This is a genomic window from Ruminococcus sp. OM06-36AC (assembly GCF_003438725.1).
Lineage (GTDB): Bacteria > Bacillota > Clostridia > Oscillospirales > Ruminococcaceae > Ruminococcus_C > Ruminococcus_C callidus.
The window spans coordinates 1-115,343 of the sequence record NZ_QSTT01000002.1 but is presented as its reverse complement, the minus strand read 5'-3'; the positions used below and the strand labels follow the sequence as shown (position 1 = coordinate 115,343).

The 115,343-nt window shown below is 53.5% G+C and carries 108 protein-coding genes and 2 tRNA genes (1 of these 110 running past the window's edge); 32 read left to right on the top strand and 78 right to left on the bottom strand.

From position 1 onward, the window contains the following. Positions 1–780: the 5' portion of a hypothetical protein gene (locus tag DXB92_RS02510; RefSeq protein ID WP_117732227.1), read on the bottom strand. 21 nt of this gene lie to the left of the window's left edge; the window shows 780 of its 801 coding nt (coding positions 1–780); its start codon is at positions 778–780; its stop codon lies off the left edge, out of view. A gap of 109 nt (positions 781–889) precedes the next feature. Here DXB92_RS02510 and DXB92_RS02505 point away from each other — a divergent pair, with 109 nt between their 5' ends. Continuing rightward, the gene (locus DXB92_RS02505) at positions 890–1,726 is read left to right on the top strand and encodes an RluA family pseudouridine synthase (protein ID WP_181976867.1); all 837 of its coding nucleotides are present in this window, start codon (positions 890–892) and stop codon (positions 1,724–1,726) included. 212 nt (positions 1,727–1,938) lie between these two features. On the opposite strand, the gene DXB92_RS02500 is transcribed toward DXB92_RS02505, so the two are convergent. The 6 genes from DXB92_RS02500 to DXB92_RS02475 all read right to left on the bottom strand — a co-directional run bounded on the left by DXB92_RS02500 (position 1,939) and on the right by DXB92_RS02475 (position 13,137). Beyond that, positions 1,939–4,395 carry a glycosyl hydrolase family 65 protein gene (locus tag DXB92_RS02500; RefSeq protein WP_117732223.1) on the bottom strand — a complete coding sequence of 819 codons (2,457 nt, stop codon included), beginning with the start codon at positions 4,393–4,395 and terminating at the stop codon, positions 1,939–1,941. An 850-nt stretch (positions 4,396–5,245) separates the two neighbouring features. Then, entirely contained in the window at positions 5,246–5,743 is a 498-nt protein-coding gene (locus DXB92_RS02495; protein ID WP_117732221.1) for a DUF2798 domain-containing protein, read from the bottom strand. 274 nt (positions 5,744–6,017) lie between these two features. Continuing rightward, complete coding sequence (locus DXB92_RS02490) at positions 6,018–6,821, bottom strand: class B sortase (RefSeq protein WP_117732220.1); 804 nt, start codon at positions 6,819–6,821, stop codon at positions 6,018–6,020. A gap of 135 nt (positions 6,822–6,956) precedes the next feature. Next, positions 6,957–7,532: a manganese efflux pump MntP family protein gene (locus tag DXB92_RS02485; RefSeq protein ID WP_117732218.1), complete on the bottom strand. Its 576-nt coding sequence runs from the start codon at positions 7,530–7,532 to the stop codon at positions 6,957–6,959. 211 nt (positions 7,533–7,743) lie between these two features. Further along, the gene (locus DXB92_RS02480; RefSeq protein WP_117732216.1) at positions 7,744–12,054 is read right to left on the bottom strand and encodes a hypothetical protein; all 4,311 of its coding nucleotides are present in this window, start codon (positions 12,052–12,054) and stop codon (positions 7,744–7,746) included. A 132-nt stretch (positions 12,055–12,186) separates the two neighbouring features. Further along, entirely contained in the window at positions 12,187–13,137 is a 951-nt protein-coding gene (locus DXB92_RS02475; protein WP_117732213.1) for a cohesin domain-containing protein, read from the bottom strand. A 252-nt stretch (positions 13,138–13,389) separates the two neighbouring features. Between DXB92_RS02475 and DXB92_RS13315 the strand changes: the two genes are divergently transcribed. Further along, a complete protein-coding gene (locus tag DXB92_RS13315; protein ID WP_147330007.1) occupies positions 13,390–13,818 on the top strand; it encodes a hypothetical protein in 429 nt (142 codons plus the stop codon). 421 nt (positions 13,819–14,239) lie between these two features. Here DXB92_RS13315 and rplQ read toward each other — a convergent pair whose 3' ends face one another. The 33 genes from rplQ to DXB92_RS02305 form a co-directional block, all read right to left on the bottom strand. Next, positions 14,240–14,581, bottom strand: coding sequence for a 50S ribosomal protein L17 (gene rplQ, locus DXB92_RS02465; protein WP_021681237.1), 342 nt, complete (start codon positions 14,579–14,581; stop codon positions 14,240–14,242). A gap of 98 nt (positions 14,582–14,679) precedes the next feature. Further along, a complete protein-coding gene (locus DXB92_RS02460; protein ID WP_021681238.1) occupies positions 14,680–15,633 on the bottom strand; it encodes a DNA-directed RNA polymerase subunit alpha in 954 nt (317 codons plus the stop codon). Between the two features lie 157 nt (positions 15,634–15,790). After that, entirely contained in the window at positions 15,791–16,387 is a 597-nt protein-coding gene (gene rpsD / locus DXB92_RS02455; RefSeq protein ID WP_021681239.1) for a 30S ribosomal protein S4, read from the bottom strand. A gap of 27 nt (positions 16,388–16,414) precedes the next feature. Then, on the bottom strand, positions 16,415–16,816 hold the full coding sequence (gene rpsK, locus DXB92_RS02450) for a 30S ribosomal protein S11 (RefSeq protein ID WP_021681240.1): 402 nt from the start codon (positions 16,814–16,816) through the stop codon (positions 16,415–16,417). A 16-nt stretch (positions 16,817–16,832) separates the two neighbouring features. Further along, positions 16,833–17,201, bottom strand: a complete 369-nt coding sequence (rpsM, locus tag DXB92_RS02445; protein WP_021681241.1) for a 30S ribosomal protein S13 — start codon at positions 17,199–17,201, stop codon at positions 16,833–16,835. 34 nt (positions 17,202–17,235) lie between these two features. Then, complete coding sequence (gene rpmJ / locus DXB92_RS02440; protein ID WP_000868342.1) at positions 17,236–17,349, bottom strand: 50S ribosomal protein L36; 114 nt, start codon at positions 17,347–17,349, stop codon at positions 17,236–17,238. 121 nt (positions 17,350–17,470) lie between these two features. After that, a complete protein-coding gene (infA, locus tag DXB92_RS02435; protein WP_021681242.1) occupies positions 17,471–17,689 on the bottom strand; it encodes a translation initiation factor IF-1 in 219 nt (72 codons plus the stop codon). A gap of 42 nt (positions 17,690–17,731) precedes the next feature. Next, positions 17,732–17,974: a KOW domain-containing RNA-binding protein gene (locus tag DXB92_RS02430; protein WP_021681243.1), complete on the bottom strand. Its 243-nt coding sequence runs from the start codon at positions 17,972–17,974 to the stop codon at positions 17,732–17,734. 13 nt (positions 17,975–17,987) lie between these two features. After that, the gene (map, locus tag DXB92_RS02425) at positions 17,988–18,740 is read right to left on the bottom strand and encodes a type I methionyl aminopeptidase (RefSeq protein WP_117732209.1); all 753 of its coding nucleotides are present in this window, start codon (positions 18,738–18,740) and stop codon (positions 17,988–17,990) included. After that, on the bottom strand, positions 18,737–19,372 hold the full coding sequence (locus DXB92_RS02420; RefSeq protein WP_117732208.1) for an adenylate kinase: 636 nt from the start codon (positions 19,370–19,372) through the stop codon (positions 18,737–18,739). The genes map and DXB92_RS02420 overlap by 4 nt, the downstream gene beginning before the upstream one ends. A gap of 17 nt (positions 19,373–19,389) precedes the next feature. After that, entirely contained in the window at positions 19,390–20,715 is a 1,326-nt protein-coding gene (gene secY / locus DXB92_RS02415) for a preprotein translocase subunit SecY (protein WP_117732206.1), read from the bottom strand. Position 20,716: 1 nt separating this feature from the next. After that, positions 20,717–21,157: a 50S ribosomal protein L15 gene (gene rplO, locus DXB92_RS02410; RefSeq protein ID WP_021681247.1), complete on the bottom strand. Its 441-nt coding sequence runs from the start codon at positions 21,155–21,157 to the stop codon at positions 20,717–20,719. Positions 21,158–21,184: 27 nt separating this feature from the next. Further along, the gene (rpmD, locus tag DXB92_RS02405) at positions 21,185–21,361 is read right to left on the bottom strand and encodes a 50S ribosomal protein L30 (protein ID WP_021681248.1); all 177 of its coding nucleotides are present in this window, start codon (positions 21,359–21,361) and stop codon (positions 21,185–21,187) included. A 12-nt stretch (positions 21,362–21,373) separates the two neighbouring features. After that, positions 21,374–21,874, bottom strand: a complete 501-nt coding sequence (rpsE, locus tag DXB92_RS02400) for a 30S ribosomal protein S5 (protein WP_021681249.1) — start codon at positions 21,872–21,874, stop codon at positions 21,374–21,376. An 18-nt stretch (positions 21,875–21,892) separates the two neighbouring features. Then, positions 21,893–22,252, bottom strand: coding sequence for a 50S ribosomal protein L18 (rplR, locus tag DXB92_RS02395; protein WP_021681250.1), 360 nt, complete (start codon positions 22,250–22,252; stop codon positions 21,893–21,895). Positions 22,253–22,272: 20 nt separating this feature from the next. Then, entirely contained in the window at positions 22,273–22,818 is a 546-nt protein-coding gene (gene rplF / locus DXB92_RS02390; protein ID WP_117732204.1) for a 50S ribosomal protein L6, read from the bottom strand. Between the two features lie 15 nt (positions 22,819–22,833). Further along, positions 22,834–23,232 (bottom strand): 30S ribosomal protein S8, encoded by a 399-nt coding sequence (gene rpsH / locus DXB92_RS02385; RefSeq protein WP_021681252.1) that lies wholly within the window; start codon positions 23,230–23,232, stop codon positions 22,834–22,836. 31 nt (positions 23,233–23,263) lie between these two features. Then, entirely contained in the window at positions 23,264–23,449 is a 186-nt protein-coding gene (locus DXB92_RS02380; RefSeq protein WP_021681253.1) for a type Z 30S ribosomal protein S14, read from the bottom strand. A gap of 17 nt (positions 23,450–23,466) precedes the next feature. Continuing rightward, positions 23,467–24,006 carry a 50S ribosomal protein L5 gene (gene rplE / locus DXB92_RS02375; RefSeq protein ID WP_021681254.1) on the bottom strand — a complete coding sequence of 180 codons (540 nt, stop codon included), beginning with the start codon at positions 24,004–24,006 and terminating at the stop codon, positions 23,467–23,469. Between the two features lie 12 nt (positions 24,007–24,018). Next, the gene (gene rplX / locus DXB92_RS02370; protein WP_021681255.1) at positions 24,019–24,372 is read right to left on the bottom strand and encodes a 50S ribosomal protein L24; all 354 of its coding nucleotides are present in this window, start codon (positions 24,370–24,372) and stop codon (positions 24,019–24,021) included. Positions 24,373–24,387: 15 nt separating this feature from the next. Next, positions 24,388–24,756 carry a 50S ribosomal protein L14 gene (gene rplN, locus DXB92_RS02365; RefSeq protein ID WP_040646895.1) on the bottom strand — a complete coding sequence of 123 codons (369 nt, stop codon included), beginning with the start codon at positions 24,754–24,756 and terminating at the stop codon, positions 24,388–24,390. Between the two features lie 76 nt (positions 24,757–24,832). Then, positions 24,833–25,090 carry a 30S ribosomal protein S17 gene (rpsQ, locus tag DXB92_RS02360; RefSeq protein WP_117732202.1) on the bottom strand — a complete coding sequence of 86 codons (258 nt, stop codon included), beginning with the start codon at positions 25,088–25,090 and terminating at the stop codon, positions 24,833–24,835. 16 nt (positions 25,091–25,106) lie between these two features. After that, a complete protein-coding gene (gene rpmC / locus DXB92_RS02355; protein ID WP_021681258.1) occupies positions 25,107–25,298 on the bottom strand; it encodes a 50S ribosomal protein L29 in 192 nt (63 codons plus the stop codon). Further along, complete coding sequence (rplP, locus tag DXB92_RS02350) at positions 25,298–25,720, bottom strand: 50S ribosomal protein L16 (RefSeq protein ID WP_021681259.1); 423 nt, start codon at positions 25,718–25,720, stop codon at positions 25,298–25,300. Before rplP ends, rpmC begins: the two co-directional genes overlap by 1 nt. Then, positions 25,720–26,514, bottom strand: coding sequence for a 30S ribosomal protein S3 (gene rpsC, locus DXB92_RS02345; protein ID WP_021681260.1), 795 nt, complete (start codon positions 26,512–26,514; stop codon positions 25,720–25,722). The genes rplP and rpsC overlap by 1 nt, the downstream gene beginning before the upstream one ends. A 21-nt stretch (positions 26,515–26,535) precedes the next feature. Then, on the bottom strand, positions 26,536–26,871 hold the full coding sequence (gene rplV / locus DXB92_RS02340) for a 50S ribosomal protein L22 (protein WP_117732200.1): 336 nt from the start codon (positions 26,869–26,871) through the stop codon (positions 26,536–26,538). 18 nt (positions 26,872–26,889) lie between these two features. After that, a complete protein-coding gene (gene rpsS, locus DXB92_RS02335; RefSeq protein ID WP_021681262.1) occupies positions 26,890–27,171 on the bottom strand; it encodes a 30S ribosomal protein S19 in 282 nt (93 codons plus the stop codon). A 20-nt stretch (positions 27,172–27,191) separates the two neighbouring features. Further along, positions 27,192–28,025, bottom strand: coding sequence for a 50S ribosomal protein L2 (gene rplB, locus DXB92_RS02330; protein ID WP_117732198.1), 834 nt, complete (start codon positions 28,023–28,025; stop codon positions 27,192–27,194). 74 nt (positions 28,026–28,099) lie between these two features. After that, the gene (rplW, locus tag DXB92_RS02325; RefSeq protein ID WP_021681264.1) at positions 28,100–28,423 is read right to left on the bottom strand and encodes a 50S ribosomal protein L23; all 324 of its coding nucleotides are present in this window, start codon (positions 28,421–28,423) and stop codon (positions 28,100–28,102) included. Next, positions 28,420–29,046: a 50S ribosomal protein L4 gene (gene rplD, locus DXB92_RS02320; RefSeq protein ID WP_021681265.1), complete on the bottom strand. Its 627-nt coding sequence runs from the start codon at positions 29,044–29,046 to the stop codon at positions 28,420–28,422. Before rplD ends, rplW begins: the two co-directional genes overlap by 4 nt. 17 nt (positions 29,047–29,063) lie before the next feature. Beyond that, positions 29,064–29,696 carry a 50S ribosomal protein L3 gene (rplC, locus tag DXB92_RS02315; protein WP_021681266.1) on the bottom strand — a complete coding sequence of 211 codons (633 nt, stop codon included), beginning with the start codon at positions 29,694–29,696 and terminating at the stop codon, positions 29,064–29,066. A gap of 109 nt (positions 29,697–29,805) precedes the next feature. Then, on the bottom strand, positions 29,806–30,120 hold the full coding sequence (gene rpsJ / locus DXB92_RS02310; protein ID WP_021681267.1) for a 30S ribosomal protein S10: 315 nt from the start codon (positions 30,118–30,120) through the stop codon (positions 29,806–29,808). A gap of 1,115 nt (positions 30,121–31,235) precedes the next feature. Then, complete coding sequence (locus DXB92_RS02305) at positions 31,236–32,024, bottom strand: TatD family hydrolase (protein ID WP_117732196.1); 789 nt, start codon at positions 32,022–32,024, stop codon at positions 31,236–31,238. 791 nt (positions 32,025–32,815) lie between these two features. Between DXB92_RS02305 and alr the strand changes: the two genes are divergently transcribed. From alr to DXB92_RS02285, 4 genes are all read left to right on the top strand, one after another. Continuing rightward, the gene (gene alr / locus DXB92_RS02300; protein WP_021680820.1) at positions 32,816–33,964 is read left to right on the top strand and encodes an alanine racemase; all 1,149 of its coding nucleotides are present in this window, start codon (positions 32,816–32,818) and stop codon (positions 33,962–33,964) included. A gap of 257 nt (positions 33,965–34,221) precedes the next feature. Further along, positions 34,222–37,194, top strand: coding sequence for an acyl-CoA dehydratase activase-related protein (locus tag DXB92_RS02295; RefSeq protein ID WP_117732194.1), 2,973 nt, complete (start codon positions 34,222–34,224; stop codon positions 37,192–37,194). 57 nt (positions 37,195–37,251) lie between these two features. After that, the gene (locus tag DXB92_RS14315) at positions 37,252–38,490 is read left to right on the top strand and encodes a 2-hydroxyacyl-CoA dehydratase (RefSeq protein ID WP_117732192.1); all 1,239 of its coding nucleotides are present in this window, start codon (positions 37,252–37,254) and stop codon (positions 38,488–38,490) included. Continuing rightward, positions 38,490–38,969, top strand: coding sequence for an SLOG family protein (locus tag DXB92_RS02285; protein WP_021680823.1), 480 nt, complete (start codon positions 38,490–38,492; stop codon positions 38,967–38,969). Before DXB92_RS14315 ends, DXB92_RS02285 begins: the two co-directional genes overlap by 1 nt. A gap of 694 nt (positions 38,970–39,663) precedes the next feature. Here the strand turns inward: DXB92_RS02285 and DXB92_RS02280 are convergent. From DXB92_RS02280 to DXB92_RS02270, 3 genes are read right to left on the bottom strand one after another with little or no spacing between them, the layout of a single operon-like run. After that, on the bottom strand, positions 39,664–40,521 hold the full coding sequence (locus DXB92_RS02280) for a hypothetical protein (RefSeq protein WP_117732190.1): 858 nt from the start codon (positions 40,519–40,521) through the stop codon (positions 39,664–39,666). Beyond that, positions 40,518–41,222, bottom strand: coding sequence for a class D sortase (locus DXB92_RS02275; protein ID WP_117732188.1), 705 nt, complete (start codon positions 41,220–41,222; stop codon positions 40,518–40,520). Before DXB92_RS02275 ends, DXB92_RS02280 begins: the two co-directional genes overlap by 4 nt. Then, positions 41,219–42,016 (bottom strand): hypothetical protein, encoded by a 798-nt coding sequence (locus tag DXB92_RS02270; RefSeq protein ID WP_242986589.1) that lies wholly within the window; start codon positions 42,014–42,016, stop codon positions 41,219–41,221. The genes DXB92_RS02275 and DXB92_RS02270 overlap by 4 nt, the downstream gene beginning before the upstream one ends. A 580-nt stretch (positions 42,017–42,596) precedes the next feature. Between DXB92_RS02270 and proS the strand changes: the two genes are divergently transcribed. From proS to DXB92_RS02255, 3 genes are all read left to right on the top strand, one after another. Next, positions 42,597–44,057 carry a proline--tRNA ligase gene (gene proS, locus DXB92_RS02265; RefSeq protein WP_117732487.1) on the top strand — a complete coding sequence of 487 codons (1,461 nt, stop codon included), beginning with the start codon at positions 42,597–42,599 and terminating at the stop codon, positions 44,055–44,057. A gap of 316 nt (positions 44,058–44,373) precedes the next feature. Next, positions 44,374–45,369 (top strand): biotin--[acetyl-CoA-carboxylase] ligase, encoded by a 996-nt coding sequence (locus DXB92_RS02260; protein WP_117732186.1) that lies wholly within the window; start codon positions 44,374–44,376, stop codon positions 45,367–45,369. Between the two features lie 54 nt (positions 45,370–45,423). Then, entirely contained in the window at positions 45,424–46,101 is a 678-nt protein-coding gene (locus DXB92_RS02255) for a TIGR00266 family protein (protein ID WP_117732185.1), read from the top strand. Positions 46,102–47,221: 1,120 nt separating this feature from the next. On the opposite strand, the gene DXB92_RS02250 is transcribed toward DXB92_RS02255, so the two are convergent. The 13 genes from DXB92_RS02250 to DXB92_RS02190 form a co-directional block, all read right to left on the bottom strand. Then, positions 47,222–49,567 (bottom strand): DUF4125 family protein, encoded by a 2,346-nt coding sequence (locus DXB92_RS02250; RefSeq protein WP_181976865.1) that lies wholly within the window; start codon positions 49,565–49,567, stop codon positions 47,222–47,224. A gap of 4 nt (positions 49,568–49,571) precedes the next feature. Beyond that, positions 49,572–50,594, bottom strand: a complete 1,023-nt coding sequence (locus DXB92_RS02245) for an aldose 1-epimerase (protein WP_117732485.1) — start codon at positions 50,592–50,594, stop codon at positions 49,572–49,574. 275 nt (positions 50,595–50,869) lie between these two features. Next, positions 50,870–51,445: a CDP-diacylglycerol--glycerol-3-phosphate 3-phosphatidyltransferase gene (pgsA, locus tag DXB92_RS02240; RefSeq protein WP_021681613.1), complete on the bottom strand. Its 576-nt coding sequence runs from the start codon at positions 51,443–51,445 to the stop codon at positions 50,870–50,872. Beyond that, a complete protein-coding gene (gene rimO / locus DXB92_RS02235; protein ID WP_117732181.1) occupies positions 51,429–52,772 on the bottom strand; it encodes a 30S ribosomal protein S12 methylthiotransferase RimO in 1,344 nt (447 codons plus the stop codon). Before rimO ends, pgsA begins: the two co-directional genes overlap by 17 nt. Before the next feature lie 114 nt (positions 52,773–52,886). Then, complete coding sequence (locus DXB92_RS02230; RefSeq protein ID WP_181976864.1) at positions 52,887–53,879, bottom strand: polysaccharide deacetylase family protein; 993 nt, start codon at positions 53,877–53,879, stop codon at positions 52,887–52,889. A 31-nt stretch (positions 53,880–53,910) separates the two neighbouring features. Beyond that, positions 53,911–54,546: a RecX family transcriptional regulator gene (locus DXB92_RS02225; protein ID WP_021681610.1), complete on the bottom strand. Its 636-nt coding sequence runs from the start codon at positions 54,544–54,546 to the stop codon at positions 53,911–53,913. A gap of 14 nt (positions 54,547–54,560) precedes the next feature. Then, the gene (gene recA, locus DXB92_RS02220) at positions 54,561–55,793 is read right to left on the bottom strand and encodes a recombinase RecA (RefSeq protein WP_117732178.1); all 1,233 of its coding nucleotides are present in this window, start codon (positions 55,791–55,793) and stop codon (positions 54,561–54,563) included. Positions 55,794–55,883: 90 nt separating this feature from the next. Continuing rightward, positions 55,884–56,726 (bottom strand): peptide chain release factor N(5)-glutamine methyltransferase, encoded by an 843-nt coding sequence (prmC, locus tag DXB92_RS02215; RefSeq protein WP_117732176.1) that lies wholly within the window; start codon positions 56,724–56,726, stop codon positions 55,884–55,886. Next, a complete protein-coding gene (locus tag DXB92_RS02210; RefSeq protein ID WP_117732174.1) occupies positions 56,720–57,694 on the bottom strand; it encodes a DUF1385 domain-containing protein in 975 nt (324 codons plus the stop codon). Before DXB92_RS02210 ends, prmC begins: the two co-directional genes overlap by 7 nt. A 152-nt stretch (positions 57,695–57,846) precedes the next feature. Further along, positions 57,847–59,292 (bottom strand): HAMP domain-containing sensor histidine kinase, encoded by a 1,446-nt coding sequence (locus tag DXB92_RS02205; protein WP_117732172.1) that lies wholly within the window; start codon positions 59,290–59,292, stop codon positions 57,847–57,849. Beyond that, the gene (locus tag DXB92_RS02200; protein WP_040647145.1) at positions 59,282–59,980 is read right to left on the bottom strand and encodes a response regulator transcription factor; all 699 of its coding nucleotides are present in this window, start codon (positions 59,978–59,980) and stop codon (positions 59,282–59,284) included. The genes DXB92_RS02205 and DXB92_RS02200 overlap by 11 nt, the downstream gene beginning before the upstream one ends. Positions 59,981–60,093: 113 nt before the next feature. After that, positions 60,094–61,434 carry a hypothetical protein gene (locus DXB92_RS02195; protein ID WP_117732170.1) on the bottom strand — a complete coding sequence of 447 codons (1,341 nt, stop codon included), beginning with the start codon at positions 61,432–61,434 and terminating at the stop codon, positions 60,094–60,096. Then, a complete protein-coding gene (locus tag DXB92_RS02190; RefSeq protein WP_117732168.1) occupies positions 61,422–62,795 on the bottom strand; it encodes a citrate synthase in 1,374 nt (457 codons plus the stop codon). The genes DXB92_RS02195 and DXB92_RS02190 overlap by 13 nt, the downstream gene beginning before the upstream one ends. A 149-nt stretch (positions 62,796–62,944) precedes the next feature. Here DXB92_RS02190 and spoIID point away from each other — a divergent pair, with 149 nt between their 5' ends. The 5 genes from spoIID (at position 62,945) to DXB92_RS02160 (ending at position 68,607) form a co-directional block, all read left to right on the top strand. After that, positions 62,945–63,994, top strand: a complete 1,050-nt coding sequence (spoIID, locus tag DXB92_RS02185; RefSeq protein WP_117732166.1) for a stage II sporulation protein D — start codon at positions 62,945–62,947, stop codon at positions 63,992–63,994. A 554-nt stretch (positions 63,995–64,548) separates the two neighbouring features. Then, a complete protein-coding gene (locus DXB92_RS02180; protein WP_117732164.1) occupies positions 64,549–65,520 on the top strand; it encodes a zinc ribbon domain-containing protein in 972 nt (323 codons plus the stop codon). A gap of 310 nt (positions 65,521–65,830) precedes the next feature. Further along, complete coding sequence (locus DXB92_RS02170; RefSeq protein ID WP_181976863.1) at positions 65,831–67,126, top strand: zinc ribbon domain-containing protein; 1,296 nt, start codon at positions 65,831–65,833, stop codon at positions 67,124–67,126. A 38-nt stretch (positions 67,127–67,164) separates the two neighbouring features. Beyond that, the gene (locus DXB92_RS02165; protein ID WP_117732160.1) at positions 67,165–67,938 is read left to right on the top strand and encodes a zinc-ribbon domain-containing protein; all 774 of its coding nucleotides are present in this window, start codon (positions 67,165–67,167) and stop codon (positions 67,936–67,938) included. Positions 67,939–67,956: 18 nt separating this feature from the next. Further along, a complete protein-coding gene (locus DXB92_RS02160; RefSeq protein ID WP_021681596.1) occupies positions 67,957–68,607 on the top strand; it encodes a hypothetical protein in 651 nt (216 codons plus the stop codon). 799 nt (positions 68,608–69,406) lie between these two features. Here the strand turns inward: DXB92_RS02160 and DXB92_RS02155 are convergent. After that, positions 69,407–69,658 carry a heavy metal-associated domain-containing protein gene (locus DXB92_RS02155; RefSeq protein WP_117732158.1) on the bottom strand — a complete coding sequence of 84 codons (252 nt, stop codon included), beginning with the start codon at positions 69,656–69,658 and terminating at the stop codon, positions 69,407–69,409. A 409-nt stretch (positions 69,659–70,067) separates the two neighbouring features. On the opposite strand from DXB92_RS02155, the gene DXB92_RS02150 reads away from it, so the two are divergent. Then, positions 70,068–70,883, top strand: a complete 816-nt coding sequence (locus DXB92_RS02150; protein ID WP_169725992.1) for an AraC family transcriptional regulator — start codon at positions 70,068–70,070, stop codon at positions 70,881–70,883. A gap of 51 nt (positions 70,884–70,934) precedes the next feature. Further along, positions 70,935–72,272, top strand: a complete 1,338-nt coding sequence (locus DXB92_RS02145; protein WP_117732156.1) for a cellulase family glycosylhydrolase — start codon at positions 70,935–70,937, stop codon at positions 72,270–72,272. A gap of 409 nt (positions 72,273–72,681) precedes the next feature. Here DXB92_RS02145 and serS read toward each other — a convergent pair whose 3' ends face one another. The 3 genes from serS to DXB92_RS02125 form a co-directional block, all read right to left on the bottom strand. Beyond that, complete coding sequence (serS, locus tag DXB92_RS02135) at positions 72,682–73,968, bottom strand: serine--tRNA ligase (RefSeq protein ID WP_117732153.1); 1,287 nt, start codon at positions 73,966–73,968, stop codon at positions 72,682–72,684. Between the two features lie 344 nt (positions 73,969–74,312). Then, entirely contained in the window at positions 74,313–75,149 is an 837-nt protein-coding gene (locus DXB92_RS02130; protein WP_117732151.1) for a ParB/RepB/Spo0J family partition protein, read from the bottom strand. Beyond that, a complete protein-coding gene (locus DXB92_RS02125; protein WP_040647240.1) occupies positions 75,146–75,967 on the bottom strand; it encodes an AAA family ATPase in 822 nt (273 codons plus the stop codon). The genes DXB92_RS02130 and DXB92_RS02125 overlap by 4 nt, the downstream gene beginning before the upstream one ends. 654 nt (positions 75,968–76,621) lie before the next feature. Here DXB92_RS02125 and DXB92_RS02120 point away from each other — a divergent pair. Next, on the top strand, positions 76,622–77,452 hold the full coding sequence (locus DXB92_RS02120) for a ParB/RepB/Spo0J family partition protein (protein WP_117732149.1): 831 nt from the start codon (positions 76,622–76,624) through the stop codon (positions 77,450–77,452). A gap of 295 nt (positions 77,453–77,747) precedes the next feature. Here DXB92_RS02120 and DXB92_RS02115 read toward each other — a convergent pair whose 3' ends face one another. The 7 genes from DXB92_RS02115 to mnmE all read right to left on the bottom strand — a co-directional run bounded on the left by DXB92_RS02115 (position 77,748) and on the right by mnmE (position 86,836). Beyond that, a complete protein-coding gene (locus tag DXB92_RS02115) occupies positions 77,748–78,101 on the bottom strand; it encodes a hypothetical protein (RefSeq protein WP_117732147.1) in 354 nt (117 codons plus the stop codon). A 546-nt stretch (positions 78,102–78,647) separates the two neighbouring features. Beyond that, entirely contained in the window at positions 78,648–80,387 is a 1,740-nt protein-coding gene (locus tag DXB92_RS02110) for a HAMP domain-containing sensor histidine kinase (protein WP_117732145.1), read from the bottom strand. Continuing rightward, entirely contained in the window at positions 80,384–81,058 is a 675-nt protein-coding gene (locus DXB92_RS02105) for a response regulator transcription factor (protein ID WP_117732142.1), read from the bottom strand. The genes DXB92_RS02110 and DXB92_RS02105 overlap by 4 nt, the downstream gene beginning before the upstream one ends. A gap of 762 nt (positions 81,059–81,820) precedes the next feature. Beyond that, a complete protein-coding gene (locus DXB92_RS13450; protein WP_181976860.1) occupies positions 81,821–81,979 on the bottom strand; it encodes a hypothetical protein in 159 nt (52 codons plus the stop codon). A gap of 68 nt (positions 81,980–82,047) precedes the next feature. After that, positions 82,048–82,758, bottom strand: a complete 711-nt coding sequence (gene rsmG, locus DXB92_RS02100) for a 16S rRNA (guanine(527)-N(7))-methyltransferase RsmG (protein WP_117732141.1) — start codon at positions 82,756–82,758, stop codon at positions 82,048–82,050. Next, positions 82,755–84,623 carry a tRNA uridine-5-carboxymethylaminomethyl(34) synthesis enzyme MnmG gene (gene mnmG, locus DXB92_RS02095; protein ID WP_278277764.1) on the bottom strand — a complete coding sequence of 623 codons (1,869 nt, stop codon included), beginning with the start codon at positions 84,621–84,623 and terminating at the stop codon, positions 82,755–82,757. Before mnmG ends, rsmG begins: the two co-directional genes overlap by 4 nt. An 848-nt stretch (positions 84,624–85,471) precedes the next feature. Further along, positions 85,472–86,836 carry a tRNA uridine-5-carboxymethylaminomethyl(34) synthesis GTPase MnmE gene (gene mnmE, locus DXB92_RS02090; protein WP_117732137.1) on the bottom strand — a complete coding sequence of 455 codons (1,365 nt, stop codon included), beginning with the start codon at positions 86,834–86,836 and terminating at the stop codon, positions 85,472–85,474. Between the two features lie 864 nt (positions 86,837–87,700). Here mnmE and DXB92_RS14265 point away from each other — a divergent pair. After that, entirely contained in the window at positions 87,701–87,832 is a 132-nt protein-coding gene (locus DXB92_RS14265; protein ID WP_278277763.1) for a hypothetical protein, read from the top strand. Between the two features lie 181 nt (positions 87,833–88,013). On the opposite strand, the gene jag is transcribed toward DXB92_RS14265, so the two are convergent. From jag to DXB92_RS02060, 6 genes are all read right to left on the bottom strand, one after another. After that, on the bottom strand, positions 88,014–89,057 hold the full coding sequence (gene jag / locus DXB92_RS02085) for an RNA-binding cell elongation regulator Jag/EloR (RefSeq protein ID WP_021683036.1): 1,044 nt from the start codon (positions 89,055–89,057) through the stop codon (positions 88,014–88,016). Positions 89,058–89,132: 75 nt separating this feature from the next. Next, positions 89,133–90,287, bottom strand: coding sequence for a YidC/Oxa1 family membrane protein insertase (locus tag DXB92_RS02080; protein ID WP_117732135.1), 1,155 nt, complete (start codon positions 90,285–90,287; stop codon positions 89,133–89,135). Positions 90,288–90,295: 8 nt separating this feature from the next. Next, positions 90,296–90,571 carry a membrane protein insertion efficiency factor YidD gene (gene yidD, locus DXB92_RS02075; RefSeq protein WP_021683034.1) on the bottom strand — a complete coding sequence of 92 codons (276 nt, stop codon included), beginning with the start codon at positions 90,569–90,571 and terminating at the stop codon, positions 90,296–90,298. Next, positions 90,568–90,936: a ribonuclease P protein component gene (rnpA, locus tag DXB92_RS02070; protein WP_242986588.1), complete on the bottom strand. Its 369-nt coding sequence runs from the start codon at positions 90,934–90,936 to the stop codon at positions 90,568–90,570. Before rnpA ends, yidD begins: the two co-directional genes overlap by 4 nt. Positions 90,937–91,156: 220 nt before the next feature. Further along, a complete protein-coding gene (gene rpmH / locus DXB92_RS02065) occupies positions 91,157–91,291 on the bottom strand; it encodes a 50S ribosomal protein L34 (RefSeq protein WP_084194420.1) in 135 nt (44 codons plus the stop codon). A 246-nt stretch (positions 91,292–91,537) separates the two neighbouring features. Continuing rightward, a complete protein-coding gene (locus tag DXB92_RS02060; RefSeq protein WP_147330005.1) occupies positions 91,538–91,717 on the bottom strand; it encodes a hypothetical protein in 180 nt (59 codons plus the stop codon). 263 nt (positions 91,718–91,980) lie between these two features. Between DXB92_RS02060 and dnaA the strand changes: the two genes are divergently transcribed. From dnaA to DXB92_RS02015, 9 genes are all read left to right on the top strand, one after another. Next, positions 91,981–93,357: a chromosomal replication initiator protein DnaA gene (gene dnaA / locus DXB92_RS02055; protein WP_040648075.1), complete on the top strand. Its 1,377-nt coding sequence runs from the start codon at positions 91,981–91,983 to the stop codon at positions 93,355–93,357. A gap of 28 nt (positions 93,358–93,385) precedes the next feature. Then, positions 93,386–93,859, top strand: a complete 474-nt coding sequence (locus DXB92_RS13310; protein WP_147330004.1) for a hypothetical protein — start codon at positions 93,386–93,388, stop codon at positions 93,857–93,859. Positions 93,860–94,094: 235 nt separating this feature from the next. Continuing rightward, positions 94,095–95,201 (top strand): DNA polymerase III subunit beta, encoded by a 1,107-nt coding sequence (dnaN, locus tag DXB92_RS02045; RefSeq protein WP_242986587.1) that lies wholly within the window; start codon positions 94,095–94,097, stop codon positions 95,199–95,201. A gap of 765 nt (positions 95,202–95,966) precedes the next feature. After that, positions 95,967–96,200 carry an RNA-binding S4 domain-containing protein gene (locus DXB92_RS02040; protein ID WP_040648104.1) on the top strand — a complete coding sequence of 78 codons (234 nt, stop codon included), beginning with the start codon at positions 95,967–95,969 and terminating at the stop codon, positions 96,198–96,200. Next, positions 96,197–97,348 carry a DNA replication and repair protein RecF gene (gene recF / locus DXB92_RS02035; protein ID WP_117732131.1) on the top strand — a complete coding sequence of 384 codons (1,152 nt, stop codon included), beginning with the start codon at positions 96,197–96,199 and terminating at the stop codon, positions 97,346–97,348. The genes DXB92_RS02040 and recF overlap by 4 nt, the downstream gene beginning before the upstream one ends. Before the next feature lie 169 nt (positions 97,349–97,517). Next, positions 97,518–99,464 (top strand): DNA topoisomerase (ATP-hydrolyzing) subunit B, encoded by a 1,947-nt coding sequence (gyrB, locus tag DXB92_RS02030; protein WP_278277762.1) that lies wholly within the window; start codon positions 97,518–97,520, stop codon positions 99,462–99,464. Between the two features lie 12 nt (positions 99,465–99,476). Continuing rightward, entirely contained in the window at positions 99,477–100,010 is a 534-nt protein-coding gene (locus tag DXB92_RS02025; RefSeq protein ID WP_117732130.1) for a hypothetical protein, read from the top strand. Between the two features lie 256 nt (positions 100,011–100,266). Continuing rightward, positions 100,267–102,915 carry a DNA gyrase subunit A gene (gene gyrA / locus DXB92_RS02020; protein WP_117732477.1) on the top strand — a complete coding sequence of 883 codons (2,649 nt, stop codon included), beginning with the start codon at positions 100,267–100,269 and terminating at the stop codon, positions 102,913–102,915. A gap of 130 nt (positions 102,916–103,045) precedes the next feature. After that, positions 103,046–103,891, top strand: coding sequence for a metallophosphoesterase (locus DXB92_RS02015; RefSeq protein ID WP_021683080.1), 846 nt, complete (start codon positions 103,046–103,048; stop codon positions 103,889–103,891). On the opposite strand, the gene DXB92_RS02010 is transcribed toward DXB92_RS02015, so the two are convergent. Then, entirely contained in the window at positions 103,867–104,316 is a 450-nt protein-coding gene (locus DXB92_RS02010) for a SpoVA/SpoVAEb family sporulation membrane protein (protein ID WP_040648106.1), read from the bottom strand. The genes DXB92_RS02015 and DXB92_RS02010 overlap by 25 nt on opposite strands. Before the next feature lie 1,075 nt (positions 104,317–105,391). On the opposite strand from DXB92_RS02010, the gene DXB92_RS02005 reads away from it, so the two are divergent. The 5 genes from DXB92_RS02005 (at position 105,392) to tet(W) (ending at position 109,831) form a co-directional block, all read left to right on the top strand. After that, positions 105,392–106,417 (top strand): stage V sporulation protein AD, encoded by a 1,026-nt coding sequence (locus DXB92_RS02005; RefSeq protein ID WP_117732129.1) that lies wholly within the window; start codon positions 105,392–105,394, stop codon positions 106,415–106,417. 21 nt (positions 106,418–106,438) lie between these two features. After that, entirely contained in the window at positions 106,439–106,792 is a 354-nt protein-coding gene (spoVAE, locus tag DXB92_RS02000; protein ID WP_040647268.1) for a stage V sporulation protein AE, read from the top strand. A gap of 192 nt (positions 106,793–106,984) precedes the next feature. After that, positions 106,985–107,061 (top strand) — tRNA-Met (locus DXB92_RS01995). Between the two features lie 3 nt (positions 107,062–107,064). Next, positions 107,065–107,139: transfer RNA gene (locus DXB92_RS01990), tRNA-Glu, on the top strand. A 772-nt stretch (positions 107,140–107,911) separates the two neighbouring features. Beyond that, on the top strand, positions 107,912–109,831 hold the full coding sequence (gene tet(W) / locus DXB92_RS01980) for a tetracycline resistance ribosomal protection protein Tet(W) (protein WP_000691721.1): 1,920 nt from the start codon (positions 107,912–107,914) through the stop codon (positions 109,829–109,831). A 285-nt stretch (positions 109,832–110,116) separates the two neighbouring features. Here the strand turns inward: tet(W) and DXB92_RS01975 are convergent, their stop codons facing one another. The 4 genes from DXB92_RS01975 to DXB92_RS01960 form a co-directional block, all read right to left on the bottom strand. Beyond that, positions 110,117–111,331, bottom strand: a complete 1,215-nt coding sequence (locus DXB92_RS01975; RefSeq protein WP_117732128.1) for a 6-phosphofructokinase — start codon at positions 111,329–111,331, stop codon at positions 110,117–110,119. 872 nt (positions 111,332–112,203) lie between these two features. Continuing rightward, positions 112,204–113,712 carry an L-fucose/L-arabinose isomerase family protein gene (locus DXB92_RS01970; protein ID WP_117732127.1) on the bottom strand — a complete coding sequence of 503 codons (1,509 nt, stop codon included), beginning with the start codon at positions 113,710–113,712 and terminating at the stop codon, positions 112,204–112,206. 210 nt (positions 113,713–113,922) lie between these two features. Then, on the bottom strand, positions 113,923–114,240 hold the full coding sequence (trxA, locus tag DXB92_RS01965) for a thioredoxin (RefSeq protein ID WP_021682083.1): 318 nt from the start codon (positions 114,238–114,240) through the stop codon (positions 113,923–113,925). Between the two features lie 67 nt (positions 114,241–114,307). Then, the gene (locus DXB92_RS01960; protein ID WP_117732126.1) at positions 114,308–114,925 is read right to left on the bottom strand and encodes a sugar O-acetyltransferase; all 618 of its coding nucleotides are present in this window, start codon (positions 114,923–114,925) and stop codon (positions 114,308–114,310) included. Positions 114,926–115,343 lie beyond the last annotated feature (418 nt).

The window sequence follows — 115,343 nt, the reverse complement described above, 5'->3', positions numbered from 1 at the left end:
TCGGGGCAACGACCGGTATGTGCCGTTTGCTATGGCATCACACCACAGACGGCACCGCAGATTGCAGAACACCGTCACCGACAGCACCGCTTTCGGCAGCACCCACGGGAGCGTCACCAGCGGCAGCATTTGCAGAGCATACCACCCCAGCAGTGCCAGCAGTTCCCGCCGACCACCGTGCATGATCTGCATGGCGGCAACGGGCACTTTCCAAGGCGGCAGTTCCGGACGGGCAAAGCAGACAAAGGGCACACACCACAGCCCCAGACAGACATAGACCCAGCCCAGCAGACACAGCACCCCCAGCACCAACAGCTGCACCGCCCAGAACAGATACGGAGCACCCTCTGTGCGGTGGGCGGCGGTTTGCCCCAGCTGGTATGCCCCGAACAGGCAGAGCGTCACGGTTTGCAGCAGCAGCGTCCGCAGCAGGGTGTTCTGCAACGCCAGCACCAGCCGTTTTCCGGTTCCTGCCGGACGGCAGCGGGGCAGCAGGGATACGGCTCCGGTACAGTGATACCACAGCCGCCAGCCGCAGACCGTCCACGCCAGCCACGCCGGCACCAGCCAGCATGCCTGCACTATCCGCCACAGCACTGCCTGCTCCGTGAGCAGAGATGCCGGCGGAGTGTCCTGTATCCGGAGCAGCAGTGCCGCTGCGAAAAGTTCCAGCAGCCACAGGAGCACGCCCAGCATCACCACGCCCCAGCACTCCCAGAACAAATGCCGGTGGGTGCGGAGCGTCTGGGCGGAAAAGCTTTGGTTCTGACGAATCTGCATGACGGTTCCTCTCTATGGAAACACTGCATCAGTGCGGTGTTACCTTACGAATTCTACTACGCCTATTTTTCCCCCGATTTTCATTTTTATGCGAAAGGACGTGGTTTCTTTGGCTGAACTCCGGTTCACCATGCATCTCCCCCAGCCCATGACCGCGGAGCAGTTTCTCCGGCGGCACAAGGGTGTTTCCCACCGCATGCTGGTACGGCTGAAGCGGCTCCCCAACGGCATCTGCTGCAACGGCAGACAGATCCGCACCATTGACATGGTACAGTTCGGGGACGAGATCGTGCTCACCGACTGCGAAGTTCCCTCCGCCCTCGCCCCCTCTGCGACAGCCGTCCCTGTGCTGGGGGAAACAGATTCCTACATTGTCTACAACAAGCCTGCCGGCATGCCGGTGCACCCCTCACAGGGACACCACGGGGACACGCTGGGGAACGTCTTTGCGGCACAGTTTCCGCAGCTGCCCTTTCGTCCGGTATACCGGCTGGACAGCGACACCAGCGGCATCTGTCTGGTTGCCAAGTCCGCCTACGCCGCGGGACAGCTACAGGGCAGCACCCGAAAGACCTATCTGGCACTGGTCTGCGGGGAACTTTCCACCGGCGGCACGGTAGATGCTCCCATTGGCAGAGCAGAGGGTTCCGTGCTGTGCCGGTGTGTCCGTCCGGAGGGCAAGCCCGCAGTGACGCATTACACGCCGCTGCGGAGCGACGGCACCTACACGCTGCTTTCCCTGCGGCTGGAAACGGGACGCACCCACCAGATACGGGTACACATGGCATATCTGGGGTATCCTCTCGCCGGCGACCGGCTGTACGGCACCAGTTCCGAACAGTTTCCCCACCACATGCTGCACTGCGATTCGCTGGAATTCTCCGATCCCGAAACGGGAGAACACCGGCAGTTTTCAGCGGCGTGTCCGTGGAATTCATGCGTGTGAATAAAGGCAATACCGCACAAAGAGCGTCTGGCGACTTTACACGCCATCTGCTTGCAAATTTTCCTTCAGAGCCTGTTTCGTATCTTCCTGCACGCATCTGTCGCACAATCTTTGTGCGGTATTGCCTAAAAACAAAGAGGGACTGCCACGAAAAATGGCAGTCCCTCTTTTTGAAAAGGAAATAGGGATATATTATCTCAGGGAAACTCAGCTTAGCCCATAACCACTTCTACTGCGTGGTTCTTGCCGTCGCTGAATACCGGCAGTACGTTGCCCTCGATTGCCTTGCCGTCTACAGTTACCGATACAACGCCCTTGCAAACGTGGTTCGGGTTCTTGACGGTGACATCATAGGTTGCACCGCGGAACTGTCTGGAAATGGTGAAGCCGTCCCATTCGTGGGGGATCGACGGATCGATCTTCAGACCGTCCCAATCCGGAATTACACCCAGAATGTACTGGGAAACTGCTACGAAGTTCCATGCAGCAGTACCGGTCAGCCAGCTGTTCTTTGCTTCGCCGTGACGCTTTGCGTCCTTACCTGCGATCATCTGAGCGTATACATACGGCTCGGTGCGGTGCAGGTCGGAGTACTTTTCTTCACGATATGCCGGAGCGATCTTGCTGTAGTATTCGAATGCCTTATCGCCGTGGCCAACAAATGCTTCTGCACAGATGATCCATGCATTGTTGTGGCAGAAGATACCAGCATTTTCCTTGTAGCCTGCCGGATAAGTAGAGATCTCACCGTATTCGATATAGTACTTGGTGAATGCCGGCTGGTTCAGAACCAGACCGTGTGTAGAGTTCAGGTACTTGTCTACGCTCTCCAGAGCCTTCAGGTCTGCACCGGTTTCCTTACCGCAGCCGCCCATAACTGCGAAGCCCTGCGGTTCGATGAAGATCTTGCCTTCTTCACATTCGTGAGAGCCCATCTTCTTGCCGAAGTCATCATATGCACGCAGGAACCATTCGCCGTCCCAGCCGTATTCCATGATATTCTTCTTCATCTGGTCGATGGCAGCCTGTGCCTTGGCAGCACCAGCCTCGTCGCCCTTCTTCTTGCACATTGCCACATATTCCGGACCTGCATAGGTGAACAGAGCAGCAACCATGACAGATTCTGCAACCTTGGAATACTTATCCTCGCCGTACTTCGGAGAAGTGGAGGTCTGGAAGGATTCGCCCGGCTCATCAGAGAAGCAGGACAGGTTGATGCAGTCGTTCCAGTCTGCACGCATTGCCAGCGGCAGTCCGTGAGGACCAACATTTTCTACCACATGGAAGAAGCTCTTTTCCAGATGATCCATCATGGTCTTTGCCTTGGATTCGTCATTGTCATACGGCACCATAGCGTCCAGAATGGAGTAGTCACCGGATTCCTTGATGTATGCAGCTACAGACAGGATCATCCACAGCGGGTCGTCAGAGAAGTCGCCGCCGATCTCGTTGTTGCCCTTCTTGGTCAGAGGCTGATACTGGTGATAGCAGCCGCCGTCTTCCAGCTGTGTGGAAGCCAGATCGATCAGACGCTCTCTTGCTCTGTCCGGGATCTGGTGTACGAAGCCCAGCAGGTCCTGATTGGAGTCACGGAAGCCCATACCACGGCCGATACCGCTTTCGAAGTAAGAAGCGGAACGGGACATGTTAAAGGTAACCATGCACTGATACTGGTTCCAGATGTTGACCATGCGGTTCATCTTGTCGTCCGGTGTCTTGACGCTGTACTTGGACAGCAGAGCGTCCCACATTGCCTTCAGTTCAGCCAGTGCAGCAGCAACCTTTTCCGGTGTGTTGTACTGTTCGATCATCTCGTATGCACGGGACTTGTTCATGCTGCCGTCAGCGTTCCACTTCTGATCCTTCGGGTTTTCTACATAGCCCAGAATGAAGATCAGCTGCTTGGATTCGCCCGGAGCCAGTGTGATTTCCTTATAGTGGGAAGCCACCGGCGACCAGCCGTCTGCTACGGAGTTGGAAGCCTTGCCTGCTGCAACGACCTGCGGATTTTCGAAGCCGTTGTACAGACCGAGGAAGCTTTCCCGATCGGTGTCGTAACCGTCGATCGCATCGTTTACAGTGTAGAATGCGAAGTGGTTGCGGCGTTCCTTATATTCGGTCTTGTGGAAAATGGTAGAGCCTTCGATTTCCACTTCACCGGTGTTGAAGTTTCTCTGGAAGTTGGTGGAGTCGTCCTGTGCGTTCCACAGACACCATTCAATGAAGGAGAACAGCTTGATCGTCTTTGCCTCGCTGCCCTCGTTCTTCAGAACCAGACTCTGGATTTCGCCGTTGTAGTTCTGGGGTACGAAGAAAGTCACTTCTGCGGAGATGTCGTTCTTCTTACCGGAGATCACGGTGTAGCCCATGCCGTGACGGCAGGTGTAAGCGTCCAGATCTGTCTTTACCGGCGACCAGCCCGGCGACCATACGGTTTCGCCGTCCTTGATGTAGAAGTAGCGACCGCCCATGTCTACCGGTACGTTGTTGTAACGGTAACGGGTGATTCTGCGAAGACGGGCATCTTTATAGAAGTGATAGCCGCCTGCGGTGTTAGAGATCAGAGAGAAGAACTCCTGTGTACCGAGGTAGTTGATCCACGGGTACGGAGTCTTCGGATTCTGAATGACGTATTCTTTGTTTGCGTCATCAAAATAGCCAAATTTCATGAGGGAACTCCTTTTCGTAAAATAGTAAGATTACCGAAACGTCAGGTATACCCACACGTCCGGTTAGTACTTTTATTATAGCATAGGAACAAGCAAAATACAAGTACTTTTTTACAATTTTACACAGATTTTTTGATAGTGCCACGGAATTCATCAGAAAGCTCTTGGGCAATACCGCACAAAGAGCGTCTGGCGACTTTGCACGCCATCTGCTTGCAAATTTTCCTTCAGAGCCTGTTTCGTATCTTCCCGCACGCATCTTGCGTGCATATTTTCCGAGATATTTCGGGAAAATACTCGAAAATCCACAAAGGATTTTCTCCGTTTTTCCCTTCATCTCTCAAAAAATCTGACGACGCAATCTGCATACGTCAGATACGAAACAGACTCTCATATTTCACAAAAATGCTCGTGAATACATCAAGTATTCACTCCGCTTTTTGTTTCATCTGACGAAAAATTTGACGACGCATCTGTCGCACAATCTTTGTGCGGTATTGCCCTTGACATTTCGGCGGAAATCGTGTATACTAATGACAAAGAGAGCACACCAGTAGACGGTCTGCTCCCACTGCTTAGGTTAAAAAGAAATAACCGCCACAGATTTGGACGCTAGGGGCGGTTATTTCTTTTTCTTTTTGTGGTGATGCTTCTTACTATTTTTGGATTATAGGCAATGCCGCACAAAATGTCAAACAAAATGTTTCACATCGCATCAAAAATGGCAACAGCAGACTTACTCAAGAATATCGAGCCGCCTGCCGTTTCAGGTATACCTATAGAATATTAAAACAATCCCCGTTCCACTCTGCCAGAACCGCGGCACAGTGAAGCGGGGATCTTGCGTATATCAGACCTTTTCCGTGACTGCCGCCTTTTCACGCGGCTGCACCAATGCTATCAGGTGCCGGAACACGAACCGCACCAGCGGACCGGCGAAAAACAACTGCCACAGCAGTGCCATGGGAAAATTTTTCGCAGTGGTTTCAAACCAGACTGCAATCACCTGCACGCCGGCATGCTTGAACAGCAGCGTTGCCGCCAAGCTCATCAGCGGACACATCAGCAGCACCGACACGGCGGAAATCGCCAGCACCAGATGAAAAGGGTTGTCCTTTTCGGGATCGACGATGCGAAACGCCGCCTTTTTTGCCAGACCGCCTACCAGAAAGAAATCCAGCAGAAAGGCGATCGGTCCCATGATCGGCAGTTCCCGAAAAGCGTGGAGAAATACCATGTTGGTCATGCCGCCGGTTTCCATGGCGATGTTATAGCAGATCATCGCGTAGACCATGACAAACACCATGAGAATGGTAAAAATTACTTCTTGTACTTTGTTTTTGGGCATAAAAAATCCTCCTAGAATCAATTCCCGCACCTGCACCCAACCGTTCCGGTCTGCGTACACGTGCAGACAGGCGAAATGGCATAGAGTGTTGTTCGTGAATCATTCCGGAGAATGTGCGTTTCCAATGACGCGGGCATGTCCCCGCGTGACCTTCTATCCAATCAGATTAACGATATTATAGCACACTTCTGCGAAAAAGTCAATCGTGCAAAATGGGAGAAAATTCTCCCCTGCAATTCCACAAAAACAGGGCAGGTTTCCCTGCCCGTGTGTTTTATGTCGTACTGGTTTCCAGCTTCAGCAACAGCATAGACGGTGTGCCGTTGTCGTTCTTTTCATCGGCATAGTCCAGCGTGGACAGCATGACCCAGTGGTCTTCTTCGGACACTGTAACATCGTCCTTTTTCACCGCCGCCATTTCCAGCAGTTGCTCCAGCAGCTGCGGCTGCTCTGCGGCATCTGCCGTCATGATCTGGTCTATCAGTTCCTGTGCAGGGCGGGTTGCTGCAATGCTGGCAGTCACCTCCAGACGATACCGTTCATCAGGCAGCAGCAGTACACCGTCTGACAAGTCCGCAAATGCCGACTCCTGCAAAAAATCGTCCAGACTCCCGAACATGGCACTATTGTTCATATTATGTCCGAACACCAGCGAAAAAAAGTCGCTGAAATCCACCGCATTCCGGCTGTCCAGAAACGGGGTGCCGTACAAGTCGTAGCCGCCTTCATAGTTGTGGTCGGTGTATCTATCGCTGTCTGTGCCGCCCATGAGCGGATAATCGATCATCGTCTGCGGCAGCACCAGCCAGCCGATCATGTCCGGATTGTCGGCACAGCCTTTTTGCAGCAACGTTTCCCGCCGTTTCAGATTCCGGTCATCGTCCCACGACCGCACCTCGCTCTTGCCGTCCATTCCGCGGAGCACTTCCAGCACATGGCTCTCGCTGGAGTTGAAATAATGGCTTTCATGCAGAAAAACAGCAGACGAAATCACCGCCACCGACAAAAGCAGGCTCACTGCAATCCCAAAAATCTGATTGTAGATTTTTTTCTTGGATTTTGCACTTCTTTGTTTCATCAGATGCCCCCGTTTCCCACATATTCATGTATATATTGTAACAAATTCGTACAAAAATATAAACACGTTTCTGAGAAGAATTCGGGAAATTCTGGAATTCTCTATAATTTGTCCATACTCGGAATGAGATCACCCTCATTGATGCTGAATCAGATGATCCAGCAGAATCTTCACGCCAATCAGAATCAGCACCACGCCGCCGGCGATCTCCGCCTTTTTCTCAAAGCGGTTGCCAAAGCGATTGCCGATCCAGACACCGCAGAACGACAGCACCAGCGTGACACAGCCAATGATGGAAACGGAACTCCAGATCTGCACGTCCAGACAGGCAAACGCGATCCCCACCGCCAGAGCATCGATAGAGGTGGCAATTGCCAGCATGAACAGTTCCTTGTGATCCAGCCTGGCATCACTTTTTTCAGCAGCCGATTCTTCCTTTTCGTGGAACACGTCCCAGAGCATTTTTCCGCCGATGAATACCAGCAGCACAAATGCGATCCAGTGGTCAAACGCCTGAATATAACGGGAAAATGATGTACCCAGCAGCCAGCCCAACAGCGGCATCAGTGCCTGAAACACGCCGAAATACAACCCGATGACCAACGCCTGATCGTACCGCATCTTCCGCATGCCCAGCCCCTTACAGACCGACACTGCAAATGCGTCCATTGACAGTCCGATCGCTGTCAGCAGCAGTTCTACAATTCCCATAAAACAGTTCTCCTTTTTACGCCTGAGGCATGGCTTTTTACAATAATTTATGCAATTACAAATCAGTATAGCACACGCCATTTCAGTTTGTCAAGGCAAATCATACTAATACAAAAAACCCGACACGGGATCGCTCCCGCATCGGGTTTTTCTTATGCTGTCATAGCCTTGTTGTCAGAAACGCTTACGCGTTCGAAATCAGGGAATCTGATTATTCAGCCCACATAGAGCCCTTCAGGTTCTTCAGATCCGGGCAAACCGGATTGTCCCAAGTAGTGCTCTTGTGACCAGCACCCATCAGAGCAATGTAGTATGCCTGATAGTACAGGTCAGTAGCCTCGATCTTGCCGCTTGCAGAATTCTCTCCTGCCTTGCTTTCAGTATCGATATCGGTCAGGAAGTAAGACAGCTTCTCCAGATTTGCATCCTTTGCATAATCGGTGCCATCCAGCAGCTTTGCACTCTTGGTACCAGCACCCTGTCTTGCAATGTAGTAGCTGCTGTAGTACATATCGGTAGCCTCTACCTTACCGGACAGGTCGGTGTCGCCCTTAATACCGATGTAAACCTTTGCAGTAGCAACCTTCTCGCCCTTATACAGGATATCGAGTTCGGTATCTACATATGCCTTGCCTTCCTTGTCGAACAGTGCCTTCGGGCTTTCTGCACCAAAGGTCAGATCGTCCATAACGCTTTCGCCGTTTACAGTTGCAGACTTCACGAGATCAGCAGCCTTGAACGCACGACCGTCAACAGACAGGTAGAAGTTTGCGTCCGGATTTGCTTCGATCTTCAGCTCAGCTTCAGCAGTTGTTGTTGCAGTAGTAGCTGCAGTTGTAGCTGCAGTGGTTGCTGCGGTTGTAGCTGCGGTTGTAGCTGCAGTTGTTGCTGCGGTTGTAGTTGCAGTGGTTGCTGCGGTTGTAGCTGCAGTAGTTGCTGCGGTAGTCGCTGCAGTGGTTGCTGCGGTTGTAGCTGCAGTGGTTGCTGCGGTTGTAGCTGCAGTAGTTGCTGCGGTTGTAGCTGCAGTAGTTGGTTCGGTTGTAGCTACTGCTGCGGTTGTAGCTGCAGTAGTTGCTGCGGTAGTAACCTCAGTAGTTGTTGTAGTGGTTGCTTCTGTAGTAGTGGTAGTAGTTGCCTTCGGAACCTTTACACAGATGTAACCATCCTGCAGGTCAACAGTTTCAGCGAAGTCATACTTCACGTTGCTGCTGTTTGTCAGAGCGAAACGATCGATAGAAACCGGAACAACGTTGCCGTTGCCATCCTTGGAGTAAGAGATGTCGGTGCCCAGTTCAGCCCAGTTTACAGGGAATACATAGCCGCCCAGTGTTTCATCATATTTGATGCCATACTCAGTAGCCAGTGCCTGTACGGTTGCTTCGTCCGGAATTGCGATCGGCATGCTGTACAGTGTGCCGTTTGCAGAAGCCGGTTCTACGAAATCAGTGTTTGCATCACACATCAGACCGAAGTGGATCTTGGTGTTTGCTTCTTCCTTCCAGAAGTTCATCAGGTCGATCTGGAATGTCGGCATTGTTGCATATACCGTATTTCTCAGATCCTTGTAGTAACGGTTGAATACCTTGACCTGCATGTCGGTTGTACCATACGGCCACTGGAGCAGCTTCTTGGTTGCTTCCGGCAGATCAATTGTACCCTGCAGGGCACCGGTCTTCAGAGCGTTCTGAACAGTAATTGCATAGCTCAGGTTGTCACCATCAGTGGAGCCCTGACCCGGAGTTACTGTCAGCTTATCCAGAGCCCAAACCATCTTCTGGGTTACAGGCTCTTCTGTTGTGGTAGTGGTTGCAGCTGTGGTTGCAGCAGTTGTAGCAGCTGTGGTTGCAACGATGCTAGCTTCTGTAGTGGTTGCAGCAGTTGTAGCAGCTGTAGTTGCAGCAGTTGTAGCAGCTGTGGTTGCAGCGGTGGTAGCTGCGGTGGTAGCTTCTGTAGTTGTGGTAGTAGTAGTGGTTGTGGTTTCTTCGGTAGTGGTAGTTGCGTCAGTTGTAGTGGTTTCTGCATCAACGTATACCTTGTATGCACCTGCTACGTAATCTACGCTGGTGTGGATATCGTTGTTTTCAGTATCACGATAGTCAAAACGCTTAACCTCAACCGGTGTCAGGTTGCCCTTACCATCATCGCTGTAGCCGATGTCTACGCCGTCTTCCATCCAGTTTACCGGGAACTCGTAGTAAGAACCGTTTTCATCAGACTTCAGTTCCAGATTGTTTGCTTCTGCAACAGACTTTACAGTTGCCAGATCAGCAATGTCCATGGTGAATGTTGCCAGTGTTTCGCCGGAAACAACGCCCATGCTGCCGTTGGAGCTCATGGAGAATACCAGACGACCAGTTTCGCTGTATTCCTGTGTATTCAGCATAGTCTGGCTCAGTGCCGGATATACATTACCAACCTTGAAGCAGTTGGAGATCTTCTTGTAAGAACTCGGGATAGACAGGATCTGACGAGTTACTTCCGGAACGAGCAGAGAACCAACAACACCCGGAGTGTCGATACCGTTGGTCTGTGTTACGTTCAGCTTTACCTTAGAATCGCTCGGCTTGCAGTTAACCTTGTCGATTTCCCACTTGATGGTCTTTTCAACCGGATCAGTGCTCTTGTCAACATAAACCTTGAAGCCGCCGTCGATGTACTTCACCTGTGTATGAACATCGTTATCTTCGGTGTCACGATAGTCAAAACGCTTAACTTCAACCGGTGTCAGGTTGCCCTTACCGTCATCGCTGTAGCCGATGTCTACGCCGTCTTCCATCCAGGTTACCGGGAACAGATAGTACTTACCGTTCTTGTCGCTCTTCAGTTCCAGACCAGCTTCCTTAGCTGCTGCTGTAACGGTGTCCTTATCAGCAACGTCCATAGTGAACGCAGCCAGAGTGTTACCAGAAACAACGCCCATGCTGCCGTTGGAGCTCATGGAGAATACCAGACGGCCAGTTTCGCTGTATTCCTGTGTATTCATCATGGTCTGGCTCAGTGCCGGATATGCATCGCCGATCTTGAAGCAGTTGGAGATCTTCTTGTAAGAGCTCGGAACAGACAGGATCTTGCGGGTTGCTTCCGGAACGATCATAGAACCAACGATACCAGTGGTGCTGATACCATTTGTCTGTGTTACTTCCAGCTTAACCTTCTTGTCGCCCGGTTCGCAAGCTACTTCGCCGATCTTCCAAGCGAATTCATCGCTCTTGTCATCGGTGGTAACAGTAGTTGCAGCGGTTGTTGCAGCAGTAGTGCTGTTTTCAGTGGTTGTAGTTTCTGCGGCAGTGGTGGTGGTATCTGTTACAGTACCGTCGCCAACTACGATCTTTACGATTGCCTTGGAAGGATCCTGCGGCAGAGCGTAAGTAGATGCATCCTTCTTACCCTGAATTGCAGTGGACATATCTTCCAGCGGGCCTACTGTTGCACGATAGTTTTCCTGATCTGCCTTTACGCTGTCGAAATCAGCAGCGGACGGCATCGGGATCAGATCCTTGTTTGCATTGCGGCTGCAGATCTGTACATAATAGGTGCCTTCTGCGGTATCCTTCGGAACAACAACATCGAAGGAAGTGAAACGCAGGTCAGTAGACTTTCCACCAACAAAGTATGTACGGTCATCCGGAGAAGCAGCAATGAAGCCCCAGGAATAGTAGTTGTTGATGTCCGGAACGCAGTCATTTCCCTTATCGTCCTTTACGAAACGAGTGGTGGAATAGCACGGCAGATCTACTGTAACAGTCTTTTCAACATAGTTTGCAGCAACTTCCCCGCCCGGATTGATGTAGGAATATTCGATGTACGGTGTACCGTCTTCCTTCTGCTTGACATCGCATTCCTGTACCTTATGGGACTTGTGAGTAGCCTTATCTGCATCCTTGTCTGCCAGATAATCGTCTGCATTTGCATAGTAGTCGTATTCGAACTTGACCTTGTTGTCGCCGTTGGCGATCAGATTGGCACCAAAGATCTTGTCACAAGCAATTTCTCTGATTACGCCGTTACTCTGAGCGTCGTTGTAGCTCCAGGTGTGCAGGTCTTCATCCTCTTCGAACATCGGGGACATGCAGAATGCACCGCTATACGGAGTGCCTACGATTGTGCCCAGACCATTCGGCATAGTGACATCATGCTGGTTGACCTTTTTAGATGCGTTGAAAACGTTCTGATAGTAGATACCGTTTGCAATTGCACCGCCGTCTGCGAAGGTAGCGTCCTTGGTTGCAACCCAGTTCAGCTTTACAGAGCTCAGGTAGTTGTCATCAGGCCATTCTTCAGAATCGATGAAAACGTCCAGAGTCTTGGTAACATCGCCAGCAGCGATCTCGTCCTTAGAGATGCTGATGGTCTGTACGCCGCTTCCCTGCTCCTCGAGGAGGAAATTGTACGGTGTGCCGCCATTTTCGGTCTGTTTTGTGGGAATCGAAGCCGAAACCGACAGTGCACTGAACGGCAGTGCAGAAACTGCCATCAGAGCTGCAACGCCGAAGGACAGAACCTTCTTTGTTCGTTTCTTCATGTTTTCCTTTCCTTTCCTTGCCGGTATTGCCGACAAATACGTAAATGAAATATTGCCTATATCAGGAGCCGCATTCCCCCTCGGAACACTTCTCCTAAATATACGAAAAATTTGTGGTTGCCGTGAAACAGATTATTCTGAATACGGCAGAGTCTTAATGATGTTTACGAGGAACATCAGCAGTGTGGTTGCGTCCTGCGAGCCAACTTCTTCATCACCGTTGCAGTCTGCGTTCTTCCGCTGTGTGTCGTTCAGAGTAACCACGCCGGCTGCTGCCTTGTTCAGCATAACGGCATCGGTAATGTCCACGCGGGCATCACAGTTGACATCACCGTACAGCACGCTGCCCGGTGCTACCGTACCGGTAACAATGTTGCCGGAGATCGTGGTAGTTGCCTTTGTGACATCTGTTTTGCTCTCAGTAGCGGTAGTAGTCGCTTCTGTAGCGGTGGTATCCTTGCCGCCTTCAGTAGTGGTCACAGTGGTGGTCTGCTTGCTGCCGATGGTCACGGAGCCAGCTTCTGCGTTGATCGTATAGGTAGCGGAATCGCCGCCGTATACATAGCCGATCACCATGCTGGAATTGTTCTTGCCGGAGCCGTCATAAGTTTCACGGGTAACCGGTGCGAAGTCGATCGGAGTTACGGTGCCGTCTGCCACGCCGTCCTTTACAGTACCGGTAATGGTCAGGATCACACCGTCCTCAGAGATCCAAGAATTGGAGTCCAGTGCGGTCGTCCAGCTGACAGTGATCTCGCCGTTCTTGATGTTGGTGGCAAATACCGGAGCATCGCTGGCAGTACTGTCGCCGGAAACATCAACATCAGCGGACTTGCCGATCTTCACGCTGTCTACGTTCAGAACAGTCTGATCATAGGTCACTGCGAAGTCCATGACGTTTACCTTCGTAGACGGAATGTCTTCCAGAGAAACGTCTACAGAAAATTCTCCGCCAGCCTCTGCCTCTACCTTTGCACCCTTCAGGGTCACCGCTGTGTCAGCAGCCGAAACCTGAAACGAAACAGCAGTAGAAGCAAGCATTGCAAGTGCCAGAGCACCAGCAAGTGTGTGTTTTGCTTTCATGTGTTATCCTCCTCTGATTGTCCGCACGCCCTGCCGGTGTTCCAAGCCGGCGGCATGCAGTCGAAAAAATCTTGGTCGAAATCTCCGCAGGAATCGCTTCTCTGATTCATGCTGTTCCAATTATTCTTATTATAGAATATCCCAACAGAAAAGTCAATAGATACGCAAAGTTTTTGTGTAAACTCGACGAATCAGGAAACCTATAATTGTATAATATCCCAATACGCCAGACCAGCCGGCTCGCATTTTGCCATGCGTCCGGCAGTTTCGCACAAAAATGGCACGTTTCAGGCTGGCAGAACCTGCCGGATACGGGCAAGGGGACACCGGAAAATCAAGGCGGTGTTCCCGCATCCTGGCGGCTTTTCTGCTTATATGTTCCTGCACTGCAGGGCAGGCAGAAACCTTCATTCAAATTATACTCTAAAACTCGCAAAATGTAAAGAGAGATACGCATTTTTTAGTAGAATTGTACAAAATATAGACTTCATTTTTAGAGTATTCCACAAGAAACGCAGTGCGTTTTCGACAAAAACCGGCGGTTTTTTGGAATCAGCACCGGCAGACCGCCGGAAACGGGAATTTTTTGCGAAAAAACGTTTTCCACAAGTTTTCCTCTTTGGTGGATTTTTTGTGGAAAACACCTCCGCCGTCATCCGAAATGGTTTTTCACAATGTTGAAAACTGTGCCGGATTGACGCGGCTTGTCTTTTCCACAAAGCTGTGGGAGAAGTTTTCCACTTTGGGGAATGCGGACACTGCTTAATAGCCTCTCCTGAAAGGAGAGGGGGACCGCCGTTAGGCGGTGGAGAGGTTTTTTCGTAAAATGTTTTTATAGTGTTTTCGGCATAAGTGGAAACCCCTCAGTCAGTGCTACGCACTGCCAGCTCAGCACAAGGCACGCCCTGCGGGTGCCCTTTCAGGGGAGCCTCACTTGTCAAACTTCATAATTTGGCACAATTTGAATCAACATATTTTTGAAAATTGATTTCCGTGCCATGTCCCTGCATCTGGACAGACCCGCACAACAAAACAGGCGAAGCACCTGTACGATGCTTCGCCTGTCTGTTACGGCACACGGCGGTGCCGGCTATTACACAACTTATACCAGCTTGATGATTGCCATCTCTGCTGCGTCGCCGCGGCGAGGTCCAATCTTCACGATCTGGGTGTAGCCGCCCTTGCGGTCAGCATACTTCGGTGCGATTTCGTCAAAGAGCTTCTTTGCAACGCTCTCCTTGGTTACATAAGCCATAACCTGACGCTTTGAATGCAGATCATCCGACTTTGCGATAGTGATCATCTTTTCAGCAACTGCACGTACTTCCTTGGCACGAGTGACAGTTGTTTCGATCTGACCATTTTCCAGCAGGAATGTTACCATTCCACGCAGCATCGCCTTTCTGTGATCGGTCGGTCTGCCCAGTTTTCTGGTACCCGGCATTGTTATTCACTCCTTTTTCTAGCTGCAGAGCCGTCCCGCGGCGGGGACAGGATTCTGCAAGGCTCGGTCTTGTTGAACGTCTGATCGAAACCAGACGCTTAGTCTTCCTCACTAGCGAGATCAAAGCCCAGGGACTGGAGCTTTTCCCGCACCTCATCGAAGGACTTCTTACCGAGGTTACGGACCTTCAGCATTTCTTCCTCCGACTTGTTGATCAAATCGTCCACGGTATTGATTCCGGCACGCTTTAAGCAGTTGAATGACCGCACGGAAAGATCCAGTTCTTCGATAGTCATTTCCAGGATCTTTTCCTTACCCTTATCGTCCTTTTCTACGAGCACTTCTGCAATGCTGGCTTCATCAGAGAGATCGATGAACAGCCGGAGGTGCTCATTGAGGAGATTGGCTGCCTGAGAGATTGCTTCCTTGGCAGAGATGGTGCCGTCTGTCCACACTTCCATAGTGAGCTTGTCATAGTCTGTGACCTGACCCAGACGGGTGTCTTCTACCTGATAGTTGACTTTCAGAACAGGGGTATAGATGCTGTCTACTGCGATCACGTCGATAGGCGTATTCATCATCTGCTTGTTACGCTCTGCAGAAACGTAGCCTCTGCCCTTATCAATGACGATTTCCATATACAGCTTTGCACCCTTACCCAGAGTTGCGATATGCATACCCGGGTCGAGGATATTCACTTCAGAGTCGGTTTTGATGTCGCCGGCGGTAACTTCGCACTCGCCCTCTGCTTCGATATAGACCGTTTTCGGTCCGTCGCCGTAGAGCTTTGCGGTGAGTCCCTTCAGGCTGAGAATGATTTCCGTCACATCCTCTTTTACACCGGGAATCGTACTCAATTCATGGTGTACGCCATCGATCTTCACGGAATTCACAGCCACACCGGGCAATGAGGAGAGCAGCACACGCCGCAGACTGTTGCCAAGGGTGATACCATAGCCACGTTCCAGCGGTGCCAATACAAACTTACCGTATTTTCCGTCGCTTCGCAGATCCACTGTGTCGAGTTCCGGCTTTTCAATCTTCTCCAGCATAAAAACACCCTCCTATGCTTGGTAGCTTTGTCTGTGGTTGTTCCTGACATACCACGGCCGCAGATGCTCCTTGGTACGGCAGGACCTTGCATCAGACCACTCCTGAGGCATACGCCCCGGGAGTGATCCTTCTCTATGTTCCGTAAATTGCAAATGATTACTTGGAGTACAACTCGACGATCAGGTGTGCTGCAACCTCATAGTCCAGATCTTCCGGCTTTGCCATACGAACGACCTTTGCGGAAAAGTTTTCCTTATCCGGTTCCAGCCATACCGGTACGGTACGGTCTGCGGTCTGTTCTGCAACGTCCTTGAACTTTGCACTGTCACGGCTGCCTTCTGCCAGAGCGACTACGTCGCCTTCCTTGACACGATAAGACGGAATATTCACATGCTGGCCGTTTACGGTAAAGTGGCCGTGTGTTACCAGCTGTCTTGCTTCTCTGCGGGTCAAAGCGAGACCCATGCGGAATACAACGCTGTCCAGACGGGATTCCAGACAAGCGATCAGGTTGTCACCAGCCTTGCCTTCCATCTTGCTTGCGATTTCGAACAGGTGGAAGAACTGCTTTTCGCCTACACCGTAGATGAACTTCAGCTTCTGCTTTTCCTTCAGCTGCATTCCGTATTCAGAAACCTTTCTGCGGTTTCCGGCACCCGGATTACGGTTAGACTGCTTGGAGATACCCATAACCATCGGGCTGATACCCAGATAGCGGCATCTCTTGAGAATCGGTTCTCTGCTTACTGCCATGATATATTACACCTCCTGTAAGTGTGATTAGACACGACGTCTTTTCGGCGGACGGCATCCGTTGTGGGGAATCGGAGTAACGTCCTTGATCATCTTCACTTCCAGACCAACGGTCTGCAGTGCACGGATCGCAGCTTCACGGCCGGATCCCGGACCCTTTACGTATACTTCTACAGACTTCAGACCGTGTTCCATTGCTGCCTTTGCTGCGGTTTCAGCAGCTGTCTGTGCAGCGAACGGAGTAGACTTTCTGGAGCCGCGGAAGCCCAGTCCGCCAGAGCTTGCCCAAGAAATGGCGTTGCCCTGTGTGTCGGTGATGGTTACGATGGTGTTGTTGAATGTGGACTGAATGTGTACAGCACCGTTTTCAATGTTCTTACGCTCTCTGCGGCGGCGAACAACAACCTTTTTGCCTTTCTGCTGTGCCAAAACGAAACACCCTCCCTTACTTCTTCTTGTTTGCGATGGTCTTTACCGGACCCTTGCGGGTTCTTGCGTTTGTCTTGGTACGCTGCCCTCTTACCGGCAGGCCCTTGCGGTGACGCACGCCACGGTAGCAACCGATTTCAACGAGTCTTTTGATATTCAGAGCAACTTCACGGCGAAGGTCGCCTTCTACTGTGATGTGCTTGTCGATATAGTCACGCAGCTTTGCAACGTCTTCTTCGGACAGATCCTTGACGCGGACATCCGGATTGACACCGGTACCTGCCAGAATCTCATCTGCTGTGCTGCGGCCGATTCCGTAGATATAAGTCAGACCGATCTCGATCCGCTTATTCTTCGGAAGGTCTACACCTGCTATTCTTGCCATTCTTCCTGCACCTCCATGTTAAAAAATCCCGAGCTTAGCCCTGACGCTGCTTATGCTTCGGATTTTCGCAGATTACCATTACTTTGCCTTTACGCTTAATCACCTTGCATTTTTCGCAAATCGGCTTTACGGAAGGTCTTACTTTCATTGCAACTGTCCTCCTTCTCGGAACAACTGTGCAGCCGGCCGATATGCCGTCTGCATACTTTACGATAGAAAACAGCATTCCGGTTACCGGAACACGGTTTCCCTGTGCGTTATCTGCACAATTACTTGGCTCTCCAAGTGATTCTGCCCTTGGTCAGATCATAGGGCGACATCTCGACAGTCACCTTATCGCCCGGCACGATACGAATGTAGTTCATCCGCAGCTTACCGGAAACGTGTGCCAGAATGGTGTGCTTGTTTTGCAGCTCCACCTTAAACATTGCATTGGGCAATGATTCGAGAACGACGCCTTCTACCTCAATGACATCCTGCTTTGACAAATTGATAACCTCCCCAATGGGTATCTTCGGGGCGTGGACGCGTTAGTCGCACGCCTGATATTGTTTCAACACATTTCTGAGCTTTTTATCCGTGACACCGTCCAGTTCCACGAACTGATCCGTCCGCTGGAGATGACGGAGATTTTTTCGTTTCGGAGAAGCGAGCTTCCGCCGTTTGCCGTCTGCGATGAGGGCATATCCGCCGTCCACCGACAGCACCACGAAAAAATTCCCCATATCCCGTCCGGCGAGTGCACGGACCACCAGACCCTTTGTCAGTTCCATTCGGAAACCTCCGTTACGGTCGGGTGAGAATCACCGGTCCGTCCTGCGTCACTGCGATTTCATGTTCGAAATGTGCCGCAAGAGAGCCGCTGCGGGTCACGACGGTCCAGCCGTCACCGAGCACACGGACGGCATCGCCTTTTCCGTTAATCATCGGTTCAATGCAGAACGTCATGCCGGGCATCAGCCGCATGCCGTGGCCGGGCTTGCCGTAATTCGGCACCTCCGGATCCTCGTGCATCTCACGGCCGATTCCGTGTCCGCAGTATTCCCGTACAATACCGTACCCACGGGAACCGCAATATTCTTCCACGGTATGGGACACATCGCCGAGGCGTGCCCCGACCTTTGCCGCATCGATCGCAGCGTAAAGGCTGGCTTCTGTCACACGCAGCAGGTCTGCCGCTTCTTCCGAAATGTCGCCCACGGCGAATGTGTATGCCGTGTCGCCGACGAATCCGTTAAAAGTTGCACCCACGTCCACGCTGACGATGTCGCCCTCGCGGATCACGCGTTTGTGACTGGGGATACCGTGAATGATCTCGTCGTTGATCGAAATGCAGGCACTTGCCGGAAAACCGCCGTATCCCAAAAAGGTAGGAACCGCACCGCAGCCCACGATGAAATCGTGAATGGATTTGTCCAGCTGCTTTGTTGTCATACCGGGGTGAATTACCTTGCCGGCATGTACCAGAGCATTTGCAGCGATTCTGCCTGCTTCCCGCAATTTCTGTATATCAGATTTGGATTTAATGGTCACACTCATTTTACGCCCACAGCCTTCAATACCAGAGCCGTGGTATCCGCAACTTCTTCCTGTCCGATCACGGTTTCCAGCTTGCCCTGCTTTTCGTAATACGCCTTCAGCGGTTCAGTGGTCTTGTGGTACACTGCCAGACGATCCAGCACGGTTTCGGGCTGGTCATCCTTGCGGATGATGGTCTTGGCACCGCACTTGTCGCAGACACCCTCGACCTTTGACGGCTTGAACTGAATGTGATATGTTGCACCGCATTCCTCGCAGACACGTCTGCCGGAAACACGCTGCTGAATGGTTTCGTCGGGAACGAAGATCTCCAGAACCTTGTCGATCTTCACGCCCATTTCGTCCAGTGCCTCGGCCTGCGGCACGCTGCGGGGAAAACCGTCCAGAATGAAGCCATTCTTGCAGTCATCCTGTGCAATGCGTTCCTTCAGGATCCCGATGACAATATCGTCGGAAACCAGAGCACCGCTGTCCATTGCAGCCTTTGCCTTGACACCGTATTCGGTGCCGGTGCGGACTGCCTCACGCAGCATATTGCCGGTGGAAATCTGCGGGATCGACAGTGCCTGTGAGATCACTTCGGCCTGAGTACCCTTGCCGGCACCCGGTGCACCTAAGAGAATCAGATTCATGGAATATGCCTCCTTATTTATTCGAGGAAGCCCTTATGATGACGCATCATCATTTCAGACTCCAGCGTGCGGACGGTTTCAAGTGCTACGCTGACAACGATCAGGATGGTGGTACCACCCATTGCCAGAGAACTGAGGTTCGGGTCCATCCAGTTCAGTGCGATCGGGAAGATCGCGATGATACCGAGGAAGAATGCACCCACCAGAGTGATCTTGGAGAGAACACGCTGGATATAGTCGGAAGTCGGCTTACCCGGACGAATGCCCGGAATGCCGCCGTTGCTCTGACGGAGGTTGTTGGCGATTTCGATCGGATTATACTGCATGGACACATAGAAGTAGTTGAATGCAATGATCAGAATGAAGTAGATCAGAGCGTAGGTCCAAGTTCTTGTATTAAAGAAGTTGATAAATCCGTTATAGAACTTCTGCCAGAAGCCGGTGGGATCATCGTATACCGGCTTGAACAGGCTGATCGTGCTGGGCAGGGACATAAAGGACATGGCGAAGATGATCGGCATAACGCCGCTCATGCAGACCTTGACCGGAATGTGTGTAGACTGACCGCCGTACTGCTTTCTGCCGACAACACGTTTTGCGTACTGGATCGGAATCCGGCGTTCGGAAGCGTTCATGAAGACAATGAAAGCGATCATTGCGATAAACAGGATCAGAATGCCCAGAGATTCGAAGAAGTAACGCTGGGGTTCGTTCTTGGTGAGTTCTCCCAGTGTACCTGCCATAACCGGAAATCTTGCGAGAATGCCGGCGAACAGGAGCATGGAGATACCGTTTCCAATACCCTTATCGTTGATCTGGTTGCCCATCCATACGACGATGGAAGTACCTGCGATAAAGGAAAGGATGATGACAAATGCGATAAAGACGTTGGCTGCCTTGGAACCGCCGTCCACAACTGCATTCATCTGATTCTTCAGAGTCAGATAATATGCAAAGGACATAAATATGGACAGTGCCAAAGAAACGGCAGCGGTGATTTTGTTGAGCTTTTTCTGTCCTTCTTCACCCTCATCACGCATACGCTCCAGCGGAGGCAGTGCATATGTCAGCAGCTGCATGATGATGGAAGCGTTGATGTATGGTGTGATAGACAGAGAAAATACGGTTGCCTGCGACAACGCACCACCAGTGATAATATCCAGATATTCGAGGAAGTTACCGCCGGTCGCGTTAGAAGCCATCCAGGTGCTTACCGTAGAGGTATCCAGAAACGGAACAACTACGGCACTGCCAAGACGGAAGATCAGGAGCATCAGTAATGTGTACAGGAGCTTTTTGCGGATCTCCGCAATACTCCAAGCATCTCTCAACGTCTTGAACACGTTACATCACCTCTGCTTTTCCGCCAGCCTTTTCGATTTTTTCGACTGCACTCTTTGTAAACTTTGCAGCCTTTACAGTCAGCTTGGTTGTCAGCTCACCGTCACCGAGTACCTTAACGCCGTCGCAGGTCTTCTTGATCAGACCAGCTGCCTTCAGCAGCTCTGCATCAACGACAGTACCCTCTGTGAACTTGTTCAGATCGGAAACGTTTACGATCGCGTATTCCTTTGCAAAGATGTTATTGAAACCTCTTTTCGGGATACGTCTGGTCAGCGGCATCTGACCGCCTTCAAAACCGATGCGTACACCGCCGCCGCTGCGGGCGTTCTGACCCTTATGGCCCTTACCTGCGGTCTTACCGTTACCGGAACCATGACCACGGCCGATACGCTTTACTTCTTTTGTGGAGCCCGGAGCCGGGGACAATTCGTGAAGCTTCATGCTATGTGCACCTCCTTAGATATTAACTTATGCTTCTGTTACCTCTACGAGGTGAGAAATTTTCTGAATCTTGCCGAGGGTTGCCTCATTTTCAGGCTGTACGCTGACATCGCCGACCTTCTTCAGACCCAGCGAATTTGCTGTAGCAATCTGATCCTTCTTGCGACCGATCAGGCTTTTTACGAGCTTGATATTCTTTGCCATTTCGCACCCTCCTTATTTGTAGATTTCTTTCACAGACTTGCCTCTCTTTTCAGCAACTTCTGCTGCTGTTGTGCAAGAAGCCAGACCGTTGATGGTTGCACGTACCACGTTGCACGGGTTGTTGGAACGCAGGGACTTTGTACGAATGTCCTTGATACCTGCAACTTCGATGACTGCACGAACCGGACCGCCGGCGATCACACCGGTACCGGGAGCAGCCGGCTTCATCAGAACTTCGCCTGCACCGAACTTTCCGACGATTTCGTGCGGAATGCTGGTACCCTTCAGCGGGATCTGAATGAGATTCTTCTTGGCATCTTCGATGCCCTTGCGGATTGCGTCCGGTACTTCGCCGGACTTGCCGAGACCGAAGCCCACGATACCGTTTCCGTCGCCTACTACAACCAGTGCAGCAAACTTCATGATACGGCCGCCCTTTACGGTCTTGGATACTCGGTTAATGGAAACGACCTTTTCAGCCAGTTCCAGTCCCTGCGGATCAATTTTAGCCAAAGTAATACCTCCCCTGTTTTAGAACTTCAGTCCGTTTTCTCTTGCACCCTCAGCGAGTTCCTTGACTCTGCCGTGGTACAGATAGCCGCCTCTGTCGAATACAACATCCGTGATGTTCTTTTCTGCTGCACGCTTTGCGATCATTTCGCCAACCTTGCGAGCACCATCGACATTGCCGCCTTCGCCTTCAAATGCCTTATCCATGCTGGATGCGGAAGCCAGTGTTACACCATTGACATCATCGATCAGCTGTGCATAGATGTGCTTTGTAGAACGGTAAACGCTCAGACGGGGACGCTCAGGAGTACCGGAGATCTTCGACCGAACTCTTGCGTGTCTTTTTGCTCTGGCTTTCTTGCTATCCATCTTTTTAATCATAGCGGTTTACTCCTTTCTGCTTACTTCTTGCCCTTGCCGGCTTTACCTTCCTTGCGGATGATACGCTCGTCGACATAGTGGATACCCTTGCCCTTATAAGGCTCCGGCGGACGCTTTTCACGTACTTCTGCGGCAAACTGGCCAACCTTCTGCTTGTCGATACCACTTACGACAATGGTATTCGGCTGCGGAACGTCCAGCTTGATGTCGTCATTCTCAGATACGATGACCTGGTGAGAATAACCCAGATTCATGACAACGTCCTTGCCCTTCTTTGCGGCACGATAGCCGACACCCTCGATGATGAGGGTCTTGGAGTAACCGTTGGTTACGCCTTCGATCATATTTGCAATCAGTGTTCTGGCCAGACCGTGCAGGGAACGGTGTTCCTTGTCATCAGTCGGACGAGTTACGATCACTTCGCCGTTTTCTACTGCGATGCTCAGTTCCTTGGAGAACTGTCTGGACAGTGTGCCCTTTGCACCCTTTACGGTAACCAGATTTTCGTCGCACTTTACTTCAACGCCGGAAGGAACACTGATCGGTTTTTTTCCTATTCTTGACATAATCCTGTGTCCTCCTTACCAAACGAATGCTAAAACTTCGCCGCCGACGTTCAGCTCACGAGCCTTCTTGTCTGTCATAATGCCCTTAGAGGTAGAAACGATTGCAATACCCAATCCCTTGCGTACCTTCGGCATATCTTCACAACTGGAATAGATACGCAGACCCGGCTTAGAAACCCGACGCAGACCGGTGATGACCGGAGAACGATTGTCTGTATACTTCAGTGTGATGCGGATCACGCCCTGCTTGCCGTCCTCAATTACCTGAAAGCCCTTGATATAGCCTTCGTCCAACAGGATCTGGGTAATTGCCTTCTTGACATTGGAAGCGGGAACGTCAACTGTGGCGTGCCGTGCGGAACTCGCATTACGAATTCTTGTCAGAATGTCTGCTATTGTATCTGTAATCTGCATGCCAATGACCTCCTTTTCGTAGAACTCCTTTTTACCAGCTTGCCTTCTTTACGCCCGGGATCTTGCCCTCATGAGCCAGCTCGCGGAAGCAAACACGGCAGATGCCGTACTTTCTCAGATAAGAATGGGGTCTTCCGCAAATCTTACAACGGGTGTAAGCACGAGTGGAAAACTTGGGAGTTCTCTGCTGCTTTAATTTCATTGCTTTTTTTGCCATGACTGTTTCCTCCCTGATTACTTCGCGAACGGTGCACCGAGCAGAGAGAGCAGTTCTTTTGCTTCCTCATCGGTCTGTGCCGTTGTGATGAAGTTGATATCCATACCTCTTACCTTATCGATCTTATCGTACTCGATTTCCGGGAAGATCAGCTGTTCCTTGATACCGGTAGAGTAGTTGCCCTTACCGTCGAAGGAGTTGCCGTTGATGCCGCGGAAGTCACGTACGCGGGGGAAGCTGACATTAAACAGCTTGTATACGAACTCATACATCTTTTCGCCACGCAGGGTTACTTTTACGCCGATCGGCATGCCCTCACGCAGTTTGAAGTTTGCGACAGACTTCTTTGCACGGCAAACGACCGGCTTCTGACCGGTGATTGCTGCCAGATCTGTCATGATCGCATCGATCACCTTTGCATTTTCCTTTGCTTCGCCGGCTGCTACGTTTACAACAACCTTGTCGAGCTTCGGGATCTGCATGACATTTTCATAGTTGAATTTCTTCATCATTGCAGGAGCAACGGTGCTATTGTAGTAATCTTTCAATGTAGACATATCGTTTCTCCTTTACTCAAAAGATTTGCCGCACTTCTTGCAGACACGCAGCTTCTTGCCGTCTTCGATCACATGACCAACTCTGGTCGGCTGACCGCACTTCGGGCAAACCAGCTGTACCTTAGATGCGTACAGTGCACCTTCGGTTTCCACAATGCCGCCGACCTGACCCATGCGGGTCGGCTTTACGTGCTTGGTTACGACGTTGAAGCCTTCAACGATAACTTTGCCTTCCTTCGGGCTGACAGCTACGACCTTACCGGTCTTTCTGCCCTTGGACTTGTTGTCCTTATCGTTGTACAGATATTCGTCCTTACCAGTCAGCAGGATAACGGTGTCGCCTGTTTTTACGTGTACCTTACTCATCTTGACACCTCCGCCTTACAGTACTTCCGGAGCGAGGCTCAGGATCTTCATATAATCCTTATCACGGAGCTCTCTTGCTACCGGCCCAAAGATACGAGTGCCCTTCGGGTTTTTGTCATCACGAATAATTACAGCAGCGTTCTCATCGAAGCGGATATAGGTTCCGTCTTCTCTGCGAAGGCCCTTCTTAGAACGAACGATTACGGCCTTAACCACATCGCCCTTCTTTACCACGCCGCCGGGTGTTGCTTTCTTAACAGATGCGACTACGACATCGCCGATATTGGCATATCTTCTGCGAGTGCCGCCGAGAACTCTGATGCACATCAGTTCTTTCGCACCGGTGTTATCCGCAACCTTCATATAAGACTGCATCTGAATCACAGCGAGTTCCTCCTTTCAGAATCGCTTCCGACCTTATCGGAAACCGTTCTGTTTGTACTCTATAGATGTTTTCGACTTACTTTGCCTTTTCGATGATCTCGATCACACGCCATCTCTTGTCCTTGGACAGCGGGCGGGTCTCCATCACTTCAACGCGGTCGCCGACTCTGCACTCGTTCTTTTCGTCGTGTGCCTTCAGGCGAACGGTTCTCTTGACAATCTTCTTATACAGCGGGTGTTTTACATTGTCGATGATTGCAACAACGACGGTCTTATCCATCTTATCGCTGACAATCATGCCGACTCTGGTTTTTCTCAAATTTCTCTCAGCCACAGTAAAACCCTCCTACTTACTGCTGTGCAGACAGACGCAGTGCTGTCTTTACACGAGCAATGTCCTTTTTAACAGCCTTAATGCGAGCTGTATTTTCAAGCTGATTTGCTGCGAGCTGGAAACGAAGTGCAAAGAGCTCTTCCTTCAGGCTGTCCAGCTTTGCGTTCAGCTCATCTACCGGCATATTTTTGATCTCGGTTGCTTTCATTACTGCTCGCCTCCTTTTTCAGCCTTTACAAACTTACACTTGATCGGCAGCTTGTGCATTGCCAGACGCATTGCTTCGCGTGCGGTTTCTTCCGGTACGCCAGCAATTTCGAACAGAACTCTGCCCGGCTTAACAACAGCTACCCAGTACTCCGGAGCACCCTTACCGGAACCCATTCGAGTACCCAGCGGCTTCTTAGTCACGGGCTTATCCGGGAAGATCTTGATCCAAACCTGACCGCCACGCTTGATATAACGAGTCATAGCGATACGGGCTGCTTCGATCTGGTTTGAGGTGATCCATGCCGGTTCCAGTGCCTGGATACCGAACTCACCATTGCTTACAAAATTACCTCTGGTTGCCTTACCCGTCATACGTCCTCTGTGTACGCGACGGTATTTTACTCTCTTAGGAAGCAGCATTACTGGTTACCTCCTTCTCTTCTAGCATCGCGGCGGAAATTGCCGCCATTTCTGCGGTCACCGTTCCGGTTGTCACGACGGCGGCGGTCATCTCTGCCTCCGCGGTTGTTGTCCCGGGACTTTCTCTCTACCTTTTCTCTCTGAGCGGCAGCCTTAGCAGCGTCACCCTTGAGAACTTCGCCCTTATAGATCCAAACCTTTACGCCGATACGGCCGTAAGTGGTGTGGGCTTCTGCGAAACCATAGTCAATGTCAGCACGAATGGTCTGCAGCGGAATGGTACCTTCGTGATAGCTTTCGGAACGAGCGATTTCTGCACCGCCCAGTCTGCCGGAAACCTTTGTCTTGATACCCTTTGCACCCAGACGCATGGTTCTGCCGATAGACTGCTTCATAGCACGGCGGAAGGAGATACGATTCTCCAGATCCAGTGCGATCTTTTCAGCTACCAGCTGTGCATCCATATCCGGCTGCTTTACTTCTACGATGTTGACATAAACCTGCTTGTTCAGCATTTTTTCCAGCTGTGCACGCAGCTTTTCGATCTCTGCACCGCCGCGGCCGATAACAACGCCCGGCTTTGCACAGTGAATATGGATTCTAACCTTATCTGCGAAACGCTCGATCTCGATCTTCGGAACACCTGCTGCATACAGGTTCTTCTTGATGAACTTACGAACGTTGTAATCTTCTACCAGCGTATCGCCGAAGTCAGACTTATTCGCAAACCAGCGGGAATCCCAATCTTTAATGACGCCGACACGGAGACCGTGCGGATTAACCTTCTGGCCCATAACTCAACCTCCTACTGGATTTTACTCTTCTTCTTTCAGAACAATCGTAATATGTGAAGTTCTCTTCAAAATGCGATAGGCTCTGCCCTGTGCTCTCGGCATGATCCGCTTCATGGTCGGACCTGCGGTAACGAAGCACTCTGCAACATAAAGATTATCCTTATTCATGCTGTGATTATTTTCTGCATTTGCAATTGCGGACTTCAAAAGCTTTTCCAGCAGCGGGCTGGCAGCCTTCGGAGTGAGGTCCAGAGTTGCCAGTGCGATATCCACAGGCTTGTTACGAATCAGATCCAGAACGATCTGTACCTTGCGAGGTGAAATGCGGGCATTTCTCAGATATGCTCTTGCTTCCATGTGATCTCCTCCTTCCGCTTACTTTCCGTTATTGGATGTCTTGGAACCAGCGTGACCTTTAAAGGTTCTTGTCGGTGCGAATTCACCCAGTTTGTGTCCTACCATGTCTTCTGTGACATATACCGGCACGTGCTTACGGCCGTCATGCACAGCGATGGTGTGGCCTACGAAATCCGGGAAAATGGTAGAAGAACGGCTCCATGTCTTGAGCACTTTCTTCTCGCCGGCTTCGTTCATTGCCTGTACACGCTTGAGGAGGACTTCCTGGACGTAAGGTCCCTTTTTGATACTTCTGCTCATGAGTGTGTTCCTCCTTTCCCTTATCTACCGTTGCGGCGTTTTACAATATACTTATCGGATGCCTTGTGCTTTGCACGGGTCTTATAACCCAGAGCCGGCTTACCCCACGGAGTAACAGGTCCCGGACGACCGATCGGAGATTTACCTTCACCACCACCGTGCGGGTGATCGTTCGGGTTCATAACAGAACCTCTGACAGTCGGTCTCCAGCCCTTGTTTCTCATGCGGCCAGCCTTACCATAGTGTACGTTTTCGTGGTCAACGTTAGAAACCTGACCGATAGAAGCACGGCACTCGATCGGCACTCTTCTCATTTCGCCGGAGGGCAGACGAACCAGTGCGAACGCACCTTCCTTGCCCATCAGCTGTGCCATGTTGCCTGCACTGCGGACCAGCTGAGCACCCTTGCCCGGATACAGTTCAATCGCATGAATGAAAGTACCTACCGGAATGTCAACCAGCTTCAGTGCGTTGCCCGGCTTGATGTCTGCATCAGAACCGGAACGAACAGTGTCGCCTACCTTCAGACCGTCAGCTGCCAGAATGTAACGCTTTTCGCCGTCTTCATACTGAACCAGAGCGATGAAAGCACTTCTGTTCGGATCGTATTCCAGAGTCAGAACAGTTGCATTCATGCCGTCCTTGCTGCGTTTGAAATCGATGACACGATATTTTCTGCGGTTTCCGCCGCCTCTGTGGCGAACGGTGATTCTGCCGTAGCTGTTGCGGCCCGAGTTCTTCTTCATCGGCTCGAGCAGGCTCTTCTCCGGCTTTACCTTCGACAGACCCGAATAATCGGTCACAGTCATATTTCTGCGAGAGGGGGTCGTCGGTTTATAGGTCTTAATGGCCATTCTTTTTCACTCCTCATAAAATGCCAGATTTGCGGGAGCATTACTCCCATACTTGTTACGATCGTTGCCGTAACTTAGAACATACCGTCGAAGAATTCGATGGTACCCTTACGCTTCTTGCCGTCCTTGTCCGGAGTCGGCTCCGGATTGATGGTGATGACAGCCTTCTTGAAGTCCGGACGCTTGCCGACGCTTCTGCCCATACGCTTGGTGTGACCGGTGCAGTTTACGGTGTTTACCTTCAGAACCTGTACCTGAAACAGTTCTTCTGCTGCCTTTGCAATCTCAACCTTGTTGGCGTCCTTTGCAACCTTGAAAGTGTACTTGCTCTCAGCCATGTCATCGACGCTGCGTTCGGTGATGACCGGAGTCAGAATAATATCCTGTGCTGCTTTCACTTTGCATACACCTCCTCGATTTTTGCGACAGCATCCTCTGCAACGATGAACTTGTCATAGTTGAGGATGTCATATACATTCAGGGTGTTGACAGCTGCTGTCTTCACGCCTGCGATATTTGCTGCACTCTTAACGACCTTCTGGTCAGCCTCAGCGGTAACCAGCAGAGCCTTGCCCTCTACGTTCAGTGCCTTGAGCATTGCAACGATGGTCTTGGTCTTGAATTCTTCCACCTTCAGGCTGTCCAGAACGATCATGTTCTGATCCAGAACCTTTGTGGAAAGTGCAGACTTCATAGCAAGTCTTCTTGCCTTCTTGTTCAGAGCGTAACGATAGTCACGGGGCTTCGGGCCCAGTGCAACGCCGCCGTGTGTCCACTGCGGAGCACGGATGGAACCCTGTCTTGCGTGACCTGTACCCTTCTGTCTCCACGGCTTTCTGCCGCCGCCGGCAACCTCAGTACGAGTCAGAGTGGACTGTGTACCCTGACGCTGATTTGCCAGATAATTTACGACCATTGCATGCATCACTGCCTCGTTAGGAGTCACTGCGAAAACTGCATCCGAAAGTTCTCTCTCAGATACCTGCTTGCCAGCCATATCCAATACTGCAATCTTTGCCATTGATGTTTCCTCCTTCCTTACGCTTTCACGCTGTCAGTGATGACAACAATTCCGCCCTTGATGCCCGGGATCGCACCCTTGATGGCAATCAGGTTATTTTCACTGTCAACCTTTACGATTTCCAGATTCTGTACGGTAACCTTTTCAGCACCCATGTGACCTGCCATGCCCTTGCCCTTGTAGATACGGGACGGAGAGGAGCATGCACCCATGGAACCAGCCTGACGGTGAACCGGACCAGTACCGTGAGTTTCCTTCAGTCTGTGCTGATTGTGACGCTTGATCGCACCTGCAAAACCTTTACCCTTGCTGGTACCGCTGACATCAACACTGTCGCCTACTGCGAAGGTGTCTGCCTTTACGACATCGCCTACGTTCAGGGCTGCACAGTCTGCCAGACGAAATTCCTTCAGCGTCTTCTTGGCAGCAACGTCTGCCTTTGCGAAGTGACCCTGCATCGGCTTGGTAACGTGCTTGGTCGTTACATCGCCGAAGCCCAGCTGAACTGCTTCATAGCCGTCGTTTTCGGTTGTCTTCTTCTGAATGACAACGCACGGACCGGCTTCTACAACAGTTACCGGAATCACTTTTCCGGCTTCATCGAAGATCTGAGTCATGCCGACCTTCTTGCCGATAATTGCTTTCTGCATTTTGATTTCCTCCTGTTGGTTATTGGTTGACGAGTCAGATCCGTCAACATGACCGCGGCATGCCTGCCGCCGTGCGGTGGTTTTCCACCGCTTTCAGAATCAGAGATTCTTACTTGAGTTCCATCACGATGTCTACGCCTGCCGGAATTTCCAGCTTCTGCAGAGCCTCGGTGGTCTTCTGTGTCGGACGTACCACGTCGATCAGACGCTTGTGTGTACGACGCTCGAACTGCTCACGGCTGTCCTTGTACTTGTGAGTTGCACGCAGGATTGTGATGATCTCCTTATCGGTCGGGAGCGGGATCGGACCCGAAACCTGAGAACCACTTCTCTTTGCTGCCTCTACGATCTTAGCTGCTGCTGCATCTACAGTTGCATGCTCATAGCCCTTGATCTTGATTCTGATTTTTTCGTTGACTGCCATTCTTTTCGCCTCCTTTGTACTATTGGGGGCTGGAGAATCGCTTCTCCATCAGGAACTTTCCACGCCGCCGGGTGTTCCCGGCATCTGTTTATAAAAAAACTCGAAAACCAAAGATGTTTCCGAGCCAGCATAAACAGCAGTACAGCACGAACCGGCATAGCTGTCGCCATGCGGAACTAGTGTGTACACAGACTGTGTCGTTATCCTGATTCGCCCGGTTTGAAATCGGACATACTCCACGAAAATTCCCCGACATACCGCCAGCAACCTTTCGCTTCATCGCATATCTATTGCAATCACGCTTGTATATTATAGCATGTCTGCAAAAGAATTGCAAGCCCCTGCGGACATTTTCTTCCGATTATTTTGTAAACTTTTCGTGAATCCGGAAAAAGTGGCTGTCCGAGCCGAAACTGCCGGCAAAATCACAGGCGGCTGCCCATGTCAGGCATTATAAATAGTATGCCAGTTTTCTGCTCCGGCAGTTGTTTCCCAGAAACAACTCTAACTCTTACTCTTACTCTATCTCTTACTCTACGTCACATTGTGCACCGCACGTGTCACAATGTGCATCATACGGTGCACAGGGCGTGATTACCCTTGTAGTGCAGGGCTTTTCTGACACAGGCGGGACGATGTGGGCATCGTCCCCTACGGACAGCACGGAAAACCTCATAGATTTCCATCAACAAAAATCCCCCGGAGGGGTGAACAGGCGGCTTGTCCGCCGTAACATTACCCTTTTCACAGTTGAGATTGGGGGGGTAAGGTCAGCGGCGGCTTGCTATCCTTGAGCAAGTCTGCCGTCGCCATTTCCGCTGGGCGACGGGCTGACCCGCCGCTTTCTTTACTGAAAAGAAAAAAAAGAGTTCGCATTTCACCTGTACTGTAAGATTCAAGCATCACCCGAAGATTACACAGAGAATCTTCCACTGATGTAAAATCTTTTGTTTAACGTTGAGAGTTACGTAGGAACCCCTCCACCGCCTAACGGCGGTCCCCCTCCCCTTTCAGGGGAGGCTTTATTTCCACCAACAAAAATCCCCCGGAGTGGCGAACAGGCGGCTTGTCCGCCGTAACATTACCCTTTTCACAGTTAAGATTGGGGGGTAAGGTCAGCGGCGACTCGCCGCCGCTGACCGAATTCCAAATAAAGCTTCTCCGTTCCGGCAGGTCTGTTCCAGAATCGTCTGGGTGTCCGTGCCGCGTACCAGTGCGGCAGCTTCGGCAGTGTAGGGGATCATGCGGCTGTCGCAGCGTTTCCCCCGAAAAGGCACCGGTGCCATGTAGGGACAGTCCGTTTCCAGCACCAGCTTATCCTCCGGCACTTCCGCCAGAGCCTTCAACGCCTTTTTCGCATTCTTGAACGTCAGCACGCCGGTGAACCCGATATACATGCCCAGCTTCAGCACTTCCCGTGCAGTTTCCGCACTGCCGGAGAAGCAGTGCACCACGCCGCGGGGACGAAACTCCTGCAAGATCCGCAGATAGTCCTCGGTGCAGTCCCGTGCGTGAATAATGACCGGCAAGTCCAGCTGCTTGGCAAGATCCAGCTGTTCCCGCAGCAGCACACTCTGGCTCCCGCGGTCGTAACCCTCATAGTGATAGTCCAGCCCGATCTCCCCGATCGCAACAACTTTCGGGTGCTTCGCCAGCTGCTCCAGCTGTGCCAGATAATCGGCGGGCTGCTGTCCGGCAGTTTCGGGGTGAATGCCCACTGCCGCGTAGATGTAATCGTAGCGGTCGGCAAGGGCAATGCCGGCGGTGCTGTCCTCCAGCGTGGTGCCGGCAAGGACAGCGTGGACAATGCCGGCTTCAGGCAGTGCCGACAGGACTTCGTGCCGGTCTGCATCAAATGCACTGTCGGTGTAGTGGCTGTGGGTGTCAAAAATCTGGGTAAACATGGCAGTTTCCTTTCTGTAAAGGCAATACCGCACAAAGATTGTGCGACAGATGCGTCGTCAAATTTTTCGTCAGATGAAACAAAAAGCGGAGTGAATACTGGATGTATTCACGAGCATTTTTGTGAAATATGAGAGTCTGTTTCGTATCTGACGTATGCAGATTGCGTCGTCAGATTTTTTGAGAGATGAAGGGAAAAACGGAGAAAATCCTTTGTGGATTTTCGAGTATTTTCCCGAAATATCTCGGAAAATATGCACGCAAGATGCGTGCGGGAAGATACGAAACAGGCTCTGACGGGAAATTTGCAAGCAGATGGCGTGCAAAGTCACCAGACGCTCTTTGTGCGGTATTGCCTAAAGTGTTTGTCCGATTGTGGGGTTTGTCGAAAAACCGCCCTGCCGGACAAACGAAATCTATTCATATCTAAGACTTGCAATTTTCCCCGTTTCGTGCTATACTAAAGGGTATGCCGGCATTGCCGCGACCGGTTTCGGCATCGGCACCCGGCATAGAAAATGCAACCTAATCATACCATATTTGATAGAAAATTGCAAGCAGGACAATGGAAAAATCGGCGAGTAGAAATAAGCCTCCCCTGAAAGGGGAGGGGGACCAGCGGTAGCTGGTGGAGGGGTTTTTCGGGGAATCTTTTTGGTTTTACAGGAAAATCTTTTAATCAGTTTGTAACTGCTAGTTCTGCTCAAACAGCTGCTTTTACACGCCCTGCCTGCACCCCCGCCTGCCGTATCACTGCGGCGGAGCCGTATCCGGAAAAGGAACGTGATGGATCATGGAACAAGAACAGCAGAAACGCTATCGTGCGTGGGCAGAGATCGACCTGAACGCACTGACGCATAATGTACAGACCGTGCAGAACCGTCTGCCGGCACAGACGCAGTTTATGGCGGTAGTCAAGGCGAACGCCTATGGACACGGCGACGCTGCGATCTGCCAGAAGCTCTGGGAACTGGGAGTCCGCTGGTTTGCGGTTTCCAATCTGGAAGAAGCCCTTTCTGTCCGGCAGCTTTGCCCCTATGGAGAGATCTTCATTCTGGGCTATACGCCGCCGGAGTTTGCACCGGAACTGGCACGGAACAACATCATTCAGGGCGTGCTGTCGCTGGAATATGCCCGACAGCTGCAAAGTTTCGCCCACCAGCCGGTTCGCTGCCACATCAAGCTGGACACCGGCATGGGACGCATCGGCTTCCGGAGCAATACGCCGGAGGACTGTGCCAAGGCTCTGCTGCCCCTGTTCGAACTGGATAAGTTGTCCATTGAGGGCATCTACACCCACTTTGCCGTGGCAGACTCGGTAGATGCAGATGACATGGCGTATACGCAGGCACAGGAGGACTTTATCGTTGCCGTATATGACCGGCTGGCGGAACTGGGACACACCCTGAAGCATCTCCACTTCATGAACAGTGCAGCCACCGTGACACGCCCCAACCCCAGAGCCACGCTGGCACGGGTGGGCATCATCATGTACGGACTGGAACCCAACTACCCCGTGCATGTGCCTATGGAATTGCAGCCGGTAATGTCCCTGCGGAGCGTGGTTTCCCACGTGAAGCAGGTCGATGCCGGCACGTGTATCAGCTACGGCAGAACCTACACTGCCGACAAGCCCCGTACCATTGCCACAGTGACCATTGGCTACGCCGACGGCTACGCACGGCTGCTGTCCAATCAGGCGGACGCACTGCTCCACGGCAGACGCTGCCCCATCGTGGGACGGGTCTGCATGGATCAGCTGATGCTGGACGTGACCGACGTGCCGGAAGAAGTCAAGCCGGGGGACGTTGTCACCATGTTCGGCACGGACGGCGAAGAAACCATTACCGCCGACGAACTGGCAGCCCTGTACGGAACGATCGGATACGAGATCGTCTGCGGCATTTCCAAACGTGTGCCCCGTGATGTGATCGGAGCATAATTTCCCTGTAATAGCCTCCCCTGAAAGGGGAGGGGAACCGCCGCTAGGCGGTGGAGGGGTTCACTGAAATCTTTTTCAGGCAAACTACGTTCCCCGCCGCACGGAAAATTTTCCATTGCAATCCCCGAAAAAATCAGGTACAATCATTTTATATAAAAGCTAAAATCCAGAAGTTGAAATCTCTGTCCCGCGGGAATGCCTGCCGGACAAATCGTGAAAGCCGACGCAGATGCGTCACAGGAAAGGAGCAGCTATCCATGCTTGAAACACAAAAGATCCCGTATGCACTGGGCATTGACGTGGGTTCTACAACGGTCAAGACGGTTCTGCTGACGGAGATGGGCGAAGTGCTGTCTTCCAGCTATGAACGCCATTTCTCCAAGGTCAGAGAAACCGTATGCACCAAGCTGGCATCACTGGCACAGGAATATCCGGACGTCCAGCTCCGTGTCAGCATCACCGGTTCTGCCGGTCTGGGTCTGGCACAGGCGGCGGGGCTGCCCTTTGTACAGGAAGTGCACGCGGCGTTTCTGGCAGTGAAGCGGCGGTATCCCGAAGCCGATGTGGTGATCGAACTGGGCGGCGAAGATGCCAAGATCATCTTCCTCACCGGCGGCGTGGAGCAGCGTATGAACGGCAGCTGTGCCGGCGGTACCGGTGCCTTTATCGACCAGATGGCGACTCTGCTGGACGTAAGCGTGGATCAGCTGGACAAAATGGCACAGGCAGCCGAAAAGGTGTATCCCATTGCTTCCCGCTGCGGCGTGTTCGCCAAGTCCGACATTCAGCCCCTGCTGAATCAGGGAGCACGGCGGGAGGACATCGCTGCCAGCATCTTTCAGGCAGTGGTAGACCAGACGGTTTCCGGTCTGGCACAGGGCAGACGCATTGCCGGAAACGTGCTGTTTCTGGGCGGCCCGCTGTCGTTCCTGCAAGGGCTGCGGAACGCCTTTACCAGAACGCTGGAACTGGACGAAGAACACGCCCTGTTCCCCGAAGACGGCAGAACCTTTGTGGCATACGGCAGTGCCGTGTCTGCATCTTCCCTGACGGATACATACACCTTGACAGAACTGGAAGAACTGCTCCGGAACGCCAAGACTCAGACGGCTCTGGTGGCAGACAAGCCGCTGTTCAGCTATCCGGAGGAATACCAGCGGTTTCAGGAACGCCACGCCGCCCATGATGTGGCACGGGGCGACTACCGCACCTATGCCGGCAAGGCGTATCTGGGCATCGATGCCGGCTCCACCACCACCAAGATCGTGCTGCTGTCGGAAGACCACAAGCTGCTGTACGAGTTCTACGCTTCCAATAAGGGGCAGCCGCTGGACTGCATTCAGCGGGAGCTGTCCGCCCTGTACGCCGACCTGAGTCCGGACTGTCAGATCTGCGGCAGTGCCATCACCGGCTATGGAGAAGACCTGATCCGTGCCGGACTGGGCGTGGACTTCGGCATTGTCGAAACGGTGGCACACTTCAAGGCGGCTTCGTTCTTCTGTCCGGAGGTGGATTTCATCATCGACATCGGCGGACAGGACATCAAGTGCTTCCAGATCAAGAACCACAGCATCGACAGCATCATGCTGAATGAGGCATGTTCCTCCGGCTGCGGCTCGTTTATTCAGGCGTTTGCCGTGGCACTGGGCTATGACATTGCCGAGTTCTCCAAGCTGGGACTATTCGCAGAACACCCCGTTGATCTGGGCTCCCGCTGTACCGTGTTCATGAACAGCAGCGTCAAGCAGGCACAGAAGGACGGTGCGACGGTAGAGGATATTTCCGCCGGTCTGTCCGGCTCCATTGTCAAGAACGCGATCTATAAGGTCATTCGTGCCCGCAATCCGGAGGAACTGGGACAGCATATCGTGGTGCAGGGCGGCACCTTCCTCAATGATGCCGTGCTCCGCTGCTTCGAACGGGAGATCGGTCACGATGTCATTCGTCCGGCAATTTCCGGTCTGATGGGGGCATTCGGTGCGGCTCTGTACGCTCAGGAAAAGAGCACCGGCACCAGCACACTGCTGAATCCGCAGCAGTTACAGGAGTTCTCCTATACCGCAAAGGCAGCCACCTGTAAGGGCTGTACCGCACACTGTGCGTTGAGTGTGATCCGGTTCAATAACGGCGGCAGATTTATTTCCGGAAACCGCTGTGAAAAGGGTGCCGGCAAAAAGGAGAGCGAACAGCTGCCGAATCTGTACGAGTGGAAGTACCGGAAAATCCTCTCGCTGGAGCAGGAAAATCAGCCCGCAGAGCCGAAAGCCACGGTGGGACTGCCGCTGGCACTGCACTACTACGACCAGATGCCCCTGTGGCACACGTTCTTCACAGAACTGGGCTTCGCGGTGAAGTTCTCCGAGGAGAGCACCCGCGGCACCTACTACAAGGGACAGAGCACCATTCCGTCAGATACGGTCTGCTATCCGGCGAAGCTGACACACGGACACATTGAGAGCCTGCTGGAAAAAGGCGTGGACTTCATCTTCTACCCCTGCATGAGTTACAACATCGACGAGGGCGATTCCGACAACCACTTCAATTGTCCGGTGGTGGCGTATTATCCGGAACTGCTCATGGCGAACTGCGAAAAGCTGAACCACAACAATTTCCTGTACCCGTTCCTCGACCTGAACCGCCGCGGACATGTGGTCAAGACGCTGTCCACCATATTCAGCCGCTATGCCACGAAAAAGCAGGTGGAAACGGCACTGGAACACGGCTTTGCAGCACTGGAACAGTACCGGAAAGACATCACCGCCGAGGGCGAGGAGATCGTCCGGCAGGCACGGGAAGCCGGCAGGCAGATCATCGTGCTGGCAGGCAGACCGTACCACATCGATCCGGAGATCAACCACGGCATTCACAAGCTGATCGGCAGTCTGGGGCTGGCGGTCATCACCGAGGACAGCGTGGCACATCTGGCACAGACACCGGAATTGCAGGCACTGAACCAGTGGACGTATCACTCCAGAATGTACCGTGCCGCCAAGTATGTCACCACACAGCCGGATATGCAGCTGGTACAGCTGGTATCCTTTGGCTGCGGTATCGATGCCATTACCACAGATGAAGTGCGGCGGATTCTGGAAACCGGCGGCAAGCTGTACACCCAGCTGAAGATCGATGAGATCAGCAATCTGGGAGCCATCAAGATCCGCCTGCGGAGCCTGATCGCCGCAATGGAACAGACACAGGAACAGAAGCAGACAGAGCCGGAAACGGCGTGAGATCTTTTCCTCAGACACCCACCGCAACCCGAGCATTCCAAGGAGGTAACCATACATATGGCATACGCAAAGTTTACACCGGAAATGAAAAAGACCTATACCATTCTTGCACCCAATATGCTCCCCATTCACTTCCACCTGCTCATCCGCATTCTGGAACAGTTCGGGTATCATGTAGTGCTGCTGGAATCCACCTCCCGCACCGTGGTGGAGGAAGGTCTGAAAAACGTCCACAACGACACCTGTTACCCTGCCCTGCTGGTCGTGGGACAGTTCATGGAAGCCCTGAAAAGCGGCAAGTATGATGTCGATCACACCGCCCTGCTGATTACCCAGACCGGCGGCGGCTGCCGTGCGTCCAACTATATCCACCTGCTGCGGAAGTGCATGGCGGAACAGTTCCCGCAGGTGCCGGTGCTCTCCCTGAACTTTGCCGGACTGGAAAAGGACTGTAGTCTGGAACTGACACCGGCACTGTGCCTCAAAATGGTCTACGCTGTCCTCTATGCGGATCTGCTGATGACCCTGTACAACCAGTGTCGCCCCTATGAACTGAACGAGGGCGAGTCCCAGCAGGTGCTGGACGCATGGCAGGAGAAGCTGCCCAAGCTGTTCGAGAGCAACAAGTTCCTCTCTGCGGAAAAGATCTACACCCAGATTCTCAAGGACTTCGCGGCGATCCCCCGCAGCAAAAAGCCCAAGATCAGGGTGGGCATCATCGGCGAAATTTACGTCAAGTATTCGCCGCTGGCAAACAATCATCTGGAGGACTTCCTCATTTCCGAGGGCTGCGAGCCGGTGGTTCCCACCCTGCTGGAATTTATCCTCTACTGTGCCGCCAACAGCGAAACCAACAGCCACCTGTACGACTACAAGAACTTCAAGACGCTGGCGTTCGGGCTGGGGTATAAGTTCCTCCACAGCAAGCAGGTGCAGATGATCAAGGCGATCCAGAAGCAGGGCGAATTCACCCCGCCCCACGACTTTGAAGACCTCCGCCGTGCTGCGGATAAGTATATCAGTCAGGGCGTTTCCATGGGCGAGGGCTGGATGATTACGGCAGAAATGGCAGTGCTGGCGGAAACCGGCACGGAGAACATCATCTGCACCCAGCCCTTCGGCTGTCTGCCCAACCATATCGTGGCAAAGGGCATGGCGAGAACCATTAAGAACGCCTATCCCAACGCCAACATTGTGGCGATCGACTACGACCCCGGTGCGACACGCGTCAATCAGGAGAACCGCATCAAGCTGATGCTGGCGAACGCCAAAATGGAGCAGGAGAATCAGGTGTAATGGTGCGTTCCATTTGTTTTACCGGTCACCGGCATATTGTCAGGACAGAGCTGCCGGCACTGCTGAAAGAGCTGCGACGGGTGCTGGAAACTGCCATTCCGCAGGGCTTTGTGGACTTTTACGCCGGCGGTGCACTGGGGTGGGATACCTATTGTGCACAGACGGTGCTGGATCTGCGGGAGGAGTATCCCTGTATTGCCCTGCATCTGGTGCTGCCCTGTTCCCGCGGGGAGCAGACGGCACGCTGGACAGAGGCACAAAAGGCAGCCTATGACTGCATTTTTCGGGAAGCGGATTCCTGCGAATTCGTGTCGGAGGAATACACGAAAAGCTGCATGCGGCTGCGGAACCAGCGGCTGGTGGAACTGGCGGACTGCTGTATCTGCTATTGCAGCGACCCCGCCGGCAGAAGCGGCACGGCTCAGACTGTGCGTATGGCAAAACAAAAAGGCATACCGGTCATCAATCTGGTGAAATAGAATAAAAAAGCCGTACCTTTTCGGGTACGGCTTTTGTTGTTGTGGAATGAGAGTGGTGAAGGGGTTCTGTGAAATCTTTTACTTCTGTTTCAGGTTTCACAGAAGAATCCCTCAGTCAGCCTGCGGCTGCCAGCTCAGCACAAGGCACGCCCTTCGGGTGCCTTTTCAAGGGAGCCTAGATACAAATGAGCCTCCCCTGAAAGGGGAGGGGGACCAGCGGAGCTGGTGGAGGGGTTCTGTGGAATCTTTTACTTCTGTTTCAGGTTTCACAGAAGAAATCCCTTCGTCTGCCCTTCGGGTGCCTTTTCAAGGGAGGCTATTGTGTAGAAACCCCTCCACCGCCTAACGGCGGTCCCCCTCCCCTTTCAGGGGAGGCTTTTTTGCCTTGTGAATTTTCGTCAACAAAACTCCCCCGGCGGGGCAAACAGGCGGCTGCCGCCGCCGTAACATTACCCTTTTCACTCTTGAGATTGGGGCATAGGGTCAGCGGCGACCCGCCGCTTTCTTTACTGAAAAGAAAAAAGAAGCAAAAAAAGAAAAGAGTTCGCGTTTCACTTGTACTACAAGGTCAAATATCACACGAAGATTACACGAAAGATTGAGAACACGTGCAATATATTCCCACAGATTCTCACCAACAAAACTCCCCCGGCGGGGCATACAGGCGGCTGCCGCCGCCGTAACACTACCCTTTTTACAGTTGAAATTGGGGCGTAGGGTCAGCGGCGACTCGCCGCACTCGCCGCACTAATAATACAACGCCTATTGCCAACAGCACGATGCCCGCCACCAGCACTGCCGTGGTGAGGGCAGTCATCGTGCCGGTGACTACTGCGTAAACAGCCGCCTCTTTCAGCACGAACCGGTGAATCACGCCTGTGCCGAAAACTACACCGGCTCCGACAGTCAGCAGTGCCCCTGCTCCGAAGCAGCCCGTGCCGATCCAGTAGCTGTTCCGCAGCAGCACCAGCAGCAGTACCGTCAGCACGCCGCAAACGCCTGCACCCGCAAAAGTCAGCGTCCGCAGCTTTTCCAGCTTGGACAGATAGCCGGCCTTCTGGAGCGTGTCCTTCCGCAGCAGGTCTGTGGCATCAGAGATGATCTTTTCCCCGTTGTCAATGGTTTCCTGCAACTTCTCGTTGTAGGTGTCGTCCTTGACGTAGTGGTTTTCTTCTGCGTATTTCTCAAAGTAATCCGTGATGCTGCTCTCCAGTGCCGAAAAATCAAGGAGATCACTGTCCGCCCCGTAGAGAGCCGTCAGCTTCTGCTCCATGCACTGCTCCAGCCAGTCCACAGAGATCGCGTCCATGTAGACATTCGCAGGAACGGCAGTGGTGTTGTAGTCGGTGGTGAAGCGGGTCTGTAAACTGTCGTAGACCTTTTGCCCGGCGTTTTGCTTGTGCATCTGGGCAATCAGCTGGGACGGACTGTGCAGGACGGAAATGCCCACGGCACAGCCGACTGTTCCCAGCAGGGAAAATACCAGCAGGATCGATAGGATCAGCCGCAGTACCAGCTTGCCCATGCCGCCGGAAGTGGTTTCAGTTTTCATTGGGTACCTCCTTTTCCGGCTTCGGTGTCGGTGTAGAATGCTTTATCCGTCAGCTTGCAGATCACGCCCACCCGTTTCGAGGACGAGCCGAGAAGCTGCATCTCACAGGTGTACAGTGTCAGACGGTCGTCGTCTGTCTGCTTCAGATAGGACTTGCTGGTGGATTCAAACTGGATCTGCTCCGTGACTTCATAGGTGAATTTGCCGTAGGTGGTGTAGGCGGTCACTGTGTCGCCCACTTGCAGCTGGGACAGGTCGTGGAAAAAGGTGTTCACGTGTCCGCTGATGACGGAGTTTCCCGACGCTCCCAGCAGAGCCGAAGCGGTGGTCAGACACGCTCCCTGCTCCAGCAATTCCGAGCCGCCGCCGTAGTAGACGGGAACGTACAGCCCGATGGATTTTGCTTCCAGCACAGCACACTGGCTGCCGTAAGCCACTGCGACAGGCGTACCCTCAGAATTCGTCTTGCCGGTGTAGCCGGTGTCAATGTCCGTCTGGACAATGTTCAGCCCGTTGGTGCCCTCTCCGGCGGCAGAGGTACTGCCTGCCATGAAAGCCACTTTGAGATAGGTTTTTGCCTGTTCATAGGGGCGGATACTGCACAGCAGCACAATACCGGCACAGAGCACTGTCACCAGAACCGGCAGCAGAAGCTGTGCCCATACAGGCAGAGAAATGGTGGAATCCGTTTTCTTTTTCATAGCGTTCCTCCTGCCTGTCCGGCAGTGCGGCGGCTGCGGAGCAGTAAGGCTCCCAGTCCGGCAGATGCCAGCAGAATCGCACCGCCGCCGATCAGTACCGGCACGGTGTAGGGAATTCCGGTAGCTTCCACGGTGTTTCCGTAGGTGGAAACGCCTACCAGGTTGCCGTTTTCGTCGTGAATGCTGACAGAAATGGCATCATCGGAAACGCTGTCCACAGAGAAGTTTACACCGAACGCCTTTCCCACGTCTGTCATGGCGGAGATCACGTCCAGCTGATCGCTGGTTTTCATCTGCTTGAGAAAGCTGTTTCGCTCCTCGTTGCTCATGTTCTGTACAAAGTCGTTCCGCTGGTCGGCAGGCAGGCTGTTGATGTACTCCACCTTTTCATTCAGCGTCATGTTCAGGAAATCTTTCTTGGCAGGGGCAGTGGTCTGTGCGGTTTCGCCGGCAGCCGCTGCGGCAGTTGCTGCCGTGGTTTCCGTGGTGCGGTTTTCTTCCGGAGCAGCCGTTGTGGTGCCCTTATTGATCTCCTCGTTGATCTTGTCATCTCGCTCTTTTGCCCAGTTGTCCAGTGCGGCGATCGCCTGATCGCACTGTTCAGAGGTGTACTCTCTGCCGCTGTACTGGGCGATACATGCCTGAATGTCCGACTCCGGCAGCCCTACAGCATAGGCGTGGGCGATCACATCACCCACAGAGGTTGCCGAAGCCGTCAGCGTTCCTGCACCGCAGCCCAGCACCAGAGCCAGTCCGCAGGCCAGTCCGGCAAGTTTTTTCGTAGTCTGTTTCATATGCTTGTCCTTTCTTGAAAATGGGGGGATTGTCTTTTGGCAATACCGCACAAAGATTGTGCGACAGATGCGTCGTCAAATTTTTCGTCAGATGAAACAAAAAGCGGAGTGAATACTTGCTGTATTCACGAGCATTTTTGTGAAATATGACGAGAAATTTGCAAGCAGATGGCGTGCAAAGTCGCCAGACGCTCTTTGTGCGGTATTGCCTTTTGATTCTTATTATACAGGAAAACCGCGGAGAAATCAATAGGGAATATTATGGCGGCACCGCATCAGTCTGCCTGACGGCGAGGATTTGCCTTATGGAAACACTGCATAAAGCCCGCCTGACGGCTTTGCACGCAATCTGCTTGCAGATTTTCCATCATATTGCCCAGAAATCCCTTGCCATACATCAAGTATGCCTGCGGAATTTCTAGGCAATCTGCCGAAAAATCTGACTACGCATCTTACGCACAAGCTTTATGCAGTGTTTCCTTACAAATCCAAGAATCCCCTTGCAATTCCGCAAAAAATATGCTATACTGAAAACAGACTGACGGTGCGTCTGCACCGGAAACAACCACAGGAGGATACTATGGCAAAAAAGAATCAGAAAATGGTGGAAGAGATCACGGCAATGGACGTGGATTTTGCACAGTGGTACACCGACATCTGCAAAAAGGCAGAACTCGTATCTTATACCAGCGTAAAGGGCTGTATGGTCATTCGTCCCTACGGCTATGCGATCTGGGAGAATATACAGCGGATTCTGGACGGCATGTTCAAGGCGACCGGTCACGTGAATGTCAACATGCCCATGTTCATTCCGGAGAGCCTGCTGGAAAAGGAAAAGGATCATGTAGAGGGCTTCGCTCCGGAAGTGGCATGGGTCACCTACGGCGGCAGCGAAAAGCTGGAGGAACGGCTCTGCGTCCGTCCGACTTCGGAAACCCTGTTCTGCGATCACTATAAGGACATCGTGCACAGCTACCGCGACCTGCCGAAGCTGTACAACCAGTGGGTCAGCGTGGTACGCTGGGAAAAGACTACCCGTCCGTTCCTGCGTTCCCGTGAGTTCCTGTGGCAGGAAGGCCACACCATTCACGCCACCGCAGAGGAGGCAATTGAAGAAACCGAGCGTATGCTGAACGTATACACCGACTTCTGCGAAAAGTGTCTGGCAATGCCGGTAGTCAAGGGCAGGAAAACCGAAAGCGACAAGTTCGCCGGTGCAGTTTCTACCTATGCGATCGAGGCTCTGATGCACGACGGCAAGGCATTGCAGGCAGGTACTTCCCACTATTTCGGGGACGGCTTCGCCAAGGCATTCGGCATTCAGTTCGCCGGCAAGGACAACAAGCTGGCATATCCGCACCAGACCAGCTGGGGCGTGACCACCCGTCTGATCGGTGCGATCATCATGACACACGGCGATGACAGCGGTCTGGTACTGCCGCCGGCTGTGGCTCCGGTACAGGCAGTTATCGTGCCCATTGCCCAGCACAAGGAAGGCGTTCTGGACAAGGCGGCAGAACTGTACAAGGCTCTGGCTGCCAAGGGAATCCGCGTAAAGCTGGACGATTCCGACAACTCTCCGGGCTGGAAGTTTGCCCAGTACGAGATGAAGGGCATTCCGGTACGGATCGAGATCGGCCCCAAGGACATCGAAGCCGGACAGTGTGTCGTTGCCACCCGCTTCAACGGCGAGAAGCAGACGGTCGCTCTGGACGAGAACTATGAGGCTCTGTGCGACACCGTCAGCGACCTGCTGGAGAACGTAGTGCCGCAGGGCATGTTCCGGAAGGCACTGGAAAACCGGACAAACAAGACCTATGTCTGCCAGACCATGGACGAGATCACCAAGGCTCTGGAAGAAAAGGGCGACGGTTTTATAGAAGCAATGTGGTGCGGTGACGAAGCCTGCGAGGACAAGGTCAAGGAAGTTACCGGCGTAGGTTCCCGCTGCATTCCGCTGGAGCAGAAGCACATCTCGGACAAGTGTGTCTGCTGCGGCAAGCCAGCAAAGCACATGGTGCTGTGGGGCAAGGCTTATTGATCCTGCGAAAGCATTTACAAGAAACATAAGGCAATACCACACAATCTTTGTGCGGTATTGCCCAAAAAACATAACAGCAACAGCCGTTCGGATTCCGGACGGCTGTTTTTTGCGGCGGTCAGCCTGTTGCCTGACGGCTTTACATGCAATCTGCGTATAAAGGAAACACTGAATAAAACCCGCCTGACGGCTTTTCACGAAATCTGCGTGCAGATTTTCACTTGACAAAACCATGAAAATTGTTTATAATACAAATATCGAAAGCCTGCGAAAAATATGAATTTCTGCAAAGACAAACAAAGGAGCATTATGCATCATGCGAGTAAAAGATGCCGTTGCCGCCTGCCTGACCGAAGCAAGCGGACAATATCTCTCCGGTGAAACGCTGGCACAAAAGCTGGGCGTGAGCCGAAACGCTGTCTGGAAAGCCGTCCGCCTGTTGCAGGACGAGGGTTTTCCCATTGAAGCCAAGAAAAAGACCGGCTACCGGCTGGCACAGGGCGTGGATCTGCTGACAGAAGAATCCGTCCGCCCGTATCTGCACAGCCGGATTCTGGGACACCCTTTATACGTCTATTCGGAACTGGGCTCCACCAACAACACCTGCAAAACGCTGGTGCGGGATCATGCCAGACACGGCACGGTGGTGGCGGCAAACTGCCAGACTGCCGGAAAAGGCAGACAAGGACGCACTTTTGTATCCCCTGCCGGTTCGGGGCTGTATTTTTCCATGATCCTGTCCGAGGCGGTTTCCCTACAGGACGCACCGCTGCTGACTGCCTGTGCTGCTGTCGCCGCCGCCAGAGCCATTGACGCTTTATACGGCACGCAAATGCAGATCAAGTGGGTGAACGATCTCTATCTGGACGGAAAGAAATGCTGCGGCATTCTCACCGAGGGCGGTGTCAGTCTGGAATCCGGCAAGCTGGAACATGCCATTATCGGCATCGGCATCAACGTCCGGAACACCAGCATTGCCATGCCGGAGGAACTGCGGCACACGGTCACTTCGCTGGAAGAAGCCCGTCCGGACATTCACGTCTGCCGTGCCCAGCTGCTGGCAACTGTGCTCTATGAAATGGAGCAGGTACTGCGGGAACTGCCCCAGCGGCGGTTTCTGGCGGAATACCGCAGCCGCTCCTGCCTCATCGGAAAGACCGTGGAACTGACAAAAGATGACGGTACTGTCAAAAAAGTGGCTGTACTGGAAATTGCCGACGACTGCGGTCTGGTCGTGCGGGACAGCTTCGGCAACGTGGAAACCCTCCACGCCGGAGAAGTGCACATCGGTGCAAAGGGATTACAGAGATAATCGGAGCATACATTCATACATTTGCTCTAAAAAATATACAGAAGGATTTACAACATGCAGTATCAAATTCAGGGACAGCCCTATCCGGTGGTCGTTCTGACCGTAGAGCCGGAGGAAACCGTTTTATGCCAGAAAGGGGCTATGGCATGGATGACCCCCAACATGGAGATGCAGACCAAGGGTGGCGGACTGGGCAAGATGTTCAGCCGTGCGTTCACCGGTGAATCCATGTTCCAGAACCACTACACCGCCAAGGGCGGACAGGGCATGATCGCCTTTGCTTCCGCAGTGCCGGGAGAGATCATGCCGGTGCAGATCTCGCCGGAGCGTTCCATTGTGGCACAGAAGTCTGCCTTTCTGGCTTCGGAAGCCGGTGTTCACTTCGAGCTGTTCTTCCAGAAAAAGCTGGCAGGCGGCTTCTTCGGCGGCGAGGGCTTCATCATGCAGAAATTCTCCGGAAACGGCATGCTGTTTCTGGAAGTAGACGGCAGCATGGTCGCATATGACCTGGCTCCGGGGCAGTCCATGATGGTGGACACCGGCAATCTGGCTGCCATGGAAGCAACCTGCACGATTGACGTGGAAATGGTCAAAGGCGTAGGCAACATGCTGCTCGGCGGCGAGGGACTGTTCAACACCAAGGTCACCGGTCCGGGACGCATCTGGCTCCAGACCTTGCCGCTGTCCGGTATGGCAGGGGCATTGGCAAAGGTGATGCCGTCCAGCAAGTAAGCCATTGCATTATTTCAAACAACACCGCACAAAGCTGTTCGTCAGACTTTGTGCGGTGTTGTTTTTTTGTATGCTATTTCGAGAGCAATATTCTCCCGTTGCGGCGGCGAGTCGCCGCTGACCTTACGCCCCAATTTCAACTGTAAAAAGGGTAATGTTACGGCGGACAAGCCGCCTGTTCGCCCCGCCGGGGGAGTTTTGTTGGTGGAAATTCAAAAGTCAAAAAAGCCTCCCCTGAAAGGGGTGACTCCCCACGGGGTGGGGAGATGCCCGCAGGGCAGAGGGGACCGCTCAGTACGAGGGGGACCGCCGTTAGGCGGTGGAGGGGTTTCCACATAAATATAAAAGATTTTACATAAGTGGAAAATTCTCTGTATAATCTTCGTGTGATATTTGACCTTGTAGTACAAGTGGAACGCGAACTCTTTTCTTTTTTTGCTTCTTTTTTTCTTTTCAGTAAAGAAAAAAAGAAGCGTAACTCCTTGTGAAATCAGTTGTACATGAAAGATGATAAACAGATAAACTTGCAAACGCCATACAAAATAAAGTCACCCATCTGCACCAAAAAGCACCTGAATATCAACATTACCGATACAGGCAAAGACAACAACCGGCGTTGGCAAGCCCCAGGCGGACAGCGAGGGAAACGAGCGAATTCCGCCGGACGGTTTCGACACGGCTGCACTAGAAGTTACGCTTCACGAGTGAATCCCTCCACCGCCTAACGGCGATCCCCCTCCCTTTTCAAGGGAGGCTTATCACAGCGGACTTGCAAACGCCGTACAAAATAACATTGACCACCTGCACCAGAAAACACCTGAATATCAACATTACCGATACAGGCAAGGGCAACAACCGGCGTTGGCGAGCCACAGGCGGACAGCGAGGAACGAGCGAATTCCGCCGGACGGTTTCGACACGGCTGCACTAGAAGTTATGCTTCACGGGTGAACCCCTCCACCAGCTTCGCTGGTCCCCCTCGTACTGAGCGGTCCCCTCTGCCCTGCGGGCATCTCCCCACCCCGTGGGGAGTCACCCCTTTCAGGGGAGGCTTACTCTCAAAGCACTTGCAAAGTCTAAAAAGCAAGGAAACTGCGACGCTTTTCAGAAAGCAAGATTCTCACAATTGCAGTGGGATTCCGCTCAGTGGCGTTTCTGCACACGCCTGTTCTGCGGCTTCCAGTGATGCATATCCGTATGCTCTGACGGTTTCCGCCATGGTCATGCACGCCAGATTTTTTCCAGCCTGATACAGCGACACCACCCAGCGGCCATAGCCATAGAGCACCTCAAAAGGATACACCGAAAGTTCCCCGCGGAGATAGGTTTCGTAGGAAGTCTGTGCCGTGGAATCCTCCGCCGTATGAATCGCACGGGCACGGCTGCCCAGATGCGGATACTTTGCCGTGAATTCCTCCATCCACGGAATCTGAATGGCAATGACTGCCTCCCGCAGCTGCACAAATTCCGGCGACAGTTCCGGCAGCTGGTCGGCAAAGCCGGCGTACAGCTGAGGATCTGTGCTCTCCATCATGCGGGCGTACTTTTCCATAATGGGATTCCGCCCCGCCTGCACTGCCGCGGTAAACGCCGCCAGCCACTGTTCCAGCAGTTCCTCCTCCCACGGCAGATACTGGCTCCGCCGCATGATCGAAAAGGTTTCCCAGTCGTCCTGACAGGCTGCCCTGCCGCCGATGCCCTGCACTTTATCGAACGTGCGGAATTCCAGTTCCGCCAGCTGTTCCACCGTGGCACGGTGCTTTTCCAGAGCCGCCGCCTGTGCCGCCAGCGTCTTGGCAGTATCCGCCAAAAACGGAGCCTGTGCCGTGGTTTTTTCGGTTTTGTCCATTGCTGTGCACTCCTTTCCGATTGCCGCACAAATGCTCTCGATCTGTCCGCTGCCGTCCTGCTCCGGCGGCAAAAGCAGCAGGTTTCGCAGGGATTCCGCCAGTGCTCCGAAACCCTCCAGTTCCGCGGTGCTCCGCAGAAGCCACTTCTCATAGGGAGCGTACTGGTTCCGGAGCAGATGACACGCTTCCATGGCATTTTTGCAGAATTCTGTCAAATACAGCTGTGCCGTGGCGTAGTCGCCCCGCTGCCGCATGCGGGGATAGTTGTACTGTCCGCACTGTGCCATGCGTCCCAGTGCCTGTGCCAGCCGCCGCAGCCGCACTTCCTCCGGATAGCCCAGCAACAGCTTTCGCCGCACCGCCGTGAAGCTGCCGGAGTCGTCCCGAAAAACTGCCCCGCTGCACGCCGCAGCCAGCATACCGGATTCGATTTCCAGCCACTGGGCTTCTGTTTCCGGCACGCCGTCTGTTCCCAGCAGCCGCCGGAAAAAGGCACTCTGCCGGCACACGCCCACTCTGCCGTCTGCTTCCGGCATGGCAACACGGGACACGCCGCAGTAGCTTTTCGGCAAAACGGCATAAGCGTTCCGCAGCTGCTGCACTGTTTCTTCCGGCAGATCGTCCGGCACCCAGATGCAGAAACCGGCTCCGAAATCGTGGTCGCGGGACAGGGCATCATCATAGCCCAGACACTCCGAACCCTCCCCCGCAAGACCGATCGCCAGCCGCGGCAAGACCGCCCCGAAGTTCCGTTCCAGCATCGGTTTCCCGAAAGCAATATAGTACCGTTCACAGAGCCTCAATCCCCGCTCCTCCGGACGGCCGCCGCCCAATCGGGCATAAGTCTGCTTCAGATTTTCCGACACGATCTCGTAGAAATTGTTCCGCCCCATGTGCAGCTCGATCTCCGGCAGGGCTTTTTCGTAGGCATCGGCAGCCTTGACGTATTCCCCCAGCTGATAGTACGCATCCCCGAAGCCGGCATACACGGCACTGGCGTGAAAATCCGAGGGCGTTTTGCCGATCAGAATTTTTTCCGCCTGCTGCAAATAGCAAAGTGCTTCTGCCGTCCGGTGAAGCCGGAGCAGAGAAACCGCCAGATTTGCGGCAGAAATGCCGGTACGGGTGGGATCGGGGTCATGCTGTACCAGTTCCAGAGCCTGTTTCAGACAGGTGCAAGCCTGCTCCCACTGCTCTGTTTCCTGATAGAGGAGAGCCAGATTATTCCAAAGGCTTGCCACACGCCCGTCGTCCGGCGGCAGCAGGCGGACATAGAGGGACTGCACGGTTTCGTAGGCAGCAAAAGCGTCCTCATAGTTTCCGGCAGCCCGATAGGCATTGGCACAGTTAAGCAAGGTCGTGGCATAGGAAATGGTATCGGTTTCACCGGTCTGCTCGAACAGTGCCCGTGCCGCGGCAGCAGTTTCCAGAGCCGCAGGAAACTTCCCGCAGTCCCGATAGAAGCCGATCTGTTCGTTCCGCAGCAGCTTTTCGCTGTCAGTGTCTGCCTCCGCCTGTGCCTGTGCAACGGCTTGGGTGAGCAGGGTTTCTGCTTCGTCCAGCCGGCACTGGTGCAGCAGGTCGTCCAGACGGGAGAGAGTTTGCTGTATCTGCATAGAGTTACGCTTCTTCCGGCAGCGTAGTGAAGAAATGCTGTGCCAGATAGAATGTAGCACCGGTGGACAGTTCGGTGAAGCCGGTCTTTTCTGCCGGCATATCCAGATTCGGTGCATCGATCATTGCGGTCATCGGCTCCGGACAGAAGTAGTGCTTTTCGCCGCGGTCGTTCCACAGGATCCAGAAGTGATAGCCGTCGGAAACCTCATAGCCGACACCCTTGCCGCTGGCGGTGTCGGTCATCAGCACTCCGCGGAACGGCTTGCCCCGATAGGTCAGCTTGCCGGCGGTGTACATGTCGTTGTCCACGATCCGCTTTACCGGACAGGTGGTACCGTTCAGGTATGCCTTATCGTAGTCGTTCAGCGGCAGGATCTCTCCGGTAGGCAGGCAGCGTTCGTTCAGTGTCCACTTTTCCACTACCGGCACTTGCAGGCGAATGTCTTCTTCTCTGGCTCCGTCTACAAAGGGGGCAGAAATGGTGGTGTGGGTTGCTACAGAAACCGGCAGCTTCTTCGGGGACTGGTTGGTAATGGAGAACTTGTACTCCAGACCGTATTCACTCAACACGAAGAAAAAGTCCGCTGTGAACCGCAGGGGCATGTACTGGAAGAACGGATCCTCCTCGTTGTATACATAAGAAGTCCGCAGCCATGCACCTTCCTCATTGGCGGAATATGCCACAACGTTGTGCTCCCGCTTATGGAGAAAACCGTGGATATGGTTGTGGAACGGAGCCGCTTCGTTCACCGGCAGCTGATAGGTCGCATCAGAGGTTTTCAGCACGCCGTCTGCAAAACGGTTCGGCAGGTACAAGGTCGGCAGACCCCAGACTTCCGCAGACTGCCTGATGTCCTCCGGTGTGTTGTTCTCGTCCCAGCGGAAAAATTCCACGCCGTTGGCATCGTCGTGAAGCCGCAGCACGTTCGAACCGATTCCCGGTGCGATCAGTGCGGTATAGCCGCCGGCACAAAGCTGAATGCATTCCATACCCTTCCAGTTGATTTTTGTTGCTGTGTTCTTCATAATATGTTCCTTTCCGGAATTCCCGTTCACCGGAGAATTCCAGCGATATTTTGGGCATTCTGACGAACTGTGCAGTCCGTAACGCCTATATGTTTGTTATTATAGCATATTTTTCTCGTTTTGTCTATAGAAGCAGGGAAAAATATTGGGATTTTCCAAGCACTCGCTCTTGACAAATCTGCCGCAGTGTATCAAACAGCAATGCAAAACAAAAAGCACATTGCCCTCGGAACCGCTCCGTTGGCAATGTGCTTTTTCTGTTTCTAGCTATAATCTTATTTGTCCCCGTCAATATACTTCCAGCAGCCCTTGAGATAGACCAGACCGGAGATAATGGTGAGGGCGGTGGAGATCCAGATCAGTGCTCCCAGAATCCACGTTTTCACGAAGTCCGGCACTGCCAGACCGAAGTCATACGCCAGCGACAGGTACGCCATAACGCCTACAATGGTCACCATGGTGAATGCGGTCTTCAGCTTGCCCCAGATGCCTGCGGCAATGACAACGCCTTCCTCCGCAGCCAGCAGCCGCAGACCGGAAACCATGAATTCCCGTGCAATGATGATGACCAGCGGAATTGCCGACATGCGGAATTCTTTCAGTTCCACAAACACCGTCAGGGCGGTGATGACCAGCACCTTATCCGCCAGCGGGTCGAGGAACTTTCCGAAGTTGGTCACCAGCCCTCTGGCACGGGCAATCTTACCGTCCAGCATATCCGTCAGCGAAGCCGCCGCGAAAATGACCAGTGCCCACAGAAAATGCAGCGGGATCGCGTCCACATACATCATCACCAGAAAAAACGGAATCAGGATCACACGCAGCAGCGTCAGTTTATTCGGCAGGTTCATCGGTTACCTCCTCCGCCAACAGGTCGTAGTCCATAGTGTCGAAAACTTCTACCGTGATATACTGTCCCAGACGCAGACGGCTGCTGCTTTTGATGAACACCTTGCCGTCAATATCCGGTGCATCGGCAGCAGTTCTGCCGAAGTAACAGCCGGCGTACTTGTCATATCCCTCAACCACCGCAGTCATTCGCTTGCCCAGCTTTGCCGCATTCTTGGCAGCACTGACTTCCGCCTGCTGCTCCATGAGAATATCGGCACGGTGGGCACGGACATCTTCGTCCACCTGATCTTCAAATTCGGCAGCCTTGGTGCCCTCCTCCTCGGAGTAGGCGAAGCAGCCCAGATGATCGAACTGCATATCCTGCACGAAGTCGCCCAGCCGGTTGAACTGCTCCTTGGTTTCTCCGGGGAAGCCGGTGATAAGCGTGGTACGCAGGGTGATCTCCGGCACCCGTTCCCGAATGTGGGTGATGAGATTCCGCAGGGTTTCCTCGTTGCCGGGGCGGTGCATTCTCCGCAGGATCTCCTCATCGCAGTGCTGGATCGGCAGATCCAGATAGGGCACCATATGGGGCTCCTCTGCCAGCACGTCCAGCAGTTCCTCGGTGATGCGTTCCGGATAGCAGTACAGCACCCGCACCCAGCGGATCCCGTCAATGTGGCACAGTTCCCGCAGCAGTTCCGGCAGCCTGGACTTGCCGTACAGATCGGCACCGTATCGGGTGGTGTCCTGTGCAATGACGATCAGTTCCGTCACATGGTGCTCTGCCAGCCAGCGTGCCTCGTCCAGCACGTCCTCCATGGGTACGCTGCGGTACGGTCCGCGAATGGCAGGAATGGCACAATAGGTACAGTTGTTGGAACAGCCCTCGGCAATTTTCAGATATGCGAAAAAGGGCAGGGTGGTAATGATCCGGTCGCCCTTCATTTCGGCATCGCTCTTTTTGCCGAACTGCACGACACGCTCTCCAGCCAGCACGTGGTCGAGAATGTCCACGATGTCCCGATTGTTGCCGATGCCAATAACGGCATCTGCCTCGGTGAACAGTTCCGCCGCTTCTTCCTGATAGCGTTCTGTCAGGCAGCCGGTCAGAATGATCTTTTTCAGGGTGCCGTCCTTTTTCAGGGCACCCAGTTCCAGAATGGTTTCGATCGCTTCTTCTTTGGCGGACTGGATAAATCCGCAGGTGTTTACGATTGCAACGTCAGCTTCACCGGGTTCTGTCACAAGCTGATAGCCGTGGGCACGCAGCTTTGCCAGCATACGCTCCGAATCGACCAGATTCTTGGAACATCCCAGAGAAACCATGCCTACACGAATTGGCATATTTTTTCCTCCATATGATCGTTGTGATAGAATATTACAGCGGACAAGCCGCCTGTTCCCTCTCCGAGGGATTTTTCCTTTCAAACAGCCTCCCCTGAAAGGGGAAGCAAATTATCATTGCCCCGCAGCAGCCACAGTTTCCGTGGTGGTTTCCGTTTCCGGAGCCGGTGTGGTCTGCGGTTCCGGTACGTCCGGATCCGGCGGCAGCTTATAGTTGGGGTTGGCGGGGTGCATGTTGAAAACGATCATGCCGTTCTCCATTTCCACGCCCCGATAATACGTCAGCTCGCTAAGGGTCACCAGCTGATAGCCCTGCTGCACCAGCGACGGCACGATCTGTGCCACTGCCGCAGCCGTTTCCCCGTAGATGTCGTGCATCAACACCACATCACCGTCCTCGATGTTGTTCAGGGTTGCACTGACAGTACTGGCAGTGTTCCGCGTTTTCCAGTCCCTGGTGTCCACCGACCAGAACGCCAGCGGTTTCCCCACGTGGCGGCGAACGTCATCGTTGAAATCCCCGTAGGGCGGACGGAGAAAATAGGGATACCGTCCGATCGCCTGCAAGATGCGGTCATCTGCCTGCTGGATCTCCTGCTGAAACGTGTTCGCATCTGCCTTGACCAGATCGGCATGGTTTTCCGTATGGCTGCCGATCTCACAGCCCAGCCCCACGGCACGCTGCATCACAGCACTGGTTTCGTCGTTGATGTTCTGTCCCACCACGAAAAAGCTGGCGTGTGCCTGATAGGCTTCCAGCGTGTCCAGAATGCTGTTGGTATACTGCCCCGGACCGTCGTCAAAGGTCAGTGCCACCATAGGCTTTGAGGGGTCGATATTGGCGTTCTCATCGATAAACGGCTGGCAGAGTCCTGCCGCAGTAGTAGTCGTCACTGTAGTAGTCACGGTAGTCGTTGTGGTTTCGGTTGTCGCTGCCGTTGTGGCTTCGGCTGTGGTAGAAACTTCCGCCGCCGAAGCTGCCGCCATAACGGCTTCCTGTGTCTGTTTGCCGTCGGAACGCACTGCATCGATTTTGGTGCAGGCTCCACCCAGCAGCACCAACGCTGCCAGCACGGCACATTTCGCGATCCTTCTTTCTGTCTGCATAATACCCCTCCAAATCTCCTGCTTGAGATCCTTATTCCACATTTTCCATTTCTTCCAAAAATGCCTGCACCGCGGCGTTGATCTCGCTGAAGCGATATCCCTGCCGTACCAGTGCAGCTTTTCCCTTTTCAATCGTCCGGCGGTCGTCGGGATCCAGAAAATACTTCCGGTACTTCCCCGCCACCAGTTCCTCCAATATTCCCCCTGTCACCTCATCCTCATAGGGCTCCAGTGCCTCGGTGATGTGTTCGTCCAGCAGTCCCCGCCGGTACATCTCCTGCCGTGCCCGCCGCAGCCCGAAGTGCTTCACTTCCACATAGTGGTGTGCCAGCTGTTCCGCATAGGCTCGGTCATTGATCTGCCCGAACTTCGCCAGCCGGTCTACTGTGGCATAGCAGACGGACTGGGGATATTTCGGCTCCAGCTTCCGGAACATTTCCTGATAGCTGTAGCCCCGCCGGTCCAGCAGGAAGCAGGCGTACTGGTACGCCTTGCGGGCGAGTTCCGTAGTCTGCACCTGCTCCCACTGCTGCGGTGTCAGCGTCATACCCTTTTGCAGACCGCACCGCTGCACCACAGAAACGTGGAGAAAATACAGTTCGCCGGAATCGTCCAGTTCGAGTTTCCAGGTGTTGCCCTTATGGGCAGCCAGTGTGGTAATGGTCATGCTGTGCCGTCACCTTACGCTGGATCAAATTCTTCGAAGTCGTCCTCTGCACTGATCTCCAGATTTTCGCCGTCCTCCAGCGAGTTGAACTCGCCCTCGGCTTCCAGCACTTCGCCGCCGTCCTCCGGTGCCTCGGTGTTCTCTCCGGCAGCCTTTGCCGCAGCTTCTTCCAGCTTGGACTTCTTCTTTTTCTTCTTGGTCGATGCCATGAGTTCGTCCTTGTGTTCCAGGATCTGGGCTTCGATCTCCTTCATCAGTTCGGGGTTGTCCTCCAGTGTTTTCTTGGCGTTTTCCCGTCCCTGTCCCAGCTTCTGATCCTGATAGCTGAACCACGCACCGCCCTTTTTGACGATACCCAGTTCCACAGCCACGTCAATGACCTCGCCGGTACGGGAGATGCCCTGTCCGTAGAGAATATCGAACTCGGCTTCGCGGAACGGCGGAGCGACCTTGTTCTTGTTGATCTTCACCTTGGTGCGGTTGCCGATCTGGCTGCTGCCGTCCTTAATGGGTTCGCCGCGGCGGACTTCCATGCGGACAGAAGCGTAGAATTTCAGGGCACGGCCGCCGGGAGTGGTTTCCGGATTGCCGTACATCACGCCGATCTTTTCCCGCACTTGATTGATGAAGATCGCCACGCACTTGGACTTGGAGATGACCGCGGTCAGCTTCCGCATTGCCTGGGACATCAGACGTGCCAGCTGTCCCACGTGGCTGTCACCCATTTCGCCGTCGATCTCCGCCTTGGTGGTGAGGGCTGCCACAGAGTCCACGACCAGCACATCGATGGCTCCGGAGCGTACCAGTGCTTCGGCAATTTCCAGAGCCTGTTCACCGCTGTCCGGCTGGGAAACCAGCAGGTTGTCGATGTTCACGCCCAGTGCTTCGGCATAGGTGGGGTCGAGGGCGTGTTCCACGTCGATAAACGCCACTTCGCCGCCCATTTTCTGTGCCTCTGCGATAATGTGCAGAGCAACGGTGGTCTTACCGGAGCTTTCCGGTCCGTACAGTTCCACGATACGGCCGCGGGGGACGCCGCCGATGCCCAGAGCCATGTCCAGCATCATGGAGCCGGTAGGAATGGCTTCCACATTCAGGTTCGCCTTGTTCTCCCCCAGCCGCATGATCGCACCGGTACCGTATACTTTTGTGATATGTGCAATGGCACTCTGGAGTGCCTTTTTCTTTTCTTCCTCGGTGGTGGGAATATCCAGTACCACCTTTTTCTTCAGATCTGCTTTTGCCATAAATTATCGTCCTTTATCTGGTATAGCGAATGAATTCGCTCCTTACGGTCAATCGTGTTACCAATTGCCCCGCTGCATATCCCGAAATTCCTACCGCTGCCCCAGCACGACGCGTCCGATGCCTGTGAGGTCGGGGACGGTGTGTACCTGGGCATAGCCGTTTTCCTGTAGGATCGCTTCCACGTCCGGTGCCTGTCCTGCTCCCACCTCATACACCAGCCAGCCAGCCGGCCGGAGTGCCGGTTTCCACAGGGGAGTCAGCTTTCGGTAGAAGTCCAGCCCGTCGGTGCCGCCGAACAGGGCGGTTTCCGGTTCACGGGCGACTTCCGGCTGAAGCTGCTCCATATCTGCTGCGGTGAGATAGGGCGGGTTACAGGTGATGATGTGGAACTGCCGGTGCAGCAGTTCCGCCGGCGGGTGCAGCACGTCCCCGGCGATACATTCCAGCTGGGGAGCGTGGCGTTTCAGGTTCTGCCGGAGATAGCCCATTGCTTCCGGCGAAAGTTCCAGCACGGCACCGGTGACACCGGACAGGTGCACCGACAGTGCCGACGGGATACAGCCGGAGCCGCTGCAAAGATCCAGCAAACAGGTGGACGGCTCATTCTTTCGCAGTTCCAGCACCGCTTCCACCAATGTTTCGGTATCCTGCCGCGGGATCAGCACACCCTCTCCCACCTGAAACTCCAGCCCGAAAAATTCCCATGTGCCGCAGAGATACTGTAACGGTTCATGGGCACAGCGGCGTGCGGTCAGTTCCGCCAGACGCTGCTGCTGGGCTTCGGTCAGGGGCTGCTGCGGGAGAGGTGCCCCATAGGGCAGTTCCAGCACGGTTTCCAGCAGAATGCGGCTTTCGAACTGCACCGAATCCAGTCCCGCTTCTGCCAGTTTCTGCTGCACCGCCTGCATGGCGGCACGGGGCGTATTTACCACTTGTCGTCCTCCATATCCTCCGGAATGCAGGGCTTCAGTGCAGCAATGGCACACTCGATCTGTGATGCGTCCGGTTCCCGCGTGGTGATCCGCTGGATCTGCAGACCAGGCCACGACAGGGCACGGGTCAGCCAGTTGTTGCTTTTGCCGGCGATACGGATAAACTCATAGGAGATCCCGACCACCACCGGCAGCAGCAGAATGCTGATAATCACACGGGGCAGCACCTGATAAACGGGCACGATGCACATTACCAGAATGCTGACGATCAGGGTGATGAAAATAAAACTGGTTCCGCAGCGAGGGTGGAAACGAGTGTGCTTTTTGACGTTCTCCACGGTCAGCTCCTCGCCCGCTTCATAGCAGGCAATGGTCTTATGTTCTGCCCCGTGGTATTCATAGGTACGGCGAATATCTTTCATCAGACCGGTACACGCCATGTACCCCAAAAAGATCGCGATCTTGATAATGCCCTCCAGCAGCGACCGCACAAAGCGGCTGTTGTCGGAAATGGCGGTGTGGGAGATCAGCTGTCCGATGAGGAATTTCGGCAGGAACACAAACAGACCAATGGCAACGGCAATGCCGACGATCATGCCAATGGTCATAATGATGCCGAACAGCTTATCCCCCAGCTTTTCGTCCAGCCATTTTTCAAAGCGGTTCATTTCTTCGGTGTCGTCTCCTCCGTCCTCCGGAACCTGTTTTTCTGCCGACTTAGTCAGGCAGCGATAGCCGTCTTTCATGGACAGAACGAAGTTGAAGCTGCCCCGCACAAAAGGACACTTCCGGTACCACGGCATATTTTTGCCGTTGTTCTCCGCCCACGTTTCTACGTCGATCTCGCCGTTGGGCAGACGGCACGCCATTGCACCGGTGTCTGCCCCTTTCATCATCACGCCCTCGATCAGTGCCTGTCCGCCGATCTTGGTCATGTGCTTGGGGTTTTCTCTGGGTTGTTTTGCCATATGTATCTGTTTCCTTTCTCATTCAATCGAGATCGTGTTTTTCACAACGTCCCAGTCTGCATCAACGTCCAGCCTGACACCCTTATGGCAACACCGTACAAAGCCGTCAGGCGGGCTTTGTGCGGTGTTGCCTTGGGTATGCTCCCTTCGTGTTATGTGGTGGCACTGCTGCGGCGTTGCGGCTCTACCGGCAGCGTAATGGTCACGTTGGTTCCCACGTTCAGTTCGCTGGTGATGTCCAGCCTGCCGCCGTGCATGGTGATGATCTCATCTGCCACAGCAAGTCCGATGCCGGAGCCGCGGCGGGTGTGGTTTGCCTTGAAAAACTTGGTCTTGACGCGGGGCAGGTCGGCTTCGCTGATGCCCACGCCGTTGTCGGTGATCGTCACCTGTATCATGTTCCCCACTTCTTCCGCACTAATGGTAATGGTGCTGCCGGAATTGGAGTACTTAATGGCATTGTCAATGACGTTGATGAACACCTGCCGGATACGGTTTTTATCCCCGTAGACAAAGGGCAGCATTTCCGGTTCCTGATAGATGATGCGGATATTCTCCCGCTTTGCCTTTTCGGTATAGATGAGCACCGCGTCCCCCAGTTCCGCCAGCACGTCCATGGTGGCACACTGGAGCGAGAACCGTCCGCTTTGCATGCGGGAAAAATCCAGCAGTTCCTCAACCATTTCGGACAGCCGTTCGGTTTCGTTCACGATGACATGCACGCCACGCTGTACGGTGTCGGGGTCGGCTTCCATGCACATGGTTTCCGCCCAGCCCTTGATCGCCGTCAGCGGTGTCCGCAGTTCATGGGACACTGAGGAGATGAACTCGTTCTTCATGTTCTCCGTATTGGAGAGTTCGTCCGCCATCTGGTTAATGGACACGCAGAGGTCGCCGATCTCGTCGCTGCTGTTCTCCTGAATGCGGACAGAGAAATCTCCCTTGGCGTATTTCTTGGTCGTGGCGTTGATCTGCTTAATGGGGCGGACAATGGAGCGTATGAAATACAGTCCGGTCACCACCAGCAGCAGCAGAACGCCGGCACACAAGGCACTGACACCCCACACATAGGAATTCACCGTACTCTGGATCTGTTCCAGAGAAGCCACCACACGAATGGCGTTGTATTCCGTGTTCATATCGGAAATATCCACGGAAACTGCCATAATGGTTTCACCGCCCTGCTTGCCGACCCAGTAGCCGTTGCCGCCGTCCATGACGGCTTCATAATCCGGCATGGCGGCACCCTCTGCCGGTGTGAAGCCGGAGGAGGTCAGTGCCACCCGTCCGCGGGAATTGATCGCCATGAGTTCCATTTTGTCCTTGTCGGAAAAGTTTTCGATGGTACTCCGCATTTCCGAGGAAAAGTTGATGTCCGCGTCCTGTGCATATCGGCTCAGGACACCGGTCACGGAACTGATCTTCGTGTTCAGATACTGCTGAGAAGCACTATAATAATAATTCTGCATGATGTAGATAAACGCGAAATCCAGCACTGTCAGCACCAGTGCAATGATCCCCAGATTGTTGATGACCCAGCGGCGGGTGATCGAACTTCCGGCACGTTTTTTCGGGCTGCGTCTGCGTTTATTTGTCATTCCACTTATATCCATAACCCCAGATCGTCGTAATATACTGCGGCTTGCTGGGTTCTTCTTCGATCTTCATGCGAATGCGGCGGATATTGACATCGACAATTTTATCATCGCCGAAATAGCCGTCGCCCCAGATATGGTTCAGAATGCTGGCACGATCCAGTGCCGTATTCTGGTTATTGAGGAAATACTCCATGATCTGGTATTCCACCTGTGTCAGGTCGATCAGCTTGCCGTTTTTGGTGACGGTGCGGCTTTTCAGATTCAGGGTAAATGGGCCGCTTTCGATCACCGGCGACTGTTCGTCCTTGATAAAGCTCATGCAGACACGGCGATAGATCGCGTCCACTCTGGCTGTCAGTTCCGAGGGGGAAAACGGCTTTGTGATATAGTCGTCCGCCCCGAACATCAGCCCGCTGACCTTATCCATTTCCTGTGTTCTGGCAGTCAGCATAATGATGCCGATGGTGGAGCTCTTTTCCCGCAGCTTTTTGCAGACGGTAAAGCCGTCAATGCCGGGCATCATAATATCCAACAGGACAATGTCAAAATTGCCGTGTTCTTCTTCGAACACACGCAGTGCGTCCTCGCCGCAGCCGACATCACAAACGTCATAGCCGGCACGCTTGAGGTTAATGACGACAAAGTCCCGAATCACATCTTCATCTTCACACACTAAAATTCGTTTCATCTCTACACCTCTGTTTGGGTACACCTCTGTTTGCCTTTGATCTGGGGAATGTATGGGATCCTCTGTGAAATCTGATCCATACCAAAAACGCCCAGCCGTCACGCTCCCGCCACTCACTGCACGAACCGGAACCGCACCATGAGGTTCTGCCACGGCTGTGCCAGCGGGTCGTCGGTTTCGGCGGCTTTCATATAATAGGAAGCTTTGCCGCGGGTGTGGAGCAGCTGATAGCCCTCCGTGTCCCGTTCTTCCTGTGATTCCGTATCCTGTGCCACGCTGTACCGCAGCAGTTCTGTCATATGGTCGTTCATCTCGCCGTCATAGCGGCAAAAGACAATATCTCCCGTGAGGGTATCCGTCACTGCCGTCACTTTATCGTACCACGACTGCGGCAGCAGGAACATACAGCCGTCATTCAGGCTGAAATACCCCCGCATTTTCTCCTGCAGCTGGCTGCCGGAAACGCCCAGCCAGCGTGTCAGCCGCACCTGATCGGAGGAATCTGCACCATAGCCGGGAAACGGCTCCTGCACCGGAATTTCCACGCTGCCGTCCTCGTCCAAGTCCATGGACAGATAGCCTACAGAGCGATTGGTCTTTGCCACCACATCGCTGTCGGCGAGCACATACGCCAGCGTTTCCCCCTGTACGTGGAGGACTTCCGTTTGCAGCGAGGAGGGACCTGTGGCACCGTCGATATAGATGCCGGTGGTGCCGTCCTCCAGTCTGCCGTACTGCACCTGACTGAAATCCGTAAAGCCAGTCCGCAGATCCAGCTTGCCGTTGTCCTTTACCGTCCCGTTTTGCAGACGGTACATTGCCGCAGAGGAGGAAGTGTTTTCGGTGAGTTTCCCCAGCACCAGCAGTTCCTGTGCCTGATCGCCGTCCAGATCTGCCACGTCAAACATGGTATACGCGGCAGTGAACAGCTGCTGCACTTCGCTGTCGCTGTAGCGGTAGACGGTCAGGGATTTGTCCGACTGGTCTACGCCGCTGTAGCCCACGAAGATCTGATTCTGGGAATCTTCGCTGCCCATGGGAGAGATGACGATGCGTTCCACTTCCGTGCCGTCTGCCGGACGGTCGCAGACCGACATCCACTCCCCCTTTACCTGATCCAATACGCTGAGCCGCAAGCCGTTTTCCATGGCGGTAAGGCTGGTTTTCTTATAGAACACCAACGCTTCGTCCTCGCCGTCGTTGTCCAGATCGACTACCGTAAAGGCAGACAGATTGGTTCCGGCTCTGGGGTATTGCAGGGTGATGCCGCTGCCCACTGCATCCTGTAGTGCCAGATAGATCTGCTGCTGTTCCTTGCTCAGGCTGGGCGGTTTCAGCAGGGAATCCACCGTCGCCCCCGGCGTACAGCCGGAAAACAGCAGGCAGCAAAGTAGGCAAAATGCGGCTGGCAGCCACCGCCGCCGCCGCATCATAGAATGCTTTACCGATCGCATAGCGGAACGTACTCCTTCGACTTTGCGATCGCCTTATATGCCGGTCGGATAATTCGTTTTCCGGTGAGGATCTCTTCCATACGGTGTGCCGCCCAGCCCACCATTCTGGCGGTGGCGAACAGCGGCGTGAACAACTCGTCCGGAATGCCCAGCATGCGATACACCAGACCGGAGTACATGTCCACATTGGCACAAACCACCTTGTCATTGCCGCGGACCGATTTCATCAGTTCCGGTGTCAGCTTTTCAACCGTATCCAGCAATCTGAACTCCCGTTCGATCTCCTTGCCCGCAGCCAGAGCCATTGCTTTCCGCTTCAGGATCACTGCACGGGGGTCGGACAGCGTATATACCGCATGTCCCATACCGTAGATCAGACCGGAGCCGTCGTTGGCTTCCTTCCGGAGGATCTTGGTGAGGTAGTCTGCCACTTCGCCCTCGTTCTCCCAGTGTGCCACGTGTGCCTTGATGTCGTCCAGCATCTGAATGACCTTGATGTTCGCACCGCCGTGGCGGGGTCCCTTGAGGGAGTTGATCGCGGAGGTATATGCCGCAAAGGGGTCTGTACCGGAGGACGTTGCCACGCGGCAGGCAAAGGTGGAGTTGTTTCCGCCGCCGTGGTCTGCGTGGAGTGCCAGCAGGGTATCCAGCAGCTGTGCCTCTGCCTTGGTATAGGAACGGTCGTTCCGGATCAGGGACAGAATAGATTCTGCGGTGTTTTCCTCCGGACGCAGCGGGTGCATGATCAGGCTGGCGTTGTCATACTTGTGCCGCTTTGCCTGATAGGCACCGTCCATGAGAATGGGCATCTTGGCGATCAGATCCAGAGCGATGGACATTTCATCTTCAATGGTGGTGTTTTCTGTCACGTCTGAATAGGAATACAGGGACAGGATACTTCTCGCCAGCTTGTTCATGATGTTGTTGGACGGGGACTGCATAATGGAGTCCACCAGAAATCCCGGCGGCAGTTCCCGCCGCACACCCAGCGAACGGGTCATGCGTTCCAGATCTGCCCCGTTGGGGAGCCTGCCGAACAACAGCAGGTATGCGACTTCCTCAAACACATAGCGGTCTTCCCGTTCTGCATTTTCAATGAGGTCGTTAATATCATAACCGCGGTAGATGAGCTGGCCGGGGATCGGCTGGCGTTCGCCCTCGCTCATCACGTAGCCGTGTACCATACAGATACGGGTAATCCCAGCAATGACGCCGGAACCGTCTGCATTTCTCAAGCCGCGTTTCACATCGAAGCGTTCATAATATTTCGGAGCAATATCGGAATATTGCACCAGGTCTTCACATAAATTATGAATATCGGAATCCTCGATGCTGTGGTTGTAAATCAGTTGCGGTGTCATAGAGATTGCCTCCTTTTTAATCGTTACCTTATATTATACACAAAAAACCGCCTCCTGTCAATCGTTTTGCGGTTTTTTTGTGCGGCAGAAAAATTGGAACAAAATCCCAATTCACCAGAAAACAAAAGAAAGGAAAGCGGATCGCACCAATGAAAAAATATTTGATGATTTTAGGCGGCTTTACCGGTATATTATTTCTTTTTACCGTGATCCCGTCCCGCTTCGCCGCCCCTGCCTCCGACACAGCAGAGCCGCCGGTCGCCACGGAAACTGCCACGCTCCCCGCAGAAACCGCCACTTCCACCACGGCAGAACCTGCCGGACGGGCTGACCTGTGCGAAAGCTATCAGATGCTGGACATCACCAGCGGCAAAGTGGAGGAACTCTCCGTGCGGGATTATGTGATTGGCGCAGTGTGTGCAGAGATGCCTGCCACCTTTGAACCGGAGGCACTGAAAGCACAGGCTGTTGCGGCACATACATATGCGGAACGGCAGCATTTGCTGGAACAGTCCCACCCCACCGCGGAACTGTGCGGGGCGGATTTTTCCAACGACAGCAGCCAGTATCAGGCGTGCTTCACGGAAAATCAGGCACGGCAGTACTACGGGGACAACTTCGAAGCTTCCTACGCCAAGATCACCGCCGCCGTGGACGAGGTGCTGCCCTATGTGCTGGAATACGACGGCACGCCGATCATTGCGGCGTTCTGCTCCATGTCTGCCGGCACCACGGAAAGTGCGGAAACCGTCTGGGGCAGCAAGGTGGAATACCTTGTTCCAGTGGAGAGCGAAGCAGACACCTCTGCCCCGCGGTATCTGGAAACCGCATCGTTCACCGGCGAGGAGTTTCAGGCGGCTGTGCAGGACGCACTGCCCGATGTAGTCTGGGACACAGATATGGCGAAATGGGTGCAGGTAGGAGCGTGTTCCCAGTCGGGGACGGTTCTGGAAGTCACTGTAGGCGGAAAAACCTGCTCCGGTCAGGAACTGCGGCAGATGCTGGGGCTGCGGTCGGCGGTGTTCTCCGTGGACGTGCAGGACGGCAAGCTGGTATTCACCACCAAGGGCTACGGGCACGGCGTGGGCATGAGCCAGTACGGAGCCAATGCCATGGCAAAAGACGGAGCAGACTGGCAGGAAATTCTATGTCACTACTACCCTGCCGCACAGCTGGTGCAGGGAGAACTGCCGGCGTAATTTCTACAGATGATACAATGTTTTCAACATGGTTTTCAACATTTTAACATACATCAACAAACATTATTTGAGCTGGTTCGCCGGCAGTCGTGGTTTTTCTTGTACGATTGCGGAAACACTGCATAAAGGAAACACTGAATAAAGCTTGTGCGTAAGATGCGTAGTCAGATTTTTCGGCAGATTGCACAGAAATTCCGCAGGCATACTTCATGTATGGCAAGGGATTTCTGGGCAATATGACGGAAAATCTGCAAGCAGATTGCGTGCAAAGCCGTCAGGCGGGCTTTATTCAGTGTTTCCTAAATTCTGCCTGACGGCTTTATGCAGTGTTTCCGCAATTTTTGCTGGCAAAAATCCGCCGCCGGAACACTGCCCTTTTCACACCTGAAATGGGGGTGCAGCTTGCCGCAACATGAAAATGTTGTGAAAATTGCAGAGAAATGCTTGCATGATACTGAAAAATATAGTATAATGTATCATAGGTTGTTCTATGTTATTGTAGAATTGCCGGAAACACTGTTGCCTATAACATTAAAAGAAAGAGAGGAATCCATATGTCTTTTTTCGATAAACTTGGAAAAACTGTCACCAATACGGCACATTCCGTTGTAGAAAAAACCAAGTCTTCTACCGAAACCATTCGTCTGAATGGTCTGATCAACGATGAAGAAAAGAACATCAACGCCGCCTATCTCAATATGGGCAGGAAGTACGCTGAACTGCATACCGCAGACGCGGAACCGGAATTTCAGGAATTTCTGTCTGCCATTGCGGCAAGTCAGGAAAAGATCGCAGAATATCGGGAACAGATCCGTAAGACCAAGCACCTGCTGATCTGTCAGGGCTGCGGGGCAGAGATCCCCGAAACTGTGCTGTACTGCACCAAGTGCGGAGCAGAAAATCCGGTGGGCAAACAGCTTGCAGAAGAACGTGCCGCAAGAGAAGCCGCCGAAAGAGCACAACGGGAAGCGGAAGCTGCTGCCCGTCAGGCGGCTGCTCAGGCACCACAGGCTCCGGCTGGTGCAGAGTGCTGTCCGAACTGCGGCAAGCCCCGCATGGCTGGTGCGATGTTCTGCACCTTCTGCGGAAATCCCTTTGTGGCTGCGGCACCTACGCCTGCACCGGCACCGGCTCCGGCTCCGGCAGAACAGCCGATTCCCCAGCCGGTTCCGGCAGAAGCGGCTCCCGTATCTCCCGCACCGGCAGCTGCTCCCGCAGAAGCACCGGCGGCACAGCCCGCAGAACCGGAAGTGGTTACGGCTCCGGAAACAGCGGCTCCTGCTCCGGAGGCTGCACCGGCAGAAGTGCAGGGACGGCTTTGCCCCAACTGCGGCAATCCGGTTCCGGAGGAGAATCATTTCTGTACCCGCTGCGGTCACGAAATGACAGACCAGCCGGCAGCCGCAGAGCCTGTACCGGAAACGCCCCAGCCGGCTGCACCGGAACGCACCTGCCCCAACTGCGGAAAGCCTGTCCCCGACGGCAACCGCTTCTGCACTTCCTGCGGCATGAAAATCGGCGAATAAGAGCAAGGAAACCAGCGAAGCTGGCGGGTAATCTTTTGCACAAGTAAACCTCTCAAACAGCCCGTTATTTCCCAAACCCGATTTTCCGAACCCGACTCAAGGCAATACCGCACAAAGAGCGTCTGGCAACTTTGCACGCCATCTGCTTGCAAATTTCCCGTCATATTTCACAAAAATGCTCGTGAATACATCCAGTATTCACTCCGCTTTTTGTTTCATCTGACGAAAAATTTGACGACGCATCTGTCGCACAATCTTTGTACGGTATTGCCCCAAGTATAATACCAACTATGATATAAGGAGAAAAAACATGACTTGTAAAAAATGTGGAACTGCCGTAGAAGACGGCAAAAAATTCTGTCCGACCTGTGGGAATCCCATGGCTGCACCGGAAGCAGCTGCTCCGGCACCCGAGCCGACCCCTGCACCGACCCCTGCACCGGCACCGGAGCCAACCGCAGCCCCCGCCGGCAGCGGAATCCCCAATGCAGCGGCAAATCCGTTTGAGATGCCGCAGGGACAGGGTGCCAATGTGCCGCCCTATGATCCCACTGTGAATCCGGTGCCGCCGGTAGGTCAGCCGCCCAAAAAGAAGAAGAAAACCGGTCTGATCGTTGCCCTGATCCTGATCCCGATCCTGCTGATCCTGATCGTTGTGGGCGTGATCGTCGGAATCGGTGTCAATCTGGGCACCAAGGCAGCCAAGAACAATGCTGCCTATTGGAATGCCCACATCAACTGTGACGGCGAGGCACTGGCAGAGCTCTGTCCGGACAGCTTCTGGGATTATATTTCCGATACCTACGACCTGTCCGAGGAAGATGCTGTGGCAGCGATGAACCAGTACATGCAGGATTATTCCGACACCCTCGGCGGCGACCTGTCCTACAAAATGGAACAGAATGGCGTAACTGCCGGCATGGGCAGCTCTGCACAGCTGGATCCGGTGCGGGAAGATACCGACAAGTTCGGTCTGAAAGTTTCCACCGGCGTGTGCATTGATGCAACCTGTACCGTCACCGGTGCAGACGATTCCGACAGCGATGACTATTCTCTGTGGACGGTAAAGATCGACGGCAAGTGGTGCAGCCTGTCTGCAATGGACGATTTCGATCAGCTGTGCGGTTCTGACTATGCCGCTTCTGCCAAGTATATCGCAGAATTCGGCGATATGGTACAGACCTACTGGAACGCCGTTGTAAATGCAGATGCAGCTACCATGTCCACACTGGTGCCGGAAAGCTGGTGGGAACTGATCGATGCCGAATACGGTGTCAGCCAGAGCGATGCAGAAAGCTATCTGACCAGCATGCTGGAGGAAATGGTTTCCGGCAGCTTCGGCGAGGACGGCACACCGGAACTCTCTGTAGATGTGACCGGCGGCACAGACGTTGCCGATGAAGAACTGTCAGAACTGAATGACGGTCTGGAAACCTATGGCATTGCCGGCGATGCTGCCGTAGATGTCAGCATGACCGTGAAGATGAACGATGAAAGCAACGACACCTATCTCACTATGACCCAGATCGACGGACAGTGGTATGTGTACGATGCAATGTATAGTTATGCAACTGCCTGCTATAATGCAAGCCAGAGTGTAGGTTAAGGGCAATGGCAGTTTGCTGCAAGGAGTAAAGAACAGCAATGAAATGTGAACACTGTGGATATGAAGCCCCCGAACGTGCCGTGATCTGTCCGGAATGCGGCGAGATCCTGCCCCGTCCCAAGAAGCCGGCGGCAGAGGAGCAGGCGAAAAAAGAGCCGTCCCCCGCGGCAGAGAAATTTTCCATGCCTTTTCTCTCTGCACCGGCAGATCTGGAAAAAGCTGACGGCATCGCTGCCGAAGATCCGGAGGAACTCCGGCGGGCAGCACAGGAAAAGAAGTTCCGCCACACCCGAAGGATCGTCGCCGCCGCTGTGGCGTTTGTGCTGATCCTGCTGGCGGTGGTGTACTACGTCTTTTTCTGGGGCTATAAGCTGGCGGTATTCCGCTATGTCAAAGGGGTGGATTATTCCAGCGGCAGCATGTATACCGCACTGGTGCCGGACGCGTATATGGACTATCTGGAAAGCACCTATTCCACCACACGGCGGGAAGTCAAGTCCATGATGAGCGACTACTTCGACTACTGGAATGAAAACTACGGCACAGAGGGCAGAATGTCCTATGACATCGGGCATGTGCAGCACATCAGTGATGCTGATGAACTCGCCGCACTGGAGGACGAACTCCACACCAGCTATGACATTACCGTGGAGATCAGCAAAGCCGTAGAAGTCAGCCTGACCATTGATGACGGCGGCACCAAGGCTTCGGAGAAGGCGACGTTCGTCAAGATCGGCAGCCGCTGGTGCTGTATGAAAGCAATGGAAGACATGGACTATGTGTGCCAGAATAACGGCTATAACGTCTGGTAACGGAGGAATCGATCAGCAATGGCAAAGAAAACCACCCGAAATCAAAAACAGGCAGAGCAGGCGGCAAGAAAACGCCGGCATATCCGCATCATTGCCGGTATCATCATGGTAGCGGCAGCGGCAGGGCTGGCGTTCGGCGGACTGTTCTGGTATCAGAAAGAACAAAAGGCACAGAAAGCCGCACCGGATTCGTCAGACTATGCCGACGTACTCAGCAGTTATTATACTGCGGTGCTCTCCGCAGACGGACAGACTCTGACTCAGCTGATGGCACCACCGGAGTACTGGACGTATTACATGAAAACCTACAGCAAGTCTGAGGACGACGTTGTGGAGAGTTTCACAGAGGGCTGCAACAACACGGTGCAGGAATGGAAGGAAACCTACGGCGACGATGTCAAGGTGACCTATCAGATCCAGGGCATGTCCTCACAGGGCGATGCCGGCGTATCCGAGTGGAATACCGATATGGAGAAAATGCTGGGCAATGAGGGTGCCGATATTTCCGACGCGGTAACGCTGGAAGTCAAGCGGAACTTCTCCGGCAGCAATGACTCCGGCACAGATGTGGTCTATCCCACACTGGGCAAGATCGGGGAGAAGTGGTACATCATTTCTGAAGATGATGCAACGCTCCGCGGCGAAAATAGTAGTTCTTCATCGGATTAGCATGCGGCGGCGGCGAGTCGCCGCTGACCTTACCCCCCCCAATTTCAAGTGTGAAAAGGGTAATGTTACGGCGGCAGCAGCCGCCTGTATGCCCCTCCGGGGGATTGCGGCGGGTCGCCGCTGACCCTACGCCCCAATTTCAAGTGTGAAAAGGGTAGTGTTACGGCGGCAGCAGCCGCCTGTATGCCCCTCCGGGGGAGTTTTGTTGGTGAGAATCTCTTGTGTAATCTTCGGGTGATACTTGAATCTTACAGTACAAGTGGAATGCGAACTCTTTTCTTTTTTTGCTTCTTTTTTTCTTTTCAGCAAAGAAAAAAAGAAGCGTAACTCCTTGTGAAATCGGCTGGCTGCTGTGGCGGGGGACCCCTCAGTCACCTGCGGGGACAGCTCAGCACAAGGCACGCCCTTCGGGTGCCCTAAAGGGGAGCCTAGCAATACAAGCTTGCAAACGCCGTATCAAATAAAGTTAACCACCTATACAAGCAACACCTCAAAGAACCAACACTGCAAGTACAGGCAAGGGCAACAACCGGCGTTGGCAAGCCCCAGGCGGACAGCGAGTGTAACGAGCGAATTCCGCCGGACGGTTTCGACATGGCAGCCCCAGAAGCTGCACTTCGCGGGAGAACCCCTCCACCAGCTTCGCTGGTCCCCCTCCCCTTTCAGGGGAGGCTTTATAGGTATGCAATTCCGCGGTGCGGTGCGGGCATTCCCCCTTACACAAACAACAATCCAAAAAAGCCACTCCTTACACAGGAGTGGCTTTTTTACGTGTGTTCACTGGCTGGACTTCGCACCATTACTTCCGGTGGAACAGTCCCTTTTTCTCGTAGGGCTCGCTCTCGTGGGACAGCAGAGTGTACCCAATGCCCTTGATCTCCTTATCCAGCATAGAAATATCCAACGGTTCTTCACTGATGACAACGGTTTCTCCGTTCTTCGCAGAAGATGTCACCTTTTTCACGTTGCAGTTCTGGCGAACCAGATCGTTCATGTGTGCCTCACACATACTGCACATCATACCGTCAATTTTCAATGTTGTCTTTACCATGATCGATACCGCCTTTCTTCTTTTCTCAGGGTAGCTCCTGAACGGTCTGCCATTGTCTATTATATACCCTGTAGGGGTATTTGTCAATAGCTTGTACCGGAAAAATTTTTGGCGGCAAAACATTGTCCGGATATGCCGCAAAAACTGCACAATCCTGCTTTTTGAAAAAACATGTTGATTTTTGTACGATTTTGATGATGCGGATATTGCCCTGCACAAAATGATATGTGCAATATTCTCCCGCTTTGCATAATATGTTATAAAAATAAGCAGAATTTGTGGTTGCATCTTCTGAAAAATCGTGCTATAATAAATGCAATGCAATTGGACCTGATTCGAATTTTCCTTGATTTTTCCCATGTTCTCCGGAAAAGATCCGGAAAATTCGCTGAACGCAAAGGAGAACACTATGAAAATTGGAGTAATCGGACACAATTATACCCACGGTGCAGATTTTGTGATGGATTATCCGAAGGGACCGGGCTGTTATCTGTTCCTTTTGGTAAAATCCCCTGCACGATTTTTATTGAACGGGAAAAAGTTGCGTTTGGAAAAGAATACAATTCTCTTTTTCACCCCGCACACCGCCTGCCGCTATGCTGCGGAAAACGGCACCTATACAGACGACTGGTTCTACTGCAACATGACACCGGAGGAGGAACTCGCCCTGCGAAACGAGGGCATGCCCTTTGACACGCCGATGCAGACACAGAACGCTGCGGAACTGTCAGAACTAATCCGGAAAATGGCATACGAACACTATTCCGCGGAACTGATGCACAGCGAGATCGAACACCAGTACGCCAACATTCTGTTCATGAAGATCCGGCGGGAATACACCGCCGGCGATCATCACAGCACACTCCAGCTGCGGGACAACAACCAGCAGCTGACATATCTGCGAATGCGGATCTACCAGACACCGGAGCAGTTCGGCACGGTGGACTCCATGCTGAATTTTGTCAGCATGAGCCGTTCCGGCTTGCAGCACCTTTATAAAAAGACCTTCGGGGTCACAGTGATGACTGATGTCACCTGTGCAAAGATGCAGCGTGCCAAGGAACTGCTGTCCTCCACAAGACTGACGGTGGGCGAGATTGCGGAGCAGTGCGGCTATGGGTGCACCTACAGCTTTTTACGCCAGTTCAAGAAGAACTGCGGCAGCACACCCTCGGACTTCCGCAAGCAGGGGCGTGTACAGGTGCGTATGGCAACTTCTGCATAAGACGACTCTGACGAGTGAAACACCAGCGGCATGGACCGCAAGGAAATCATAATGATGAAAAAAATATTTGCCGGAGCAATGGCTGCCGGTATTCTCTGGTGCAGCTGCACCGCTTCTGTGTCGGCTCTGCCCCAGAAGCAGTCCTCCATGCGGGACATCACCACTGCCCAGCTGGTCAAGGACATGGGCATTGGCATCAATCTGGGAAACACCTACGAATCTTGCGGCGACTGGATCGCCCAGTGGGGGGACGGCACACCGGAATCCTATGAAACCGCGTGGGGCAGTCCTGTGATTACCCAGCAGATGATCCAAGGTTACGCAGATGCCGGCTTTGACACCCTCCGTGTACCGGTGGCGTGGTCGAATATGATGGAGGATAACTACACCATCAGCGACAAGTACCTTTCTGCGGTGCAGGAAGTGGTGGACTGGGCAATAGACTGCGGGCTGTATGTCATTCTCAATCTGCACTATGACGGCGGCTGGCTGGCGAACTTCCCCACGGACAAGGAAAACTGCATGGAGAAGTACAAGCGGATCTGGACACAGGTCAGCGATGCATTCGCCGACTACAACGACTATCTGGTTTTTGAATCGCAAAATGAAGAACTGGGCTGGGAAAGCCTTTGGAACCGCTGGGGCGGCACCGAGGGAAAGACGGACTCCTATGATCTGGTCAATGAGATCAACCAGACGTTTGTGGACATTATCCGTTCCTCCGGCGGCAACAATCCTCAGCGACACCTGCTCATTTCCGGCTATAACACTGATGTGGAACTGACCTGTGACAGCCTGTTCCAGATGCCCAACGATCCGGCGGGACGCTGTGCGGTATCCGTACACTATTACACACCCTCTGGCTTCGCCATTCTGGAAGAAGATGCTTCATGGGGCAAGATGCGTTCCACTTGGGGCACAGACGACGACTACGCCGAACTGAACCGGAACATGGATCTCCTGAAAACCACCTATGTGGATAAAGGAATCCCTGTCATCATCGGCGAATACGGCTGCCCGAAAAAGAACAAGGAAGAAGAATCCGTCCGAAGATTTCTTTCCTCGGTCTGCGAAGCCGCCTATTCCCGCGACATGTGTCCGGTAATGTGGGACGTCACCGATTTGCACTACAACCGGAGCAGCTGCAAGATGTTTGACGACACGCTGATGCAGCAGCTGCTGGCAGTGAAACAGTCCGGTGAAACTACGCTGACAGGCGACTGCAACGAGGATGGTATTGTCAGCGTAGCAGACGCGGTACTGTTGCAGCAGTACCTGCTGGACAGCAAGTCCCTGTCGGAAACCGCTACAACATTGGCAAACTGCAACGGCGACGGCAGCGTGAACGGGCTGGATCTGGCAGTGCTGCGGCAAAAGCTGACAGCGTAACCATGACATTTTCAGCGTGCATCTTTCTTCTCCAGAAAGATACGCGTTTCTCAAAATGTATTTCACAGTTTGAATCCCTGTGAGGTACACACATTCTGCAAAAAGCGGACGTTCTTCCAACTGGAAAAATGTCCGCTTTTTGTATTTGCAGAACAGCCATGCCTTGTGGAAAAGCAGCTTTACCAGCATGATTTCCACTGCCCGTTTTTCCACAGAAGCTGTTTCCACATGTTTCAACAATTACACTTTTCCACAAAAGAGAAAACCGGTTGAAAACATCGCAGTTTCAACCGGTTTTCCAATTTTCAATTCTATTTTTGTTTTCCACACACGCAATTTTTGCTGTGGAAAACTAGGGGAACACTGAATAAAGCCGTCAGGCGTGCTTTCCCCTAGGTGAAATATGCTCTTAGTCCTGCGGACGAATGCAGTCAGTGAACATGTACCGCTGCAGGGGTTCCGGAATGCGGACAGAGCCGTCCTCGTTGAGGTTGTTTTCCAAGAATGCGATCAGCATGCGGGGCGGAGCAACAACGGTGTTGTTCAGGGTGTGAGCGAAGTACTTGTTGCCGTCCTTGCCCTTGATGCGGATTCCCAGCCGTCTTGCCTGTGCGTCGCCCAGATTGGAGCAGCTGCCCACTTCGAAGTACTTCTTCTGACGGGGCGACCATGCTTCTACGTCCAGGCTCTTGACTTTCAGGTCAGCCAGATCGCCGGAGCAGCACTCCAGTGTCCGAACCGGAATGTCCAGACTGCGGAAGAACTCTACGGTATAGCCGTACATCTTATGGAACCAGTCCATGCTTTCCTCCGGCTTGCAGACAACGATCATTTCCTGCTTTTCGAACTGGTGGATACGGTACACGCCGCGTTCCTCGATGCCGTGTGCACCCACTTCCTTCCGGAAGCACGGAGAATAGCTGGTCAGAGTCTGGGGCAGCTTTTCTTCCGGCAGAATGGTATCGATAAACTTACCGATCATGGAGTGCTCGCTGGTACCGATCAGGTAGAGGTCTTCGCCCTCGATCTTGTACATCATGCCTTCCATTTCGGCAAAGGACATTACGCCGGTCACCACATTGCTGCGGATCATGAACGGCGGAATGTAGTAGGTAAAGCCCTTGTTAATCATAAAGTCGCGGGCATATGCCAGAATGGAGGAGTGCAGCCGTGCAATATCGCCGCACAGATAATAGAAGCCGTTACCGCTGGTGTCGCGGGCTGCGTCGATGTCGATGCCATGGAGTTTTTCCATAATGTCCACGTGATACGGCACTTCGAAATCCGGCACAACCGGCTCGCCGAAACGCTCTACTTCCACGTTTTCGGAATCGTCCTTACCGATCGGCACAGAGTCATCAATGAAGTTCGGGATCACCAGCATGATCTCGCGGATACGGGCAGACAGTTCTGTTTCTGCCTTTTCCAGTTCTTCCAGCTTGGTGCCGATCGCACCTACCTCTGCCTTGACAGCTTCGGCTTCTTCCTTTTTGCCCTGTCCCATGAGGGCACCGATCTTCTTGCTGATAGACTTCCGCTGGCTGCGGAGTTCGTCGCCCTGTACCTTTGCTTCGCGGAATTTCTGATCCAGTTCCACAACTTCGTCTACCAGAGGCAGCTTTTCGTCCTGAAACTTCTTGCGGATGTTTTCCTTGACTTTTTCCGGATCGTTCCGGATCCATTTCATATCAATCATGATTTTTTCCTTCCTTTATGTATGTGGGATGCCCACAAGATTACAGTATGTAGTACTATGTAACAGTTAAAATTATAGGAATAAGCCTCCCTTGAAAAGGGTGACTCCTCATGGGGTGAGGAGGTGCCCGCAGTGCAGAGAGAACCGCTCAATACGAGGGGAACCAGCAAAGCTGGTGAAGGAATTCTGGTAAAAATTTTCTTAAATTGCAGATTTCACAGAAAAATCCCTCAGTCAGCCTGCGGCTGCCAGCTCCCTTTTCAAGGGAGCCTGATCTATAAAGTTTCAAAAATTACACAGTATGTAGAGGCGAACAATGTTTCACGTGAAACACCCTCGCCGCCTTACTCTTTCGTCAGCTTCTGTGCCAGTGCAGACAAATCGTCTTTATCGTAGAATTCCAGATTCAGTGTGCCCTTGTTTTTGCCGGCGGTCACTGTGACACGCCGTCCCAGACGGCTTTCCAGACTGATCTCAATCTCCTTATAGAAGCTGTCCTTATGGCTGAACTTCGTCCGTTTTTCCGGCTTTTCGCTGTCAGCAGCGATCTTTTCCACGGCACGGACAGTCAGCTTTCCGTCTGCCGCCTTTGCCGCCGTTTCAGAGAGCAGCTTCTCGTCAGAGATGCCCAGCAGTGCACGGGCATGTCCGGCACTCAGTCCGCCATCCTCCACCAGTGTTTTCACATCTTCCGGCAGCTTCAGCAGCCGCAGGGAATTCGCCACGGCACTGCGGGATTTTCCCACACGCTTCGCCACTTCTTCCTGCGTCAGGTGGAACATGTCCATCAGCTGTGCGTAGGCGTTGGCTTCTTCCAGTGGGTTCAGGTCCTCCCGCTGGAGATTCTCGATCAGAGCCACTGCCATGGTTTCCTCGTCGGTCAGTTCCCGAATCACCACCGGCACTTCGTCCATGCCCAGCATTCTCGCTGCACGCCAGCGGCGTTCGCCGGCGACGATCTGATAATTCAGCCCCAGCGGACGCACCAGAATGGGCTGAATCATGCCGTACTGCTGAATAGAATCCGCCAGCGTCTGAATGGCTTCATCGCTGAACTGTTTGCGGGGCTGGTCCCGATTGGGTTCCAGTTCCGAAACGCGGAGCGTCTTTTTCACCTGCACCTCGGTGGCATTTTCATCATAGAGAAAATCCAGACCGCTGCCCAGTCCGCCGATCGTCATTGGTCACCACTCTCCCTTTTCTTGCCGAACGACAGCAGCCGCCGTTTTTTCTCCGGCGGTTTTTCTCCCAGCAATTCCAGACCCAGCAGCATATACGCCTCTGCCCCCTTGGAAAACCGGTCGTAATACATCACCGGTTTGCCGTGACTGGGGGCTTCCGAAAGCCGCACGTTGCGGGGAATTTTCGTCTGAAAGACCTTGTTCGGGAAATACTTTTTGACTTCTTCTTCCACCTGTCGGGACACGTTGAGCCGCTGGTCAAACATCACGAACAGAATGCCGCCGATGTCCAGATTGGGGTTATAGTTGCTGCGTACCACCTTAATGGTGTTGGTCAGCTGGGACAGACCTTCCAGTGCGTAGAACTCTGCCAGCATGGGAATAATCAGCTGATCTGCCGCCACCAGTCCGTTGACGGTGAGCAGCCCCAGTGCCGGCGGGCAGTCGATCAGGATATAGTCATAGTCCAGCTTACAGGTCAGAATCTGCATTTTCAGCCGGTTCATACGATTGTCCATGGCGGACAGTTCCAGTTCCGCACCGGCAAGGGTGTTCTTCGCCGGCAGCAGGCTGACGTTTTCAAACGCTGTGCGGACAATGGCTTCCTGTATGCTGCACTTCCCCACCAGCACCTCATATGAGGAAACCGGCAGCTGTTTTTTCTTGATGCCAAGACCGGTGGTGGTGTTGCCCTGCGGGTCGATGTCCACGCAGAGTACACGCTTGCCGCGGGAACCCAGATATGCCCCCAGATTCACCACGGTGGTGGATTTTCCCACGCCGCCTTTCTGGTTGGCAACTGCATACACAATACTCACGCGGGTTCTCCTTTCCTGCGGTGTGTTGAAAACGAGTTGCCCCAGCACACCGAATTTGATTGAAAGTATGTTTGAGGCAACACCGCACAAAGCTTGTGCGTAAGGTGCGTTGTCAGATTTTTCGGCAGATTGCACAGAAATTCCGCAGGCAGACTGTATGGTCGCAATCAATCTTAGTGCGACACGCCTTTGTTCTCGAGCAGAATCCTACCTCGAACGCAGTTGTCTGGCAAGGGATTTCTGGGCAATATGACGGAAAATCTGCACGCAGATTGCGTGCAAAGCCGTCAGGCGGGCTTTGTGCGGTGTTGCCTTAACACATACCAATACTATTTTATTATAGCACGATTTTTTCGCCTTGTAAAGCGTTTTCCGGAATTTTTCCGTGCAGAATGTTTCACGTGAAACATTCCCCGTCAAAAAAATATCGCAAACCCTGACAGGTTCCCCCTGCGAATGCAGTTAGGTTTATGGGAAATGGTGTCGGCTGGTCGGGGCATTTCCGAAAGCGGCGGTAAAAATGCCCGAATCAGGCGGAATTTTTCAGTAGCAATCATTTCCCGAATCTGTTACAATGGGGATATGGAAGCGATGTGAAACGTTTCTTCAAACAGACAAGCCGCACCGGCGGCAAAGAAAGGAAGTACAGCAGATATGGCAGGATTTTTGACATTTACCAAAGAAAAGCCCATCAATCGGGTCGTGGAGGTGGACATCAGCGACATTCGCCCGAACCCGCACCAGCCGCGGAGTGAATTTGACATTGCGGACATTCAGTCGCTGGCGGACAGCATTCTCCAGAACGGGATCTTACAGCCCCTCACCGTCCGCCGCGGGGAGAACCGCTATGAACTCATTGCAGGAGAGCGGCGGCTGCGGGCAGCAAAGCTGGCGGGGCTGCGGGCAGTGCCGTGCATCATTCTGGACATCAGTTCCCGCAACTCCGCCATTATGGCACTGGTGGAGAACATTCAGCGGCAGGATCTGTCATTTTTTGACGAGGCGAGTGCCATTGAAAAGTTGATTACATATTACGGCATGACGCAGGAGGACGCGGCGGCGAAGCTGGGCAAGGCACAGAGCACCATTGCCAACAAGCTGCGGTTATTGCGGCTGACGGCGGACGAACGGGAAGTCATTATGAAGTACAATCTAACGGAACGGCATGCCCGTGCACTGCTGCGGCTGGCGGCTCCGGCGGAACGGCTGGCAGTGCTGGAACGGGTGGTAAAGCAGAATCTGAACGTAGAGAAAACCGAAGCCGCCGTGGAGGAAGTGATCGGGAAAAAGAAGGTACAGAACAGCTACAAGAAGCGGAGCAAGGTGTTCCAGAATGTGCGGATTTTCGTGAACACGATCACGAAAGCGGTGGAAACCATGCAGGCGGTGGGAATCGCGGCGGAGTCCCAGAAGATCCAGCACGAGGACTACATCGAATACCGTGTAAAAATTCCCACTGCGACGGCGGCGGCGGGTCGCCGCTGACCCCACGCCCCAATTTCAACTGTGAAAAAGGTAGTGTTACGGCGGGCGGCGAGTCGCCGCTGACCTTACGCCCCAATTTCAACTGTAAAAAGGGTGGTGTTACGGCGGCAGTAGCCGCCTGTTCGCCCCGCCGGGGGATTTTTGTTGATGTGTAATCTTCGAGGGATACTTGACCTTGTAGTACAGGTGGAATGCGAACTCTTTTCTTTTTTTGCTTCTTTTTTTCTTTTCAGTAAAGAAAGCGGCGAGTCGCCGCTGACCTTACGCCCCAATTTCAACTGTAAAAAGGGTAGTGTTACGGCGGCAGCAGCCGCCTGTTCGCCCCGCCGGGGGATTTTTGTTGATGTGTAATCTTCGAGTGATACTTGACCTTGTAGTACAGGTGGAATGCGAACTCTTTTCTTTTTTTGCTTCTTTTTTTCTTTTCAGTAAAGAAAAAAAGAAGCGTAACTCCTTGTGAAATCGGTTGTACATGAAAGATGATAAACAGATAAACTTGCAAACGCCGTATGAAATAAAGTCGCCCACCTGCACAAGAAAACACTTGAATATCAACATTACCAATACAGGCAAGGGCAACAACCGGCGTTGGCAAGCCCCAGGCGGACAGCGAGGGGAACGAGCGAATTCCGCCGGACGGTTTCGACATGACTGCACTAGAAGATGTACTTCACGGAATAACCCCTCCACCAGCTTCGCTGGTCCCCCTCCCCTTCAGGGGAGGCTTATGCACAAACTTGCAAACGCCGTATGAAATAAAGTCGCCCACCTGCACAAGAAAGCACTTGAATACCAACATTGCCAATACAGGAAAAGGCAACAACCGGCGTTGGCAAGCCCCAGGCGGACAGCGAGGGCAACGAGCGAATTCTGCCGGACGGTTTTGACATGGCTGCACTAGAACACACAAACAGTTTACGCAACAGGCTCCCCTGAAAGGGGAGCTGGCAGCCATAGGCTGACTGAGGGGTTTCTTCCGTGAAATCTGAAACAGGAGTAAAAGATTTCAGCAGAACCCCTCCACCAGCTTCGCTGGTCCCCCTCCCCTTTCAGGGGAGGCTTATGCACAAGTCTGCGGGGCGATGTGGGCATTCCCCTACACATTCCAAGAGGTTCTTTCGTAAAATCCAATGCTGCAAAAGTAAAAAAATCCCCCTGCACTCGCAGAGGGATTTTTGCATATCCGATTTATTTTCTAAAATGTCAGAATAAAGCATATCCAGTGTTCGTATTCCGATTCCACCTGTATGCGAATCTTATGGGCATCGGCAATGCTCTGGGCGATAGACAGCCCCAGACCATAACCGCCGGTGGCTCTGGCACGGGACGCGTCGCTGCGGTAGAACCGCTGGAAGATCTTCTCCTTTTCCGACTCCGGAATGCCCTTGCCGGTGTTATAGACCTTCAGCGTTTTCTTGTTCTGTACCTGTTGCAGCGTCACCCGAATTTCTCCGTGTTCCTTGCTGTATTTCAGGGCGTTGTCCATGAAGATACCCACCAGCTGTTTGATCTGGTCAGGGTTGCCGTGATAGGAAATGTCCTCCTGTATCTCCAGTTCCAGCTGCTTTTCCTGCTCGAACGCCTGCCCCTCAAAGGGCAGTGCCGCACCGGAAACGGCTTCGCTCAAAGAGAAGTCCACGAAATCTTTTTCCTTGTCCCCCATTTCCAGCTTGGTCAGGTTCATCATCTCGCCCACCAGCACCCGCATTCGCTCCGCCTGCGACTGGATATAGCTGAGCCATTTGTTCTCCCCGATCTCATCGTGGAGAATGTCCACATTGGCGGAAATGATCGTCAAGGGCGTTTTCAGTTCGTGCCCCGCATCGGAGATAAACTGCCGCTGGCGTTCAAAGGTTTCCTGCATGGGACGCATGGCTCGTTTGGTCAGGATCATGGTCAGCAAAAATACCACACCCTCCATCAGCAGGAACACCAGAATGCTGACCAGCAGCACCTTGTGCAGCAGCAGCTGTTCCGCACTGCGGTCGGAAAATACTACCAGCGTTCCCCTGTCGTAATCCTTGCGGAAATATTGCAGGCTGCCGTACCAGCCGTCTGTCTTTCCCTTTTCCAGCACGTAGTCCAGCATTGTCTGTGCATCGTCCTCGGTGTAGTTTTCCGTACCGTCCAGCCGCATCAGCGTGCCCTCGGCGTTGGCAAAACAGAGGAAGTGGTCGATCGTCACCACGTCGCCCCGTTTGTCCGGAAACGGCGGAGCTTTCCGACCGCCGTTGTTCATGGGCACAGACTGTGCCAGACTTGCCAGCGGCATGGCGTAGAGCACCGGCTGCCGGGCGGCGTAATTTTCCCTGTTGTCCTCGTAGTCATGAGGCGGATCGTCCCAGCCCCACCACGGCGGCGGATCAGGCGGCAGATCCGGCTCTGTCTGACGAGGGGGATCAGGCTGAGGCAGCTGTGTTGCCACGGGCTTTGTTTCACGTGAAACAACCGCCTTGGTAGTCGTGACAGGAGCCTTGGTCTGCCGTGCGGTGGTTGCCCTTGGGGCTGCCGTCGTTGCCTTGGGAGCAGCTGTCTGCCGGGGCGTGGGTGGCTGTGTCTGCACTGCCGCCGGAGCCGGAGCACCGCTTCCTGCCGCCTTGGTTTCCGCAGGAGCACGTTCCGTCTGGACGGTGGTAGTTTCCGCAGTAGTGGTGGTGCTGTCTGTGGTAGTAACTGTAGTTTTCGTGGAAGTATCCGAGCCGGCAGCCGGAACAGCGTCTGTGGTTTCCTGCGGCCGTTTTCCGTCCGGCGGAGCACCGTCCGGCATCTGCCGCACAGCAGTTTCACTGATTGCGATCTGCTCCAGCAGGTTCCGTGTCTGGTTGTAGCTCATGGCTTCGGTAATCACATTCAGGGCAATCAACGGGATCAGGAGCACCGTTGTCAGCATCGCCATGGTAATGCAGATAAACTGCCGCCGCACCCGCCGGATCATGCTTTTTTCTCCAGAAAATAGCCGATGCCGCGAGCCGTGCGAATCTGCACTGTGGAGTGAATTGCGGTCAGTTTTTTTCGCAGGAAGGAGATATACACCTCGATATTGTTATATTCGACATCGCTTTCATAGCCCCAGATCTTTTCGATAAAGCGTTCCTTGGGAATGATCTGTTCGGGGTTGGACAGCAGCATTTCCATGATCTGATATTCTTTCAGACTAAGCTTCATGCGGTTTTCGCCCTGTATCAGGGCATAGGTCTGCCGGTTCAGCTGTAGTTCTGCGAAGTGCAGGCAATCCACTTCCACTTCGCCTTTTCGTCTGGTAAGGGCACGGATTCGTGCCAGCAGTTCGCCGGTGGAAAAGGGCTTGGTGAGGTAGTCGTCCGCCCCGCAGTCCAGCCCGTGAATCTTGTCTTCCACTTCGGACTTGGCAGTCAGGAGCATGATCGGGGTCGCATTTTTTTCCTGTCGGAGAATCTGCACGATCTCGGTGCCGCTGCGGACGGGAAGCATGATGTCCAGCAAGATGCAGTCGTAGATACCGGTGCGGGCGTATTCCAGACCGTCGTCACCGTCGAAAACGGTATCCACGTTGTATTTATTGCGTTTGAGAATTTCCGCCAGTGTATCCGCCAGCTGGACTTCGTCTTCTACTACAAGAATTTTCATGGAGAATCCTCCTTTCAGAATACAGATTTCCAGCTTCTATTATAGGGGAGAATGCTTAATCTTATCTTAAAATAAAAATGTCATATCTTCGGGTGGTGCATTGCCGCGTGGTACAAGTGCAACGCGAACTCTTTTCTTTTTTTGCTTCTTTTTTTCTTTTCAGTAAAGAAAGCGGCGGGTCGCCGCTGACCTTACGCCCTAATTTCAACTGTAAAAAGGGTAATGTTACGGCGGCAGCCGCCGCCTGTATGCCCCGCCGGGGGAGTTTTGTTGATGTGTAATCTTCGGGTGATACTTGACCTTGTAGTACAGGTGGAATGCGAACTCTTTTCTTTTTTTGCTTCTTTTTTTCTTTTCAGTAAAGAAAAAAAGAAGCGTAACTCCTTGTGAAATCGGTTGGCTGCTGTAGCGATGAAAGAATCCCTCCACCGCCTAACGGCGGTCCCCCTCCCTTTTCAAGGGAGGCTTATATACTGCTTGCAAACGCCGTATTTCATAAAGTTACCCGCCTGCACCAGAAAGCACCTGAATATCAACATTACCAATACAGGCAAGGGCAACAATCGGCGTTGGCAAGCCCCAGGCGGACAGCGAGGGCAACGAGCGAATTCCGCCGGACGGTTTCGACATGGCTGTACTAGAAGATGTACTTCACGGAAGAACCCCTCCACCAGCTTCGCTGGTCCCCCTCGTACTGAGCGGTCCCCTCTGCCCTGCGGGCATCTCCCCACCCCGTGGGGAGTCACCCCTTTCAGGGGAGGCTTATTTGCCAACGCCGTAAAAAAATAAAAGTCGCCCGCCTGCACCAGAAAGCACCTGAATATCAACATTACCAATACAGGCAAGGGCAACAACCGGCGTTGGCAAGCCCCAGGCGGACAGCAAGGGCAACGAGCGAATTCCGCCAGACGGTTTCGACATGGCTGCACTAGAAAATTCCTGCCCTCGGGCAAGCCTGCGGGGCGATGTGGGCATCGCCCCTACTTATCTCACCCCAGTGGCTGTTTCTTGATCTTATCGCTGCGGCGGGGGTACTTCTGCGGGGTAGGGGCAGTTTTCCGGATCCGGATTAGCTTCCGTTCACCGGCAGTGGGCAGAGTATAGCTTTCTTCGCCGACGATCTCGCCGCCCAGCAGCTTCGCCGCTGTTTCTGCCTGCTCCGCCGTTTCCGACGGCCCTTTCATTGCGGCAAACACGCCGCCCTGCTTCACAAACGGCAGGCAGTATTCCGTCAACACCGGCATGGCTGCCACGGCTCTGGCAGTTGCCATGTCAAACTGCTCCCGCAGTTCCGGCAGCTTCGCCCCGTCCTCGGCTCTGGCGTGGATACAGCGGACGTTGGCAAGTCCCAGCTTTGCCGCCGTCTGCTCCAGAAACCCGATGCGTTTTTGCAGGCTGTCCAACAGTGTCACCTGTAAATCCGGCCGCAGCAGTGCCAGCACCATGCCGGGAAAACCGGCTCCGGTGCCAACGTCAATACAGGTCGCCCCCAGCGGCAGCTGCACCTTTTGCAGCAAGATCGCACAGTCCAGAAAATGCTTTTCCCAAGCCTCTGCCGGCTCGGTGATCGCCGTCAGGTTCATGTGCCGGTTGGTTTCTGTCAGCTCCGCCAGATAGCACTGGAACTGTACAAAGTGACTCTCCGTCAAAGGCAGTCCTGCTCCGTCAAACAGCTGCTTCGCCGCTTCGTATGTCATCATGCATTTCCCTCCTTTGCAGCGTCCCAGACGATCAGCACAGAAATATCCGCCGGTGATACGCCGGAGATACGGCTCGCCTGTCCCAGATTCTGGGGACGGTGGGCGTTCAGTTTTTCCGCAGCTTCCAGCCGCAGCCCGTGAATGGTGGTGTAGTCCAAGTCCTCCGGCAGCTTCCGGTTTTCCAGCTTCCGCATGCGTTCGATCTGTTCCAGCTGCTTCGGAATATAGCCGTCATACTTGATCTGGATCTCCACCTGTTCCCCGATCACCGGTTCCAGTGCCGGACGGGTGGGGTCAAAAGGAGCAATGACAGCATAGCCCAGCTGGGGACGGCGAATCAGGTCTGCGACTTTACAACCGGTAGTGATGCCGGAGGTGCCGTGCTGTTCCAGAAACGCGTTCAGTTCCGGAGCAGGTGCCAGATTGGTTTTCAGCACCCGCTTTTTCTCCTGTGCCACAAGGCGGTATTTTTCCAGCATGTGCTGATAGCGTTCCTCGGAGAGCAGCCCCAGTTCGTGTCCCAGCGGCATCAAACGCTGGTCAGCGTTGTCCTGCCGCAGGATCAGCCGGTACTCGCTGCGGGAAGTCATCATGCGGTAGGGATCCTCACAGCCCTTGGTCACCAAATCGTCTACCAGCGTGCCGATATAGGAAGTGGCTCTGTCCATGACAAACGCCGGCTTGCCCTGCACTGCCAGTGCGGCATTGATGCCGGCAACCAGTCCCTGTGCGGCAGCTTCCTCGTAGCCGGAACTGCCGTTGAACTGTCCTGCTCCGAACAGTCCGGCGATCTTCTTGCTCTCCAGCGATGCCCGCAGTTCTGTGGGGTCTACGCAGTCATATTCGATAGCATACGCCGGACGCATGATCTCCACGTGTTCCAGTCCGCGGATCGTCCGCAGAAATGCCAGCTGGACATCTTCCGGCAGAGAGGACGACATGCCCTGCAAATAATACTCCTCGGTTTCCAGCCCCATCGGCTCCACGAAAAGCTGATGCCGCGGCTTGTCGGCAAAGCGGACAATTTTGGTTTCGATAGACGGGCAGTAGCGGGGGCCGATGCCCTCGATCTGTCCGGAGAACAGCGGCGAACGGTGAAGATTTTCCCGAATGATGCGGTGGGTTTCCTCGTTGGTATAGGTAATGTAGCAGGAAACCTGATTGTGCATCCGGGACGGATCAGAGCCGAAAGAAAACGGCACAATGTCCTCGTCGCCGTCCTGCCGTTCCATGGCATCAAAGTCAATGCTCCGGCGGTGGACACGACAGGGAGTACCGGTCTTGAACCGCCGCATTCGCAGCCCCAGTTCCTGTAGATTTTTTCCCAGCGGACGGCTGGGAAGAGCCGCATCGGGACCGCTTTCGTAGGAAACCTGTCCCACGTGGATTCTGCCGTTCAGATATGTGCCGGTGGCAACTACGGCGGCGGAAACGGTGTACTGTGCTCCCAGCGAAGTGACAACACCGGTCACTCTGCCGTTTTCGGTCTGGATCTCTGCGATCTCTGCCTGTTTGATCTCCAGCAGGGGTGTTTTTTCGCAGACGTGTTTCATGTAGTTGTGGTAGCGAACGCGGTCTGCCTGTACCCGCAGACTGTGGACAGCCGGCCCTTTGCCGCGGTTCAGCATACGGCTCTGGAGAAAGCAGGCATCAGCAGCCTTTCCCATTTCGCCGCCCAGAGCGTCGATCTCCCGCACCAGATGCCCTTTTGCCGTGCCGCCGATAGACGGGTTGCAGGGCATGTTGGCGATCTGATCCAGAGATATGGTAAACAGCACTGTGCGGCAGCCAAGGCGGGCAGAAGCCAAGGCGGCTTCTACACCGGCATGACCGGCACCGATCACAGCGACGTCATAAGTTCCCATGTGATAATATTCCATAGGTATCACCTCAATTGATATGAATATTTATAAATATTGCAGACAAATCCTGTTCGCCCGCGAAAAGATTTTTGTGCGGCGGGTCAGCCCAAGGATAGCAAGCCGCCTGTTCGCCCCGCCGGGGGATTTTTGCGGCGTGTAATCTTCGTGTGATACTTGACCTTGTAGTACAAGTAAAACGCGAACTCTTTTCTTTTTTTGCTTCTTTTTTTCTTTTCAGTAAAGAAAAAAAGAAGCGTAACTCCTTGTGAAATCGGTTGGCTGCTGTGGCAGGGAAAGAATCCCTCCACCGCCTAACGGCGGTTCCCCTCCCTTTTCAAGGGAGGCTCATTTGTACCTAGGCTCCCTTGAAAAGGGAGCTGGCAGCCGCAGGCTGACTGAGGGATTCTTCTGTGAAACCTGAAACAGAAGTAAAAGATTCCACAGAACCCCTCCACCAGCTTCGCTGGTCCCCCTCGTACTGAGCGGTCCCCTCTGCCCTGCGGGCATCTCCCCACCCCGTGGGGAGTCACCCCTTTCAGGGGAGGCTGCATGTAAGCTTGCAAACGCCGTATTTAAGAAGCTTGACCACCTACACCAAAAAACACCTGAATATCAACATTACCGATACAGGCAAGGGCAACAACCGGCGTTGGCAAGCCCCAGGCGGACAGCGAGTGCAACGAGCGAATTCCGCCGGACGGTTTCGATGCGGCTGCACTAGAAAGTACACTTTGTGGGAGAACCCCTCCACCGCCTAGCGGCGGTCCCCCTCCCCTTTCAGGGGAGGCTTATGCACAAGTCCGCGGGGCGATGTGGGCATCCCCTACACATTCCAAGAAGTCACCGCCCCATTATTTCCCCACGCAGAAGCGGGAGAACACGTCGTTTACCACGGCCTCGGAAACCCGTTCGCCGGTGAGGGTGAGCAAGGCGTCAGCGGCTTCTTCCAGCAGGACAGTCACCGCGTCCAGCAGTTCCCCTGCGTCCAGTGCTTCCAGTGCCAGCTGCACCTGCTCCCGTGCCTGCTCCAGACACTGCTTCTGGCGGGCATTTGCCACAATGCCCAGTTCCGGTGTGACTTCTGCCTGATAGAACAGTTCCTCCACCGCCTGCTGCAATTGCTCCAGCCCGCTGCCCTCTCTGGCTGCCATGGTAATTACGCGGGAGAAATGCGGCTCCAGTTCGTCCGTGTCCAGCTGTGCAGACTGGTCGGACTTATTCAGGATCGCGATCACCGGCTTCTCCGGCAGCTGTTCCAGCATGCGGCGGTCGTCGTCGTCCAGCGGTCGGGTGGTGTCGAACACGGCGAGAATCAGGTCTGCCTGTGCCAGCCGTTCCTCGGCGATCTTCACGCCCATTTGTTCGATCACATCTTCGGTTTCCCGCAGTCCTGCCGTATCTGACAGCCGCAGTGTCACATTGCCCAGCCGGATCTGTTCCTCCACCACGTCCCGCGTAGTGCCGGCAATTTCCGTGACAATGCTCCGCTGGCTGCCGGACAGGAGATTGAACAGAGTGGATTTGCCCACGTTGGGCTTGCCCACAATGACTGCCGACACGCCGGACTGCAAGATTCTGCCATAGTCGTAGGTAGCAAGGGTACTGTCCAGCTGTTCCAGCACCGGCTGGAGGGCAGCGTGCAGGCTCTCCGGTGTCACTGCGGGGATCTCGTCCTCGGGGTAGTCTGCCCACGCTGCCAGATCTCCCAGACTGCGGACGATGCCCTGCGAGATCTGCTGCACGCGGTGAAACAGTGCTCCGTTCTGCTGGGCGTGGGCGAATGCCAGTTCCCGTTTTCCGGCGGCACCGATCACGTCCATGACGGCTTCCGCCTGTGTCAGTGTCATTTTGCCGGCAAGGAACGCCCGCTTGGTGAATTCTCCGGCTTCAGCCGGCTGAGCACCGGCAGCGTAGACTGTTTCCAGCAGCTGGCGGGTAACAAAAATGCCGCCGTGGCAGGAAAATTCCACGGTGTCCTCGCCGGTATAGCTATGCGGGGCACGGAACACGGTGGCGATGCCGTCGTCCAGTTCGCTGCCGGCGGTATCCAGAAAGCTGCCATAGGCACAGGTATAGCCGGACATCTCGGCGAGAGATTTTCCGCCGGTACTCCGGAAGCACTGCTGTGCAACGGAAATTGCGGTATCACCGGAAATACGGATCACGGCAATGCCGCCGGCAGCGTGTGGGGTTGCGATTGCTGCAATGGTATGCATAATAGATTCTCCTTCTGCGGCGGGTCGCCGCTGACCCTACGCCCCAATTTTAAGTGTGAAAAGGGTAGTGTTACGGCGGCGGCAGCCGCCTGTTTGCCCCGCCGGGGGATTTTTGCGGCGTGTAATCTTCGTGTGATACTTGACCTTGTAGTACAAGTGCAATGCGAACTCTTTTCTTTTTTTGCTTCTTTTTTTCTTTTCAGTAAAGAAAGCGGCAAGTTGCCGCTGACCTTACGCCCCAATTTCAAGTGTAAAAAGGGTAATGTTACGGCGGACAAGCCGCCTGTATGCCCCGCCGGGGGATTTTTGTTGATGTGTAATCTTCGGGTGGTGCATTGCCGCGTAGTACAAGTGCAATGCGAACTCTTTTCTTTTTTTGCTTCTTTTTTTCTTTTCAGTAAAGAAAAAAAGAAGCGTAACTCCTTGTGAAACCGGTTGGCTGTTGTAGCAGTTAACCCCTCAGTCACCTGCGGTGACAGCTCAGCACAAGGCACGCCCTTCGGGGGCCCTAAAGGGGAGCCTAGAAATGCAAACTTGCAAACGCCGTATGAAATAAAGTTACCCACTTGCATAAGAAAAACAATCGAATATCAACATTACCGATACAGGCAAGGGCAACAACCGGCGTTGGCAAGCCCCAGGCGGACAGCGAGTGCAACGAGCGAATTCCGCCGGACGGTTTCGGTGTGGCTGCACTAGAAAGTACACTTTACGGGTGAACCCCTCCACCGCCTAACGGCGGTTCCCCTCGTACTGAGCATTCCCCTCTGCCCTGCGGGCATCTCCTCACCCCGTGGGAAGTCACCCCTTTCAGGGGAGGCTGTATGTAAGCTTGCAAACGCCGTATTTAAGAAACTTGACCGCTTGCACAAGCAACACCTCAAAGAGCCAACACTACACGTACAGGCAAGGACAACAACCGGCGTTGGCAAGCCCCAGGCGGACAGCGAGTGCAACGAGCGAATTCCGCCGGACGGTTTCGACATGGCTGCATGAGAAGTTATACTGCACGGAAGAACCCCTCCACCAGCTTCGCTGGTCCCCCTCCCCTTTCAGGGGAGGCTTATGCATAAATCCGCGGGGCGATGTGGGCATCGCCTTCTACACATTCCAAACAGATACAACAAAACGGACTGCATTGCTACAATCCGTTCTGTGATCTGCGTTCAGTTTCCGATCAGAATTCGATCTTGCCGTACAAGCCGGTGTTAAGTTCGTCCTCCGGCTTCGGCTTTTTATAATCCCGTTCGAAGCTGGTCTTCATGGAATCCAGATTCTTCCGGCGGAAATCTTCCGGCTTCTTTTCCCGATAGGGACGCTTGCCCCCGCGGTTCTGACCGCCCTTGCCGCCGCGGTTTCCGCCGCTGCGTCTGCCGGTGGTAGAAGAAACTACGACCTTCCGGTACGGATCTTCGCCGACGCTCTTGGAAGTCACGCCCTCGATCTCCGAGATCTTGCTGTGAATGATGCGGCGTTCATAGGGATTCATGGGTTCCAGCGTGGTGGAACGACCGCTGCGGAGCACGCTCCGTGCGATCTTTTCTGCCAGCTGTTCCAGTGTCTTGCGACGCTTTTCCCGATAGCCGTTGCTGTCCAGCAGCAGGCGGCAGTAATCCTCGCTGTCCTTATTCACCAGAATCGATGCCAGATACTGAATGGAATCCAGTGTTTCGCCTCGTCTGCCGATGATCGTGCCGCTTTTATTATCGCTGCGAAGTTCCATGCGAATGCCGTTTGCGGTACGCATGGTGCTGATGGTCACGGTGATGCCCATGGCAGCGTAAATGTCTGCGATATACTGTCTTGCACGGAGCAGGTTCGGGGACATTTCGCCCTCGGTTAGAATGGTTTCGATCGCTTCGGACTCCATGCCCCGTGTGGGCGAATTGTCGTCCTTGTCAATAATGATCTCCTCCACGGAAGAAACCGCTTCCTGTACCGGTCGGGAAACCGGCATTGCCGGTGCGGCTTCTGCCTGCGGCTGCGGGGCTTCCGGCTGTTCCGGAGCCTTGGCTTCTGTGGTTTCTGCCGGTGCAGCTTCTTCTGCTGCTTCGTACACTGCTTCTACCTGTGCTTCCCGCTTTACCTTTCCGAAAATTCCTTTTTTCGGTTCTTCCAGAATGCGGAACACGATCTGGTCTTCAGAAACGCCGAACTTTTCGACCGCCAGATGCTTTGCTTCTTCGATGCTTTTTGCAGTGAAAATCTCTTTCATTCTCATTCATCCCTTTCCTTGGTAATGGGATTTCACAGGGCGGTTCCCTGTGAACTGTAGTAATTGATTTTTCGCAGACGATTATTTCTGATCGCCGCTGTCCTCAGTGCTGTCGGATTCGTCATACGTTTCGCCGTACTTTTCTGCCATGCGTTTCCGTGCGTCTTTCAGCACCTGCTGGTTATACTTGTTCAGTTCCGAACGGGACATATCCTTGGTTTCTTCTACATATTTTTCCCGCTGGTTCATGACGTCATTGCCCTGCTGTACGTCCATCATACGCTGCATGAAGCTCTTTTTGCCGTTGGCATATTTCTTGGCGTTCTTCTGGTTTTCCTTTTCGCAGATCGCCTCGATACGCTCCTTGGTGAAGTAGCAGTTCAGACCGACGCTCTGGATCAGGGAGAAGAAAGACGAGCATACCCAGTAGAAGCCGACACCTGCCGGCACCTGAAATGCGAACCAGACGGAGAAGATCGGCATTGCATAGAGCATGATGTTCATGCAGCCCATATTCGGCATGGCGGGATTCTTTTTCTTCTGGTAGATCTGCATATAAATGGTCAGTGCCAGCTGGAGCACGCCGGACAGCACCGGAATCAGGAACAAGCCGATCGCGGTAGCGTTCCACACGTCAGGGTGCCACGACGGCACTTCGCCCAGATTGATGCCGAACAGGTTGAACTTGTCATAGAATTCGGTCATCTTTGCGGAGAGGTTGTCCCCCAGCACGCTCTGGAATGCACCGGCATCGCTGTGCTGTGCACTCAGGATCGCCAGTTCCCGCCGGAGGCTGGTGCCCTGCTTGGCGAGTTCCGGATTGACATTCTGGACGATCTCAAAAGCACTGGAGATCACGCTGTCTTTCATTTTGAGGATAAAGGACAGGGGCTTATATACAACGTCCAGAATGCCGAACAGGATAAAGAACTGGAGGAACATGGGCAGGCAGGAAGCACCGGGGTTGATGTTTTCCTCCTGATACAGTTTCATCTGTTCTTCCTGCATCTTCTTGGGGTCGTCCTTATACTTTTTCCGCAGCTTTTCCAGCTTCGGATTGAACCGCTGCATTTTTGCGGAATTTTTCTGCTGCTTATACGAAATGGGAAACAGGATCAGCTTGGTGAAGATCGTGAACAACAGGATCGCCAAAGCATAGTTGTCTACCAAGTCGTAGATCAGACGCATGATCCAGCCGAACGGCTTTCCGCACAGATCATATAAAAAATCACTCATAAAATTGTTTAACCCTTTCTGTTGTGTCGTATTGCCCGCACATACCGCCCGAAGACTTCCCGCGGCGGATCCAGATGTTCCGGAACGTAATCGATACCGCCGGGATTCCACGGGTGACAGTGCAGCAGACGCCGCAGAGCGAGAAAGCCGCCCCGCAGCACACCAAACCGCAGGATCGCAGTCTGTGCATAACAGGAACAGGTCGGATAAAACCGGCACACAGCCGGAGTTAGGCGGGAGAATTTCTGGTACAGGCGGATCAGTGCCGCCGCCAGATACCTCATTTCGTTTTTCCCCCTTCCGACGGCGGTTCCACCAGTTTACGGATACGGCGAACGCCGCTTCCTGCCAGATAGTCACGCAGTTGTGTGGAGCGAATGCCCACAATAGAGGGCAACGCCACAATGACCATGTCCATTCCCACCGGCATCAGGTGTTCGGTTTCCCGATATGCCTGCCGGATCACACGGCGGGCACGGCTGCGTTTTACGGCACACCCGACTTTTTTCCCTACGGTAATGCCCAGCCGGTTATACTTTCGTCTGGTCTTTCGCAGATAAATGATTGCATACGGCGATGCGATCTTTTTTCCCCGCTGATACAGCAGCTGAAAGTCCCGATTCTGGTTGAGGATCACTGTTTTCTCCATTGCTTGCACTCCATCTTTTTGTGTTCAGAGCCTGTTGACGGTTTTTACCGGAAAAAGCAAAAGCGTACTCCGAATCTTCCGTGTGCCGGCGGCGGACTGTCTGACCTTGTACCATGGCGGTATGGGTCAGTTTTCCGCAGCCGGCACATCGGCGAATTCAGAATACGCTCCTCGAAAAAACAAAAGACCACAAACCAATGGCGTTGTGGTCCGACTTCGATCAGTGGCTCAGTCTTGCTCTGCCCCGTGCTCTTCTGCGAGCTAAAACCTTTCTACCGTTCGCAGTGGCCATTCTCTTGCGGAAGCCATGCACCTTTTTCCGATGAATCTTCTTCGGCTGATATGTTCTCTTCAAAACAGTACCTCCTTTCTCGCTCAGACGGCAGAACTGCCGTCCCACAGATTCCTTGGAAGTCCACCCAGACCGGACGAGCCTGTCTGCGTGAATCCATTTACCATATATTATAGCGGATTCCGTTTTATTTGTCAAGCCCTCCGGCAAACTTTTTTGCGAAATTTTCGGCTTTTTTTCTTTTTCCACAGGTTCTCCACAGCTGTTTTGGGCAGGCTGCACGGATTTTTTGTCGGTTTTTGACGTTTTTTACAAAGACAATTCCGCCGGCTGCCCCAGCGTTCCGGAGCAGGACGGCATTCCGGCAACGCGGTAGCCGGCTCCGGTGCCCGCGTTTTGCCGTTGCTGCCTGAAGGCAATACCGCACAAAGAGCGTCTGGCGACTTTCCACGCTGCACCGCCTGTGGAAAACGCCCGTTTTTTGTCCATTTTTGCTCTCCACAGTTTCCGCAGGTTTCCACGTGGAAATTTTGTGGAATTCATAAAGTTTTCCACAATAGGGGTTGATTTTCCACAGATGATGTGGTATACTATTATATTAAGAATACCTGTTGAAAGACAGGTGGAAAGTCTGCGGAAAACGGTTTTCCACAACCACCGTTCCGCAGAATTCGCCTGTCCGGCAGACCACGGAGATCCCCGCAGATCCTGCCGGACAGGCTTTGAAGTTACATAAGGAGGATCCCCCATTTATGAATTCAATTGATGAAGCCTTCTCCAGTGTCAAACAGTACTGCCGGAAAGAGGGCCGGATCTCAGAAGCTGCCATGAAGCTCTGGATCGATATTATGAAGCCGGTACAGCTGGACGGCTCGGTGGCAGTGTTCACCGTACAGTCAGAGTTCCAGAAAACCGTTGTTATGAACACCTACAATGCCCTGCTGAAAGAGGCATTTCTCAACGTGCTGGGACTGGATGTCAAGATCCAGATCAATGTCGTCACACCGGAAGAAAATGACAACCCGCTTTCCGAAAACAGCAACGCCAAGGATTACGATGAACTGGCACGCCGCCACGAGGAACTGGAGCACAGCTTTGAGGGTGCCAACTATGAGTACACCTTCGCCACATTCATTGTCGGCGGCTCCAATGAGTTCGCCTACGCTGCCTGCACCGCCGTGGCAAAAGAACCGGGCAAGAACTACAACCCCCTGTTCATCTACGGTCCCTCCGGTCTGGGAAAGACTCACCTGATGCACGCCATTGCCAACCAGGTGCACGAAAATCACCCTGAATACAAGATCATTTACGTCACCAGTGAAGAATTCGGCAACGACTTCCTCTCCTGCATCAACGACAACAACATGGCTCGGTTCCACGACAAGTACCGGAACGCCGACGTGCTGCTGATCGACGACATTCAGTTTTTCAGCAACAAGGAACGCATGCAGGAGGAATTCTTCCACACGTTCAACAAGCTCCACGCTGAGGGCAAGCAGATCGTGATCACTTCGGATAAGCCGCCCAAGGAACTGAAAACGCTGGAAGAACGTATCCGCAGCCGGTTCGAGTGGGGCCTGATCACCGACATCAGCACACCGGACTTTGAAACCCGTATCGCCATTATCCGCCGCAAGGCAGAACTGCTGGATCTGTACATTCCCGACGATGTGGCAGAGTTTATTGCCAACCGTCTGAAAACCAACATCCGGCAGCTGGAGGGTGCCGTCAAGAAGCTGAAAGCCCTGAAGCATCTGGCAGGTTCGCCCCCGTCCATTTCCATGGCACAGAGCGTCATCAAGGACATTCTCAGCGACGACCAGCCGGCTCCGATCACCGTGGAGAAGATCATTCTGGAAGTGGCTGACGTGTACGGCGTTTCTCCGGAGGATATTCGCAGCAGCAAACGCTCCAGCCAGATCTCCACTGCCCGCAAGGTGGCGATCTATGTGGTCCGTGAGATCACCCAGATGCCCCTGCAGGCGATCGGCACGGAATTCGGCGGCCGTGACCACTCCACCATTGTCTACTCCATCAGCAACATTGAAACGGCAATGAAGCACGATGACCATCTGAAGCAGCTGGTCGAGGACACCATCAAAAATATCCGCAACAAAAGCCACGCATAGAGAACTGGGAAAGGACACTGCAGAACATGTGGAAAACAGGATTTTGCAGTGCTTTTTTGCCGATTCCACAGGAATTCCACCGGTGTCGGCAAGTTTTCAACATGTGTTTCAACAGTCTGTTGAAAATCCATGTGCAGAAAAAGTGCCCGCTGTGTCCGCAGCATTTAACAGCTATAGAAGCGGGCTTGTGGAATCTGTGGTAGAAAGCTGTGGAATGTGTTTTCCACAGCTTGTGGAAGCGGTATTTCGAGTGCGGCAGGTTTTCCACGATTTTTTCCACAAACTTTTGTTTTCCACTCCACAAACTTTCCACTTTTCCCGTGTGGAAAAAGCTTTCCACTTTTCCGGAAACTTTCCACAGGCGGTCTGTGGGAAAGATTTGCCCGAAATTCTGAGGAGAATCTGTGGTTTCCACTTTTCCGGAGCCTCTATTATTACTACTATATATTCTTTTCTTTGTATTCTGTCTTTTCGCAGCTTCGCTGCAAAAAACAGCGGATAGCATGTGCTGTACACTGTGGACGGACAGCAAAAAACTGTCCGTGATACAGCTGCAAAAGCAAGAAACGCGGCTGAACTGCGTGACGTTTTCTGTCCGCGAAGTGACTGCAAAAGGACAATCGGAAAGACATCGGACAACACAGATACAAAACGAATACAGCGTTGTCCGGGACACACGTTCCGAACCCCATTCAAAATTGAACGATCCATTGGATCTGAATAAAGGAAGACGACCCATGATAAAATTTACTTGTGACCGACAAACATTCTATACTGCCATTACCCATGTGGCAAAGGGTGTTTCTCAAAAATCCACCATTCCGGCATTGGAACGCCTGAAGCTGCGGCTGGATCACGACAATCTGGAACTGACCGGCTATGATCTGGAATTCGGGATCCAGCGTAGCATTGAAGTCGAATCAGACTGCTCCGGCGAATTTGTGATCCTTCCCCGTCTGCTGAGTGAGGCTGTCCGCCGGTTCTCCGGCAATATAGTAACCATGGAAGTGGATGACAACTATGTGGTAAAACTGTTCTGTGATGCCACCGAGTTTCAGATCTCCGCCATGTCCTCTGAGGAATATCCGGCTCTGCCCAGTCTGGATCTGAACGTCGGCATGCAGATCGAACAGCCGGTATTGAATTCCATGATTCGCCAGACAAGTTATGCAACTTCTGTCAGCGAGGCAAAACCAGTGCTCACCGGCGAATTGTTTGAGGTGGAGGGTGATACCCTTCATGTGGCAGCCATTGACGGCTACCGGCTGGCAGTCCGGCAGGAACCCATTTCCAGTGCGGAGAATTACCGTTTTGTGGTTCCCAAACGGATGCTGCTGGAAGTGGCAAACATGCTCCACGATGACGCAGAGGAACTCTGCACCATTTCTGCGGACCGGCGGCATGTGGTATTCGAATTCAACGGCTATACGGTATTCTCCCGCCTGCTGGAGGGCGAGTTCCACAACTACCGCAGCAGCATTCCTGCCAGCTATGAAACTGAGATCACCGTGGACACCAGTGCCCTGACCCGTTGTCTGGAACGCTGCTCCCTGCTGATCAGCGGTAAGTACAACGCACCGGTTCGCTGCACGTTTGCCGACGGCAGTCTTGGCGTGTGGTGCAAGACCGGTATTGGTGAGATCAACGACAAAATTCCGGTGGAGATCAGCGGCAAAGATGTCACCATCGGCTTTGATAACCGTTTTCTGCTGGACGCTGTCCGTGCGGCAGACTGCGACAAGGTAAAAATCCAGCTGAGCGGCGGCAATCGCGTGGCAAAACTGGTTCCGCCGCAGGGCGAAAGCTTCATTTTCCTGCTGATGCCGATCCAGCTGCGGGGATAAGCGTGTCATACAGAATGTTTCACGTGAAACAAGGACAGTGCTGCTGAGGGGAAACCTTTTCTTAATGTGTTGGATTTTACGAAGAAATCTCTTGGAACGTGTAGGGGACGATGTCCACATCGCCTCGTGGACTTATCCGAGGACAGCAATTTTCTAGGGCAGCCGCATCGAAACCGTCCGGCGGAATTCGCTCGTTGCACTCGCTGTCCGCCTGGGGCTTGCCAACGCCGGTTGCCAATAGCTGCTCCTGATATGTTGGGCTTTATGGCAGAATCTCTTGGAACGTGTAGGGAGCGATGCCCACATCGCCCCGCGGACTTACCCGAGGACAGCAATTTTCTGGGGCAGCCGCATCGAAACCGTCCGGCGGAATTCGCTCGTTCCTCGCTGTCCGCCTGGGGTTTGCCAACGCCGCTAGTTGCCCTTGCCTGTATCGGTAATGTTAGTATTCAAGTGTTTTCTGGTGTAGGTGGTCAATGTTATTTTGTACGGCGTTTGCAAGCTTACAGTTACAAGCCTCCCCTGAAAGGGGAGGGGGACCAGCGAAGCTGGTGGAGGGGTTTGCCGCCACAGCAGCCAACCGGTTTCACAAAGAGTTACGCTTCTTTTTTTCTTTACTGAAAAGAAAAAAAGAAGCAAAAAAAGAAAAGAGCCCGCGTTTCACTTGTACTATGCGGCAATGCATCACCCGAAGATTACACATTATCCTCAGTGGAGAAACAAGCTGACCTGTCACCTGCTACTGGCAGGAAATAGGAGGTATATATGGCTGAAAATCAAGAACATATTTCTGTATCCATTCACACGGAATTCATTAAACTGGATTCCCTGCTGAAATTCGCAGGACTTTGCGATACCGGCGGATTTGCCAAGGAACTGGTGCAGCAGGGAGCCGTGAAAGTCAACGGCGAAGTCTGCACCATGCGTGGCAAGAAAATTCGCCCGGGGGATACGGTATCCGTCGATAAATTTACGGTACAGGTGACGGCAGAAGCATGAAACTGACTGCCCTGTCCGTGGACGGCTTCAAGAATCTCAAGGGGGTTTCCCTGATTCCCGATCCGTCCTATAATCTGATTCTGGGCGAAAATGCACAGGGTAAGACCAACCTGCTGGAGGCAATCTGGACACTCACCGGCTGCCGCAGCTTTCGCGGTACGCGGGAACGGGACTATCTCCCCTTTTCCGGCGGCAATTTGCAGGTCGAAGCGAAATTCCAGGATGCCCGACGGGAACAGTCTGTCCGGCTGTGCATGGTTTCCGGTACCGTACCGGAAAAAAAGATCTGGTGCAACGATGTTCCCCAGAAAAGCAGTGCCCTGTTTTCCGTGTTCCACTGCGTCACATTTACGCCGGAAGACCTCTCTCTCGTAGAGGGCGGTCCGGAACGGCGGCGGACGTTTCTGGACTTGTGCAGTGCCCAGCTGCACGCCCCTATGCTGGGGCTGGTGCGGCGGTATCAGCTGGCGTTGCAGCAGCGAAATGCTGTGCTGAAACAACGGCTGCCGGAGGCACAGGCGGCAGGACTTCTGGAGATCTGGGACAGACAGCTGGAACAGCTGGGCACCGAGATCGCCGTCCAGCGGGGCATCTACGTCCGGCGGCTGGCGGAAGTCTGCGTGCCGCTGTACGCCCAGATCGCACGGGGACGGGAAACCGTTTCCCTTCACTATCAGTCCAGCGTGTTCGGAAAAGACGCACAGGACACCCTGCCGGAAACGCGGACACCGGAACTGGTGCAGCAGTACGGCGAAAAAATGCGGCAGAGCCGCAGCTCCGACCTGCTGCTGGGACATACGGCAAGCGGGGCTCATCGGGATGACCTGCTCCTCGCCATTGACGGCAAGCCCGCAAAGGAATTCGGCTCGCAGGGGCAGAAAAAAAGTCTGGCTCTGGCTCTGAAGCTGGCACAGGCGGAGATCTACAGCAAACGCCGGAAAGAATCACCGGTGGTGCTGCTGGACGATGTCATGGGCGAACTGGACGAGGCTCGTCAGGCTGTGGTTTCCACCATTGTGCAGGAGATGCAGGTCTTTGTGACTACCTGTCACCCCGAATCCCTGCTTTCCCCAAAGAACGGCAAGCGGTTTTTGTTGAAAGACGGCATGCTGACCGGCGATGTGGAAAATCGTCCCGAAACTGCTTGAAATTCCGTTTTCCACAGACTGTTGAAAACGTTGTGGAAAACTTGTTTGAAGCTGTGAAAAAGGGAAATACACGGCGAATTTTTGTGGATTCCACAGAAGTCTGCCGTAAAAAGAAATCATTCGAAATCCAAACTACTCCCGCTTCGGCGGGAAATCGAGGGAATCAAATATGACAGAAGAAATGAAACAAAGTGCACAGAATTATACGGAGGATCAGATTCAGGTGCTGGAAGGTCTGGAGGCGGTTCGAAAGCGTCCGGGCATGTACATTGGATCGACTGGTCCCAAAGGACTGCACCACTTGGTCTACGAGATCGTAGACAACTCCATTGACGAGGCGTTGGCAGGATTCTGTACCGAAATTACTGTAGATATTCTGCCGGAAAATGTCATTCGCGTATCCGATAACGGACGCGGTATTCCGGTAGGCATTCACCCGAAAGAGGGCATCTCTGCGGCAACTGTCGTGTATACCATTCTCCATGCCGGCGGTAAGTTCGGCGGCGGCGGATATAAAGTTTCCGGCGGTCTGCACGGTGTCGGTGCGTCTGTCGTAAACGCCCTGTCGGAATGGCTGAAGCTGACCGTCAAGGACGGCAAACACGTGTATTTTCAGGAGTTCCACCGCGGCAGCTATGACGAACTGCTCCGTGTGATCGGGGACACCACCGAAACCGGTACCACCGTCGAGTTTAAGGCAGATGCAGAAATTTTCGAGGAAACTACTGAGTACGACTATGAAATTCTGCTGAAGCGGCTGCGGGAACAGGCGTTCCTGAATGCCGGTATCCGCATTGTCTTTTCCGACAAGCGGAACGAAGCAGAACCCCGCACGGAAGTGCTCCACTATGAGGGCGGTATCCGCCAGTTCGTGGAATATCTCCACCAGAAGCGTGGTCTGGAAGCTCTGTCGGAAGACGTGATCTACGTTTCCGGCATGGACGGCGACGCTTTCGCAGAAGTGGCTCTCCAGTACAACGACAGCTACAACGAGATGATCCTCTCGTTTGCCAATAACATTCACACCGCCGACGGCGGTACTCACGAGGTGGGCTTCAAGAATGCCCTGACCAAAGTCATCAACGAATACGGCAAAAAGTTCGGTCTGCTCAAGGACGGACAGAAGCTTCTGGGCGATGATGTGCGGGAAGGTCTGACGGCGATCGTTTCCGTCAAGCTGACCGAGTGCGAATTCGAGGGACAGACCAAGGGCCGTCTGGGCAATCCGGCAGTCAAGCCCTTCGTGGAGAAAATGGTCTTTGATAAGCTGATGAGCTACTTCGAGGAAAATCCCACCGTGGCACGGGCAATTTTCGACAAGAGCGTGTCCGCACAGGTGGCACGGGAAGCGGCTCGGAAGGCAAAGGAAACGGCACGCCGCAAGTCCGCCATGGAGAGTGCTTCTCTCCCCGGCAAGCTGGCAGACTGTCAGGAAAAGTCCACCGAGGGCACGGAACTGTATATCGTCGAGGGTGACTCTGCGGGCGGTTCCGCCAAGGAGGGACGTGACCGCCGCTATCAGGCGATCCTGCCGCTCTGGGGCAAGATGCTGAACGTGGAAAAGGCTCGTATCGACCGCGTTTACGGCAACGAAAAGCTGATGCCGGTCGTTACTGCACTGGGCACCTCCATCGGCGAGGACTTCGATATTCAGAAGCTGCGGTACGGCAAAGTCATCATCATGGCAGATGCCGATGTAGACGGTTCGCATATCCGCACCCTGCTGCTGACGTTCTTCTTCCGGTTCATGCGGCCGCTGATTACCAACGGCAACATCTATCTGGCACAGCCGCCGCTGTTCAAGGTGTTCAAGGGCAAGAAGTACAAGTACGCATTCGACGAAGCCGAACGGGACAAGTACATTGCGGAATTCGCCGATGTCGACGGCAGCACTGCCAAGGTCGGCGTACAGCGGTACAAAGGTCTGGGTGAAATGAGTTCCGAACAGCTGTGGGAAACCACCATGAATCCGGAAACCCGTTCCATGATCCGCGTGGACATGGAGGACGCAGAAAAGGCGGACGAAATTTTCACGATCCTCATGGGCGATAAGGTTGCTCCCCGTAAGGAGTTTATCGAGAAGAATGCACGCTATGTGCAGAATCTGGACGTATAAAGAGGAAATACCATGGAAAACACAACAACGCTGCCGGTATTCGACACCACTGCCCCGTATCACATCAAGCGGGAGTATTATCGGGACGGCTTCGCGGCATTTCAGAAAAAGTTTGTCATGAAACGCAACTATGTGATGATGGCACTGTTTTTCATTCTGCTGGTGTCGTTCGTGGTGTCGGCAGTGGCAGACCCCAGCAATAAGACGGCATACTTTCTCATGATGATCTGCCTTGCGGCGATCTTTATGCTGTGGTACAACCCGCGGAAACAGCGTCGCATGGTGCTGGACGCGGTGCAGGAACTGGAATTCGAACAGTTCACCGCCTGCAATGACGGCAAGGTGCTGCGGATCCGGATCCGGCAGGGCGAGGACGAAACCGAGCAGATCCCCGAATCCCGAATTTCCCTGGCGACTGCCTATGTGCAGGAGTTCGAGGAATTCTATCTGGTCTGCGACGGCAAGAAGATGTTCTACGTGCTGCCGAAATCAGCACTGGAGCAGTCCGCCGAAGCACTGCCGGAGCAGTCAGCAGAGGAAGCGTGACTGTTTCACGTGAAACATAAGGCAATGCTGTATGATTCGGCTCCCTTGAAAAGGGAGCTGGCAGTGCGAAGCACTGACTGAGGGATTGCTTTGCAGTAATGGCACAGGGACAATCTGTCCTTTGTCCGTTGCTATGTCACCAAAAGCAGCCTGTGTTTCACGTGAAACACAAACCCATACGACAAAACACCCCGAAAGGGAAAAGGCGGTTTTGCCGCCGTGATAGGAATATAGAATGATGGATAATAACACTTCAATGGAAAAAGAAAATTTCTTTACCAACGGAAAACAAAAAATTACCCCCATCGAAATTGGTCGGGAGATGCAGGACTCGTTCCTGCAATACGCCATGTCGGTCATCGTTGCCCGTGCCCTGCCGGACGTGCGGGACGGTCTGAAACCGGTACACCGGCGTATCCTCTACACCATGTTCGAAAAGGGACTGACACCGGATAAGGCGTACCACAAGTGTGCGGATACCGTCGGTGCCGTGCTGGGTAGCTATCACCCCCACGGTGACGCGTCGGTCTATGATGCACTGGTACGTCTGGCACAGAGTTTCTCAATGCGGTATATGCTGGTAGACGGTCAGGGTAACTTCGGTTCCGTAGACGGCGACCCGCCTGCTGCTTACCGTTATACCGAAGCCAGAATGTCCAAGATTGCCTTGGAAATGCTGACAGACATTCACAAGGAAACGGTGCCCTTTGTCCCCAACTATGACGACCGCCTGAAAGAACCGGAAGTGCTCCCCTCCCGTTTCCCGAACATTCTGGTAAACGGCTCTGTGGGTATCGCAGTCGGCATGGCGACCAATATCCCGCCCCATAATCTGGGCGAGGTCATTGACGGCATTCACATGCTGATGGAAAAACCGGACTGCACCATGGACGAACTGATGACCTGTGTACAGGGACCGGACTTCCCCACCGGCGGCATTCTCATGGGCAAAAGCGGTATCCGTGCGGCGTATGCCACCGGTAAGGGCAAGCTGACGCTCCGCGGACAGACCCATTTCGAAAAGGTTCGCGGACGGCAGGCGATCATCGTGACGGAAATTCCGTACATGGTGAACAAGGCCCGTCTGGTGAAGTCCATTGCCGATCTGGCAAAGGATAAGCGGATCGAGGGCATTTCCCACATTCAGGACGAATCCAGCCGTGAGGGCATGCGGATCGTTATCGAACTGAAAAAAGATGCCAATGAGCAGATCGTGCTGAACAAGCTGTTCACCTATACCCAGTTGCAGGATACCGTCAGCGTCAATATGCTGGCGTTGGTGGGCGGTGAGCCCAAGACTTTGAGCCTGAAGCAGGTGCTGGAGGAATACCTGAAATTTCAGGTGGAAGTCATCACCAACCGTTCCAAGTTCGATCTGGAAAAGGCAAAGAAGCGTGCCCATATCCTCCAGGGCTTCCTGCTGGCAATCGACTATATCGACGAAGTCATTGCCATTCTGCGGGACAGCAAGACCGTTCCGGAAGGTAAGGCTCGCCTGATCGAGCGTTTCAAGGACGTGGATATGTCGGCTCTCCTCGACCGTGCACAATACGATATGGAGGGCTACCAGCTGGAACACAAGCAGGGGCTGACCGAGGAGCAGGCAGAGGCAATTGTACAGATGCGTCTGGGACAGCTGACCGGCATGGAACGGCAGAAAGTCACCGACGAACTGTATGCCCTGATCCAGAAGATCACCGACCTGCTGGACATTCTGGCAAATCGGGAACGGGTATATCAGATCATCATGGACGACCTCAACGAGATTCGCCGGAAGTTCGGCGATGCCCGCCGCACACAGATCGAAACAGTCGAGGGCGAAGTGGACATCGAGGATCTGATTCCGGTGGAGGACTGCGTAGTCACCTATACCGAGAACGGCTATATTAAGCGAATTCCTGCCGATGTGTATAAGAGCCAGCGGCGTGGCGGCCGCGGTGTCACCGGCATGAAACAGCGGGAGGAGGACTTCGTCAGCGAACTGATGATTAGTTCTTCCCACTCCCATATCCTGTTTATCAGCAATCTGGGAACTATGTACAAGCTGAAGTGCTATGAACTGCCGGAGGGTTCCAAGAATGCCCGCGGCACCAATATCGTGAACCTGCTGCCTCTGAACGCCGGAGAAAAGATCGCCGCAGTACTCACTACGCCGGACTTCAACGAGGGCAAGTATGTGGTCATGATTACCCGCAATGGTAAGATCAAGCGGACAGCACTGTCTGACTATAAGAACGTGCGGAAGAACGGCTTGATCGCCATTGGTCTGGACGAGGGCGACGAGATCGCCGCAGTGCGTCTGACCAACGGCTCCAACCGGCTGTTTGTTGCCACCCGCAACGGTATGGCAATTCGCATTGACGAAAGCGATGTCCGTCCCATGTCCCGTTCGGCACACGGTGTCAAGGCGATCACCCTGCGAAAGGGCGATGCCGTGGTATCTATGGCAAGAGAGCGTGAGGGTGCTTCCCTGCTGACTGTGACGGAAAACGGCTTCGGCAAAAAGACCGCCCTGTCAGAATACCGTATGCAGTCCCGCGGCGGTCTGGGACTTACCAACTACAAGGTGGACGAGGAACACGGTGCAGTCTGCGGCATTAAGGTTGTAGACGAAAGCGACGACCTGATGTTCATCTCCAGTGACGGCGTTATCATTCGTGTGGCATGCAGCGAGATTCGTGCCATGGGACGTGTTGCCAAGGGTGTGCGTGTCATGCGTGTCAACGAGGGACAAAAGGTAGTTGCTTTTACCCGTACCGAAGCGGCACAGGACGAGGACGATGCAGAGAGCCTTCAGGACGGCTCTGAACAGCCTGTTGTAACAGACGAGGCAATTCCTGCACGAGAGGCAGAAACCCCGTCAGAGGGCATCACAGACAGTTCTACAGACGAATCTGCGGAATGATCGGTGATGTACGACAACCGACAATAAAGAAACCAGCAGCGGCGGAATTTCTGCCGCTGTTGTTGTATGCGGCAGCAGGTCAGTCCGCCGTATGTTTCACGTGAAACAAACCACTTAAAAGAGGTGTACCATGATATTCTGGATTCTTTTCCTGCTGCTGATTCTGCTGGGCATCTGGTTCTGCATTGAGCAGCATGTTCTGCGGGTGCGGAAACAAACGCTCTCGCTGGAACATCTCCCTGCCGGCTGGGACGGCGTTTCCCTGCTGCAAATCACCGACCTGCACCACCGGCAAATGGGCAGGGGCAACTGCCGCATCATTCGGCAGGCACAGCAATTACAGCCGGACGTGATCGTCCTCACCGGTGACATGATTTCGCGGGATATGCGGGACTTTCACGAAATCTCGTCATTTTTGCAGGCACTTTCGAAAATAAGCCCCACCTATCTCTGCACGGGAAATCACGAACTGGACTTGCCGCCGGAGGTGCAGCAGGAGTTCTGGGCAATGGCGGAGCAGGCAGGCTGTCACCCGCTGCGAAATGAAACGGTTCCGCTGGAAAAGTCCGGCTGTCCCCCGCTGTATCTGGCGGGAGCCGAATTGGCGTATGGGATCTATCGGGACGACAACCGTGGATTCCGGCACTTGCAGCCCTATACGGCGGACGACCTGACACAGGCTCTGGGCACACGGCAGGGCTGCACGGTGCTGCTGGCACATAATCCCCTGCTGCTGGACAGCTACGCCGGCTGGGGTGCAGATGTGGTGTTGTCCGGACACGTCCACGGCGGCATGGTGCGGCTGCCCTTTGTGGGCGGCGTGCTGTCGCCGGAGCGAAGATTTTTTCCGAAATATGACAAGGGGCTGTACGAGAAAGGCGGCACAAAGCTGTATGTATCCGGCGGCATCGGCAAGCCGCGGCTGTTCAACCCGCCGGAGATCAACATGATCTATCTGAACAGCGTCCAGAAATAATAGATCAGCCCGTACACCATGGAAGCGGAAGTGCCGTAGAGAATGACCGGCCCCGCAATGGCAAAAATGCGGGTGCCAATGCCGAGGACCCAGCCCTCTGTGCGTGCCTCAATGGCAGAGGAAACCACACCGTTTGCAAAGCCGGTAATGGGCACCAGCGTGCCGGCTCCGGCGTGTTTGCCCAGCTTGGCGTACCAGCCCAGACCGGTGCAGACTGCACTGACTGCCACCAGCCCGATAGAGATCCACGCGGCAGCTGTTTTCTGCTCCACGCCGCAGAATTCCGTCAGAATATGGATACCGGCTTCGCCGATCGTACAGATCAGACCGCCTGTCAGAAATGCAAGAGGAATGTTTTTCCACGACTTGGATTTCGGGGCGGTCTGATTTTGCATGGTTTGATAGAGTTCACGACTGATTTTCATGAGAAGCCCTCCTTTTTCCGGAGTATGTGCAGTTTTGGTGCAGTTATGCGTGAAATTTTTGCTTGGGAATGTGTAAAGGGCGATGCCCGTATCACTCCGCAGAATTACAACAGCAGATTTGCTTATAAGCCTCCCCTGAAAGGGGTGACTCCCCACGGGGTGGGGAGATGCCCGCAGGGCAGAGGGGACCGCTCAGTACGAGGGGGACCAGCAAAGCTGGTGGAGGGGTTCCTACGTGAAATGTAACTTCTAGTGTTGCCATGTCAAAACCGTCCGGCGGAATTCGCTCGTTCCTCGCTGTCCGCCTGGGGCGTGCCAACGCCGATAGTTGCCCTTGCCTGTATCGGTAATGTTGATATTTAGGTGCTTTCTTGTGCAGGTGGGTAACTTTATTTGATGCGGCGTTTGCAAGCAGTATATAAGCCTCCCTTGAAAAGGGAGGGGGACCAGCGAAGCTGGTGGAGGGATTTCCCGCTACAGCAGCCAACTAATTTCACAAGGAGTTACGCTTCTTTTTTTCTTTACTGAAAAGAAAAAAAGAAGCAAAAAAAGAAAAGAGTTCGCGTTCCACCTGTACTGTAAGATTCCAATATCGCCCGAAGATTACACAAGAAACTGTCACAATAGATTCTCATCAACAAAACTCCCCCGGCGGGGCATACAGGCGGCTGCCGCCGCCGTAACATTACCCTTTTTACACTTGAAACTGGGGCGTAAGGTCAGCGGCGACCCGCCGCTTTCTTTACTGAAAAGAAAAAAAGAAGCAAAAAAAGAAAAAAGAAAAGAGTTCGCCTACCATTGTACTGTACGGCAATGATTCACACGAAGATTACACAAAAAACTTTTTTCCTCATAGATTCTCATCAGCAAAAATCCCCCGGCGGGGCATACAGGCGGCTGCTGCCGCCGTAACACTACCCTTTTCACAGTTGAAATTGGGGCGTAAGGTCAGCGGCGGCTTGCTATCCTTGGGCAAGTCTGCCGTCGCCACTTCCGCTGGGCGACGGGCTGACCCGCCGCCTATGCTTTGCATAATTCCCCGAAACCAACACATACTATCCGCGAGGTGATTCGAATGGTACGCAATTTATCCCGCGGCGTATTCCAATACGCCCAGCCGCCCCGCATCATCAGCTACGCCAGCACCGTCGGACAAAAAGAGGGCGATGGTCCTTTCGGTGCCTGCTTCGACTGCGTGGAGCCGGACGCTCATTTCGGACAGGACACATGGGAACAGGCGGAAAGCGTGATGCAGCGGCGAACCGTCCAGCTGGCACTGGATAAGTGCGGCTTACAGGACAGCGACCTCTCCTGCATCTGTGCCGGCGACCTGATGAACCAGTGCATCGGCTCTACCTACGGCATGCGTCCGCTGGAGATCCCCCTGCTGGGCATTTACGGAGCCTGCTCCACCATGGCGGAGGGGCTGCTGCTGGCATCGTTTCTGGCAGCCGGCGGCGTAGGCGAGTACACTGCCGCCGTGACATCTTCCCACTTCTCCACCGCAGAACGCCAGTTCCGGTTTCCCCTGTCCTACGGCGGGCAGCGTCCGCCTACAGCACAGTGGACATGCACCGGCTCCGGAGCCGTGATCCTACAGCAGCCCGACGGCATACCAGACGGCGTGTGTGTCACCGGCGGCTGTATTGGCACCATGGTAGATCTGGGCGTGACAGATGCCAACCACATGGGAGCAGCAATGGCTCCTGCGGCAGCAGATACCCTTGTCCGGTACTTCAAAGGCACCAACACAGCACCGGACACGTATGACGCCATTGTCACCGGCGATCTGGGGCTGATCGGCAGCGAGCTGCTCTGTGATCTGGTGATGAAGCAGGGTTATGATATTTCTGCGGTGCATCGGGACTGCGGTGCAATGCTGTACGATCCGAAAACGCAGGACACTCACGCTGGCGGCTCTGGCTGCGGGTGCAGTGCCAGCATGCTGTGCGGGCACTTTCTGCCGGCTCTGCAAACCGGAGCCATGAAGCAGATCCTGTTTGCGGCAACCGGTGCCCTGATGTCCCCTACTGCTTCTCAGCAGGGCGAGAGCATTCCGGGCATTTCGCATTTGGTAGAACTGACACTTCTGCGGCGATGAATAGGAGGAACAACAATGGCAATGGATCTATTCTGGGCATTTCTGGTTGGCGGTGCACTCTGTGCCGTGGGGCAGGTGCTGATCGACTACACCAAGCTGACACCGGCACGAATCCTCACGGCGTATGTGGTTGCCGGTGTGGCACTGTCGGCAGTAGGCATCTACCCGAAACTGGTGGAACTGGCAGGCGGCGGTGCCAGCGTGCCGCTGACGGGCTTCGGGAACCTGTTGGCAGAGGGCGTGCGGGAATCCGTGGACGAAAAGGGACTGCTGGGCATCTTCATGGGCGGTCTGACTGCATCTTCCGCCGGCATCACTGCGGCAATGGTGTTCGGTGTCGTCTGTGCCGCAATTTTTCGCCCGAAGCAAAAATAGGTCTTTTTTCAGCGAAACAGCCTCGGAATTTATGCAACATGCTGTAGAATTAATTTTGATTTTGTTGTACAGTTGTATAAATTGCCGTTTTTCAAAAAAGTGCTTGACATTTCTCCGAAAATGTAGTATACTATCATAGTCGCAGGAATTCAGGAGTAAACAAAAAGCACTGAACGAAACCTGTTTCGATGTGGCGGCATAGCTCAGTTGGCTAGAGTACTCGGTTCATACCCGATTGGTCGCTGGTTCGAATCCTGCTGCCGCTACCATATGGCCCGTTGGTCAAGAGGTTAAGACGCCGCCCTTTCACGGCGGAATCATGGGTTCAATTCCCGTACGGGTCACCAACGCAGAAAAGAGCAAATCACGAAATATGGTTTACTCTTTTTTTATGGTGCAGGTGGTCAACTTTATTTGATACGGCGTTTGCAAATCTGCTGTTATAAGCCTCCCCTGAATGCTCATGTACGGTAAAGAAGCAAGCAACCGAAAACAATAGATAGACCGCCAGCACTACACTATTCCGAACCAAAGACCAAAAGATAAGCATTTTGAGAAAATCTAAACTTTTGGATTTTCCTACAATGCCGATTACGGCGGAATCCCTCCCACTCCTTATATATTTCTTTCTGTATACATTGAATTTGTATTTAGTAAAATGCAGACAACACCACGGATCGGCTTTTGGCTGGACAATTCCAACCAAACACCGCAGCAGACAGTAGAAACCATTCTGAACGTTAGGAAGCCGGTATGATTGTTACATATAAGGGGAAGAAAAATTTCTTTTAGATACTTGTTTTCCTAAAACTGATGTGATATAATAATTCAATTCCAGAAAAGGAGTAAAAAATATGCGGCAAGGTATTCTTAAATAAAACTATAATCAAATAGTGGGAACAAAGGATTATGATAGTCCCTTTTGTAGGGGCTTAGTTTTTTGTACCCAATTTAAGAATACTTTTGCCTTATCAATTTTGACATATCCCCAAAAACAGCACTCACAAACAGGTGTATGCTGTATATGTGTATGTCCGCAAATTATCATCCCCAGTGGTAAAAGTATTTTACTGCTGGGGATTTTTATGCCCTTCGGGGCAGTAAAGGGAGGACAATCACATGAAAATAATCAATATTGGAATTCTTGCCCATGTAGACGCTGGAAAGACGACCTTGACGGAGAGCCTGCTATATGCCAGCGGAGCCATTTCAGAACCGGGGAGCGTCGAAAAAGGGACAACGAGGACGGACACCATGTTTTTGGAGCGGCAGCGTGGGATTACCATTCAAGCGGCAGTCACTTCCTTCCAGTGGCACAGATGTAAAGTCAACATTGTGGATACGCCCGGCCACATGGATTTTTTGGCGGAGGTGTACCGCTCTTTGGCTGTTTTAGATGGGGCCATCTTGGTGATCTCCGCTAAAGATGGCGTGCAGGCCCAGACCCGTATTCTGTTCCATGCCCTGCGGAAAATGAACATTCCCACCGTTATCTTTATCAACAAGATCGACCAGGCTGGCGTTGATTTGCAGAGCGTGGTTCAGTCTGTTCGGGATAAGCTCTCCGCCGATATTATCATCAAGCAGACGGTGTCGCTGTCCCCGGAAATAGTCCTGGAGGAAAATACCGACATAGAAGCATGGGATGCGGTCATCGAAAATAACGATAAATTATTGGAAAAGTATATCGCAGGAGAACCAATCAGCCGGGAAAAACTTGTGCGGGAGGAACAGCGGCGGGTTCAAGACGCCTCCCTGTTCCCGGTCTATTATGGCAGCGCCAAAAAGGGCCTTGGCATTCAACCGTTGATGGATGCGGTGACAGGGCTGTTCCAACCGATTGGGGAACAGGGGAGCGCCGCCCTATGCGGCAGCGTTTTCAAGGTGGAGTATACAGATTGCGGCCAGCGGCGTGTCTATCTACGGCTATACAGCGGAACGCTGCGCCTGCGGGATACGGTGGCCCTGGCCGGGAGAGAAAAGCTGAAAATCACAGAGATGCGTATTCCATCCAAAGGGGAAATTGTTCGGACAGACACCGCTTATCCGGGTGAAATTGTTATCCTTCCCAGCGACAGCGTGAGGTTAAACGATGTATTAGGGGACCCAACCCGGCTCCCTCGTAAAAGGTGGCGTGAGGACCCCCTCCCCATGCTGCGGACGTCGATTGCGCCGAAAACGGCAGCGCAAAGAGAACGGCTGCTGGACGCTCTTACGCAACTTGCGGATACTGACCCGCTTTTGCGCTGCGAGGTGGATTCCATCACCCATGAGATCATTCTTTCTTTTTTGGGCCGGGTGCAGTTGGAGGTTGTTTCCGCTTTGCTGTCGGAAAAATACAAGCTTGAAACAGTGGTAAAGGAACCCACCGTCATTTATATGGAGCGGCCGCTCAAAGCAGCCAGCCACACCATCCATATCGAGGTGCCGCCCAACCCGTTTTGGGCATCCATCGGACTGTCTGTTACACCACTCCCGCTTGGCTCCGGTGTACAATACGAGAGCCGGGTTTCGCTGGGATACTTGAACCAGAGTTTTCAAAACGCTGTCAGGGATGGTATCCGTTACGGGCTGGAGCAGGGCTTGTTCGGCTGGAACGTAACGGACTGTAAGATTTGCTTTGAATACGGGCTTTATTACAGTCCGGTCAGCACGCCGGCGGACTTCCGCTCATTGGCCCCGATTGTATTGGAACAGGCATTGAAGGAATCAGGGACGCAACTGCTGGAACCTTATCTCTCCTTCACCCTCTATGCGCCCCGGGAATATCTTTCCAGGGCTTATCATGATGCACCGAAATACTGTGCCACCATCGAAACGGTCCAGGTAAAAAAGGATGAAGTTGTCTTTACTGGCGAGATTCCCGCCCGCTGTATACAGGCATACCGTACTGATCTGGCCTTTTACACCAACGGGCAGAGCGTATGCCTTACAGAACTGAAAGGGTATCAGGCCGCTGTCGGCAAGCCAGTCATCCAGCCCCGCCGTCCAAACAGCCGCCTGGACAAGGTGCGCTATATGTTTCAGAAGATAATGTAACGTCTTGCGCAATGCAAGCGTTCATTGCTGGCTATTGCGAAATATCATTGATAAAATCAGTATCAGAGAGAAAATTGAAAAGCGGGAGGAAGCGTGGGAGAACATGAGCCAGGCAGAGCAGAGTGCCTGGTATCAGAAGTATCAGAACAGAACAGAAAAATCAGATGATACCGATGCAGCAAAGGATTGATGTATTGTTTCCGTAATATCAAAAACCGCGGCAGTGTTTCACGTGAAACACTGCCGCGGTTTTGCCCTTATACGATTCGCCTGAAAAAATTACGCTTACTTCAACACGGACTCCTGCATGGTGAAGTGTACCGGAATGCCGCCCCGCATTACCAGATCCAGCTCGCCCTGGATCAGCGGCAGGAAGTATGCCATTGCTTCGTCACTGATGTTGTTTCCTGCCGGCGTGAGGAACTCTCTGGGCAGGAACTTTTCCCGATTGGCGATCTGGGACGCGTCTGCCGGCTCCATAGTAATGGTATAGGGCTTGTTGTGAATCCGGCGGAAGATCATGACCCGTCCGGTTTCGCCGCGGAGGGCAGTCTGCACGCCGGCTGCACCGATCTGTTCCGCCTCGTCAATGTCCGTCTTGGAACTCAGGTGAGAGGAGCAACGCTGCATGACGTTCAGCTCTACCGAACGCACCTTACAGCCAAACGTATCCCGCACCAGCTGTTCCAGATACTTGCCGATACCGGACAGATACTTGTGTCCAAAGTTGTCCACCAGACCGGACTGTACCCCCTCCGGCACGGAAACACCCTCGGAAACTGCCACGATCACCGCCTTATGCTTTGCCATTTCCTGCTCCACGTCGTGGAGAAAACGCTCAGCAGAGAAGTGGGTTTCCGGCACGTAGACCAGATGCGGAGCCGGTTCGCCGTAGGCGTGGAGCACAGCACTGGAAGCAGTGAGCCAGCCCGCATGCCGTCCCATGATCTCGACGATCGTTACAGAGGGAATACTGTATACAGAGCTGTCGCGGATGATCTCCTGCATAGTAGTGGCAACATATTTTGCCGCAGAGCCGAAGCCGGGAGTGTGGTCGGTAATGCACAAATCGTTATCGATCGTCTTGGGAATGCCAATGACTTTTACGTCCAGATCGATTTCCTTGAAATAGGTGGAAAGTTTCTGTACGGTGTCCATAGAATCGTTCCCGCCGATGTAGAAAAACGCACCGATCTTGCGGCGTTTCAGCACAGCTGCAATCTTTTCGTAGACACTGCTGTCCTCGTGAAAATCCGGCAGTTTATACCGGCAGGAACCCAGCACGGTGGAAGGGGTCTGCCGGAGCAGTTCCATATCTTCATTGGTGCGGATCATGGTTTTCAGATCAATGAGGTGATCCTGAATAATGCCCTCTACGCCGTTGACAGAGCCAAAAATTGCATCAATTGCAGGTTCCTTGAGGGATTCCCGAAAAACGCCTACCAGCGAAGCGTTAATGGCACAGGTCGGTCCGCCGGACTGGGCAACAGCAATATTCATACAAAAATCTCCTTTTTTGCAGCAAAGTAATTTTTTAGGCAACACCGCACAAAGCTTGTGCGGTGTTGCCTTTATCCGGAAAATGCTCCCGAAAAAACGCTTTCTTCTATTGTACCCCATTTCAGCGGGGTTGTCAATATTTTACCGCAACTTTGCAGAATCTGTGACTTTGACCACTGTGTCCCGAAGAAAATTGCAGCTACAAACCTGCCCATAAGGGAAACAGAAAAGCTGGTAAAGGAGCTCTATATCGAACTCTTTCACCAGCTTTAAGGCAATACCGCACAAAGCTTTGTGCGGTATTGCCTTAATTATATCAGCTTATAGCCTCCCCTGAAATCGGTGCCCGCATCTCCCCGCAGGCTTGCCCGAGGACAGCGATTTTCTAGGGCAGTCGCGTCGAAACCGTCCGGCGGAATTCGCTCGTACCTCGCTGTCCGCCTGGGGCTCGCCAACGCCGCTAGTTGCCCTTGCCTGTATTTGCAGTGTTGTTTTTCTAAGGCGTTACTTGTGCAAACGGTCAACTTTATTTGATACGGCGTTTGCAAGCTTGTGTATAAGGCTCCCCTTTAGGGCACCCGAAGGGCGTGCCTTGTGCTGAGCTGGAAAGCCGTAGGTTCCCCGCTACATCAGCCAACCGGTTTCACAAGGAGTTACGCTTCTTTTTTTCTTTACTGAAAAGAAAAAAAGAAGCAAAAAAAGAAAAGAGTTCGCGTTGCACTTGTACTACATGGCAACAAACCACCCGAAGATTACACATCAACAAAACTCCCCCGGCGGGGCGAACAGGCGGCTGCCGCCGCCGTAACACTACCCTTTTCACAGTTGAAATTGGGGCGTAAGGTCAGCGGCGACCCGCCGCGGGCGTAGGGTCAGTGGCGACCCGCCGCCGCCGTCGTCGCGAACGGGTTCTCTGTGGGGTAGCGTATGCCCTTGGGCTGGTTGTAGCCGATCTCTCCTGCGTCTACGCCTAAGTACTTGAATACCTCGTAGATCGCCTTGCCGTAGTGCCCGAATGCTACCGCACCGTGGTGCGGGAAGTGGTGCTCTACCAGTACGTGCCGATAAAACCGTGCCATTTCCGGAATCGCAAAAATGCCGATGGAACCAAAAGAATGTGTCGCTGCCGGCAGTACCTCTCCCTCTGCTACGTAAGCATTCAGCTTCGCATCAGAGGTGGACTGGAGCCGGAAGAATGTCACATCGCCCGGCAGAATGTCGCCCTCCAGTGTGCCCTGTGTCACTTCCTCCGGCAGGCTCCGTGCCATGATCAGCTGGTATTTCATTTCGCAGAACGCCAGCTTCTTGGTGGTGGTGTTGCCGCAGTGGAATCCCATAAAGGTGTCCGTCAGACGGTACGGGAACTTTCCTGCAATTTCCTTTTCATACAAGTCTGCCGGCACTGTGTTGTTGATGTCCAGCAGGGTGACAGCGTCCTCGCTGACCACCGTGCCGATGAATTCGCTGAGTGCTCCGTAGATGTCCACTTCGCAGGAAACCGGAATCCCTCTGCCGGTCAGACGGCTGTTCACATAACAGGGCACAAATCCAAACTGGGTCTGGAATGCCGGCCAGCACTTCCCTGCAATGGCAACGAATTCCCGATAGCCTTTGTGTTCCTCGATCCAGTCCAGCAGCGTCAGTTCGTACTGTGCCAGCTTCGGCAGAATGTCCGGCTTCTTGTTGCCGTCACCCAACTCTGCCGCCATGTCTGCCGCAACTTCCGGAATCCGCGGGTCGTTTTCGTGCTTGTGGAACGCTTCAAACAGATCCAGTTCGGAGTTTTCTTCGATTTCCACGCCCAGATTGTACAGCTGCTGAATGGGTGCATTACATGCCAGAAAGTTCAGCGGACGGGGGCCAAAGGAAATGATCTTCAGGTGGTTCAGCCCGTAGACCGCCCGTGCAATGGGCAGGAAATCGTGGATCATGTCCGCACACTCTGCGGCAGTTCCTACCGGATACTCCGGAATGTACGCTTTCACGCCACGCAGCTTCAGATTGTAGCTGGCGTTGAGCATGCCGCAGTACGCATCACCGCGGCTGGAAGAAAGCACGCCGGTGTTTTCCTCGGCAGCGGCACAGAACATCTTCGGACCGTCAAAGTGCTTTGCCAGCAGCGTTTCGGCAATTTCCGGACCGAAGTTCCCCAGATAAACGCACAGGGCATTGCAGCCGGCTTTTTTCAGGTCGTCCAGAGCCTGTACCATGTGGATCTCGCTCTCCACGATACAGACAGGACATTCGTAGATATCTTCTGCGTTGTACTTTTGCGTATAGGCATTGACCAGAGCCTTGCGGCGGTTCACGGACAGACTTTCCGGAAAGCAGTCACGGCTGACTGCAACGATGCCGACTTTCATTTTCGGAATATTGATCATAAGGCAGTTCCCTTCCTGCACCTGCGGTGCGTTTGATTTGTAACTATCATAGCATAACGATTGTCGGATTACTAGCAAAAACGTACATTTTCTGATGGAAATCATATCAGAATCGTATATTTCGTGGACTTTTGCCGCATCTTCGCAAAAAAAGCCGCTGCCCCGTGAAACTGACAGGACAGCGGCTTTGTTTTTTTGGAATATGTGGGATCATTCTACAGCTTCCAGCATGTCCAGAATCGCAGACTTCGGCTGTGCACCCACGGCATGCTTTACCAGCTTTCCGCCGGAGATCACCACCAGCGTGGGAATACTGGACACACCGAAAGACTGTGCCAGTTCCATTTGTTCGTCCACATTCACCTTGCAGACCTTGATGTCACTGCGTTCGCCGGCGATCTCGTCCACGATCGGCGAAACCATCTGGCACGGACCGCACCAGTCTGCATAGAAGTCGATCAGCACCGGCTTGTCCGCCTGCATCACTTCTGCCTGAAAATTTTCCTTTGTCAATCGAATCACTGCCATATGAATCGTCCTTTCTGTGTGAAGTGCGGGAGATTTTCCAATTATAATATTGGCATGCAGGCGGGCTTTATGCAGTGATTCCTTTATACTGCACGCTGTCCTTTTCCGTAATTTCCCGCAGCACACGGCAGGGGTTGCCCACTGCCAGCGAATGGGGCGGAATGTCTTTGGTCACCACGCTGCCTGCACCGATCACGCAGCCCTCACCAATGGTCACGCCGCCGCAGACGGTGACATTGCTGCCGAACCAGCAGTTGCTGCCCACGGTAATGGGCTTGCCGTATTCCAGATCGTAGTAGGAGCCGTCCGGACGCTGTTTCAGGTTGCGTTCTTCCGGCAGCAGGGCATGCATAGGAGAAACGAACGAGCAGTTCGGGCCAATGAACACGTCATCGCCGAAAGTCACCGGACACACGTCCAGAACGACCAGGTTGAAGTTGGCGTAGCAGCGTTTGCCGAAGCGGGTATAGCAGCCGTAGTCAAATTGCAGCGGCCCTTGCAGAAATGTGTCCTCTCCGCAATCGGGCAGCAGCTGTGCCAGAATGGCTTTGCGTTTTTCGGCATCGGTTTCCAGTGTGTTGTTGTATTCCATGGAAAGCCGGTGAGCCAGCAGCCGGCGGGTATCCAGTTTGGGGTCGCTGGGGTCATAGAGTTTTCCGGCAAGCATTTTTTCTTCTTCCGTCATGATCAGATTCCTCCGTTCTGTGAGAGCGTATTGAGTTGCTATCTTTATCATAGCGGATTTTGCAGAAAAAATCAAGTACAAATTCTATAGGAACTTGCATTATTTCTATTCTGCGGCGTGCGGCGGGTCGCCGCTGACCTTACGCCCCAATTTCAAGAGTAAAAAGGGTAGTGTTACGGCGGCGGCAGCCGCCTGTTTGCCCCGCTGGGGGAGTTTTGTTGGTGGAAAAAAGCCTCCCCTGAAAGGGGAGGGGGACCGCCGTTAGGCGGTGGAGGGGTTCCCACATAAATATAAAAGATTTTGCATAAGCGGAAAATTCTCTGTATAATCTTCGTGTGATGCATTTGTAATGTAGTACAAGTGCAATTGAACTGACCCCAAAAAGTTAGACAAAGATTCAAAAGAAAATCTATGCAAA

Excerpts from the sequence above, each read along its gene's own strand:
- DXB92_RS02475 (WP_117732213.1), bottom strand. The coding sequence starts at position 13,137 with ATGAAAGCAAAACACACACTTGCTGGTGCTCTGGCACTTGCAATGCTT.
- DXB92_RS02200 (WP_040647145.1), bottom strand. The coding sequence starts at position 59,980 with ATGAAACGAATTTTAGTGTGTGAAGATGAAGATGTGATTCGGGACTTT.
- dnaA (WP_040648075.1), top strand. The coding sequence starts at position 91,981 with ATGAATTCAATTGATGAAGCCTTCTCCAGTGTCAAACAGTACTGCCGG.
- rpmD (WP_021681248.1), bottom strand. The coding sequence starts at position 21,361 with ATGGCAAAGAATATCAAGCTCGTAAAAAGCCTGATCGGTCGCAAGAAG.
- rplP (WP_021681259.1), bottom strand. The coding sequence starts at position 25,720 with ATGCTGCTTCCTAAGAGAGTAAAATACCGTCGCGTACACAGAGGACGT.
- DXB92_RS02165 (WP_117732160.1), top strand. The coding sequence starts at position 67,165 with ATGAAATGTGAACACTGTGGATATGAAGCCCCCGAACGTGCCGTGATC.
- dnaN (WP_242986587.1), top strand. The coding sequence starts at position 94,095 with ATGATAAAATTTACTTGTGACCGACAAACATTCTATACTGCCATTACC.
- rpsD (WP_021681239.1), bottom strand. The coding sequence starts at position 16,387 with ATGGCAGTAAGCAGAGAACCGATTCTCAAGAGATGCCGCTATCTGGGT.
- gyrA (WP_117732477.1), top strand. The coding sequence starts at position 100,267 with ATGGAAAAAGAAAATTTCTTTACCAACGGAAAACAAAAAATTACCCCC.
- rpsM (WP_021681241.1), bottom strand. The coding sequence starts at position 17,201 with ATGGCAAGAATAGCAGGTGTAGACCTTCCGAAGAATAAGCGGATCGAG.
- DXB92_RS02485 (WP_117732218.1), bottom strand. The coding sequence starts at position 7,532 with ATGGGAATTGTAGAACTGCTGCTGACAGCGATCGGACTGTCAATGGAC.
- rpmC (WP_021681258.1), bottom strand. The coding sequence starts at position 25,298 with ATGAAAGCAACCGAGATCAAAAATATGCCGGTAGATGAGCTGAACGCA.
- jag (WP_021683036.1), bottom strand. The coding sequence starts at position 89,057 with ATGAGAATGAAAGAGATTTTCACTGCAAAAAGCATCGAAGAAGCAAAG.
- DXB92_RS02110 (WP_117732145.1), bottom strand. The coding sequence starts at position 80,387 with ATGATCCGGCGGGTGCGGCGGCAGTTTATCTGCATTACCATGGCGATG.
- spoVAE (WP_040647268.1), top strand. The coding sequence starts at position 106,439 with ATGGATCTATTCTGGGCATTTCTGGTTGGCGGTGCACTCTGTGCCGTG.
- mnmG (WP_278277764.1), bottom strand. The coding sequence starts at position 84,623 with ATGGGAACTTATGACGTCGCTGTGATCGGTGCCGGTCATGCCGGTGTA.
- DXB92_RS02225 (WP_021681610.1), bottom strand. The coding sequence starts at position 54,546 with ATGACCATTACCACACTGGCTGCCCATAAGGGCAACACCTGGAAACTC.
- rplX (WP_021681255.1), bottom strand. The coding sequence starts at position 24,372 with ATGAGTAAGGTACACGTAAAAACAGGCGACACCGTTATCCTGCTGACT.
- rimO (WP_117732181.1), bottom strand. The coding sequence starts at position 52,772 with ATGCCAATTCGTGTAGGCATGGTTTCTCTGGGATGTTCCAAGAATCTG.
- DXB92_RS02155 (WP_117732158.1), bottom strand. The coding sequence starts at position 69,658 with ATGGTAAAGACAACATTGAAAATTGACGGTATGATGTGCAGTATGTGT.
- rplO (WP_021681247.1), bottom strand. The coding sequence starts at position 21,157 with ATGAAGCTTCACGAATTGTCCCCGGCTCCGGGCTCCACAAAAGAAGTA.
- rplD (WP_021681265.1), bottom strand. The coding sequence starts at position 29,046 with ATGGCAAAGATTGCAGTATTGGATATGGCTGGCAAGCAGGTATCTGAG.
- DXB92_RS02500 (WP_117732223.1), bottom strand. The coding sequence starts at position 4,395 with ATGAAATTTGGCTATTTTGATGACGCAAACAAAGAATACGTCATTCAG.
- DXB92_RS02170 (WP_181976863.1), top strand. The coding sequence starts at position 65,831 with ATGACTTGTAAAAAATGTGGAACTGCCGTAGAAGACGGCAAAAAATTC.
- rplV (WP_117732200.1), bottom strand. The coding sequence starts at position 26,871 with ATGGAAGCAAGAGCATATCTGAGAAATGCCCGCATTTCACCTCGCAAG.
- recF (WP_117732131.1), top strand. The coding sequence starts at position 96,197 with ATGAAACTGACTGCCCTGTCCGTGGACGGCTTCAAGAATCTCAAGGGG.
- DXB92_RS02015 (WP_021683080.1), top strand. The coding sequence starts at position 103,046 with ATGATATTCTGGATTCTTTTCCTGCTGCTGATTCTGCTGGGCATCTGG.
- trxA (WP_021682083.1), bottom strand. The coding sequence starts at position 114,240 with ATGGCAGTGATTCGATTGACAAAGGAAAATTTTCAGGCAGAAGTGATG.
- DXB92_RS02205 (WP_117732172.1), bottom strand. The coding sequence starts at position 59,292 with ATGACAAATAAACGCAGACGCAGCCCGAAAAAACGTGCCGGAAGTTCG.
- DXB92_RS02430 (WP_021681243.1), bottom strand. The coding sequence starts at position 17,974 with ATGGAACTGACAAAGGGTCTGGTGGTCCGTGCACTCGCCGGACGGGAT.
- DXB92_RS02060 (WP_147330005.1), bottom strand. The coding sequence starts at position 91,717 with ATGGACAAAAAACGGGCGTTTTCCACAGGCGGTGCAGCGTGGAAAGTC.
- DXB92_RS02040 (WP_040648104.1), top strand. The coding sequence starts at position 95,967 with ATGGCTGAAAATCAAGAACATATTTCTGTATCCATTCACACGGAATTC.
- DXB92_RS02230 (WP_181976864.1), bottom strand. The coding sequence starts at position 53,879 with ATGCAGACAGAAAGAAGGATCGCGAAATGTGCCGTGCTGGCAGCGTTG.
- DXB92_RS01970 (WP_117732127.1), bottom strand. The coding sequence starts at position 113,712 with ATGATCAATATTCCGAAAATGAAAGTCGGCATCGTTGCAGTCAGCCGT.
- rplE (WP_021681254.1), bottom strand. The coding sequence starts at position 24,006 with ATGTCTACATTGAAAGATTACTACAATAGCACCGTTGCTCCTGCAATG.
- rsmG (WP_117732141.1), bottom strand. The coding sequence starts at position 82,758 with ATGATGACATACGAAGCGGCGAAGCAGCTGTTTGACGGAGCAGGACTG.
- DXB92_RS02105 (WP_117732142.1), bottom strand. The coding sequence starts at position 81,058 with ATGAAAATTCTTGTAGTAGAAGACGAAGTCCAGCTGGCGGATACACTG.
- DXB92_RS02420 (WP_117732208.1), bottom strand. The coding sequence starts at position 19,372 with ATGAATCTGATTCTCTTAGGTGCACCGGGTGCCGGCAAGGGTACTCAG.
- rnpA (WP_242986588.1), bottom strand. The coding sequence starts at position 90,936 with ATGGAGAAAACAGTGATCCTCAACCAGAATCGGGACTTTCAGCTGCTG.
- rpsC (WP_021681260.1), bottom strand. The coding sequence starts at position 26,514 with ATGGGCCAGAAGGTTAATCCGCACGGTCTCCGTGTCGGCGTCATTAAA.
- DXB92_RS02275 (WP_117732188.1), bottom strand. The coding sequence starts at position 41,222 with ATGAAAAAGAAAACGGATTCCACCATTTCTCTGCCTGTATGGGCACAG.
- DXB92_RS02250 (WP_181976865.1), bottom strand. The coding sequence starts at position 49,567 with ATGCAGATACAGCAAACTCTCTCCCGTCTGGACGACCTGCTGCACCAG.
- recA (WP_117732178.1), bottom strand. The coding sequence starts at position 55,793 with ATGGCAAAAGCAGATCTGAAGAAAAAGGTGGTACTGGATATTCCCACC.
- DXB92_RS02380 (WP_021681253.1), bottom strand. The coding sequence starts at position 23,449 with ATGGCAAAAAAAGCAATGAAATTAAAGCAGCAGAGAACTCCCAAGTTT.
- DXB92_RS02480 (WP_117732216.1), bottom strand. The coding sequence starts at position 12,054 with ATGAAGAAACGAACAAAGAAGGTTCTGTCCTTCGGCGTTGCAGCTCTG.
- DXB92_RS02255 (WP_117732185.1), top strand. The coding sequence starts at position 45,424 with ATGCAGTATCAAATTCAGGGACAGCCCTATCCGGTGGTCGTTCTGACC.
- DXB92_RS02180 (WP_117732164.1), top strand. The coding sequence starts at position 64,549 with ATGTCTTTTTTCGATAAACTTGGAAAAACTGTCACCAATACGGCACAT.
- DXB92_RS02460 (WP_021681238.1), bottom strand. The coding sequence starts at position 15,633 with ATGCTGGAGAAGATTGAAAAGCCGGAACTCGACACAGTGGATCTGCGA.
- DXB92_RS02295 (WP_117732194.1), top strand. The coding sequence starts at position 34,222 with ATGCTTGAAACACAAAAGATCCCGTATGCACTGGGCATTGACGTGGGT.
- DXB92_RS02195 (WP_117732170.1), bottom strand. The coding sequence starts at position 61,434 with ATGCGATCGGTAAAGCATTCTATGATGCGGCGGCGGCGGTGGCTGCCA.
- DXB92_RS02245 (WP_117732485.1), bottom strand. The coding sequence starts at position 50,594 with ATGAAGAACACAGCAACAAAAATCAACTGGAAGGGTATGGAATGCATT.
- DXB92_RS01960 (WP_117732126.1), bottom strand. The coding sequence starts at position 114,925 with ATGACGGAAGAAGAAAAAATGCTTGCCGGAAAACTCTATGACCCCAGC.
- alr (WP_021680820.1), top strand. The coding sequence starts at position 32,816 with ATGGAACAAGAACAGCAGAAACGCTATCGTGCGTGGGCAGAGATCGAC.
- rplB (WP_117732198.1), bottom strand. The coding sequence starts at position 28,025 with ATGGCCATTAAGACCTATAAACCGACGACCCCCTCTCGCAGAAATATG.
- DXB92_RS02120 (WP_117732149.1), top strand. The coding sequence starts at position 76,622 with ATGGCAGGATTTTTGACATTTACCAAAGAAAAGCCCATCAATCGGGTC.
- DXB92_RS02305 (WP_117732196.1), bottom strand. The coding sequence starts at position 32,024 with ATGTTTACCCAGATTTTTGACACCCACAGCCACTACACCGACAGTGCA.
- DXB92_RS02080 (WP_117732135.1), bottom strand. The coding sequence starts at position 90,287 with ATGAGTGATTTTTTATATGATCTGTGCGGAAAGCCGTTCGGCTGGATC.
- proS (WP_117732487.1), top strand. The coding sequence starts at position 42,597 with ATGGCAAAAAAGAATCAGAAAATGGTGGAAGAGATCACGGCAATGGAC.
- DXB92_RS02005 (WP_117732129.1), top strand. The coding sequence starts at position 105,392 with ATGGTACGCAATTTATCCCGCGGCGTATTCCAATACGCCCAGCCGCCC.
- DXB92_RS02010 (WP_040648106.1), bottom strand. The coding sequence starts at position 104,316 with ATGAAAATCAGTCGTGAACTCTATCAAACCATGCAAAATCAGACCGCC.
- DXB92_RS02160 (WP_021681596.1), top strand. The coding sequence starts at position 67,957 with ATGGCAAAGAAAACCACCCGAAATCAAAAACAGGCAGAGCAGGCGGCA.
- DXB92_RS13450 (WP_181976860.1), bottom strand. The coding sequence starts at position 81,979 with ATGTCGAAACCGTCTGGCGGAATTCGCTCGTTGCCCTTGCTGTCCGCC.
- DXB92_RS02145 (WP_117732156.1), top strand. The coding sequence starts at position 70,935 with ATGATGAAAAAAATATTTGCCGGAGCAATGGCTGCCGGTATTCTCTGG.
- rplC (WP_021681266.1), bottom strand. The coding sequence starts at position 29,696 with ATGCAGAAAGCAATTATCGGCAAGAAGGTCGGCATGACTCAGATCTTC.
- serS (WP_117732153.1), bottom strand. The coding sequence starts at position 73,968 with ATGATTGATATGAAATGGATCCGGAACGATCCGGAAAAAGTCAAGGAA.
- mnmE (WP_117732137.1), bottom strand. The coding sequence starts at position 86,836 with ATGCATACCATTGCAGCAATCGCAACCCCACACGCTGCCGGCGGCATT.
- DXB92_RS02495 (WP_117732221.1), bottom strand. The coding sequence starts at position 5,743 with ATGCCCAAAAACAAAGTACAAGAAGTAATTTTTACCATTCTCATGGTG.
- DXB92_RS02260 (WP_117732186.1), top strand. The coding sequence starts at position 44,374 with ATGCGAGTAAAAGATGCCGTTGCCGCCTGCCTGACCGAAGCAAGCGGA.
- DXB92_RS02130 (WP_117732151.1), bottom strand. The coding sequence starts at position 75,149 with ATGACGATCGGCGGACTGGGCAGCGGTCTGGATTTTCTCTATGATGAA.
- DXB92_RS02270 (WP_242986589.1), bottom strand. The coding sequence starts at position 42,016 with ATGAAACAGACTACGAAAAAACTTGCCGGACTGGCCTGCGGACTGGCT.
- gyrB (WP_278277762.1), top strand. The coding sequence starts at position 97,518 with ATGACAGAAGAAATGAAACAAAGTGCACAGAATTATACGGAGGATCAG.
- DXB92_RS01975 (WP_117732128.1), bottom strand. The coding sequence starts at position 111,331 with ATGAATATTGCTGTTGCCCAGTCCGGCGGACCGACCTGTGCCATTAAC.
- rplF (WP_117732204.1), bottom strand. The coding sequence starts at position 22,818 with ATGTCAAGAATAGGAAAAAAACCGATCAGTGTTCCTTCCGGCGTTGAA.
- rpmJ (WP_000868342.1), bottom strand. The coding sequence starts at position 17,349 with ATGAAAGTAAGACCTTCCGTAAAGCCGATTTGCGAAAAATGCAAGGTG.
- DXB92_RS02115 (WP_117732147.1), bottom strand. The coding sequence starts at position 78,101 with ATGTCGAAACCGTCCGGCGGAATTCGCTCGTTCCCCTCGCTGTCCGCC.
- yidD (WP_021683034.1), bottom strand. The coding sequence starts at position 90,571 with ATGAGGTATCTGGCGGCGGCACTGATCCGCCTGTACCAGAAATTCTCC.
- DXB92_RS02025 (WP_117732130.1), top strand. The coding sequence starts at position 99,477 with ATGGAAAACACAACAACGCTGCCGGTATTCGACACCACTGCCCCGTAT.
- DXB92_RS02280 (WP_117732190.1), bottom strand. The coding sequence starts at position 40,521 with ATGAAAACTGAAACCACTTCCGGCGGCATGGGCAAGCTGGTACTGCGG.
- rpsS (WP_021681262.1), bottom strand. The coding sequence starts at position 27,171 with ATGAGCAGAAGTATCAAAAAGGGACCTTACGTCCAGGAAGTCCTCCTC.
- rplR (WP_021681250.1), bottom strand. The coding sequence starts at position 22,252 with ATGATTAAAAAGATGGATAGCAAGAAAGCCAGAGCAAAAAGACACGCA.
- rpsH (WP_021681252.1), bottom strand. The coding sequence starts at position 23,232 with ATGCAGATTACAGATACAATAGCAGACATTCTGACAAGAATTCGTAAT.
- rplQ (WP_021681237.1), bottom strand. The coding sequence starts at position 14,581 with ATGCCGGGTACCAGAAAACTGGGCAGACCGACCGATCACAGAAAGGCG.
- DXB92_RS02285 (WP_021680823.1), top strand. The coding sequence starts at position 38,490 with ATGGTGCGTTCCATTTGTTTTACCGGTCACCGGCATATTGTCAGGACA.
- DXB92_RS14315 (WP_117732192.1), top strand. The coding sequence starts at position 37,252 with ATGGCATACGCAAAGTTTACACCGGAAATGAAAAAGACCTATACCATT.
- DXB92_RS02190 (WP_117732168.1), bottom strand. The coding sequence starts at position 62,795 with ATGACACCGCAACTGATTTACAACCACAGCATCGAGGATTCCGATATT.
- pgsA (WP_021681613.1), bottom strand. The coding sequence starts at position 51,445 with ATGAACCTGCCGAATAAACTGACGCTGCTGCGTGTGATCCTGATTCCG.
- DXB92_RS02210 (WP_117732174.1), bottom strand. The coding sequence starts at position 57,694 with ATGGCAAAACAACCCAGAGAAAACCCCAAGCACATGACCAAGATCGGC.
- map (WP_117732209.1), bottom strand. The coding sequence starts at position 18,740 with ATGAGTGTGACCATTAAATCCAAATCTGATATACAGAAATTGCGGGAA.
- DXB92_RS02150 (WP_169725992.1), top strand. The coding sequence starts at position 70,068 with ATGAAAATTGGAGTAATCGGACACAATTATACCCACGGTGCAGATTTT.
- DXB92_RS13315 (WP_147330007.1), top strand. The coding sequence starts at position 13,390 with ATGCGTCCGGCAGTTTCGCACAAAAATGGCACGTTTCAGGCTGGCAGA.
- spoIID (WP_117732166.1), top strand. The coding sequence starts at position 62,945 with ATGAAAAAATATTTGATGATTTTAGGCGGCTTTACCGGTATATTATTT.
- rpsJ (WP_021681267.1), bottom strand. The coding sequence starts at position 30,120 with ATGGCAGTCAACGAAAAAATCAGAATCAAGATCAAGGGCTATGAGCAT.
- DXB92_RS02490 (WP_117732220.1), bottom strand. The coding sequence starts at position 6,821 with ATGAAACAAAGAAGTGCAAAATCCAAGAAAAAAATCTACAATCAGATT.